This is a genomic window from Pseudomonas sp. 21LCFQ010 (assembly GCF_024129905.1).
Lineage (GTDB): Bacteria > Pseudomonadota > Gammaproteobacteria > Pseudomonadales > Pseudomonadaceae > Aquipseudomonas.
The window spans coordinates 1-115,343 of sequence record NZ_JAMYDZ010000007.1 but is presented as its reverse complement, the minus strand read 5'-3'; the positions used below and the strand labels follow the sequence as shown (position 1 = coordinate 115,343).

General features: G+C 62.3%; 88 protein-coding genes and 1 pseudogene (1 of these 89 running past the window's edge). 52 read left to right on the top strand and 37 right to left on the bottom strand.

What is annotated here, in order from left to right; genetic code table 11:
• Positions 1-855, bottom strand: the 5' portion of a protein-coding gene (locus NJC38_RS10935) for a LysR family transcriptional regulator (RefSeq protein ID WP_253114475.1). Its footprint begins 36 nt before the window's first position; 855 of the gene's 891 nt are visible here — the first part of the coding sequence; the start codon lies at positions 853-855; its stop codon lies off the left edge, out of view.
• Positions 856-940: 85 nt separating this feature from the next.
• Between NJC38_RS10935 and NJC38_RS10930 the strand changes: the two genes are divergently transcribed.
• The 4 genes from NJC38_RS10930 (at position 941) to NJC38_RS10915 (ending at position 4,331) form a co-directional block, all read left to right on the top strand.
• Positions 941-1,273, top strand: a complete 333-nt coding sequence (locus NJC38_RS10930) for an SMR family transporter (RefSeq protein ID WP_045486759.1) — start codon at positions 941-943, stop codon at positions 1,271-1,273.
• A 44-nt stretch (positions 1,274-1,317) separates the two neighbouring features.
• Entirely contained in the window at positions 1,318-2,493 is a 1,176-nt protein-coding gene (locus tag NJC38_RS10925) for an FAD-dependent oxidoreductase (protein WP_253114466.1), read from the top strand.
• Positions 2,490-3,305: an aldo/keto reductase gene (locus tag NJC38_RS10920; RefSeq protein WP_253114462.1), complete on the top strand. Its 816-nt coding sequence runs from the start codon at positions 2,490-2,492 to the stop codon at positions 3,303-3,305. Before NJC38_RS10925 ends, NJC38_RS10920 begins: the two co-directional genes overlap by 4 nt.
• Before the next feature lie 63 nt (positions 3,306-3,368).
• The gene (locus tag NJC38_RS10915; protein WP_253114459.1) at positions 3,369-4,331 is read left to right on the top strand and encodes a metal ABC transporter ATPase; all 963 of its coding nucleotides are present in this window, start codon (positions 3,369-3,371) and stop codon (positions 4,329-4,331) included.
• A 31-nt stretch (positions 4,332-4,362) separates the two neighbouring features.
• Here the strand turns inward: NJC38_RS10915 and hldE are convergent, their stop codons facing one another.
• The 3 genes from hldE to NJC38_RS10900 form a co-directional block, all read right to left on the bottom strand.
• The gene (hldE, locus tag NJC38_RS10910; protein ID WP_253114456.1) at positions 4,363-5,784 is read right to left on the bottom strand and encodes a bifunctional D-glycero-beta-D-manno-heptose-7-phosphate kinase/D-glycero-beta-D-manno-heptose 1-phosphate adenylyltransferase HldE; all 1,422 of its coding nucleotides are present in this window, start codon (positions 5,782-5,784) and stop codon (positions 4,363-4,365) included.
• Between the two features lie 137 nt (positions 5,785-5,921).
• Positions 5,922-7,724, bottom strand: coding sequence for a lipid A export permease/ATP-binding protein MsbA (gene msbA / locus NJC38_RS10905; RefSeq protein ID WP_045486744.1), 1,803 nt, complete (start codon positions 7,722-7,724; stop codon positions 5,922-5,924).
• A gap of 127 nt (positions 7,725-7,851) precedes the next feature.
• Positions 7,852-7,992 carry a hypothetical protein gene (locus NJC38_RS10900; protein ID WP_253114453.1) on the bottom strand — a complete coding sequence of 47 codons (141 nt, stop codon included), beginning with the start codon at positions 7,990-7,992 and terminating at the stop codon, positions 7,852-7,854.
• Here NJC38_RS10900 and NJC38_RS10895 point away from each other — a divergent pair.
• On the top strand, positions 7,975-8,613 hold the full coding sequence (locus tag NJC38_RS10895; protein ID WP_253114451.1) for a toluene tolerance protein: 639 nt from the start codon (positions 7,975-7,977) through the stop codon (positions 8,611-8,613). The genes NJC38_RS10900 and NJC38_RS10895 overlap by 18 nt on opposite strands.
• Positions 8,614-8,624: 11 nt before the next feature.
• Here the strand turns inward: NJC38_RS10895 and NJC38_RS10890 are convergent, their stop codons facing one another.
• Genes NJC38_RS10890 through NJC38_RS10860 form a run of 7 tightly spaced genes read right to left on the bottom strand, consistent with a single transcriptional unit; the run spans position 8,625 to position 16,731 of the window.
• The gene (locus tag NJC38_RS10890) at positions 8,625-9,776 is read right to left on the bottom strand and encodes an O-antigen ligase domain-containing protein (protein WP_253114450.1); all 1,152 of its coding nucleotides are present in this window, start codon (positions 9,774-9,776) and stop codon (positions 8,625-8,627) included.
• Positions 9,766-10,539, bottom strand: coding sequence for a glycosyltransferase family 2 protein (locus NJC38_RS10885; protein ID WP_084709941.1), 774 nt, complete (start codon positions 10,537-10,539; stop codon positions 9,766-9,768). Before NJC38_RS10885 ends, NJC38_RS10890 begins: the two co-directional genes overlap by 11 nt.
• Before the next feature lie 30 nt (positions 10,540-10,569).
• The gene (locus NJC38_RS10880; protein ID WP_253114448.1) at positions 10,570-11,526 is read right to left on the bottom strand and encodes a glycosyltransferase; all 957 of its coding nucleotides are present in this window, start codon (positions 11,524-11,526) and stop codon (positions 10,570-10,572) included.
• Between the two features lie 37 nt (positions 11,527-11,563).
• Positions 11,564-12,967: a PIG-L family deacetylase gene (locus tag NJC38_RS10875; protein ID WP_253114446.1), complete on the bottom strand. Its 1,404-nt coding sequence runs from the start codon at positions 12,965-12,967 to the stop codon at positions 11,564-11,566.
• Positions 12,964-13,860, bottom strand: coding sequence for a GNAT family N-acetyltransferase (locus tag NJC38_RS10870; protein ID WP_253114444.1), 897 nt, complete (start codon positions 13,858-13,860; stop codon positions 12,964-12,966). Before NJC38_RS10870 ends, NJC38_RS10875 begins: the two co-directional genes overlap by 4 nt.
• On the bottom strand, positions 13,860-14,990 hold the full coding sequence (locus NJC38_RS10865; RefSeq protein WP_045486727.1) for a glycosyltransferase: 1,131 nt from the start codon (positions 14,988-14,990) through the stop codon (positions 13,860-13,862). Before NJC38_RS10865 ends, NJC38_RS10870 begins: the two co-directional genes overlap by 1 nt.
• The gene (locus tag NJC38_RS10860) at positions 14,974-16,731 is read right to left on the bottom strand and encodes a carbamoyltransferase (protein ID WP_045486724.1); all 1,758 of its coding nucleotides are present in this window, start codon (positions 16,729-16,731) and stop codon (positions 14,974-14,976) included. Before NJC38_RS10860 ends, NJC38_RS10865 begins: the two co-directional genes overlap by 17 nt.
• Positions 16,732-17,016: 285 nt before the next feature.
• Between NJC38_RS10860 and NJC38_RS10855 the strand changes: the two genes are divergently transcribed.
• Positions 17,017-23,103 carry a membrane-targeted effector domain-containing toxin gene (locus NJC38_RS10855; RefSeq protein WP_253114442.1) on the top strand — a complete coding sequence of 2,029 codons (6,087 nt, stop codon included), beginning with the start codon at positions 17,017-17,019 and terminating at the stop codon, positions 23,101-23,103.
• A 4-nt stretch (positions 23,104-23,107) separates the two neighbouring features.
• Here the strand turns inward: NJC38_RS10855 and NJC38_RS10850 are convergent, their stop codons facing one another.
• The 8 genes from NJC38_RS10850 to glnE form a co-directional block, all read right to left on the bottom strand.
• The gene (locus NJC38_RS10850; protein ID WP_253114440.1) at positions 23,108-24,550 is read right to left on the bottom strand and encodes a lipopolysaccharide kinase InaA family protein; all 1,443 of its coding nucleotides are present in this window, start codon (positions 24,548-24,550) and stop codon (positions 23,108-23,110) included.
• Positions 24,551-24,563: 13 nt separating this feature from the next.
• Positions 24,564-25,322: a lipopolysaccharide kinase InaA family protein gene (locus NJC38_RS10845; RefSeq protein WP_253114438.1), complete on the bottom strand. Its 759-nt coding sequence runs from the start codon at positions 25,320-25,322 to the stop codon at positions 24,564-24,566.
• Positions 25,319-26,053, bottom strand: coding sequence for a lipopolysaccharide kinase InaA family protein (locus NJC38_RS10840; protein WP_045486717.1), 735 nt, complete (start codon positions 26,051-26,053; stop codon positions 25,319-25,321). The genes NJC38_RS10845 and NJC38_RS10840 overlap by 4 nt, the downstream gene beginning before the upstream one ends.
• On the bottom strand, positions 26,053-26,859 hold the full coding sequence (gene rfaP / locus NJC38_RS10835) for a lipopolysaccharide core heptose(I) kinase RfaP (RefSeq protein WP_253114426.1): 807 nt from the start codon (positions 26,857-26,859) through the stop codon (positions 26,053-26,055). The genes NJC38_RS10840 and rfaP overlap by 1 nt, the downstream gene beginning before the upstream one ends.
• Positions 26,856-27,980, bottom strand: a complete 1,125-nt coding sequence (locus tag NJC38_RS10830) for a glycosyltransferase family 4 protein (protein WP_253114423.1) — start codon at positions 27,978-27,980, stop codon at positions 26,856-26,858. The genes rfaP and NJC38_RS10830 overlap by 4 nt, the downstream gene beginning before the upstream one ends.
• The gene (gene waaC / locus NJC38_RS10825; protein ID WP_045486709.1) at positions 27,980-29,050 is read right to left on the bottom strand and encodes a lipopolysaccharide heptosyltransferase I; all 1,071 of its coding nucleotides are present in this window, start codon (positions 29,048-29,050) and stop codon (positions 27,980-27,982) included. The genes NJC38_RS10830 and waaC overlap by 1 nt, the downstream gene beginning before the upstream one ends.
• 2 nt (positions 29,051-29,052) lie before the next feature.
• Positions 29,053-30,099 (bottom strand): lipopolysaccharide heptosyltransferase II, encoded by a 1,047-nt coding sequence (waaF, locus tag NJC38_RS10820; protein WP_253114420.1) that lies wholly within the window; start codon positions 30,097-30,099, stop codon positions 29,053-29,055.
• Between the two features lie 103 nt (positions 30,100-30,202).
• Complete coding sequence (gene glnE, locus NJC38_RS10815; protein WP_253114418.1) at positions 30,203-33,151, bottom strand: bifunctional [glutamate--ammonia ligase]-adenylyl-L-tyrosine phosphorylase/[glutamate--ammonia-ligase] adenylyltransferase; 2,949 nt, start codon at positions 33,149-33,151, stop codon at positions 30,203-30,205.
• A 381-nt stretch (positions 33,152-33,532) separates the two neighbouring features.
• On the opposite strand from glnE, the gene aceE reads away from it, so the two are divergent.
• The 4 genes from aceE to msrA all read left to right on the top strand — a co-directional run bounded on the left by aceE (position 33,533) and on the right by msrA (position 41,703).
• Positions 33,533-36,178 (top strand): pyruvate dehydrogenase (acetyl-transferring), homodimeric type, encoded by a 2,646-nt coding sequence (aceE, locus tag NJC38_RS10810; RefSeq protein WP_045486701.1) that lies wholly within the window; start codon positions 33,533-33,535, stop codon positions 36,176-36,178.
• Positions 36,179-36,332: 154 nt separating this feature from the next.
• Positions 36,333-37,970, top strand: a complete 1,638-nt coding sequence (gene aceF / locus NJC38_RS10805; RefSeq protein WP_253114414.1) for a dihydrolipoyllysine-residue acetyltransferase — start codon at positions 36,333-36,335, stop codon at positions 37,968-37,970.
• 329 nt (positions 37,971-38,299) lie between these two features.
• The gene (locus NJC38_RS10800; protein WP_045486696.1) at positions 38,300-40,945 is read left to right on the top strand and encodes an EAL domain-containing protein; all 2,646 of its coding nucleotides are present in this window, start codon (positions 38,300-38,302) and stop codon (positions 40,943-40,945) included.
• A 110-nt stretch (positions 40,946-41,055) separates the two neighbouring features.
• On the top strand, positions 41,056-41,703 hold the full coding sequence (msrA, locus tag NJC38_RS10795) for a peptide-methionine (S)-S-oxide reductase MsrA (protein WP_253114411.1): 648 nt from the start codon (positions 41,056-41,058) through the stop codon (positions 41,701-41,703).
• A 131-nt stretch (positions 41,704-41,834) separates the two neighbouring features.
• Here the strand turns inward: msrA and rlmJ are convergent, their stop codons facing one another.
• Positions 41,835-42,674: a 23S rRNA (adenine(2030)-N(6))-methyltransferase RlmJ gene (rlmJ, locus tag NJC38_RS10790; RefSeq protein ID WP_253114405.1), complete on the bottom strand. Its 840-nt coding sequence runs from the start codon at positions 42,672-42,674 to the stop codon at positions 41,835-41,837.
• Positions 42,675-42,940: 266 nt separating this feature from the next.
• On the opposite strand from rlmJ, the gene NJC38_RS10785 reads away from it, so the two are divergent.
• Positions 42,941-43,201: a hypothetical protein gene (locus tag NJC38_RS10785; RefSeq protein ID WP_253114395.1), complete on the top strand. Its 261-nt coding sequence runs from the start codon at positions 42,941-42,943 to the stop codon at positions 43,199-43,201.
• Between the two features lie 46 nt (positions 43,202-43,247).
• Here the strand turns inward: NJC38_RS10785 and NJC38_RS10780 are convergent, their stop codons facing one another.
• Both NJC38_RS10780 and NJC38_RS10775 read right to left on the bottom strand, forming a co-directional pair.
• Positions 43,248-44,351, bottom strand: a complete 1,104-nt coding sequence (locus NJC38_RS10780; protein ID WP_045486690.1) for a GlxA family transcriptional regulator — start codon at positions 44,349-44,351, stop codon at positions 43,248-43,250.
• Positions 44,352-44,802: 451 nt separating this feature from the next.
• Positions 44,803-46,142 (bottom strand): annotated as a pseudogene (locus NJC38_RS10775) (L-serine ammonia-lyase).
• Positions 46,143-46,625: 483 nt separating this feature from the next.
• Between NJC38_RS10775 and NJC38_RS10770 the strand changes: the two are divergent.
• The 10 genes from NJC38_RS10770 (at position 46,626) to yccS (ending at position 60,150) form a co-directional block, all read left to right on the top strand.
• Entirely contained in the window at positions 46,626-47,573 is a 948-nt protein-coding gene (locus NJC38_RS10770; protein WP_045486684.1) for a choline ABC transporter substrate-binding protein, read from the top strand.
• Positions 47,574-47,694: 121 nt separating this feature from the next.
• Complete coding sequence (choW, locus tag NJC38_RS10765; protein WP_253114746.1) at positions 47,695-48,543, top strand: choline ABC transporter permease subunit; 849 nt, start codon at positions 47,695-47,697, stop codon at positions 48,541-48,543.
• Positions 48,540-49,718, top strand: a complete 1,179-nt coding sequence (gene choV, locus NJC38_RS10760; RefSeq protein WP_045486681.1) for a choline ABC transporter ATP-binding protein — start codon at positions 48,540-48,542, stop codon at positions 49,716-49,718. The genes choW and choV overlap by 4 nt, the downstream gene beginning before the upstream one ends.
• Before the next feature lie 195 nt (positions 49,719-49,913).
• Positions 49,914-50,510, top strand: coding sequence for a transcriptional regulator BetI (betI, locus tag NJC38_RS10755; protein WP_253114392.1), 597 nt, complete (start codon positions 49,914-49,916; stop codon positions 50,508-50,510).
• Between the two features lie 355 nt (positions 50,511-50,865).
• On the top strand, positions 50,866-52,308 hold the full coding sequence (locus NJC38_RS10750; protein WP_253114388.1) for a TldD/PmbA family protein: 1,443 nt from the start codon (positions 50,866-50,868) through the stop codon (positions 52,306-52,308).
• Positions 52,308-53,633, top strand: a complete 1,326-nt coding sequence (locus NJC38_RS10745) for a TldD/PmbA family protein (RefSeq protein WP_253114386.1) — start codon at positions 52,308-52,310, stop codon at positions 53,631-53,633. The genes NJC38_RS10750 and NJC38_RS10745 overlap by 1 nt, the downstream gene beginning before the upstream one ends.
• Positions 53,634-53,640: 7 nt before the next feature.
• Entirely contained in the window at positions 53,641-55,035 is a 1,395-nt protein-coding gene (mdtD, locus tag NJC38_RS10740) for a multidrug transporter subunit MdtD (protein WP_253114383.1), read from the top strand.
• Positions 55,036-55,122: 87 nt separating this feature from the next.
• Positions 55,123-56,502, top strand: a complete 1,380-nt coding sequence (gene dbpA, locus NJC38_RS10735) for an ATP-dependent RNA helicase DbpA (protein ID WP_045486668.1) — start codon at positions 55,123-55,125, stop codon at positions 56,500-56,502.
• Between the two features lie 161 nt (positions 56,503-56,663).
• The gene (locus NJC38_RS10730; protein ID WP_084709939.1) at positions 56,664-57,842 is read left to right on the top strand and encodes an NAD(P)/FAD-dependent oxidoreductase; all 1,179 of its coding nucleotides are present in this window, start codon (positions 56,664-56,666) and stop codon (positions 57,840-57,842) included.
• Positions 57,843-57,966: 124 nt separating this feature from the next.
• On the top strand, positions 57,967-60,150 hold the full coding sequence (gene yccS, locus NJC38_RS10725) for a YccS family putative transporter (RefSeq protein ID WP_045486666.1): 2,184 nt from the start codon (positions 57,967-57,969) through the stop codon (positions 60,148-60,150).
• Positions 60,151-60,317: 167 nt separating this feature from the next.
• Here the strand turns inward: yccS and NJC38_RS10720 are convergent, their stop codons facing one another.
• Positions 60,318-61,055, bottom strand: a complete 738-nt coding sequence (locus NJC38_RS10720) for a transporter substrate-binding domain-containing protein (protein WP_253114380.1) — start codon at positions 61,053-61,055, stop codon at positions 60,318-60,320.
• A gap of 233 nt (positions 61,056-61,288) precedes the next feature.
• Here NJC38_RS10720 and NJC38_RS10715 point away from each other — a divergent pair, with 233 nt between their 5' ends.
• On the top strand, positions 61,289-61,747 hold the full coding sequence (locus tag NJC38_RS10715; protein ID WP_253114370.1) for a GNAT family N-acetyltransferase: 459 nt from the start codon (positions 61,289-61,291) through the stop codon (positions 61,745-61,747).
• Positions 61,748-61,750: 3 nt separating this feature from the next.
• On the opposite strand, the gene NJC38_RS10710 is transcribed toward NJC38_RS10715, so the two are convergent.
• The 3 genes from NJC38_RS10710 to NJC38_RS10700 are packed head-to-tail and all read right to left on the bottom strand — an operon-like array spanning position 61,751 to position 64,747.
• On the bottom strand, positions 61,751-62,047 hold the full coding sequence (locus tag NJC38_RS10710; protein ID WP_253114364.1) for a helix-turn-helix domain-containing protein: 297 nt from the start codon (positions 62,045-62,047) through the stop codon (positions 61,751-61,753).
• A 14-nt stretch (positions 62,048-62,061) separates the two neighbouring features.
• A complete protein-coding gene (locus tag NJC38_RS10705; RefSeq protein ID WP_045486654.1) occupies positions 62,062-62,574 on the bottom strand; it encodes a M48 family metallopeptidase in 513 nt (170 codons plus the stop codon).
• A gap of 43 nt (positions 62,575-62,617) precedes the next feature.
• Positions 62,618-64,747: an EAL domain-containing protein gene (locus tag NJC38_RS10700; RefSeq protein ID WP_253114362.1), complete on the bottom strand. Its 2,130-nt coding sequence runs from the start codon at positions 64,745-64,747 to the stop codon at positions 62,618-62,620.
• 320 nt (positions 64,748-65,067) lie between these two features.
• Here NJC38_RS10700 and NJC38_RS10695 point away from each other — a divergent pair, with 320 nt between their 5' ends.
• Positions 65,068-65,736, top strand: a complete 669-nt coding sequence (locus tag NJC38_RS10695) for a polysaccharide lyase family 7 protein (protein ID WP_045486650.1) — start codon at positions 65,068-65,070, stop codon at positions 65,734-65,736.
• A gap of 40 nt (positions 65,737-65,776) precedes the next feature.
• Here the strand turns inward: NJC38_RS10695 and putP are convergent, their stop codons facing one another.
• Entirely contained in the window at positions 65,777-67,267 is a 1,491-nt protein-coding gene (putP, locus tag NJC38_RS10690; RefSeq protein ID WP_253114347.1) for a sodium/proline symporter PutP, read from the bottom strand.
• A 435-nt stretch (positions 67,268-67,702) separates the two neighbouring features.
• On the opposite strand from putP, the gene putA reads away from it, so the two are divergent.
• The gene (gene putA, locus NJC38_RS10685; protein WP_253114344.1) at positions 67,703-71,653 is read left to right on the top strand and encodes a trifunctional transcriptional regulator/proline dehydrogenase/L-glutamate gamma-semialdehyde dehydrogenase; all 3,951 of its coding nucleotides are present in this window, start codon (positions 67,703-67,705) and stop codon (positions 71,651-71,653) included.
• A gap of 60 nt (positions 71,654-71,713) precedes the next feature.
• Here the strand turns inward: putA and NJC38_RS10680 are convergent, their stop codons facing one another.
• The gene (locus tag NJC38_RS10680) at positions 71,714-74,356 is read right to left on the bottom strand and encodes a DUF6543 domain-containing protein (protein WP_253114341.1); all 2,643 of its coding nucleotides are present in this window, start codon (positions 74,354-74,356) and stop codon (positions 71,714-71,716) included.
• A 216-nt stretch (positions 74,357-74,572) separates the two neighbouring features.
• Between NJC38_RS10680 and NJC38_RS10675 the strand changes: the two genes are divergently transcribed.
• Positions 74,573-76,315 (top strand): potassium/proton antiporter, encoded by a 1,743-nt coding sequence (locus NJC38_RS10675; protein ID WP_253114336.1) that lies wholly within the window; start codon positions 74,573-74,575, stop codon positions 76,313-76,315.
• 81 nt (positions 76,316-76,396) lie between these two features.
• Positions 76,397-79,768: a mechanosensitive channel MscK gene (gene mscK / locus NJC38_RS10670; protein WP_253114731.1), complete on the top strand. Its 3,372-nt coding sequence runs from the start codon at positions 76,397-76,399 to the stop codon at positions 79,766-79,768.
• Between the two features lie 197 nt (positions 79,769-79,965).
• On the opposite strand, the gene NJC38_RS10665 is transcribed toward mscK, so the two are convergent.
• The 7 genes from NJC38_RS10665 to NJC38_RS10635 all read right to left on the bottom strand — a co-directional run bounded on the left by NJC38_RS10665 (position 79,966) and on the right by NJC38_RS10635 (position 89,637).
• The gene (locus NJC38_RS10665) at positions 79,966-81,849 is read right to left on the bottom strand and encodes a methyl-accepting chemotaxis protein (protein ID WP_253114332.1); all 1,884 of its coding nucleotides are present in this window, start codon (positions 81,847-81,849) and stop codon (positions 79,966-79,968) included.
• 125 nt (positions 81,850-81,974) lie between these two features.
• Positions 81,975-83,216 carry an OprD family porin gene (locus tag NJC38_RS10660; RefSeq protein WP_045486630.1) on the bottom strand — a complete coding sequence of 414 codons (1,242 nt, stop codon included), beginning with the start codon at positions 83,214-83,216 and terminating at the stop codon, positions 81,975-81,977.
• Between the two features lie 257 nt (positions 83,217-83,473).
• A complete protein-coding gene (locus tag NJC38_RS10655; protein ID WP_253114325.1) occupies positions 83,474-85,210 on the bottom strand; it encodes a biotin carboxylase N-terminal domain-containing protein in 1,737 nt (578 codons plus the stop codon).
• Entirely contained in the window at positions 85,207-86,811 is a 1,605-nt protein-coding gene (locus NJC38_RS10650) for a 5-oxoprolinase/urea amidolyase family protein (protein ID WP_253114322.1), read from the bottom strand. The genes NJC38_RS10655 and NJC38_RS10650 overlap by 4 nt, the downstream gene beginning before the upstream one ends.
• Before the next feature lie 9 nt (positions 86,812-86,820).
• The gene (locus NJC38_RS10645; RefSeq protein ID WP_253114320.1) at positions 86,821-87,615 is read right to left on the bottom strand and encodes a putative hydro-lyase; all 795 of its coding nucleotides are present in this window, start codon (positions 87,613-87,615) and stop codon (positions 86,821-86,823) included.
• The gene (locus NJC38_RS10640; protein WP_253114317.1) at positions 87,612-88,385 is read right to left on the bottom strand and encodes a 5-oxoprolinase subunit PxpA; all 774 of its coding nucleotides are present in this window, start codon (positions 88,383-88,385) and stop codon (positions 87,612-87,614) included. The genes NJC38_RS10645 and NJC38_RS10640 overlap by 4 nt, the downstream gene beginning before the upstream one ends.
• Positions 88,386-88,404: 19 nt before the next feature.
• Positions 88,405-89,637, bottom strand: a complete 1,233-nt coding sequence (locus NJC38_RS10635) for an NRAMP family divalent metal transporter (RefSeq protein ID WP_045486615.1) — start codon at positions 89,635-89,637, stop codon at positions 88,405-88,407.
• 254 nt (positions 89,638-89,891) lie between these two features.
• Here NJC38_RS10635 and NJC38_RS10630 point away from each other — a divergent pair, with 254 nt between their 5' ends.
• The 3 genes from NJC38_RS10630 (at position 89,892) to NJC38_RS10620 (ending at position 92,788) form a co-directional block, all read left to right on the top strand.
• Entirely contained in the window at positions 89,892-90,557 is a 666-nt protein-coding gene (locus NJC38_RS10630; RefSeq protein WP_084709937.1) for a GntR family transcriptional regulator, read from the top strand.
• 37 nt (positions 90,558-90,594) lie between these two features.
• Positions 90,595-92,058: a protein adenylyltransferase SelO gene (selO, locus tag NJC38_RS10625; RefSeq protein ID WP_253114307.1), complete on the top strand. Its 1,464-nt coding sequence runs from the start codon at positions 90,595-90,597 to the stop codon at positions 92,056-92,058.
• A gap of 328 nt (positions 92,059-92,386) precedes the next feature.
• Entirely contained in the window at positions 92,387-92,788 is a 402-nt protein-coding gene (locus NJC38_RS10620) for a PAAR domain-containing protein (RefSeq protein ID WP_253114304.1), read from the top strand.
• A gap of 14 nt (positions 92,789-92,802) precedes the next feature.
• On the opposite strand, the gene NJC38_RS10615 is transcribed toward NJC38_RS10620, so the two are convergent.
• Complete coding sequence (locus tag NJC38_RS10615; protein WP_253114301.1) at positions 92,803-93,582, bottom strand: ParA family protein; 780 nt, start codon at positions 93,580-93,582, stop codon at positions 92,803-92,805.
• A 501-nt stretch (positions 93,583-94,083) separates the two neighbouring features.
• On the opposite strand from NJC38_RS10615, the gene NJC38_RS10610 reads away from it, so the two are divergent.
• The 21 genes from NJC38_RS10610 to NJC38_RS10510 all read left to right on the top strand — a co-directional run bounded on the left by NJC38_RS10610 (position 94,084) and on the right by NJC38_RS10510 (position 112,710).
• The gene (locus NJC38_RS10610; RefSeq protein WP_253114298.1) at positions 94,084-94,803 is read left to right on the top strand and encodes a beta-ketoacyl synthase chain length factor; all 720 of its coding nucleotides are present in this window, start codon (positions 94,084-94,086) and stop codon (positions 94,801-94,803) included.
• Entirely contained in the window at positions 94,779-95,585 is an 807-nt protein-coding gene (locus NJC38_RS10605) for a lysophospholipid acyltransferase family protein (protein WP_253114296.1), read from the top strand. Before NJC38_RS10610 ends, NJC38_RS10605 begins: the two co-directional genes overlap by 25 nt.
• A complete protein-coding gene (locus NJC38_RS10600; protein WP_045486595.1) occupies positions 95,566-95,826 on the top strand; it encodes a phosphopantetheine-binding protein in 261 nt (86 codons plus the stop codon). The genes NJC38_RS10605 and NJC38_RS10600 overlap by 20 nt, the downstream gene beginning before the upstream one ends.
• A 9-nt stretch (positions 95,827-95,835) precedes the next feature.
• Positions 95,836-96,090, top strand: coding sequence for an acyl carrier protein (locus NJC38_RS10595; protein WP_253114281.1), 255 nt, complete (start codon positions 95,836-95,838; stop codon positions 96,088-96,090).
• A gap of 110 nt (positions 96,091-96,200) precedes the next feature.
• On the top strand, positions 96,201-96,776 hold the full coding sequence (locus tag NJC38_RS10590; RefSeq protein ID WP_253114279.1) for a hypothetical protein: 576 nt from the start codon (positions 96,201-96,203) through the stop codon (positions 96,774-96,776).
• A 10-nt stretch (positions 96,777-96,786) separates the two neighbouring features.
• A complete protein-coding gene (locus NJC38_RS10585) occupies positions 96,787-98,487 on the top strand; it encodes an AMP-binding protein (protein WP_253114277.1) in 1,701 nt (566 codons plus the stop codon).
• Positions 98,480-99,214 (top strand): glycosyltransferase family 2 protein, encoded by a 735-nt coding sequence (locus NJC38_RS10580; RefSeq protein WP_253114267.1) that lies wholly within the window; start codon positions 98,480-98,482, stop codon positions 99,212-99,214. Before NJC38_RS10585 ends, NJC38_RS10580 begins: the two co-directional genes overlap by 8 nt.
• The gene (locus NJC38_RS10575) at positions 99,211-100,152 is read left to right on the top strand and encodes a glycosyl transferase (protein WP_253114264.1); all 942 of its coding nucleotides are present in this window, start codon (positions 99,211-99,213) and stop codon (positions 100,150-100,152) included. Before NJC38_RS10580 ends, NJC38_RS10575 begins: the two co-directional genes overlap by 4 nt.
• On the top strand, positions 100,133-101,680 hold the full coding sequence (locus NJC38_RS10570; RefSeq protein WP_045486581.1) for a histidine ammonia-lyase: 1,548 nt from the start codon (positions 100,133-100,135) through the stop codon (positions 101,678-101,680). Before NJC38_RS10575 ends, NJC38_RS10570 begins: the two co-directional genes overlap by 20 nt.
• A complete protein-coding gene (locus NJC38_RS10565) occupies positions 101,670-102,110 on the top strand; it encodes an acyl-CoA thioesterase (RefSeq protein ID WP_045486578.1) in 441 nt (146 codons plus the stop codon). Before NJC38_RS10570 ends, NJC38_RS10565 begins: the two co-directional genes overlap by 11 nt.
• The gene (locus NJC38_RS10560; RefSeq protein WP_045486575.1) at positions 102,107-102,700 is read left to right on the top strand and encodes an outer membrane lipoprotein carrier protein LolA; all 594 of its coding nucleotides are present in this window, start codon (positions 102,107-102,109) and stop codon (positions 102,698-102,700) included. The genes NJC38_RS10565 and NJC38_RS10560 overlap by 4 nt, the downstream gene beginning before the upstream one ends.
• Positions 102,684-105,023 (top strand): MMPL family transporter, encoded by a 2,340-nt coding sequence (locus tag NJC38_RS10555; RefSeq protein WP_253114721.1) that lies wholly within the window; start codon positions 102,684-102,686, stop codon positions 105,021-105,023. Before NJC38_RS10560 ends, NJC38_RS10555 begins: the two co-directional genes overlap by 17 nt.
• Entirely contained in the window at positions 105,017-106,189 is a 1,173-nt protein-coding gene (locus NJC38_RS10550; protein WP_253114261.1) for a sodium:proton antiporter, read from the top strand. Before NJC38_RS10555 ends, NJC38_RS10550 begins: the two co-directional genes overlap by 7 nt.
• Positions 106,176-107,423 carry an NAD(P)/FAD-dependent oxidoreductase gene (locus NJC38_RS10545; RefSeq protein WP_253114259.1) on the top strand — a complete coding sequence of 416 codons (1,248 nt, stop codon included), beginning with the start codon at positions 106,176-106,178 and terminating at the stop codon, positions 107,421-107,423. The genes NJC38_RS10550 and NJC38_RS10545 overlap by 14 nt, the downstream gene beginning before the upstream one ends.
• The gene (locus tag NJC38_RS10540) at positions 107,420-108,154 is read left to right on the top strand and encodes a class I SAM-dependent methyltransferase (RefSeq protein WP_253114258.1); all 735 of its coding nucleotides are present in this window, start codon (positions 107,420-107,422) and stop codon (positions 108,152-108,154) included. The genes NJC38_RS10545 and NJC38_RS10540 overlap by 4 nt, the downstream gene beginning before the upstream one ends.
• Positions 108,151-108,645, top strand: coding sequence for a hypothetical protein (locus NJC38_RS10535; protein WP_253114256.1), 495 nt, complete (start codon positions 108,151-108,153; stop codon positions 108,643-108,645). Before NJC38_RS10540 ends, NJC38_RS10535 begins: the two co-directional genes overlap by 4 nt.
• Positions 108,642-109,835, top strand: coding sequence for a beta-ketoacyl-[acyl-carrier-protein] synthase family protein (locus tag NJC38_RS10530; RefSeq protein ID WP_253114254.1), 1,194 nt, complete (start codon positions 108,642-108,644; stop codon positions 109,833-109,835). Before NJC38_RS10535 ends, NJC38_RS10530 begins: the two co-directional genes overlap by 4 nt.
• The gene (locus tag NJC38_RS10525) at positions 109,832-110,290 is read left to right on the top strand and encodes a hotdog family protein (protein WP_045486557.1); all 459 of its coding nucleotides are present in this window, start codon (positions 109,832-109,834) and stop codon (positions 110,288-110,290) included. Before NJC38_RS10530 ends, NJC38_RS10525 begins: the two co-directional genes overlap by 4 nt.
• Positions 110,283-111,011 (top strand): 3-oxoacyl-ACP reductase FabG, encoded by a 729-nt coding sequence (fabG, locus tag NJC38_RS10520; protein WP_253114251.1) that lies wholly within the window; start codon positions 110,283-110,285, stop codon positions 111,009-111,011. Before NJC38_RS10525 ends, fabG begins: the two co-directional genes overlap by 8 nt.
• Positions 111,011-112,237: a beta-ketoacyl-ACP synthase gene (locus NJC38_RS10515; RefSeq protein WP_045486551.1), complete on the top strand. Its 1,227-nt coding sequence runs from the start codon at positions 111,011-111,013 to the stop codon at positions 112,235-112,237. Before fabG ends, NJC38_RS10515 begins: the two co-directional genes overlap by 1 nt.
• Before the next feature lie 26 nt (positions 112,238-112,263).
• A complete protein-coding gene (locus NJC38_RS10510) occupies positions 112,264-112,710 on the top strand; it encodes a hypothetical protein (protein WP_045486548.1) in 447 nt (148 codons plus the stop codon).
• 62 nt (positions 112,711-112,772) lie between these two features.
• Here the strand turns inward: NJC38_RS10510 and NJC38_RS10505 are convergent, their stop codons facing one another.
• Positions 112,773-113,660, bottom strand: a complete 888-nt coding sequence (locus tag NJC38_RS10505) for a LysR family transcriptional regulator (protein ID WP_253114248.1) — start codon at positions 113,658-113,660, stop codon at positions 112,773-112,775.
• A 73-nt stretch (positions 113,661-113,733) separates the two neighbouring features.
• Between NJC38_RS10505 and NJC38_RS10500 the strand changes: the two genes are divergently transcribed.
• Together NJC38_RS10500 and NJC38_RS10495 are read left to right on the top strand one after the other, a co-directional pair.
• Positions 113,734-115,044 (top strand): MFS transporter, encoded by a 1,311-nt coding sequence (locus NJC38_RS10500; RefSeq protein WP_253114244.1) that lies wholly within the window; start codon positions 113,734-113,736, stop codon positions 115,042-115,044.
• Positions 115,045-115,107: 63 nt separating this feature from the next.
• On the top strand, positions 115,108-115,343 hold a 236-nt coding region (locus NJC38_RS10495; RefSeq protein ID WP_253114240.1), incomplete at its 3' end, for a hypothetical protein.

Sequence of the window (115,343 nt, the reverse complement as noted above, 5' to 3'; positions counted from 1 at the left end):
GGCCAGCCATTTTGCCGCCGGCCCCAGCGGTGTATCGCGACGCCAGGCCAGTTCCACCACCAGCGCTGGCGGGCGCCATTCGCTGGGCAGTTCGACCATCTGGCTCTGGTAGGTGGGGTATTGCACCAAGTGCCGGGGCAGCCAGGCCCAGCCCAGACCGCGCATCAGCAGTTCGGCCATGGCGTAGAAGCTGTCAGCCCGCCAGACCTGAGAACTGAGCGCCTCGCCGCCGGGGTAATCGCTTTGCTGGGCGGTGATCAGCAGTTGCCGGTGACGGGCCAGTTGCTGACAGGTTACCCAGCGCTCTTTGGCCAGCGGGTGATCAACCGCACAGACCGTGACCATTTCCACGCTGCCCAGCGAACGGCGTTCCAGTGAGGCTGGCACATCGTCATGGCTGAAGAACAGGCCGATATCGGCCCGCCGTTCGACCAGCTTGCGGGCCACATCGCCTTGGGCACCGCTGGCCAGTTGCACTTGCAGGAAAGGAAAGCGGTTGGCCAGCCCCTCGAGGCTGTCGATCACCGGTTGATGGGGCATGGCTTCGTCCTGGGCGATGCGCAACAACGCTTCCTGGCCGCGCATCAATGCAAGCGCGTGGCCATCCAGCCGCTCGCAGTGGCGCAGCAGTTCACGCACATCCTCCAGCAGCGCTTGACCATGTTCGGTCAAACTCGGCTGGCGACCGCTACTGCGCTCGAACAGGCTGACACCAAGGTCTTGCTCAAGCAGAGCAATCGCACTGCTGACGGCCGATTGCGCCTTGCGCTGCTCGCGAGCCACGGCCGAGAACGAGCGTAACTCGGCGACGCGGGCGAACAGGCGCATCTGTTCCAGATCCCATTGTCCTGCCATCAACCTATCTCCATAACAGATAGGTAATGACTTCACCCCACCCATGGACATTCTAGAATGCGCGCCACTGAACAGGAGTCCGCCCATGAATGCCTATTACCTGCTGGCCATTGCCATTTGCGCCGAAGTTGTCGCCACCACCTCGATGAAAGCCGTCAAGGGCCTGAGCGCCCCACTGCCGCTGCTGTTGGTCATCTGTGGCTATACCGTCGCGTTCTGGATGCTGATCATCGTGGTACGCACCATTCCGGTGGGGGTGACCTATGCCATATGGTCGGGCATGGGCATCGTGCTGGTGAGCATCGCCGCGCTGTTCATCTACGGCCAGAAGCTCGACTTGCCAGCGGTACTGGGCATGGGCCTGATCGTGCTTGGTGTGGTAGTGATCCAGTTGTTCTCGAAAACCGCAGGGCACTGATAACCCCCTATAATGGCCGGCATCGTTTACGCCATGAGGTGCCCATGCCATCTGTTATCTCCACCGACGTCCTTATTGTGGGCGGCGGGGTCGCCGGTCTCTGGCTCAACGCCCGCCTGCGCGGTCAGGGCTTTGCCACTGTGCTGGTGGAAAACGCCAGCCTCGGCGGCGGGCAGAGTCTCAAGTCGCAGGGCATCATTCATGGCGGTGCCAAATATGCGCTGCACGGAGCCCTGACCGGCGCTTCGGAAGCCATCGCCGATATGCCGCGGCGCTGGCGCGAAGCTCTGGCCGGTAATGGCGAGCTTGATCTGGCCGGTGTCAGGTTGTTGTCCGAAGCCCACTACCTGTGGTCGCCGGGCACCCTGGCCGGCAACCTCACCAGCTTTTTTGCCAGCAAGGCGGTGCGTGGCCGCGTCGATCAGGTCAAGGGCAATGAATTGCCCCCCGCTCTGCAACACCCGAAATTCAAAGGCAAGGTTTACCGTCTGGCCGAACTGGTGGTGGATGTGCCGAGCCTGATCGAACGCCTGGCGCAACTGGCCGGCGATAGCCTGCTGGCCGGCCAGCAGATTGAACCGCTGCTGGCCGATGGGCAACTGGTCGGCCTGCGGGTGGATGGCCGCGACATTCAGGCCCAGCGCATTGTGCTCAGTGCCGGTGCCGGGACTGCCAACCTGCTGCAAACATTGAGCATCAACCAGCCGAAAATGCAGCGTCGTCCATTGCACATGGTGCTGGCCAAGGGCGCGACCCTCAAGCCACTGTTCGCTCACTGCCTGGGCGGAGGCCCCAAGCCACGCATCACCGTCACCACCCACCCAGCCGCCGATGGCCAGAATGTCTGGTATCTGGGCGGTGATATTGCCGAAGCCGACGGTGTCGCCCGCGAGCCGGCAGCGCAGATCGCTGCAGCCCGGGAAGAACTGCACAAGCTACTGCCGTGGATCGATCTGGATCAGGTGCAGTGGGCCACGCTGCGGGTCGACCGCGCCGAGCCAGAACAATCAGGGCTGGTCCGCCCCGACAACGCCTTCGTCGCTGAGCAGGGCCGTTTGCTGGTCGGCTGGCCGACCAAGCTGGCCCTGGCGCCAGACTTCGCCGACCGGGTCCTCGCCGCGCTGAGCAAGGACGGCATCCAGCCAACCGCGCAGCCTGCGGCCAATGACCTGCCCAAGCCGCCACTGGCCATACCTGTCTGGGATCAACTGCTGCCATGACCTTACCGACTTTGCATGAATTGCACCGCCCGCTGGGCAGCACTGGCCTGAACGTTTCGCCGCTGGGCCTGGGCACCGTAAAACTGGGCCGCGACCAAGGGGTCAAGTACCCCAACGGTTTCAGCATCCCCGATGACCAGGCAGCGGCCAGCCTGCTGCGCCAGGCACGCGAGCTGGGCATCAACCTGATCGACACCGCTCCGGCCTATGGCACCAGTGAGCAGCGTCTTGGTCCGCTGCTGCGCGGCCAGCGTCACGACTGGGTGATTGTCAGCAAGGTGGGTGAGGAGTTCGACAACGGCCAGTCGCACCATGACTTCAGCGCAGCGCACACCCGGCTCTCGGTCGAGCGCAGCCTGAAACGTCTGGAAACCGATTTTATCGACCTGGTGCTGGTGCATTCCGACGGCAATGATCTGGCGATTCTCAACGACAGCGAGGTCTACCCGACCCTGGCCGAACTCAAGCGCGAAGGCAAAATCCGCCACTTCGGCTTTTCTGGCAAAACCGTCGAGGGCGGCCTGCTGGCGTTGCGTGACGGCGACTGCGCAATGGTGACCTATAACTTCAACGAGCAGACCGAAAAGCCGGTTCTGGACTACGCTGCGGCGCACGGCAAAGCAATTTTGGTGAAAAAAGCGCTGGCCAGCGGTCATATCTGTCTGGAACCCGGTGTCGACCCGGTGCGCGCCAGTTTTGAACTGTTATTTGCGCATCCGGGCGTTGCCAGTGCCATCGTCGGGACCATCAATCCCGTCCATCTGGCGCACAACGTTGCCAGCGCTGCCGCCGTGATTCGCCGTCAGCGCTGATTGCAGGAGGCCGACCCCAACGCACGGATGCCCTGATGTGGCATACCATAAGAAGGAGCCGAGATGCCGCATACCCTGATAAGGAAAAACCCCAGCAACTTCAAGACTCTGGCGCTATTCGTCGAGGCCACACCCGAGGCGCTGAGCTATGAAAGCATCGGCATGCCGCTCAACTTTGCCCAGACCCTGCAACGCCGGCGCAAGGTCGAGGTGGCGGATACCGAACGTTTTGCCATCGAACTGGCCAATCTCGGGGTCTCGGTACGCCTGACCATCACCTGGCAGAACCGGGATTATTGGGTGCTGGTGCGGCAAAAGCGCAAGGACCGTGGCGATGTGGTGCTCAAGCTGATTTCCGGCTATGTCCCGGCCCACGAAATGAGTCTGCCACTGCATACCGCCATTCAGGAAGTCGCAGAGGAATGCCTGATCGAGACGCCACAGGGCTGGCTCAGCGGGCGTTATCAGGACACCTGGCTGCCTGCGCCTTATGCAGCGGCCCTGCACTACCGCGAAGCCATGCCGTTTCTGCTCAGCCCGCTGTCGGGCGCGGCCAAACCGGTGCGTTGCGGCAACCTGGCGCTGCTTGAACGGCCGCGTGCCTATGTGCACCTGCCCACCGCATCACTGCAACTGATTTATGACCTGCGTCTGGAGATCCCTCGGGATGCCCGGCCGCTCAGCCTGTTTCATGTCGACGAGACGCTTGAAGACGAGTACCTGGTCGCACGCCTGAACCGCAAGAAGCCCGACCTGTACCTGATGCCGCTGGAGAATGGCGAGCCGTTGCCCGAACTGTATACCCTCAAGCAAGACCGGCTGGTGCCGGTCAGTACCCGCGGTTTGCATCTGGCAGAAAGCTTTGCCCGTCAGGAAGGCTGGGTGGTACGCGAAGAGCGGATTCGCTGGAAGGACTGGCTGCGCCAGCAAGGGCTGACGCCACCGGAAAAAAGCGGCGGTCTGAAACAGTTGACCGGCAAAGCCAAGGCGCTGCTGGACCGCGCCCGTTCCAGGCTGGGTAAGTGACGGCTGCACGCATCAGCGTGCAGCCACAAACTTATTGCTGGCGGATTTTCTCGACGATGGCGGTGGTGGAGCTGTTTTCCACCAGACCCAGCACCTTCACTTCACCGCCATTGGCGCGCACGATGTCGGCACCCACCACCTGATCCACGCTGTAGTCGCCGCCCTTGACCAGCACATCGGGCTTGATGTGACTGAGCAGGTTCTCAGGAGTGCCTTCCGGGAAGCTGATCACCCAGTCCACTGCGCCGAGCCCGGCCAGTACCGCCATGCGCCGGTCGACACTGTTGATCGGCCGGCCCGGTCCTTTCAGACGACTGACCGAAGCGTCGTCGTTGATCGCCACGATCAAGCGATCGCCCTGGGCGCGGGCCTGCTCCAGATAGGTCACGTGACCGGCATGCAGGATGTCGAAGCAGCCATTGGTGAACACGATCTTCTCGTTGTGCGCACGGGCGTCCTCGACCGCCAGCAGCAGTTGCTCAAGACCCAGTACACCGCGCTCGGTGCCTTCTTCGCGCTGAATGGCGCGGCGCAGCTCCGGGGCACTGATCGCGGCGGTCCCCAGCTTGCCGACCACGATACTGGCCGCCAGGTTGGCCAGCCCCACGGCGTGGGGCAGGTCTTCACCGGCAGCCAGGGCCGCGGCCAGGGTGGAGATCACCGTATCACCGGCACCGGTCACATCGAATACTTCACGAGCCCGGGCCGGCAGATGCAGCGCCGGCTGGTCGGCACGCAACAGGGTCATGCCGTGCTCGCCACGGGTCACCAGCAAGGCGCCCAGGTCCAGTTCCTGCAACAGCTCAGCGCCCTTGCTGACCAGATCGTTCTCGTCACGGCAGTGACCAACAATGGCTTCGAACTCGCTGAGGTTCGGGGTGATCAGGCTGGCGCCGCGATAGATCGAGAAATCCTTGCCCTTGGGGTCGGCCAGCACCGCGATGCCGCGCTCGCGGGCAGATTTGATCAGGACCTGGTGGTTCTTCAGCGCGCCCTTGCCATAGTCGGACAGCACCAGCACCTTGACGCCGTCGAGCAACGTATCGACCTCGATACTCAGGGCCAGCGCGTCAGTGGCGAAGGGTTCTTCGAAATCAATGCGCAGCAATTGCTGATGACGGCTCATGACCCGCAACTTGACGATGGTCGGCTGGTGGGCAATGCGCTGGAAACGCGCCCGGACACCGGCAGCCTTGAGGCTGTTGTCCAGGCTCTCGGCGGCCTCGTCCTCGCCAGTCACACCGACCAGCGAGGCCGGTGCACCGAGGGCTGCGATGTTCAACGCGACGTTGGCCGCACCGCCGGGCCGGTCTTCGATCTGGTCGACCTTGACCACCGGCACCGGCGCCTCGGGAGAAATGCGCGAGGTACCACCATGCCAGTAACGGTCGAGCATGACATCACCCACCACCAGGACAGGCGCTTGATCGAAACGCGGCATGGATAACTTCATATGAGCGACCTTGGCAGAACTGAACAAGGGGCGAATCTTAGCACAGGGGCCACTACGAACAGCTTGCGGCGCTGTCGCAGAAGATTGCCGGTTGACGGTGAAAAGCCTGGCAGGTTCAGTGAACCCGCCCGGCAGTATCAGATAGCACCCACAGGCGACGGCTCGTCCAGCCCCATGGCATGCAGGCGGGCGTAATAGCCGTTCTCGGCCAGCAACTGAGTGTGGGTACCGCGCTCGACAATGCGCCCGCCGTCCATGACCAGAATCAGGTCGGCTTTCTCGATGGTCGACAGCCGGTGAGCGATGACCAGCGTCGTGCGACCTTGCATGACCGAATCCAGTGCCCCCTGGATGTGCCGCTCGGACTCGGTATCGAGCGCCGAAGTCGCTTCGTCGAGAATCAGCAACGGGGCGTTTTTGAGCAATGCCCTGGCAATTGCCAGACGCTGGCGCTGACCACCGGACAGCAGCACGCCGTTCTCACCCACCTCGGTCTCGAAGCCTTCGGGCAGGCGGTCGATGAATTCCTTGGCATAGGCTGCGGCAGCGGCAGTCTCGACATCTTCACGCGGCGCACCGGCCAGGTCGCCGTAGGCGATGTTATTGGCAACACTGTCGTTGAACAGTGTGACGCTCTGGTTGACCTGCGCAATGTGGCGGCGCAGGTTAGTCAGCCGATAATCGTTGATATCCACCCCATCAAGCAGGATCTGCCCGGTTTCATGGGGATAAAAACGCGGGATCAGATTGGCCAGGGTTGATTTGCCACTCCCGGAGCGGCCGACCAGCGCGATCATCTGCCCAGGCTCTGCGACAAAGCTGATGTCGTCGAGTACCACCCGCTCGGTTTCAGGGTAGGTAAAGCTGAGGTTCTTCACCTCCAGACGGCCCTGCACACGTTCACGCTGGTAAGTCCCGGTATCGACTTCCGCCGGGACGTCGAGCTGCTCGAAGATGCTCTCGGCACCGGCAACGCCTTTCTGGATGGTCGAGCTGACTTCCGACAACTGGCGGATCGGCTTGGGCAACAAACCGGCGGCGGTGATATAGGCCACCAGGTCACCGGCAGTGGCTTCACCGCGCAGCAACAGCACCAGGAACATCAGCACCGCCATGGCGCTGTAGATCACCAGTTGCAGCATCGGCGTGTACACCGCGCCGGTCTTGGTCATGCGCAACTGCTTTTCAGTGTTGCTGTCGCTGGCCTTGGCGAAACGGTCCATCTCGTAGCGTTCGCCGCCGAAGCTGCGCACCACGCGATAACCCTGAATGGTTTCCGAAGCCACGTGGGTAACGTCGCCCATCGCCACCTGGATTTTCTTGCTCTGCTTGCGAAACTTCTTGCTCGCGCTGCCAACCATAACCGCGATCAACGGCAGGATCGCCAGCATCACCAGGGTCAGCTTCCAGTTCATCCACAACAGGTAGATAAACAGGAACACCACCGTCAGGCCCTCACGGATCACCACCTTGATGGCGTCAGTGGCGGCGCCGGTCACCATGGTCACATTGAAGGTAATGCGCGAGATCAGATGGCCGGAGTTGGTGGTGTCGAAATAGCGGTTTGGCAGCACCATCAGCTTGTTGAACAGCTCGACGCGCAGGTCGTGGACCAGTCCCAGCGACACCTTGGCCAGAAAGTAGTTACCCAGAAACGAGCCCAGCCCTTGCCAGGCCGCGATCAGTACGATCAGCAGCGGCACGGCATGCAGCAGTTGCAAGTCTTTGAGGTACGGCACGTTGGGAAACAGCGCCGCCTCCGGGTTGGTCAATCCATCGACGAAGTACTTGAGAATGCCAGCCAGCATCGGCTGGGTGGAGGCGAAGATCACGAAACCGATGATACTGAGCAGGAAAATGCCCACATACGGACGCACATAGGACAACAGGCGTAGGTAGATCTTCACGCTGGACTGCGTGGACGATTCGTTGCTTGCCATGGGAATCCGTCAAGTCAAAAAGAGTGCAATTGTATCACAAGCGGTTTTTGCGGCTGTTCAGCGGGGTGCCTCTAAAAACGTAGGCGAGGCAGTCAGCGCTAAGCGAAATCAGGCGAGAAAGCGGAGTTTACAGGTTGTAAATGAGCATTTTGAGCCTGATTTCAACAACGCGATGGCCACGCAGGTAGTTTTTAGAGGTGCCCAGTGGGGTAACATAGTCGGCTTTCCATGCCTGCCAGTCGGAGTTTCGATGCAGCCACTTGATCATGCCCGCTACCTTGACCTGGTCCAGGGCGCAGAAGTCCTGGAGGCTGATGGCACAGGCGACAAGGTACTGCGCCTGAGTGACGGTTCGATGCTCAAACTGTTTCGTCGCAAACGCCTGATCAGCTCGGCGGCCTGGTATCCGTACGCCAGCCGCTTCGCCGACAACTGCCTGACCCTGGCCCAGCGCGCGGTGCCCTGCCCGCAGGTGCGCAGCGTATTCAGGATTGCCGAGATCAAACGCGACGCGGTGCATTACACGCCACTGGCCGGGCAGACCCTGCGTCAGTTGCTGGGCAGTGCCGGCACCGACGATGAACTGCGTCGCCAACTGGGGCGTTTCATTGCCGGGCTGCATGAGAAAGGCATCTACTTCCGCTCGGCGCACCTGGGCAATGTGGTACTGACCCCGGACAGCGAGCTGGGCCTGATCGACATCGCGGACATGAAGACCTTCCGCCAGCCGCTGCGCAAATCACTGCGCCTGCGCAACTTCAAGCATATGCTGCGCTACGCCGAAGACCGCCAGTGGCTGCTGGGCGAGGACAACCCGGCGTTCTTCCAGGGTTACCTGAGTGCCCAGAGCCAGTGCAGTGAGGCAGAGCTCAAGCAGGCGATTGCCTGAGCTTGCCGCGCCTACGGCTGTTGCACTCGGCGGCCCAGAATCATTGCCGCCGGCAACAGGACCAATAGCCATAGCTCATCGGGGTTACCCACCAGCTTGCTGCCGTCGAAGTTGAGCATCACCAGCGCGCACAGCAGGTAGCAACCCCAGGCATCGCGCAGGCGCCAGGCCTGCCACAGGGTCAGAGCCATCACCAGCAAGAACAGCACCAGCGATACCGCGCCGGTGTACAGACCCATGGAAACGAAAATGTTGTGCGGATGCTGGATCGGTATGCCGCCGGTCAGGGTCTGCGTGGTCTGGAAATTGACCCCGCAACCCAGCGTCCAGCCGCAGCGCGCCCATTCCGAAGTCATGATCTCGAACAGCTCGATACGGAACGAGTCACCCCTGACGAACAGCAGCCGGACCCATTGCTCTTCCCAGCACAGCCAGATCGCGCCACTGACCGAAGCCGCGATAACCAGCAGGGCCATGGCGCCCTTGAGCGGGTAACGGTACACCACGTACAGACCCCAAAGTCCGGCCAGCAACGCAAAGCCCACCAGCGCAGTGCGGGTCTGCACGACGAATGCCGCAGCCAGCAGCGTCAGGGCGATGGCGCAGAACGCCTCGATCCAGCGCCGCTGGCGCACCCACAACGGCAGGGCCAGGCCCAAGGCACAGACCAGCCACGCGCTGCTGTAAATCACGTTGTCCAGCCGGCCCGGCAGGATCGCCACCCGCTGGCCGAACACAAACTGCCCGGTCCACCAGCTATGCAGGCTGCCAGCGAAAATGTACAGGCAAATGGCCCAGAACAGCCCACGCACGAACAGCCCGCCACTGAACAGCGTGACCGGCACCAGGCCGGCGATGACGAACACGAACAGGCTGACATAGGCAATATGCTTGTAGAACTGGAAGTCGGCAGAAAACACCGCCGGCACCAGAAACCACAACAGGAACGCCGCCCATATTCTGGCCAGCGGCTGGCCAAACAGGCCCGCACCCTTGTGTTTGATCAGGAAAAACAGCCCCGGCAGGGCCATTGCCCCATAGAACAGGTTGTTGGTGAACTTGGCCGAGTCATGCAGCAGAAAACTCAGCAGAAAAGCCGCCAGCGCAGCGCCAAAGTAAAGCTGGCTTTTGCTGAACGGCGTGCGGGTCCCCTCAGGCAACATTATTGAGCAACCAACCTATTATCAGACCTGCAGCCAGTGTGACGAGCAGCTTGACGCGGTCACGCTGCTTGCGGCGCTTCTTGTCCAGGCGTTCCTGCGACACCACCACGTGGCTGCCGAAACCGGTATGCAGGACCGCATCGTTTTCGAGGATCAGCGCATAGCGGTTTTCGCCAGCGTAAAGCTGTGACAGCTTTTTTTCACCGCCGTGCCCGGCATACGGGGCATGCCGTTGGTAATCAACCAGGCGCCGCAGACCGGGATTGAAAGAAAACCCCTGCCACTCAGGCTTGTGTGAGCCGAGCTTGTAGAACGCGATACCGTCGAACACTTCGCGCTCGTTGAGGAACACATACGGGCTGTGCACCATCAGGTCATGATTGAAACTGCGCAGCCAGACCTGCAGCGCTTGCGGGTCGTTGACCAGCAGGGCCATCGATTCTTCGATAAAGCCGGGACGGTAGAAATCCCAGTCGTCCTCGCAATGAAACACCCAACCGGTTTCGATCAATGCATACGCGGCGTCCACCGAGCGCATCTGGCCCAGCTTGGGGTTGTTGACGATGAACCGGGTGTGCGCCCGCCAGTGTTCCGGGATGCAGTCGCGGACCTGCTCGTCGCCTGAGTCCTCGGTAATCAGCACATGACGGATGGGTGCCGTGTTGAACCGGTCGAAGGTCTCCAGGGTGCGCTTCAACAGGTCGAAACGACCGCAACTGGTGACCACCAGCGTGATATCGCTGTTTTCGCTGAATACCATCATGAATTCTCGATCATTGAATGTTCACGGCCATCACACGCCCAGCCAGGCACGTATCCGCTCCAGCAGGCCAAGTGTCGGGCGGGCACGCAACGGTGCCTGCATGGCCTCGACGATGGCTTTGCCAAGGGCATGGAATGTATAGCGTTGCTCGGCCAAAGTCTGCCCGTTGCGCGAGATTTCCGCGACCAGTTGCGGATCTTCACGTAACTGCTGCAGCTTGCGGCGCAGCTCATCGATATCGCTGTACAGCACGATGTTGTGCATATCCTTGAAGCCCAGCGCGCGGTTTTCCTCGCTGCCCTGATCGAAGGCCAACAGCACACAACCGCAGGCCATGGCCTCAAAGTTCTTGATCATGTACTCGCCCATGCCGACATCGGCACTGACGAAAAAGCGGATCCGGTTGAGGGTCTCGCAATATTCTTCACCGGACTTGGTGCGGGTGACCAGCAGCGGCTCGACCTTGGCCAACTCATCAAGAAACGCCTTGCGACCGCTGTAGGCCACGCTCTTGGTGCTGCCGACAAACGCCAGCTCGATGTCCCGCTCGCGCCCGCGGCCTTGCAACAGGCTCTGGTCATACCCCTTGGGCACAAACACCGCATCAAAGCCTTCGCCACGCAGCCGCTCGGTCACCATGTACCCCGAGGTAATGACCCGGGCCCAGGGCAACTTCTGGTAATGCGAGCTGAATTTTCCGGTGTACTTGCAGGTGATGTAGTTCTGGTAGGCGTCGTGTTCGAGGATCACCAGGTTGGGGATGCTGCGAATGAAGGCCACTTGCCGTACCTCCTGCTTGAAACGCAGGAAAAACACGATCCGGTCGTACTTGCTCACGTCCACTTCACGGCGGAAATAACCGCGCAAGTCGCGCTGCTCCTCGGAGGTCAGCCAGCGCAGGTCGCAGTCGCTATAGGCGGCAACGCCTTCGTACAGGCGGTCCAGGATGGCGCGTTGTTCTTTCTGGACCAGAAATAGGACTTTCATGGATTTCCTTGCAGTACTGCTGCCTGCTGAAGCTGAATCAGATTTCGCTGCGCCAGAACAACTCGTGTCGCCGCACAGCCTTACGGAAAAACTCGTTCTCGCCTTCGGCCGGCCAGCGCCGCCCGGCCAGCAGCCGCTGCAGGCTGCGCCGCAGACGGCGCTTGAACGGCAGCGCGGGCTGCAAATCATGCATCATGCCCAGTGCCATGGCCTTGTCGCGGCGTACGTCGGTCGGCAGCACCAGGCTATAGGGCACACGCGATTGCGCATCGAATACCGGCGGCAGGGTCACCCCGGTGTGCGCATCGCCCATCGGCCAGCGGTCGTTGTCATGCAGGTGATTGGCGTAGCCCAGCACCACCTCCGGCTGCCACTCCAGACCCTGCAAGGCTTCGCGCACGGCAGCTTGGGCGCAGATGTGATCAGGGTGCGGGTCGATGGCCGGATCCGGCATGACCAGCACCTGGGGGCGGGCGTTGAGAATCAGCGCGCGCAAGTCGGCCAGCAGGTTGTTCCAGCTGGGTACGCCATCATCGCCCGGCAGTTCAAGGGTATTGAACTGGCGAAACAGCCGGGTATCGTCCAGCTGCGCTTCGCGGGACGCCACGGCTTGCTCGGGGGCAGCCTGCATGGCGGGCAATTGCAGGCAGAAATAACCCAGTTGCACACAGCGCTGCTCAGGCACACCGGCCCAGCGCGGCACCGCAATGCTGTCCCAGGCGCGCAGGCGACCTTTCAGACGCGCCGCTTCGGCCTTGTTCATGCCCATGGCCTGATAGTGTTCGGCTTCGATTTCACCGGCAGTCAGGGTCACGATCCAGGCTTCATCGGCCTGGCTATAAAGCCCGTAGGCGGCCAGTTCGGCGTCATCGGCATGCGGAGCGATGACCATGACCCGCTGGCGGCGCGGGTCGGCGGCGCGGAATGACCACAGCTGCGGTGTTCCCTCCAGCCGACAGAAACGCCCGCGCAGTTGCAGCGCGCCCTCATTGAGCACATGCCCCAGCCCGGTCAGGTTCAGGTAACGAACACCGTTCACGCCGCGCTCGAAGGTTTGCACGTCGGTCTCGCCCAGGCCGCTGAGCAGCACCGCAGGATCGAAAAAGCGTCCCAGCCAGTGGCTGCGCACGCTCAACGCCAGAATCAGTGTCTCGTCACCCTGCAACGGATGGGGCCGTTCGAGCTGCAAACGGCCGTTGTCCAGCCGCACACCCGCAACCTGGTCGGCGTCGGCAAAGCGGTACTGATAGTCGTCGCCGGGGGCATAGAACAGATGGTCGGCGAACCAGGCCTCGTGGGCAACCCAGGCCAGCACGGCGAGCAGCGGCACCAGCCACCAGCCCAGCCACGCCCCGAGGGCGAGCAAGACCACCAGCCCGACCGACAGGGCGATACGCTTGTTGCGCCGGTGGCGCTTGAGTAACTGCTGTTTGCGGCTCACACCTGAAATACCGGCACAGGGTTGCACCAACGGTCCTTGTATTCGCGGTCGGCACGGCCGAACGAGAAGCGCAACGGTTTGTTCAAGGCCCGAGCACTTTCCCATGCGCTCTGGGTGTTGATGAAGCTGAGCACGCTGCCAGGGCTGAACGCCCTGGTCTCGGGGTCGACGCCACCATTGACATACTCGACGCTGACCCACTGCGGTGCTTCGACCCGGTAGATCAACTGGATGGCGATGGGTTTGCCCTCCAGAAACAATACCGACCCCATCAGCCAATCGCGCAGCAACTCGACGACCTCAGCCATGCGCTCGGCCCCGGTGGCGGCAAAGCCCCAGCGACGCTGGAACAGATCGCAGTAGATCTGCGCCAGGGCCACGCTGTCGAACTCACTGACCGGGTGCACGGTGCCACCGGCTTCTTCCAGCAGACGCAACTCGCGGCGCTGGTTGTAGCGAAACTTCTTCGACAGGTCTTCAGGCTCACGCGCCATGGCCAGTGATTCAGCCTGCGGCTTGAGGGTGGTGATCTTGCCGTCGTTGAGGGCCGACAGATAACGCGCGCTGTGTCGTAACGCCACGCGGGCATCGTCGGCCAGCGGCAGGATCAACTCAGCGTTGCCCAGATCGAACAGGCCCTTCTTGCCCCGGCGCTTGAGCTCGGCTTTGTCCAGCGCCAGGCCGCGGCCCCAGGTCGCAATCGCGCCCTTGATCTCACCGCCCTGCTCCCAGGTCAGGTAGCGCACGGCAATCCCGGCCAGCGCCGACAGCCGTTCGACCACTTGTGGATGGGTCGCCACGCTGCCACCGCATTGCTGCCAGACTTGCTGGTAAGTGGCGGCATCACTTGCGGACCAACCGCGCTCGCGAAAGCCCTGAAACAGATTGAGCATCAAGACCCCGCAACCAGCCGGTTGACCTGCGGCAGACGCCAGAACACCTTGCGTACCGCATGATCGGAAAAACGCTCGCGCAGACGCACCAGCATCTGTTCGGCACACGCCTCGCGCTGGGCCGCATCAAGCTGCGACAGATGCACCAGAGCCTGGCCCAGATGCCCGGCATCGCCGAGCGGGAACAGCACGCCGACACCTTCGACCACTTCCTTGGCCCCGCCACAATTGCTGGCCAGCACCGGCACGCCAGCGACCATGGCCTCCAGCAGCACCATGCCGAACGGCTCGTGGTCGGAACTCAGGGCAAACGCATCGAAGGCTTTGAAGTAACGGCGCGCCTCGGCCACCTGGCCAAGAAACAGCACGTGGCCTGCGATGTTCAGTTCCATCGCCAGATCCTTGAGCGGCTGCTCCAGGCGGCCCTTGCCGAGAATCACCAACTGACTGTTGGCTGGCAGTTGTGGCAAGGCCTGGGCGAAACCTCGCAGCAAGGTCGCCTGATCCTTGTCCGGGTGCAGCCGGCCAACATTGCCGACCACCCAGGCGTCAGGCGCCAGTTTAAGCTCGCGGCGGGCGTCTTCGGCACTGAACTGACTGCCTTGCAGTTGTTCGACGTCAATGCGGTTGTAAAGGGTTTCGATGCGCTCGGCCGGCCACTTGGGCAGGCACTTGCGCATGTCATCGCGCACCGCATCGGAGACGCCGAGCAGGCTCAGGCGCTGGCGAAACAGGTTGGCGAACAAGCGGCGGCTGGCGCGCTGGTAGTCGCCAAAGGCATGGTGCACACCAATGACCGGCAGCCTTGTGGCCAGCAACGTGATGTAGACCGGCTTGAAACGGTGAGCGATACAGAACTCGAACGGCCTGGCTGCAGCGATTTTGCGCAATGCGGCAATGGCCCCCAGCTTCAGGCCACGGATGGCGCTGGAGCTGTACTCCATGAACAGCACCTCGTCAGAGCCACAGTCGGCGATCACGTCCGGATCATGCTCGCCGGTCAGAAATACCGTGGTAACCCGGTAGCCCTGGCCGGCAAACAGGCTGGCGTACTGCCGTGCGCAGTCCAGAAACGGCCCGTCATAGCCGTGGCAGAACTGCAGCACATGGCGCTCAGCCGATGCTGTCATAAGGCTTCGCACCGTCTTTGACGACCAGGATGTCTTCCATGATCAGGTATTGCAGGTCCGAGCCGAAGAACATGTTCAGGGCGTCGGTCGGCGAGCAGATCATTGGCTCGCCACGGCGGTTGAGCGAGGTATTCAGCGACACGCCGTTGCCGGTGAGGTTTTCCAGCGCCTTCATCATGTCGTAGTAGCGCGGGTTGTACTCGCGCTTGAGCACCTGGGCCCGCGAGGTGCCGTCTTCGTGGACGACTTCCGGCACGCGGGTCTTCCACTCTTCAGCCACTTCGAAGGTGAAGGTCATGAACGGCGCAGGATGGTCGATCTTGATCATCTGCGGGCCGACGGTGTCGAGCATCGACGGGCAGAAGGGTCTCCAGCGCTCGCGGAACTTGATCTGTTCGTTGATCCGGTTGGCCACGCCCGGCACGCTCGGGCAGCCGATGATCGAACGACCGCCCAGCGCGCGCGGACCGAACTCCATGCGCCCCTGGAACCAGGCCACCGGGTTGCCATCGACCATGATCTGCGCAATGCGCTCGGGCATGTCGTCGATCTTGCGCCACTTGGGCTGGCTCGGGTGACGGGCACAGGCGGCAATCACGTCCTCGTTGCTGTAAGCAGGGCCGAGGTAGACGTGCTCCATCTTCTCGACCGGCACGCCACGGGCGTGGGAGACATAGGCCGCCGCACCGACAGCGGTGCCGGCATCGCCGGAAGCCGGCTGGACGAACAGTTCCTTGACCTCGGGACGGGCGATGATCTTCTGGTTGAGCTTGACGTTCAGCGCGCAGCCGCCAGCGAAGGCGATCTTGCCGGTTTGCTTGAGGATGTCACCCAGATAGTGGTCCATCATCTGCAAGGCGAGCTTTTCGAACAGGGCCTGCATGCTGGCGGCATAGTGGATGTAAGGCTCGTCGGCAACATCGCCTTCGCGCTTGGGACCCAGCCACTCGATCAGCTTGGGCGAGAAATAAAACCCCTTGCCATTCTCTTTATAGCGACGCAGGCCGATGACGTTGGCCAGTTCGGTGTTGATCACCAACTCGCCGTTTTCAAAGGTTGCCAGACGCGAGAAGTCATATTTGCTGGCATCGCCGTAGGGCGCCATGCCCATGACCTTGAATTCGCCATCGAGCATCTCGAAGCCGAGGAACTCGGTGATTGCGCCATACAGGCCGCCCAGCGAATCCGGGTCATAGAACTCCTTGATCTTGTGGATCTTGCCGTTCTCGCCGTAGCCGAAGAAGGTGGTGGCGTACTCGCCCTTGCCGTCGATGCCAAGGATCGCGGTCTTTTCCTTGAACCCCGAGCAATGGTAGGCACTGGCGGCGTGGGCCAGGTGATGCTCAACCGGCTCGATCTTGACCTTCTTCGGGTCAAACCCCAGTTGCTCCAGGCACCAGACGATCTTGTTGCGGTAGCGCTTGTAGCGGCGGTTGCCCATCAGCAGCGCGTCGAGGGCGCGGTCCGGGGCGTACCAGTAGCGCTTGGCATAGTGCCAGCGTGCCTTGCCGAACAGGCTGATCGGCGCGAACGGAATCGCCACCACATCAACGTCGGAAGGCTTGATGCCGGCCTGTTCCAGGCAGAACTTCGCCGACTCGTAAGGCATGCGGTTCTTTGCGTGCTTGTCGCGGACGAAGCGCTCTTCTTCCGCTGCGGCGATCAGCTTGCCGTCGATATACAGGGCTGCGGAAGGGTCATGGCTAAGGGCGCCGGACAGGCCCAGGATCGTCAATGCCACTAGGGTCAAGCCTCTTTAGTCTGCATGCAGGCGTCGTGCGCCCGAGATAATGATGGGCCCCGGCACGGATGGCGAGGGGCAGCCAAAGCGCGGGATTATAGCCTATAGACCATCGGTTTGGCGTGAAGCTTGAGCACCCGGACCAATCACTGTGCAGTGCAATAACTATATAGCCCCCGCATGCCGTCGAATTGAGATTGATTGACCTGACGACTTGCCGGGCATGGTGCCCGGCTGCGTGCGGGTCACAGGTCCGCACGCGCTCGATAAAGGAACCCGCGCGTCATGACGCTACCAAGCATCCCCCCTATCACCCCGCAGAGCCTGGAGGCTCGGCTGATCGAGCAGGCCGCACGGCTCGATACACATCTGCAGAACCTGCCAGCCTTGCAGGTCGACGAACAACGCAGCAATCAGGCCATCGCCAGTCACCTGGAGCAAGCGCTCAAGCACTACTGGAACGCCAACGACATCACCGGCAGCCTGCGCTACCAGTCGTTCGCCCAGCTATTGCAGCAAAGCCTGCGCGACGAACTGCTGCTCAAGGTCCTCGATGGCGAGCTGGACCGTGACTACCAGCTCTGCCTGCCCTCGGCCAATCCCGACCACGTTGATGACAGCCTGGTCGTGCATGCCCTGTACCTCGGCCAGGAAGATCAACCCGGCCAGCCGGTGCATGGCGCCCTGCTATTCTGCCGTGAACAAGGACCTTGCGTGCTGCACTTGCCCGGCTACGGTGCAGAAGGCTTCGACACGCTGGACGCATTGCGCACCCAACTGCTGCAGTGGCTCAACGACAGGGCACTGCGCAGCCTGTTGCTGCGCAACACGACCCAAGAGCATCAGGACCTGCTCCAGTTCATGCAGGCTGATACAGACCTGGAGGACGAACCCTACACGGCAGCACAGCTGATTTTCGCCCCACTGGCCAGCGACCCCTTTCTCCACGCGATCAAACAGCAGATCACCAAACAACGCCGCGATGTGGCCTACGTCTGTGCCCAGGATGAGTGGCGCCAACGTGACCCGGCAGCCTGGCATCTGGGTATCCAGACCGCGCTCAGCCTGCATGGCCTCATCGGCCCGACCGCCATGCTGCGCCTGCGCGAAGCCGGGCAACAGTTGCGCGAACAGGCCAGGGCACAACCCGAATGGCTACGCCATGCCAGCCCCCGGGAGCGCCAGGTTTATCTCGACAGTTTGATCGACTACGAGCAGGCACGCCTGGCGCTGGTCAGCCTGATGCAGGGTTGCTCCAGTGCCCGGGAGTTTGCCCGCAGCCGCATGGCAACCCGGCTGCAAAACGAGCTGGGCTACGATCTGGATCCGGATCAGGTACTGGTCACCAGCCGCCGCCTCAGCCCGCTGGGCGGCGAACCCTATGAAGTCAGCCGCCCGTTGAGCGAGTTTGCCTTGCGCGGCCTGCACAACAACGACCTGCTGGTCGACTCGGACTTGCACAGCGGCACGAGCCTGACCCTTGAAGGCCAATCACTGGCAGCAGCCTATCCGCTGTTGACCACCCAATGGCTGGCCGAAGCGGTCGAGCAACTGGACTTGCGCGCACGCTTTGGCGAAGCACAGCGGCATATCTATGGTAATGCCCAGGTCATGTACATGATGGGCGAGGTCATCCGCAACCAGATCATTACTCAGGCCCTCAGCGCCCAGTATCAGGGCCATATCCAGGCCAGCGACGCGGACCTGGCCGATCGCCTGCAAGGCAAACCCGGCCCCGTCAACGTACAGGCTCAGCAACTGCAACTCGGCGGCCAGCTGATGAGCGAGATGCTTGTGTTTCGCTTGCCTCGGGCAGATGGCGACGGCGAGCGTTTGCTGCTGTTCGCGCGCGGCATCGCAGGGCACCAGGCCTTGCAGGGCTTCGACAACGAACGCCAGTTGCTGCACGAACTGGTCAGTTGGAGCGCCTCGCCGCAGTTACGTCAGTACCTGCTCGAACAGACTCGTGTCACCCAGCGCCCGCAGCTGGAAAAGCAACTGCTCGAGCTCAGCCAGAAAGCCCAGCCGGCGCCCGACCTGCTGGGTTTCGTCGAGCATGTCAGCATCGACGATGCGCTGTATGCCATGACCACCGCCCATGCGCGGGTCAGGATCGACGACCAACAACAGCACACCCCTGGCTGGTACCTGAGCGCCAGCGTCGAGCACCGCCGCGAGTTGCAAGGCCTGGAAGATGCCATCGAAGCGCTGGGCCGCGCCTATCGGCTGCACCCCCACACCCAGGTCCCCGACTACGAGCAGTTCGTCCGGCAACTGGCCAGCCGCAAGATCAACGCCCTGCTGGGGCTGGCCGAAGGCAGCGTGGACCCGGATCAGGTGATCATCAACTCGCCACGGGAAACCCTCAGTTACCGGCAGATGCTGCGCGACGGCTATGACGACAGCCTGGGCTTTTTCAATGCTGGCGCCGATACCCAGGCGACGTTCAGTGGCCCGGATGGCATCGACCTGACGCCGCTGAGCCCGGAAAAAGTCGCAGGCTCGGTACGCGGTGCCTGGCCCAGCGATGCCTGGATTGCACAGGTCAAGACCACCCTCCTCGACCCGCAGAGCGAAGGCTATGCCTACCGACGCCGGCTCAGCCTGCTCATGACCCGCTTGCACATGCAACACGCCGCCTTGCTCGCCTTGCTCAAGCAGCAGATCAGCGATGCGCAGTACGCCTGGCTCCAGCAGTCCATCGCCATGATGGCGCACAGCGACGCACCGAGCCGCCAGCGCTACCCGGTCTATCCGCTGCAACTGAGGCTGGACAATCCGTTCATCGCCTCGGGAGTACCCGCCCTGGGCGACGTGCTGACTGCCGCCAACCAAGCGCTGGCCACTGGCATTCCCATCTCGCGCCTGGAAACGGTGCAGGGCTGCTACATCCTTTGCCCGCAAGGTACGAGCAACCCGACCCAGGCGCTGCTGTACACCCCAGGAGCCCCGGACGGTCTGGAGTTCCGGACCCTGGCGCGGTTCATCCCGACCCTGCACCACACCGGCATGAGCGATTACTACAAGGACCGCTGCCGGCTGGCAATCAATCGCACCCTGGCGTTCTACTTCATCGACCTCAAGCAACGCAGCGACAGCCTGCCGCCGGCGCTGCCAGACAAGCCCTACGACGACCTGCATGAAATCTGCTTCGACCGTGTACTGCTGCGCAAGCTGCGCGATGTCGAAGAAACCACGACCGGGCGCGGCGACATGATTGGCAAGATCGTGCTCAACGGCATCGAACTGGTCGCCGTGGCCCTGACCCTGCCGTTCCCGCCGGCCAGCTTTGCGGTAGGCGCGGTATTGGCACTGCGTGACAGCGCCCTGGCCCTGCAGGCCCTCAGCGAGGGTGATCAGACCGCAGCCGGCTGGCATGTCCTGGGCGCCATGTTCAACACATTCGGTGCGCTGGGTGATGCCAATGTGGGACTGAAGGGTTTTGGCGCACTGCTGCGCCAGTTCGCCAACCGTGGGCCGGGCAATCCGGCGATTGCCGCCCTGAAAAGCGCACCGGCCCCGCTGCTGCATGCGCAACTGCGCCGTGCGCCGGGCCATGACCCGCAAAAACTCCTGGCCAGCGGCCATTTCAGCGAACAGGAGGTCGCCAGCCTGCTGCGCCCCCTGTCGAGCGAAACCCCGCTGGCGAAGCTCAGCCAGAACCACGCCAGCAACCCCGCCTACGCCGTCAATCAGTCATTGCAAGGCACAACCCCGGTTGCATCCGGCCACGCCAAAGGGGTCACTCGAATCGATGGCAAACACTACATCGCGCTCGATGGCCGGGTGTATGAGGTCCAGTACGACGCCGGCCTGCGCCTGTGGCAAATCATCGATCCGGGCAACCCTTGGGCCTTTTTCGGTAAACAGCCGGTCCGGCTCAACGACCACGGCCAGTGGCAAGTGCTTGACCGCCTGCAACTGCGTGGCGGCGGCAAACCCCGCTTTCAGGTCCTCGACAGCGAACCGGCCAGCGCAGCGCCCCCCGTCGATGTCAGCAGCCCCTACGAGTTGCCTGCCAAGTGGAAGAAACAAGGTATCGCCATCGCCGACCGGGCCTGGGTGGCGCCTGATGATATTGGTCTGCAATTGCCAGCCGACTTCTTCGCACCGCTATTCAAGGAAGGCCGTGAAGCCTACGCCGTGCTGCGCGAGACGCTGCGCAAGGATGCGGCAGAGTTTTTTGAAAACATCACCCCCGCGGCGCGGCCCACATTGCCTGCGCTGGCTGACGATATCACCGCTGACGGGCTGCTCAAGGCGGTGTTCGAGCACAGCCAGGGGCTGGTCATCAACGAAACCCTGCAAACGGTGGCCAGTAAACGCCTACTGATCGAAAACATGCCGCGCCTGGCCGAACAGAATGTCGAAATCATTTATATCGAACACCTGTTCACCGACATGCATCGCAGCAAGCTGCAGAAGTACCTGACGCTGGGTAACCAAACCAAAGCCGGCTCCTTTGAGCTCAAGTACCACCTCAATACCGTCAATCAGGGAAAACTGCTCAATGCCACCGGCGATAAATACGACTACTACCACCTGATCAAGATTGCCCACCAACATGGCATTGAGGTCAGGCCCTTGAGTTCGACCGTCAGCTACAACTTCTCCGCCAGTACCGCCCCGGTGCACTCGCAAGACCCGGCAGCGCTGCAAAAGATGTCGCTGTTCTTCGCTTCACGTCTGATCGATGCCGACAAGACCCTTGCGCCAACCCGTCGCTGGGTGGCCTTGCTCAACGAAACAAGGGCCAATAGCTACCGGCAGGTGCCAGGTATCAGCGAGCTGCATGGCGCGATCAGCATCCGGGTCCGCGATGTGCCGCGTGGCCAGCCAACGCGCATCACTCGCGACAGCGCCCCGCAAACCGGCGAAAGCCTGAGCAACAGCGATTTTCTGCTTGAGATACCCAACGCCAGACGCCGGCCGCCGCTCTCGCCGTCACCTTCGACCTCAAGCAGCGATACCCTGCTGCCTGAACCCAGCAGCCTGGACTGGTCGCTGTCGGAGTTGCTGCAACCGCCGCTCGCCAACAGTTCGCAAACCTCGACCCGCGCCTCGCGACTTGTGGTCAATCCGGGGGAGCAAGGCTTCCAGCTGGACGCGGCCGGGCAGTGGCAGCAGGTGCAAGCCCCGGACTGGCCGGCCAGTGCCGAGCCGACCGCACTGCAGCGCTCGCTGGCCGACCCGCTTTATCAGATGCCCGAGCAACATCTGGAGACAGTCCATCAACTGGCGCTCTTCGAACACCGAGGCCTGAACATTTACTACAGCCTGCCCGACGAAAGCCTGGCAACGGCCAGATCGCGGTTCTTCAATAAGCGCGTCCAGTTGCAACGCGATGCCCGCCAGGCGCTGCTTGACCAGCCGTTACCAGTACGCCCGGAGCTGCCGCAGGTCACCGCGCAAGACTCGCCTGGCGAGCTGCTTGACCGTCTCTATGCCCAGAACCAGGGCGTGGTGGTCTGCGGCTCGGCGTCCTCGATTGGCAGCAAGCAGTTCATCATCGACAACCTGCCCAATCTGGTCGAGCGTCAGGTCAAGACCCTGTACCTTGAGCACCTGCAGCTCGACATGCATCAGCTGGACCTGGACCTGTTCGCCGAAAAAGGCCTGATGAGCAAACGGCTGCTGCACTACCTCAAGCACCTCGACAAGCAGTACCTCACAGACCCTGCCCGTCTCTACAACTTCGAGCAACTGGTGCTCAAGGCCAGAGAGCACGGTATTGAGGTGCGCGCGCTGGACTGCGTGGCCAGCTATTACCTGCACAACATGCAGGCACTCGGCGCAACGACTCGCGAGCAGATGTTCAATTACTTGGCCATGCGCACGATTCGCCGCCATCAGGACGTCATGGGCCAGCACAAGTGGCTGGCGCTGGTCGGCGACAGCCACGCCAGCAGCTTCGACAACGTACCGGGGCTGGCGGAACTGGAGCCGGGCATCAGCCTGCGGGTGTTCGACATGCCGCCAGGCGAGAGTTTCGGACCGGCCAGCGACCCCGGTCACCTGGTCACAACCGAGCATGGCGGGCGCAAAACCTTTGTGCGCAACGACTACGCCCTGGGCCTGCCCAGCCGCAACGCGATGTCCAGAACCCTCGCCGAGATCAGCCAGCCCGCACCGATCGAGGTCCGGCTGTTCAGCCCCGGGCTGTTTCTGATCGAAGACATCAGCGGCCCGCAGCCGGTCATTGTCCACCGCTCACGGGCCAACCGCATCGAGCGCACCGCGGTGCAGCGCAACGCGCAAGGCAAGCTCTACGTAGACCGTGAAAGCTGGGGCGGTACCCACCTGCGGCCGTTCGATGACTTCGCGGCACTGCTGCTGGCCCTGCGCAGGATGAACATGCGTCAGGTGAGCTGAGGCATCACTGCGGGGCTGTCGGCAGGCGCTGCGCCAGCATCTGGTGCAGCGCACTGCCTGCTGGCCAGTTGCGCAACAACCGCGCCCGGTCGCGGGCGTAGGCTGCGGCAAAGCTGCTGAGTGAGCGGTGCTGGCAGACCGCGTCCAGGTCGATCAAGGCCCACTGCCCCTGGTGCCAGAACAGGTTATGGCCCTTGAGATCGCCGTGGCTGATGCGCTCGCGCAGCAGTTGCGCGATCAGGCTGTCCAGGGCCTGTAACTCATTTTCAGGCACGGCGGCAGTGGCCACATAGGGCGCCCATTTTTCGATGAGGTCCGGCCCCTCAAGAAACTCGGTAATCAGGTAAGCCTTGCTGCGCAGGCCCAGCACGCGCTGCTCGCGCACCGCCAGCGGTCTGGGCGTGGCGATGCCGAGAAATGCCAGGCGGTGGCCTTCGCGCCAGGAGTGCCAGGCACGGCTCGGGCGCCAGAAGCGCTTGAGCCAGTGGCTGAAGTTCTTGATGTTGTAGCGCTTGATCACCAGCGCACGGCCCGCCACGTCAACCCGCGCCACGCTGGCGGCGCCACCGGTCTTGTACATATGCCCGGCTTCCAGCAGTTGATCGGCGCGATCGAGCAGCGGCTGCATGGCTTGAACTTCTTCGCGGCGAATCGCCTGGAAGCCCGAGGCCGAGTCTTCAACGCTGAACAGGCTGCAGTCACGACAGGTCTTGGCCAGAAAGTCCTTGAGCCGCCATTGGCGAACCTGGTCGATCTGCTTCTGCAAGGCTTCCAGTGGCAGGGCATGCTCACCATTGGCAAGCAGGTAGTACACCAGCAGCTCTTCCGTAAAGGGCTCGAAGCGCTTGGGCAACTGGGCAAAGAACACCCCGAGATTTTCCAGCACCTTTTGCCGCGACAATGGCTGGCCGGCCTGTTCGGCCTTGATGCCGGCACCGTCGATCCAGTACAGCTGGCCGTTGTGACGCAACAGGTTGTCCAGATGCAGATCGTCCTGCCAAAGCCCCTTCAAGTGCAGCCCGGCAATCGCGCCCAGTGCCTCGGCCAGTACCACTTGCTGCTCGTCGGCCAATGCCGGCAGGTGCTCGACCTGCTGCCAGGCATCGCCCAGGCTCGGCGCTTGCTCCAGAAACTCGAACAGCAGCCAGCCACCCTCGCCTTCCTGCAACCCGTCCGCCAACAACAGCGGGGTGGTCACGCCTTGCGCGGCCAGGGCGCGCACGCCGTCCAGTTCACGCTGAAAATGCCGGGCAGCCTTGCTGCCGACCAGCAGTTTGGCCAGCACCGGCCGCCCCCGCCATACCCCGGCACCGACATAACGCTGGCCCGGCAAGACTCGCAACAGGCTCAGCAGTTGCAACTCAGCGGGCCCGGCAGCGTCCGCCAGGGTCAGGTTCAGGGGCAACTGCGGGGCACGTCCCGCGTTAGTGAGTTCGGTAAGGCGCATCAACAGTTCTCTATCAATGGTCGCGACGTTGCTTGTGCTGGCCGCGTCGGCCCAGCCGTTGCAGCCAGGCATCAACCGGCGGGCTGTCGGTGGCGGCCTGCAAATAGGCCGCGAGCAATTGACGCCGGTCGGCTTCTGACCACATCGGGGCACGACGAAATAGCGGTTCGAGGTCTTTGGTCAGGTCACGCTGGCCAAAGATCGATGGCCGGGTCTTTTCCAGGTCGATCAACTGCGCAGCGTACCCTTGACCCTGGGCCTGCACAAAAATGTGCTTGGGGTAAAAGCAGCCGTGGATCTGGCGGGCGCCGTGCAGGGTGCGGGCCAGTTGTCCACAGGCGTGCAGAATCGCGCGCCGTGCGTTGTCCGGGATTTCGCCCCAGCGCTGCAACAAGGCATCCAGGTCGCTCCAGCCATCCAGCGCCCGGGTCATCAGAATCGCCCGGCGCTCGCCGTTGACCTTCTGCTCACCATAGAACACCGCCTGCAAAGCCGGGATCCCCAGCTTCTGATAGCGGCTGATGTTGCGAAACTCCCGCGAAAACGACGGCTCGCCAAACGGGTGATGCAGGGTGTGGGTCAGGTAATTGCTCTGGCGCTTGAGGTAGAAGCCCTGGCCTTCGAGGTCCAGGCGATAGACGCTGCTCCAGCCGCCCCGGCCGGTATTGGGTTCGTCGACCGCCTCCAGGTCCAGATTCCACAACGACTGGAAATCGACCAGGCCGTGGCGGGCCAGCAGTGCCTGTTCGGCACTGGCAATGAACAGACTCATTCGCGGCCCTCGAAAAAACTGACGATATGCCGGATGCGCTTCTTGTCGGAGGCATTCAGGTGCGAGCGCTGCCGGTATTGCAGGTAGAAGCGCAACCGCTGGGTGGCCGAGAGCTGGTACTTGCCGACCTTGTCCAGGCACGCCAGATCCTTGATGATCCGGTAGCGCAGCAGAAAGCCCCACCAGAACGCACCATTGGGGCAGTCGATCAGGAACAGCCGATCCTGATCATCGACCAGCAGATTGCGCCATTTCAGATCGTTATGAGTGAAGTGCTGGTCATGCAGGATGCGCGTGTAACGCGCCAACTGCTGACTGATCCGCTCGACCCAGGCCGGATCGCTCAGCCGTGGGTCCTTGCGCTGGGCCATCACCCACAGGTCTTCGGTGTTGGGCAATTCGCGGGTAATCAGTGCACCGCGATCATAGGCCATGCCGTTACGCTCCAGCCCCCAGGCCACCACATCGGCGGTGGGAATGCCCCACTTGGCGAAACGCTTGAGGTTCTGCCACTCGGACTTGACCCTTGGCCGGCCCAGATAGCGGCGCAGGCCCTTGCCGGCGCCGGAGTAGCGCTTGACGTAATACTGCACGCCAGCACGCTCGACGCGGATCACCTCTGAGAGTGGGTCACGGGTCAGTTGCTCGCCTTGCAAGGCAAACACCGCTTCCAGCGAGCCGAAATCCTCCTGCAGCGCCGCGTACTCGGGCGCCAGTGTCCAGCCCGCCATCAGAGTGCATCTCCGTAACGCTGCTTGCGTTCATAGAGCTTGTCGGCTTTTTTCTCAAGTTTACCCAACAGCACCGCCTCATGGCTGAGGATCTGGCGCAGTGGCTGGCGGAAATAGCCTTTGAGAAAGCGCAGTTTGTCGCGCTTGGTCAGGCCGATGTCCAGCGCCGAGAAATACAGCGCGGCCAGGTCCTTGTTGCGCCAGCGCGGGGTAATTGCCCGGCGGGTCTGGGCCCGGTGCAGGTCGATTACCGACAGTTTGAAGTCATCGGCGCTCACCGGCTTGTCGGTATGCAGCAGGAAGTGGCAAATATAGCAATCGCGGTGGTTGACCCCAGCCCGGTGCATGGTGCCGACCAGTCGCGCCACTTCGGCAATCAGGGCCCGTTTGAGGCGCGGCTCGGGTGGCGTAGTACGCCAATCGAGGCTGAAATCTTCCAGGCTGACGGTCGGCGCCAGCTCTTCGGTGATGATGAACGAATGCTGGGCCGCCGGGTTGCTGCCGCGCTCGCCATAGGCCACTGCGGTCATGGTCGGTACGCCGGCCTCATGCAGACGTGCGACCGCCTTGAACTCCTGGCCGGCGCCGAGCACCGGCAGCTTGGCACTGAACAGGTTCTTGGCCACTTCGCCCCAGCCGATACCGCGGTGGATCTTGACAAAATAACCCCGTCCTGCGACCTCGGTGCGCAGCGTAGTGCGCCCTTCAAGCTCGCGATACACCTGACCTTGCAACCGCTCGACCTCGGCAAAGGCATCACGCCCGGCCCACAGGCTCTTGAACGGCTCTGCGAGGAACAACTTCATTGATCATGCTCCGCCAGAATCACATCTGCCGCGTGCTGCGGCATGCTGTACAGGTCTGCCGTGTCGGCAAAGGCCAGGCCATTGCGTCCCCACTGCGCCCGTGCAGCGTCGTCTTCGAGCATGTTTACCAGATAGCGGTTGAACTGCGCCTGTTCGAATGGCTCATCGACTACCAGACCGCAGTCGGCTTCAGCGATGTAGTGGGCGTAACCGCACACCGCGCTGACCAGCACCGGCAAGCCGGCGACCAGCGCTTCGAGCAGCACCGTCCCGGTGTTTTCGTTATACGCCGGGTGGATCAGCAGGTCGGCACCGAGCAAAAAGCGCGGGATGTCGCTGCGGCCTTTCAGGAAGCTCACCTGCTCGGTCAGCCCCAGCGCCTTGCTCTGCAACTGGAAGACCTTGGGGTCGTCCTGACCGATGACGAACAGCCGGGTGCGCTTGCGCAACTCGGCGGGCAACGCGGCCAGCGCCTTGAGACTGCGGTCCACGCCCTTGGTCTTGAACCCCGAACCGATCTGCACCAGCAATCGGTCATTGTCAGCCAGACCGAACTCTTTACGAAACGCTGCACGGATCTGCGGCGCATCCGCCGGCGCCCGGCGATCCTGGGAAATACCCGGTGGCAGCAGATGAAAGCGCGCCAGCGGGGTGTTGTAATGCTTGATGAACAGCGGTTGCTGGACCTCGGAAATCATCAGCACCTGAGTCTTGGCCTGGGGGGCGAACACCGCCCGCTCGTACTCGGCAAAGTGCCGGTAGCGGCCCCACTTGCGGTACAGCGAGTGACGCAACGTCTGAGCCTTGTCTTCGAAGCAGCCATCGGCGGCGTAATACACGTCCAGCCCCGGCATCTTGTTGAAGCCGATCAGCCGGTCCACCGGACGTTTGGCCAGGTCAGCTTCCATCCAGGCACTGAGCTTTTCGTTACGCCGATGATTGAACAGCGCCTTGACCGGCGCCACCAGCACTTCAAAACCGGGCGGAATCTCACCTTCCCAGATCAGGGTGTAGACGCGAATCCGGTGACCGCGCTGCTGACACTCCAGCGCAATACGCATGAAGTCGCGCTGCAGGCCACCAAACGGAAAATATTTGTAGAGTACGAAAGCCAGTTGCATCAGCCAGGTTCCTTTGCCAGCAATAGCGCGCCCAACTGGCTCGCTACCCGCTCGGGATTCAGACGAGTGAAGCACAGCGGCCACTCGCGTTTGAGGTCGAACCGCAACTGCTCGTCGGGGCTCGGTGTATAGGTACATTTCTTTTGCAGGCACGGCGCACAGGCCGGCCAGTCGCTGGCCAGATGCACCTGCGACTTGCCGTAGGCGCCGGTAAGGCCCGGATTGGTCGGCCCGAACAGCGATACGGTCGGCACATCCAGCGCGGCAGCCAGGTGGCCGATGCCGGTATCGACCGCCACGCACGCCTCGGCGCCGGCCAGCACCCGGGCCACACCGGCCAGGTTCAATTTGGGCAATACGGCGGCATTGTCCAGCCCCTCGGCAATCCGCTCGGCACGGGCCTTTTCGGCCGGGTTGCCCCACGGCAGCCGTACCTGCAGGCCACGGGCGGCCATCTGCTCGGCCAGTTGTCGCCAATACAGCTCAGGCCAGTGCTTGGTCGCCCAGGTGGTGCCATGCAGGAACAGCACATAGGGCGCATCCAGGCTGTCGCTCAGTGACTCCAGGCGCTTGAGGCCATAATCGCCCAGCCCTGACGGCAGCGGGTAACCCAGCGCCTGGGCAAACAACTGACGCAGGCGCTCCACCGCGTGCTGCCCGCGCGCCACCGGGTAACGCCGGTCGCGGTCGTAGAAACGGCTGGCCAGCGGCTCGCGGGCCGACTCACGGTCCAGGCCGGCCACCGGCGCATTGACGTAGCGAGTCAACCAGGCGCTCTTGAACAGCCCCTGGGCGTCGATCACCACGTCGTAGCGGGTGTCGCGCAAGCGCCGTTTGAACGCTGCCCACTCACCGCTCTTCCAGGTCTGCCAGAGGTTCTTGCGCCAGCGCCGGATCGCCACCGGGATCACCGTGTCCACCGCTGGGTGCCAGCTCGGGATCTCGGCAAAGCCTTCTTCGACCACCCAGTCGAAACGCACGCCCGGCAGCGCCCTGGCCGCATCGGTCAAGGCCGGCAGCGCATGAATCACGTCGCCCAGCGACGAGGTCTTGATCAGCAACACCCGCAAGGTCAGAGCACCTCTACCGGGGTGGCATCCAGCCCGCTACCCAGGCGGCCCAGCGCCTGGATCACCTGCCCCGGATCGAGCAGGCGCAGGCAATTGTAGTGGCCGAAGCGGCAGGTACGGTCGAAGCAGGGCGAGCACTCCAGGCCCAGCCGCACGACCTCCACTTCATCAGCCAGGGGCGGGGTGAAACCCGGCGAGGTCGAGCCGTAGACCGCCACCAGCGGGCGGTTCAGGGCGGCGGCCACATGCATCAGCCCCGAGTCGTTGGACACCACTGAACGGGCGCACGACAGCAGGTCGATGGCTTCGGCCAGAGAGGTTTCGCCACACAGGTTGGTGACTTCCTCGCGCAGCCCGGGAATCAATTCCTGGCGAATGCTCTCGCCCACCGGGTGGTCTTTTTTCGACCCGAACAGCCAGACCTGCCAGCCTTGTCGAATCAGCGCATCAGCCACTTTGGCGTAGTGCTCGGACGGCCAGCGCTTGGCCTCACCGAACTCGGCGCCCGGACACAGGGCCAGCACCGGTTGCTCAAGGTTCAGGCCAAAGCGTGCCAGCGCGGCCTGGCGGGTGGCAGGGTCAATGCTCAGTTGCGGGCGCGGATAAGGCTGCGGCAACGCCGCGCCGTTGTCATAAGCCAGGGCCATGAAGCGCTCGATCATCAGCGGGTAGCGCTGTTTGTCGAGCTTGCGCACATCATTGAGCAAGCCGTAACGGAACTCGCCGCGCCAGCCGGTGCGCGTGGGGATGCCGGCGAAGAACGGCACCAGTGCCGACTTCAGCGAGTTGGGCAGCAGGATCGCCTGATCGTACTGGCCGGCCAGGGATTTGCCGATGCGCCGCCGGGTCGCCAGCTCCAGGGCGCCGTGGCCCAAAGGAAAGCTCAGCGCCGCACGGACTTCGGGCATGCGTTCCAGGATCGGCCGGCTCCATTCGGGTGCCAGCACGTCGATTGCGCACTCAGGATGCCGCTGCTTCAGACACTGGAACAGCGTTTGCGCCATCACCATGTCACCGACCCAGCTAGGTCCAACGATCAGAATGTTCATGCTCAATCCAAAAACGACCAGGGAGGCAGGTCAGGTTGCGTGACCCTTTCACACAACCTGACGCCTCCCCGTCCTTAGCCTTATTGGCTGGCCATGCCAGCCGTCAATTCAATCCCAGCGCCGCCCAGATACGCCGCACTTCGCGCCGCTGCTCCTGGAACTGGTCACCTGCGACAACGCCGGCCTGCTTTTGCAGGGCCTGGCGGTGCGCCGCCGAACGATAGGCCTTGTAGGCTTCGCGCAGCAGGCTGGCATCGGCACCCGGCAGCAAACCGGCCTCTTCCAGACCTTCAAGAATGCGGATGTTATCGGTGTAACGCAGCAGTTGCGGGTAGTCCCGCGACCACGCCAGGGCCGCGTATTGCACCATAAATTCGATATCGACGATACCACCGGCGTCCTGCTTGAGGTCGAACGGCACAGCGGCGTCAAAGGCATTGGCGGCGGTGCCCGCTGCGCTGGCCTTGCTGCCCAGGTTATCGCGCATCTTGGCGCGCATTTCGCTGACTTCGACGCGCAACTGGGCCAGGTCACGCTCGCGCCCCAGAACCCCGGCGCGCACCTGCTCGAAAGACGCCTGGACGTCCGGGCTGCCAATCAGCACCCGGGCGCGTACCAGTGCCTGATGCTCCCAGGTCCAGGCTTCGTTTTCCTGATAACGGGCAAATGCACCGACCGAACTGACCAGCAGCCCGGACGCGCCGGATGGCCGCAGGCGCATGTCCACTTCATATAGCTGGCCGGAGTTGGTCTGGGTGGTCAGCAGATGAATGATCCGCTGGCCCAGCCGGGTGAAGAACTGCGCACCATCAATCGGCTTGGCGCCGTCAGTCTCACTCTGCGGGTCGCCATCGTGGATAAACACCAGGTCCAGGTCCGAACCGTGCCCCAGCTCGATCCCGCCGACCTTGCCATAGCCAACGATGACGAAAGCCGGATCGCACAGACTGCCGTCCGGGCGCTTCGGCGTGCCGTGGCGCGCCACGGTATGGCGCCAGGCCAGGGCCAAAACCTGCTGCAGGATCGCCTCGGCCAGCCAGGTCAGGTAATCGCTGACCTTCATCAACGGCAGGCTGCCGCTGATCTCCGACGCCGCCACGCGCAGCCCGTGGGCCAGCTTGAAGTGGCGCAGCGCTTCCATTTGTTGCTCCAGGTCATCCTCCGGGATGCGGATCAGGCGCTCATGCAGTTCGGCATTGAGTTCCGGTGCCTGCGGCGGGCTGAACAGCCGACCCTCATTAAGAAGCTCATCGAGCAGCAGCGGGAAGCGGGTGATCTGTTCAGCAATCCACGGGCTGGCCGCACACAACGTCAGCAACCGGCGCAGGGCATCGGGGTTTTCGGTGAGCAGCACCAGATAGGCCGAACGCCGGGCCACGGCTTCGACCAGCGGCAACACCCGCTCCAGCACCAGGTCTGGATTGTCGTGCTCCACCGCCTGGGCCAGCAGGCGCGGAATAAAGGCATCCAGCCGCTCCCGACCGATACGCTGGATAGCGCGCAACTGCGGACCGGAGCGCAGGTTGCTCAGGGATTTGAGCGCCTTGCCGGCATCGGCAAAGCCACCTTCCTGCAACTGCCGGCACGAGGCATCTTCGTCCTGGATCTGCTCCCACAACGGCAACCACTCGCCGCCCACCACCAGCTCACCCTGCTCTTGATCGTCGTCGCCATCAGGGTCGGCGATCACCTGGCGGAAGTGCCAGGACACCCGGTCGCGCCAGTGCATCAGGCGCTCATGAAAACCGGCCCAGTCGGCAAAGCCGAGCATGAAGGCAATCCGCGCCTGATCCAGCTCGTTGTCTGGCAGCATCTGGGTCTGGCGGTCGGCAATGGCCTGGATCGCGTGCTCGGTGTAGCGCAGAAATTCATAACCTTCGCGTAGCTCCTCGACCACCGGCGTCGGCAGATAGCCCTGGCCTTCAAGGGTCTTGAGGACTTTGAGCAACGACCTTTGTTGCAGGCTCAGGTCACGGCCACCGTGAATCAATTGAAAGGCCTGGGCAATGAACTCCACTTCGCGAATGCCGCCAGCACCCAGCTTGATGTTTTCGGCCATGCCCTTGCGGCGCACCTCCTGCTGGATCAGTTGCTTCATGGTGCGCAGCGCTTCAATGGCCGAAAAGTCCAGATAGCGCCGATAGACGAACGGTCGGAGCATGTCCTGCAACTGTGCACCGGCCGCCTGATCGCCGCCCACCACACGAGCCTTGATCATGGCATAACGCTCCCAATCACGACCCTGATCCTGATAGTACTGCTCCATGGCATTGAAGCTGAGCACCAGCGCCCCGGATGAACCGTAAGGCCGCAGGCGCATGTCGACGCGAAATACAAAGCCATCGACGGTCACCGGGTCCAGCGCCTTGATCAGCCGCTGGCCCAGGCGAATAAAGAACTCCTGGTTATCCAGCGGGCGTTTGACACCAACGGTTTCGCCGCCTTCAGGGTAGGCAAAAATCAGGTCGATGTCCGATGAGAGGTTCAGCTCCAGTGCGCCGAGCTTGCCCATGCCGAGGATCACCATCTGCTGCGCCTGGCCACTGCGCCGCCCGGTGGGCACGCCGAACTGCTGGCAATGGCGCTGGTACAACCATTGATAGGCCAGATCGATGCTGGCATCGGCCATCTCGGACAGGTCGCGGCAGGTTTGCACCAGATCAGCCTGACGGGTCAGGTCGCGCCAGATGATGCGCACCTGATGGCGGTTGCGCTGGCGGCGCAGAATCCGGCCCAGGTCGTCTTCGCTGGCGGCGGCCTGTACCGCCTCTGCCAACTGGTCGCGCAACTGCCCAGGAGCAAAGGCTCGTTCCAGATCGCCACTGGCAGCCAGGTCCACAAGCATCTGCGGATCACGGCCCACCTGTTCGGTGACAAAATCACTGGCGGCGCAGACCCGCTCGAAGGCGGCCTGGCGCTGCTGCGGCCAGCCCGCAAAAGCGGCCTGTGTCGCCTCTGGCAAACAATCCAGCGCTGCCAGGAAAGCCTGGCGGGCTTGTGTAGCGGATGACAGCAGCGGGGCCGAAATTTCAGTCAGCGAAGGCAAGCTCATGGTCTATCCTTGATCGGCGTGTTACGGGCGATGTGCCATAGATGTAAGATTGCTCTGACAGCCACCGCTGTCGAACAAAGGTAATAAATTGCTGAGAAAATCGTTTTTGCGATATAAATCATCAATTTTCTGGCCATCATATGCGCTCGCGATCAACGGTAACGTTTGATCCCACAACATGACACGAGCGTTTTGGTCGGTTATCTGTAGTTTTACTACTGGATGAATCACTCAATAAGCTGAAATGGTTGGCGACTTGTAGTAAAACTACACGCCGCCGGCACAACCGCCGGCCATCCAAGAATTTATGTCGGCTGCCCACAAGGCCAGTCGCAAACTCAGGCGTCCGATTCTGGAAGCCTTTCCGCTCTGGAGCAAGCCATGCAAGACCTTGATCCCGTCGAAACCCAGGAGTGGCTGGACGCCCTGGAATCGGTTATCGACAAAGAAGGCGAAGACCGTGCCCATTACCTGATGACCCGTATGGGCGAACTGGCCACACGAAGTGGTTCGCAGTTGCCGTACGCCATCACCACGCCGTACCGCAACACCATTCCGGTAACTCACGAAGCCCGCATGCCTGGCGACCTGTTCATGGAACGCCGCATCCGCTCTCTGGTTCGCTGGAACGCGCTGGCGATGGTCGTCAAGACCAACCTGAACGACCCGGATCTGGGCGGCCACATCTCCAGCTTCGCCTCCAGTGCGACGCTGTACGACATCGGCTTCAACTATTTCTTCCAGGCCCCGACCGACGAGCACGGCGGCGACCTGATCTACTTCCAGGGTCACGCATCGCCAGGCGTCTACGCCCGTGCGTTCATGGAAGGCCGGATCACCGAAGAGAACATGAACAACTTCCGTCAGGAAGTCGACGGCAAGGGCCTGTCCTCTTACCCGCACCCATGGCTGATGCCTGATTTCTGGCAGTTCCCGACCGTTTCGATGGGTCTGGGTCCGATCCAGGCGATCTACCAGGCACGCTTCATGAAGTACCTGGAAAGCCGCGGCTTCATTCCGGAAGGCAAGCAGAAAGTCTGGTGCTTCCTGGGCGACGGCGAGACCGACGAGCCGGAATCGCTGGGCGCCATCGCCCTGGCCGGCCGCGAGAAGCTGGACAACCTGATCTTCGTCATCAACTGCAACCTGCAGCGCCTCGACGGCCCGGTTCGCGGCAACGCCAAGATCATCCAGGAACTCGAAGGCGTGTTCCGTGGTGCCCAGTGGAACGTCAACAAGGTCATCTGGGGCCGCTTCTGGGACCCGCTGCTGGCCAAGGACACCAACGGTGCCCTGCAGCGCCGCATGGACGAAGTCATCGACGGCGAGTACCAGAACTACAAGGCCAAAGACGGCGCGTTCGTGCGCGAGCACTTCTTCAACACGCCTGAACTCAAGGCCATGGTCGAAGACCTGTCCGACGACGAGATCTGGAAGCTCAACCGTGGCGGCCACGACCCGTACAAGGTCTATGCAGCCTACCATCAGGCGGTCAACCACAAGGACCAGCCGACGGTCATCCTGGCCAAGACCATCAAGGGTTACGGCACCGGTGCTGGCGAAGCCAAGAACACCGCGCACAACACCAAGAAGGTCGACGTCGACAGCCTGCGTCACTTCCGCGACCGTTTCGACGTGCCGATCAAGGACGCCGACCTGGAAAGCCTGCCGTTCTACCGTCCGGAAGAAGGCAGCGCCGAAGCCCGTTACCTGGCTGAGCGCCGCGCTGCACTGGGTGGTTTCGTACCACAACGTCGCGCCAAGAGCTTCAGCATCCCGACTCCGCCACTCGATACCCTCAAGGCTATCCTGGACGGTTCCGGCGACCGCGAAATCTCCACCACCATGGCTTTCGTGCGGATTCTCGCGCAACTGGTCAAGGACAAGGAAATCGGCCAGCGCATCGTGCCGATCATCCCGGACGAAGCCCGTACCTTCGGTATGGAAGGCATGTTCCGCCAACTGGGCATCTACTCGTCGGTCGGCCAGCTCTACGAGCCAGTCGATAAAGACCAGGTGATGTTCTACCGCGAGGACAAGAAAGGCCAGATCCTCGAAGAAGGCATCAACGAAGCCGGCGCCATGTCGTCGTTCATCGCTGCCGGTACTGCGTATAGCAACCACAACCAGCCGATGCTGCCGTTCTACATCTTCTACTCGATGTTCGGCTTCCAGCGTATCGGTGACCTGGCATGGGCCGCTGGCGACAGCCGCACCCGTGGCTTCCTGATCGGCGGTACCGCCGGCCGTACCACCCTCAACGGTGAAGGCCTGCAGCACGAAGACGGTCACAGCCACATCCTGGCTGCCACCGTGCCGAACTGCCGCACCTATGATCCGACCTACGGCTATGAGCTGGCGGTGATCATCCAGGACGGCATGAAGAAGATGACCGAAGAACAACAGGACATCTTCTACTACATCACCGTGATGAACGAAGCCTACACCCAGCCAGCCATTCCGGCCGGCGCCGAGGAAGGCATCATCAAGGGCATGTACCTGCTGGAGGAAGACACCAAGGCGGCTGCGCACCACGTCCAGTTGCTGGGTTCGGGCACCATCCTGCGTGAAGTCCGTGAGGCGGCGAAGATCCTGCGCGAAGAGTTCAACGTCGGTGCCGACGTCTGGAGCGTGACCAGCTTCAACGAACTGCGTCGTGACGGCCTGGCGGTCGAGCGTCACAACCGCCTGCACCCTGGCCAGAAGCCTCAGCAGACTTACGTCGAGCAATGCCTGACCGGCCGTAAAGGCCCGGTTGTCGCATCGACCGACTACATGAAGCTGTTCGCCGAACAGATCCGTCAGTGGGTTCCGTCCAAAGAGTTCAAAGTGCTGGGCACCGACGGCTTCGGCCGCAGCGACAGCCGCAAGAAGCTGCGTCACTTCTTCGAAGTGGACCGCAACTTCGTGGTGCTGGCCGCACTGGAAGCCCTGGCAGACCGTGGCGACATCGAGCCTAAAGTGGTGGCAGAAGCCATCGCCAAGTTCGGTATCGACCCAGAGAAACGCAACCCGCTGGACTGCTAAGAGTCTGTCCCGGATTCGTCCATAGCGCAGGCTCAAGCCTGGAAACAGCCGACGATGCGGAATTTGCCCCCGGCAAATGAGCATCCGAGGCTGTTTCGTTGCAAACAGCCGCGCAATATACAGTCTGGAACAGGTTCTCCTGAGGAGAAGCATAGTGAGTGAGCTAATTCGCGTACCCGACATCGGCAACGGTGAAGGTGAAGTCATTGAGTTGTTCGTCAAGGTCGGCGACCGCATCGAAGCGGACCAGAGCGTCCTGACCCTGGAGTCGGACAAGGCGAGCATGGAAATCCCTGCTCCCAAGGGCGGCGTCATCAAAGCCCTGAAGGTCAAGCTGGGCGACCGCCTGAAAGAAGGCGACGAGCTGTTCGAGCTGGAAAGCGAAGGTGGCGAAGCCGCCGCCGCCCCAGCCGCAGAACCTGCCGCCGCGCCCGCCGCTGCTGCCCCTGCTCCGGCTGCCGAAGCGCCGGCGGCTGCACCGGCACCTGCCGCTGCGGCCAGCGTGCAGGACATCCACGTACCGGACATCGGTTCGTCGGGCAAGGCCAAGATCATCGAACTGCTGGTCAAGCCAGGCGACAGCATCGAAGCCGACCAGTCGCTGATCACCCTCGAATCCGACAAGGCGAGCATGGAAATTCCATCGCCTGCCGCTGGCGTGGTCGAGAGTGTTGAAGTCAAGCTGGAACAGGAAGTCGGTACTGGCGATCTGATCCTGCGCCTGAAAATCGCAGGTAGCGCTCCGGCTGCTGCTGCCCCTGCTGCTGCCGCTCCGGCGCCTGCTGCATCGGCTCCGGCCGCCGCACCTGCCGCAGCAAAAGCTGAAGCCGCACCGGCTCCGGCTGCCGCTCCGGCCGCTGCCCCAGCCAAAGATGGCGCCAAGGTCCATGCCGGCCCTGCCGTTCGTCAACTGGCCCGTGAGTTCGGCGTCGAGCTGAGCGCAGTGACCGCGACCGGCCCGCACGGTCGTGTACTGAAAGAAGACGTGCAGGTCTACGTCAAGGCCCAGCTGCAAAAGGCCAAGGAAGCACCCGCAGGCGGCGCCACTGGCGGTGCCGGTATCCAGCCGATTCCGGAAGTCGACTTCAGCCGCTTCGGTGAAATCGAAGAAGTGCCGATGACCCGCCTGATGCAACTGGGCGCGTCCGGTCTGCACCGCAGCTGGCTGAACATACCGCACGTGACTCAGTTCGACCAGGCCGACATCACCGACCTGGAAGCTTTCCGCGTGGCGCAGAAAGCCGTGGCGGAAAAGGCTGGCGTCAAGCTGACTGTGCTGCCACTGCTGCTCAAGTCCATCGCGCACCTGCTCAAGGAACTGCCGGACTTCAACGCATCGCTGGCACCAAGCGGCAAAGCGGTGATCCGCAAGAAGTACGTGCACATCGGCTTTGCCGTGGACACCCCGGATGGCCTACTGGTCCCGGTGATCCGCGACGTCGACCAGAAGAACCTGCTGCAACTGGCGGCCGAAGCGGCTGCGCTGGCCGAAAAAGCCCGCAACAAGAAGCTGACCGCCAACGACATGCAGGGCGCCTGCTTCACCATCTCCAGCCTCGGTCACATTGGCGGCACCGGCTTCACGCCGATCGTCAATGCACCGGAAGTGGCGATCCTGGGTGTCTCCAAGGCATCCATGCAGCCGGTCTGGGACGGCAAGGCATTCCAGCCGCGCCTGATGCTGCCACTGTCGCTGTCGTATGACCACCGTGTCATCAACGGCGCCGCCGCTGCACGCTTTACCAAGCGTCTGAGCGAACTGCTGGCCGACATCCGCACCATCCTGCTGTAAGGCATCAGCGGCCCCGTTTGCGCGGGGCCGACTGCCGAACATCTGGCTGCCGTACCAAAAGCCCCGCGCAAGCGGGGCTTTTTTGTCCTGTGTCACAACTTCAGACAGCAGTTCTGCGATACATGGCCGATACCCTGTCGTTACATGAAACCCTGTACGCGGCGACCGGTCCGAATGGATTGAACAGTGGACACATTACTCTGATACTTTTATAGCACTAAGCCACCGCGCTCTCTTGTAAGGCAGTGCTGCATCATGCAACCTTGCCGGGCGCGAAAGTTATCAGGGCCAATGCCCGCGCGACCAGAATTCGGAAAGCGAGTTTGTTCATGAAAAGCCAGCCCGATGCTGCCGCCAGAACGGCAGCCGAGGTAGTGACGCAATTGCCGGTGCCTTCGCGCCTGGGCATGCTGCGTTTCGAACGGCTGAATGAAGCCAGTTGGGCGCTGCTATATCTTGATCCGAACTGTGAACAAGCATTCGGCATGCCAGCAGTGGAGCTGTGCTCACTGATCAGTTCTCCTTTCGCCAGCCTGATGGAGCCGGAGGCACGTTATCGGCTGCACGATGATCTGCAGCAGCAACTGACCCGGGCATCGCATTATCTGATCCGCTACACCTTGCACACGGTCAATGGCCCGCTGGGGCTACTGGAGATGGGCGAGGCATTCAAACAGCACAACCGCCAACTGTTGCGCGGCTATTTTGTGGTCATCGACGGGCCTGCATTCAACGCTGATGACAGCGATCCGGCAGGCAGGCATGTCAATCCGCTCAGCCCGTTTGCCCAACTGCAGCGCGCACGCGCCCAGCAGGAACTGATCCTGCGGCTGGCCCGTCATCGTTACTCGGGTAATTCGGTGCAGGAAGCGGCGCAACTGATTACCCAGACGGCCTGCGAGATCTACGATGTCGCCGGTGCCAGTATCTGGAATCTGGAAGGCCAGACGCTGGTGCCCGTCACTGAATACGTGCGCGAGAGCGGCGAGCACCGCCAGCCATCGCCCATCGATATCAGCAACTCACCGGCCTACCACGAGGCGCTGCTCAACAGTCGCGCCATCGATGCCAGCAACACCCGCGAAGACCCGCGCACGCTGGAGCTGGCCAGCAGCCTTGAGCCACGTGATGTGCGCGCCCTGCTCGATGCCAGCATCCGCCTGGACGGGCAACTGGTCGGCGTACTGTGCCTGGAGCAGACCGGTGCAACGCGCCAGTGGCTTACGGATGAGGTGGCCTTTGCCGGCGAACTGGCTGACCAGTTTGCGCTGGTCATCAACAACCACAACCGACGTACCGCCACCAGCGCCCTGCATCTGTTCCAGAGAGCGGTGGAACAGAGCGCCAATGCTTTTCTGCTGGTCAACTGCGACGGCGTGGTGGAATACGTCAACCCCAGCTTTACCGCCATCACTCAATACGCCGCCGAAGAGGTCCATGGCCACAAGCTCGCCGAGCTTCCTGCTCTGGAAAACCTCGGCAGCCTGTTCGATGCCCACTCAAGCCTGGCCAACAACAATAGCTGGCAAGGTGAATTCAAAAGCCGGCGCAAGAATCTGGAGCCCTACTGGGGGCAGTTGTCGATTTCCAAGGTATACGGCGACAATCGCGAGCTGACCCATTACATCGGCATCTACGAAGACATCACCCAGAGCAAGCTGGCCCAGCAGCGCATCGAGCGCCTGGCCTACACCGACAACCTGACCAGCCTGGGCAATCGTCCGGCGTTCATTCGTCATCTGGACGAGCGCTTCGCCCGTGACAGCGACACCCCGATGAGCCTGCTGCTGGTAGACATCGACAACTTCAAGCGTATCAACGACAGCCTTGGCCACCAGACCGGTGACAAACTGTTGATCAGCCTGGCCCGCCGCCTGCGCAATACCCTGAGCCCGGTCGATGTACTGGCCCGCTTTGCCAGTAACGAATTTGCCGTACTGCTCGACCAGACCGGCCCGGAGGCCGGACAAAGCATCGCCCATCAGGTGTTGATGACCCTCGACAAGCCGTTGTTTGTCGACAATCAGTTGATCAGCGTTACCGGCTCTGTGGGCCTGGCCTGTGCGCCGCTCCACGGTCGTGATCCGCAGACCCTGATGCGTAATGCCGGGCTGGCGCTGCACAAAGCCAAGGCCAATGGCAAACATCAGGTCCAGGTGTTTACCGAAGCCCTGAATGCCGAAGCCAGCTACAAGCTGTTCGTCGAGAACAACCTGCGCCGGGCCTTGAGCCAGAGCGAGCTGGAAGTGTTCTACCAGCCCAAACTGTGTCTGCTGACCGGCCGCCTCACAGGCCTGGAGGCCCTGCTGCGCTGGAACCACCCGGAAAAGGGCATGATCCGCCCGGATCAGTTCATCAGTGTCGCCGAAGAGACCGGCCTGATCATTCCGATCGGCAAATGGGTGGTGCGCGAGTCGTGCCGGATGAGCAAAGCCCTGACGGCCGCCGGCTTCGGCCCGCTGCAAGTGGCGATCAACGTCTCTCCCAAACAGTTCTCCGATCCCGAGCTGGTGTCCTCGATTGCCAATATCCTCAAGGAAGAGGCACTCGACCCGTCGCTGCTGGAACTTGAACTCACCGAAGGTCTGCTGCTCGAAGCCACCGAAGATACCCGACAGCAACTGGACATGCTCAAGCGCCTGGGCCTGTCACTGGCCATGGACGACTTCGGTACCGGTTATTCGTCGCTGAGCTACCTCAAGAAATTCCCCATTGACGTGCTCAAGATCGACCGCAGCTTCATCCGCGATATTCCGGATGATGAAGGCGACATGGAGATCACTTCAGCGGTAATCGCCATGGCTCACAACCTCAAGCTCAAAGTGGTTGCCGAAGGTATCGAAACCGCAGCCCAACTGGCGTTCCTGCGCCGGCATCGTTGCGACATCGGCCAGGGTTACCTGTTCGACAAGCCGATTTGCGGCGACGATCTGATCGAACGGCTGCACCGTTACCCGCACAAGCCGCTGCTCTGAGGCCCCTTCCCTGTCCCAGACCTCTGGGGCAAACTGTATGTCCGTTTTTTACAGTGTATGGCGCAGCCGCTGTTTACGTGCGCCAGCCTGCCTATTCAGAGGACTTGCTCATGACCCTGCGCTCGGAAATCCTGGTAAACAAGAACGTCTTGCCTACCGCCGAACAAGCCCTGCCGGGCCGCGATAGCCATATCCAGCTCCCCGAGAAGCATTTCGTCCATGATACGCCGCTGCTCGGCCCGTTCTTCGAAGAGGTCGAGTTCGCGATCTTTGGCCTGGGCTGTTTCTGGGGCGCAGAGCGGCGCTTCTGGCAGACCCCGGGAGTGGTCAGCACCGTGGTGGGTTACGCCGGCGGCTTCACCCCCAACCCGACTTACGAAGAAGTCTGCTCGGGCCTGACCGGGCATACCGAAATCGTCCTGGTCGTCTACGAGCCGGCGAAGGTCAGCTATGAAGCCCTGCTGAAGATGTTCTGGGAACTGCATAACCCGACCCAAGGCATGCGTCAGGGCAATGACATTGGTACCCAGTACCGCTCGGTCATCTACTGCACCAAACCCGAACAACTGCAGCAAGCCCTGGACAGCAAAGCGCGTTACCAGACCGAGCTGACCAAGGCTGGCCTGGGTGAGATCACCACCGAAATCGCCGAGGCGCCGCCCCTGTACTTCGCCGAAGGCTACCACCAGCAGTACCTGGCGAAGAACCCGCAGGGCTATTGCGGGATTGGCGGCACCGGGGTGTGCCTGCCAGCCTAAGCTTGCAGCAGGAGCGACGCAGGAGATCGCCCGTCGCCTTGGCGTCGCGCTGCCGCGCAGCAAACACGGGCCCCCGTAGGACCGGCTTTAGCCGGGAAGCCTTCCCGGCCAAAGCGGATCGCCGGCCGGTCCTACTCCGCGATCAACCAATCCATTTTCCAGCCGCCCTGGGTCTGGCCCAGCTTTTCGGCCAGGTAGGGCAGCAACTCGCGCAGTTCTTCTTCAAGCCCCCACGGCGGGTTGGCGATGGCCAGCCCGGAGCCGTTGAGGCTGGCCGGGGTTTCCAGGGGGTGGACGTAGAGTTCCACGCGCAGCAGCTTGGGCGCGCCGGTTTCAGCCAGGTCCTGATAAAAACGTTTGAGCTGACGCGGGTCCTTGATCGGGTACCAGATGGTCGCAACGGTCTGACGCATGCGCCCGATGGCCTCTTTGAGCGCTACGCTGCAGCGCTTGAGTTCATCGAGTTGCTCGAACGGCGGGTCGATGAGCATCACTGCGCGCTTTTCCTGCACCGGCAGCAACGCACGTGGCACGTGCCAGCCCTCGCCCAGATGCACCGCCACGCGGCGGTCGAACTTCATGTTGTCTTTAAGCAGCGCACCGTCATCGGGGTGCTTTTCATTGAGCAATACGCGGTCCTGCTCACGGCTCAGGCGCCGCGCCAGCTCAGGCGAACCTGGGTAGTAGCGCAGTTCGCCGGTCTTGCGGTTCATGTGCCGCAATACATCCATATAACCGGCCGCGGCCGCAGGCAGGTCAGTGGCCTCCCACAAGCGGCCGATGCCTTCGACCCACTCACCGGTGCGGGTCGCTTCATCGCCCTGCAGGTCATACAGACCGATCCCGGCATGGGTGTCGATGTAGGCGAACGGCTGCTCCTTGCGCGACATCAGCGCAATCAGCCGGGTGAGAACAATGTGTTTCAAGACGTCGGCATGGTTGCCGGCATGGAAGGCGTGACGATAATTCATGGCAGCTCCTGGAAGGCCGCCCAGTTTACACCAGACATGAAAAACCCCGGTAAAGCCGTCACAAAACCGGGGACCGAACGTGACATCGGGTGACCAAGCCCTTGCGCAGTACACGTCGAAGGCTTTCAGTCTGCTCTGGCTACTGAAACAGGAGTTAGCCGAAAACGACCTGTTCTTAGGTAATCCTGCCATCACCTCTACAAGCCCTTGCCCAGGCTGTGAAGGCCTACCAGAATCAGTTACCACCCTGTCGAAGGAACAACGCCATGATGCACGCAGACCTGATTGACCAGGACGACCTGATCGGCAAACTCAGGGCGCTGGGCTTTGAAACGCCCTCAGGGGCGACCCCGGAGCAGGCCTGTGCCCAGGCAGTGCGCGGCCTTACCGATGACCGCGCGATCGCGTTGCGCAAACTGGTTGAAAGCATGCTGGCCGGCAGTGCGACCATCCTGCCGGCGGTGCGCCAGGCCATTGATCAACAGTTGCTGCCGGCGCTGGTGGCTTACAAACAAAACCACGCCTGACTGACCGACATCGCCCCCGGTTGCCTGACGCAACCGGGGACGATTGTCAGATACGCACGCTGGCGAAGGTCGACTCGTTGCGCGCCTGGTTGAGCGCCGACATCGGCCCGGACAGCGGCGCCAGGACCATGGCCTGCGGGATCGGCAGCATGGAAACCTGCTGGGCAGTGTTGGAACCTACCCGCTCATCGCGTGGCGGAATGCCGAAGTACTCGCGATAGCACTTGGAAAAGTGCGGCGTCGAGACAAACCCGCACACCGAAGCCACTTCGATGATCGACATCGGCGTCTGCTTGAGCAGTTGCCGGGCACGGATCAGGCGCAGCTTGAGGTAGTAGCGTGATGGCGAACAGTGCAGGTACTTCTGGAACAGCCGCTCCAGTTGCCGGCGCGACACCGACACGTACACCGCCAGCTCGTCGAGGTCGATAGGCTCTTCAAGGTTGGCCTCCATCAGCGCGACGATTTCCTGCAATTTGGGCTGGTTGGTGCCGAGCATGTGCTTGAGCGGCACGCGTTGGTGGTCCTGCTCGTTACGGATGCGCTCGTAGACGAACATTTCCGAGATCGCCGCCGACAGTTCGCGACCGTGATCACGGCTGATCAGGTGCAGCATCATGTCCAGCGGCGCGGTGCCACCGGAGCTGGTGAAGCGGTTACGGTCCAGGGTGAACAAGCGGGTACTCATGGTCACCCGCGGAAAAGCCTCCTGCATCGCGGCCAGACATTCCCAGTGCACGCTGCAATCGAAGCCATCGAGCAGGCCGGCGCAAGCCAGCGCCCAGCTGCCGGTACACACCGCACCCAACCGCCGCGACTGACGGGCCTGGGATTGCAGCCAGCTGACGTGCTCACGGGTTACGGTGCGCTGGATGCCGACACCGCCGCAGACGATCACGGTATCGAGGGCCGGTGCCTTGTGCATCGCCGCATCGGGAGTGATCTGCAAGCCGTCGCTGGCCCATACCTGGCTGCCATCCAGGCTCAGGGTGGTCCAGCGATACAGCTCGCGACCCGACAGCTGGTTGGCCATGCGCAGCGGCTCGACCGCCGACGCGAGGGAAATAAGCGTGAAATTATCGAGCAACAAAAAGCCGATGGACTGTGGAGCGCGGTTCTGGGGGGCTGCCCCGGCATTGAACGAAGTCATCACGGAATCTCCTCGCACTTGAGCGGTAGGTGGCCTCACTGGAGGCTCTCATTCTTATTGCCCTACGCATTGCAGGGCTGTACCAAATGCATCGCAATTCCCATGCCTGAATTTGTCTGTGAACGACAAAAAACCCAAAAGCGACGTCGCTAAGCGTAACCACGACAGCGACCTGCATATTCAAATGCGACAGGCTCGCAAATCACCTGGAACCACTGAGCAATTCGGTAGCACTCGGACAAGGCAAGAAACAGTGGGGCTTTGACAAGTGTCACTACCCGCACACTCTGGAAGGTCTTTTTGCGCTGAAACAAGGCGTCATTGCGACGCCCTGGGCCAAAAGCGAGCAGAGCCGGCGCGCCGCTGATGCGTCGGGGCTCAAGCCCCTCCTACGGCCCTGCGCAGGAGCGGATTGATCCGTGAAACAGGCCCCGATCGATCGAAGCTGCGGTTAACACTCGACGGCACTGACCGCCAGGCCGCCGCGCGAGGTCTCTTTGTATTTGTCGTGCATGTCCGCGCCGGTGTCACGCATGGTGCGGATCACCCGATCCAGAGAGATAAAGTGCTCGCCGTCACCGCGCAGCGCCATCTGTGCGGCATTGATGGCCTTTACCGCAGCGATGGCATTGCGCTCGATGCACGGCACCTGCACCAGACCGCCGACCGGATCACAGGTCAGGCCCAGGTTGTGCTCCAGGCCGATTTCTGCGGCGTTGCACAGTTGCTCAGGTGTGGCGCCCAACACATCGGCACGCCCTGGCAGCCGACTTCGGCACCGGAGATCGAGGCGTTCTTTTTACACAGGATGCCTACGGCCGCCGCACCGAGGAAGTAATCCACCACATTGCTCTGATTGACGTCCGGGCTGAACTTGACGAAGTAATGCAGCACCGCCGGGATAATGCCGGCCGCGCCGTTGGTCGGTGCGGTGACCATCCGCCCACCGGCGGCGTTCTCCTCGTTGACCGCCAGGGCGAACAGATTGACCCACTCCATGGCGTTGAGGGTCGAGCCGATCACATTGGGCTTGCCCAGCTCCTGCAGACTCTTGTGCAGCTTTGCCGCCCGGCGGCGCACATTGAGGCCGCCGGGCAGAATGCCGTCGTGCTTGAGGCCGTTATCCACGCACTCTTGCATGGCGGCCCACAGTTTCATGATTCCGGCGCGAATTTCAGCCTCACTGCGCCAGACTTTTTCATTGGCCATCATCAGCTCGGACACCCGCAGACCGTGCTGGCGGCACAACTGCAGCAGTTCCCGGGCACTGGAAAATTCGTAGGGCTGCTCGGTGCGGTCACCGTCCATCTCGCCGCTGTCGGCCTGAACCTGGTCGACCACGAAACCGCCACCGATGGAGTAGTAGGTGTCCTGATAGATCTCGCCGCCCCGGCCTTCGGCAATCAGGGTCATGGCGTTGGGGTGAAACGGCAGGTTCTCGTCGAGCAGCAGCATGTCCCGCGACCACACGAACGAGATCGGCAGGCGGCTATCGAGCATCAGCGTATCGGTGCTTTTCAGGGTGTCGATGGCCGGGCCGATCATTGCCGGGTCGATAGCATCCGGCCACTGGCCCATCAGGCCGAGAATCACCGCATTATCACTGCCGTGGCCGACACCGGTGGCTGACAACGAACCGTACAGGCGCACTTCGATGCGTTCGATGCTCTCCAGCTTGCCGCTGTCACGCAAACCCTGGACGAACAGCGCGGCGGCGCGCATCGGCCCTACTGTATGCGAACTGGAAGGTCCCACGCCGATCTTGAACAGGTCAAACACGCTGATTGCCATTGTCGCCAAGCTCCATCATCAGGTCTTTTTAGCGCCGGGGCGCTTTTATAGGCGTAGCTGCTACGCTGGATCTGTTGCCGATTTGGCGTACACCAGCCACTGCAGTTCGCTGTTATGGCCAAATCATCAGCCTTTTCAGCCATTGCACGCCGTCCCACACCGACGCACTCATGCTCAGCAACGCCGCCACCTGAAAGCCCCGCAATAGAGCTTGAAAACCGAGGCTGTCAGGCGCTTTCAGGTATCCGCAAGAGGCCCGGGCAGCGCCAAAGAAACTGGAAACGACGTCGCACACACTGGATGCGACCCCTCCCGCACTGGTTACGACGCCCCCTGTAGGCGTTTGTTTTTTGCTGGTAGATGATCGACCCGACTCGATCGCAAGGCACCGTGATGGGCTTTCTCAAGAAGCCTGCGCCCAAAGAAGCCACGTCATCCCCGCAGACGGGACGACGATGAGAAAAAGATCACAGGAGCTCACCCATGAAAGGTTCAACGTCGTTGCTGTTGGTCGCCACCCTCGGTTTGCCGATGCTGGCCCACGCTGCAGAACCCCAGGCATGTCATACCGTCAACTTCTCCGACGTCGGCTGGACCGACATCACGGTGACCACCGCCGTCACCAGTGAGGTGCTTGAAGCACTTGGCTACAAGACCAAGACCACCATGATCTCGGTGCCGGTGACCTACAAGTCGCTGGCCGAAGGCAAGAACATGGACGTGTTCCTCGGCAACTGGATGCCGACCATGGAAAACGACATCAAGGCCTACCGCGAAGCCGGCACCGTCGAAACCGTCCGGGCCAACCTGGAAAACGCCAAATACACCCTCGCGGTGCCGCAATCGCTGTATGACAAGGGCCTCAAAGACTTCTCCGACATCGTCAAATTCAAAGACGAACTGGGCGGCAAGATCTACGGCATCGAACCGGGCAACGATGGCAACCGCCTGATCCAGAGCATGATCGACAAGAATGCCTTCGGCCTGAAAGACGCCGGTTTCAAGGTGGTCGAGTCGAGCGAGGCCGGCATGCTGTCGCAGGTCGACCGCTCCAACCGCAGAGGCGGCGACGTGGTGTTCCTCGGCTGGGAACCACACCCGATGAACACCCGCTTCAAGATTCAGTACCTGACCGGCGGCGACGACTTCTTCGGCCCCAACTTCGGCCAGGCAACCATCTATACCAACACGCGCAAGGGCTACACGGAGCAATGCAGCAACGTGGGCCAATTGCTCAAGAATCTATCGTTCACGCTGGACATGGAGAGCACCCTGATGGGTAAGGTGCTGGACGAGAAGATAAAACCTGACGCTGCCGCCAGGCAGTGGCTGAAAGCCAACCCGCAGGTGCTCGACACCTGGCTGTCCGGCGTTACCACCGTCGACGGCAAACCGGGCCTGGAAGCCGCCAGGGCCAAGCTGACCCAGTAGTACCCAGAGCACAGGCTCTCCGGGCCTGCCGCATTCAATCTTCACGTAAAGGTGCTTCTGAAAATCCCTGGCAGTGGCAACGCCGGTCATTTTCAAAGGCACCCGCAAGCGGACACCCGATATCATGTTGACCGATCACAAGCTCCCCCTGGGCGAGTATATTTCCGCCTTTGTCGACTGGCTGATTCGCCATGGCGCCAATTACTTCGACGCCATTGCCTCCAGCCTTGAACTGATGATCCACGGCCTGACGTTCTCCCTGGCCTGGTTCAACCCTTACGTACTGATCGGCCTGATCGCCGCCCTGACCCACTTCATCCAGCGCAAGTGGGGCCTGACCGTCTTCGTGATTCTGTCGTTCCTGCTGATTCTCAACCTGCACTATTGGCAAGAAACGCTGGAAACCCTGGCCCAGGTGCTGTTCGCCACCCTGGTGTGCGTGATCATCGGCGTGCCGCTGGGCATCATTGCCGCGCACAAGCCCTGGTTCTATACCTGCATCCGGCCGATTCTCGACCTGATGCAGACCGTGCCAACCTTCGTCTATCTGATCCCGACCCTGACCCTGTTCGGCCTGGGCGTGGTACCCGGTCTGATCTCTACGGTGGTGTTTGCGATTGCCGCACCGGTGCGCCTGACTTACCTGGGGATTCGCGACGTCCCTCAGGAACTGCTCGACGCCGGCAAGGCCTTCGGCTCTTCGCGTCGCCAGTTGCTGACCCGTATCGAACTGCCCTATGCCATGCCGAGCATCGCCGCCGGTATCACCCAATGCATCATGTTGTCGCTGTCGATGGTGGTGATCGCCGCCCTGGTAGGCGCCGACGGCTTGGGCAAACCTGTGGTCAACGCACTGAACACTGCCGATATCGCGGTTGGCTTCGAAGCGGGCCTTGCGATCGTATTGCTGGCCATCATGCTCGATCGTATCTGCAAACAGCCTGAAGCCAAGGTGGGAGCCGACGCATGAGCATCATCAAATTCGAAAACGTGGACGTTATTTTCAACAAGGACCCACGTGCCGCACTCAAGCTGCTGGACCAGGGCAAGACGCGCGGCGAAATCCTCCAGGAGCTGGGTCAGATCGTCGGCGTCGAAAAGGCCAACCTGGATATCAACAAGGGCGAGATCTGCGTCTTGATGGGCCTGTCCGGCTCGGGCAAATCCAGCCTGCTGCGCTGCATCAATGGCCTGAACACGGTCAGCCGCGGCTCGCTGCTGGTGGAGCACGAAGGCTCGAAAATCGACATTGCCAACTGCACCGAAGCCGAGTTGAAGATGATGCGCACCAAGCGTATCGCCATGGTGTTCCAGAAGTTTGCCCTGATGCCCTGGCTGACTGTGCGCGAGAACATCAGCTTCGGCCTGGAAATGCAGGGACGACCGGAAAAGGAGCGGCGCAAACTGGTCGATGAGAAACTCGAACTGGTGGGCCTGACCCAATGGCGCAACAAGAAGCCCGATGAGTTGTCTGGCGGCATGCAGCAACGTGTCGGCCTGGCCCGTGCACTGGCAATGGACGCCGACATTCTGTTGATGGACGAACCCTTCTCGGCCCTCGACCCGTTGATTCGCCAGGGCCTGCAGGATGAACTGCTGAGCCTGCAAAGCAAGCTGAGCAAAACCATTGTCTTCGTCAGCCACGACCTGGACGAAGCGCTGAAACTGGGCAGCCGCATCGCAATCATGAAAGACGGGCGGATCATCCAGTACAGCGTGCCGGAAGAAATCGTCCTCAACCCGGCCGACGAATATGTGCGCAATTTCGTTGCCCACACCAACCCGCTCAACGTGCTGTGCGGGCGCAGCCTGATGCGCACCCTGGACAACTGCAAGCGGATCAATGGCTCGGTATGCCTGGATCCGGGTGGCGATTCCTGGATTGATCTGGCCGAAGGCAATGTGATCAAAGGCGTACGTCAGGGCGCCGCACCGATTTCGGTACAGAACTGGCAGCCTGGTCAGAACGTCGCGGACCTGCAGCGTATCCCGACCCTGGTGGACTCCAACATCGGCATGCGTGACGCGCTGCAGATTCGTTACCAGACCGGCAACAAGCTGGTCCTGCAGGACGGTAACCGGGTGGTGGGGATTCTCGGCGACACCGAGCTGTATCACGCCTTGCTGGGCAAAAACCACGGCTGATGCCCACCTGCCCTGTGCACCGTGCGCTGGGCATAACAGCTGAGAATGAGTTGCAAATAGCCTGAAATCAGCCGCGAATTCCTCGGAGTTCGCGGCTTTTTTCATATCCCTACTATTTTTAATGATTTATCGACCGGAGAAAAATAACTAGACTGCGGGGCCGTTTCGTCACTGTGAACCAGGAGACCCCGCCCCATGCCCAAGGTCGGTATGCAACCCATCCGTCGCCAACAACTGATCCAGGCCACATTGGCCGCGATTGATCAGGTCGGCATGGGCGACGCCAGCATCGCCTTGATCGCGCGTCTGGCCGGTGTCTCCAACGGCATCATCAGCCACTATTTCAAAGACAAGAATGGCCTGATCGAGGCCACCATGCGCCATCTGATGAACGCTCTGAGCGCCAACACGGCGGCGCGTCGCCAGGCCCTTGTCGACGATAGCCCCAGAGCACACCTGCGGGTCATTGTTGAAGGCAACTTCGACGTCAGCCAGGTCAATGGCCCGGCGATGAAAACCTGGCTGGCGTTCTGGGCCACCAGCATGCACCACACCTCGCTGCATCGCCTGCAACGCATCAACGACCATCGTCTGTACTCCAATCTGTGCTGGCAGTTCCGCCGTGCCCTGCCTGTCGATCAGGCACGCAGCGCCGCCCGCGGCCTGGCAGCCCTGATCGATGGCCTGTGGCTGCGCGGCGCGCTGTCGGGTGATGGGTTCGATACCGAGCAGGCGCAGCGCATCGCGTTTGATTATCTGGATATGCAATTGGGCAAAGTGGCGGGCGCCTGAGCCAGGGCTCAATCTATGTGGTGCTCTTTCGGGTGATGGAGAATCCTTCGCCGCGGTTGTCTGGACTGCGGGCGAACTTCCCTCCGTCCGGCATCAATTCGGGGGCTGGCGCGATGGGCGTCCTGCCCAGCGCGCCTGAAATCAGCATCCATGCTGATTTCTCCCCCGAATCGACGCCTACCCTCGGCCAGCGCCCAAGTCGCGATCGGCGTCGTCTGTGCCATCTCGGCTCGAAGATCAAAAGCAAAGGCAGCGCACCGAGTGTTGTGTAATAGCTAGCAGGCTCGCCTCTGTGGATGGGCCGGGTTAATCTGGCCATATAGAAGCAAAACGCCTTTAACGGAGCCTGCGCCGCATGTTCGACTTCCACGCCATCCTCAAGCAGCGCTTCGCGGCGTTGCGCAGTGAAGCGTCGTTCTTTTCCGTTCGCCACGTACGGCGTACCCATCAATACCTTTCGGTACGCCGCAACGTCGCCCAGCCGTTGTCGCTGGGTCAGGACGAGGGGGCAATGATTACCGTACGCCTGGCGGGCGTGGAAACCTACGCGGCAACCCACGACCTGTCACAACAGGGTTTGCAGGCGGCGCTGGAGCGCGCCGAAGCGCTGGCCCGCCAGTTGGCGCCGCATGCGCTGCTCGACCTCAGCGCACAACCGGTCTCCAGTGCCCAGGCCGATTACCTGTCGCCACATCTGGACCAGGCGTTTCCCGCGCTGGGCGACGCCCTGCAACTGCTGCTCGACGAATCGGCCAGCGTGCCCAAAGACCAGCGTCTGGTCGACTGGCGAGCCAGTCTGGGCCTGGAAACCCTGGAGCAGATCTACCTCAACAGCGCCGGCGCGCAGCTGCGTCAGGCCCAGCGCTTTGTTTATCCGGGCCTGAGCGTCACTGCATGGGACGGCCACGACAGCCAGACCCGCAGCCTGGGCGGCAGCAACTTCGGCCAGCAGGGCGGCGCCGAAATCATCCAGCGTTGCGGCTTGCCCGGCGCAGCCCCACGGGTGGCCGACCAAGCCTTGCAACTGGTGCTGGCGCCCAACACCCCCAGTGGTGCACGGGACCTGCTACTGATGCCCGACCAGATGATTCTGCAGATCCACGAGTCGATCGGTCATCCGCTGGAACTGGACCGCATCCTCGGTGATGAGCGTAATTACGCTGGCACCAGCTTCGTCAAGGCGTCGGATTTCGGCACCCTGCAGTATGGCTCCAGCCTGCTCAACGTGACCTTTGACCCGGAAATACCCGAGCAACTGGCCAGCTACAGCCATGACGACGACGGCACACCGGCCAGCAAGCACTACCTGATTCGCAACGGTCTGCTGGAGCGGCCACTGGGCGGCGCCTTGTCGCAACAGCGCAGTGGCCTGCCGGGGGTGGCCAACAGCCGCGCCTGTAACTGGAACCGCGCGCCCATCGATCGTATGGCCAACCTGAATATCGAGCCGGGCGATCAATCGCTGGACAGCCTGATCGGCGGTATCGAACACGGCATCTTGATGTCCAACAACCGCTCCTGGTCCATCGATGACGCTCGCAACAAATTCCAGTTCGGCTGCGAATGGGGGCAACTGATCGAAAACGGTCAGCTCAAGGGCGTGGTCAAGAACCCCAACTACCGGGCCGTGTCCGCACAGTTTTGGCGCAATCTCAGTGCGGTGGGCGACGCCAGTACTTTCGAGGTGCTGGGCACGCCCAATTGCGGCAAGGGCGAACCCAATCAGGTGGTGCGGGTTGGTCATGCTTCACCGGCCTGCGTATTCAGTGATGTAGATGTATTCGGAGGAGACGCCTGATGGACCGCCAAGCACAATTCGAAGCCCTGGTGGCCGTGCTCAAGGCCGGTTGCGAGAGCGCTGAGCAGTTCACCCTGAGCTATGACGCCGAGGCGTCGGACTTCATCCGTTTCAATCACGGCCAGGTGCGTCAGGCCGGGCACGTGCAACAGGCCAGCGTCAGCCTCAAACTGATCCACGACGGTCGCCATGCCGACCTCAGCCTGACCCTGGCTGACGACCCGACAGAGGACCGTCTGCGTCTGGAACAGGCGCTGCGCCAGTTGCGCGAAACCTTGCCACTGCTACCTGTCGACCCGTACCTGCTGCCCAATACCGAAGCCTGGAGTACCGAGAGCTGGCAAACCACGCCGTTGCCAGAGAGCAGCAGCGTAGTGGCGCAGATCAGCGAAATGGCCCGTGGCCTGGATCTGGTCGGCATCTATGCCGCCGGCCCCATCTACCGCGGCTTTGCCAGTTCCTGGGGCGCCCTGGGCTGGCATCAGGCCAACAGCTTCAACTTCGACTGGAGCCTGTTCCATGCCAACGGCCAGGCGGTAAAAGCCAACTATGCCGGGCTGCATTGGGACAGCGCAGCCTTCGTCCGCCAGTTCGAACAGGCTCGCGAGCAATTGCAGTATCTGGGCCTGCCGGCAATCACCTTGGCGCCCGGACAATACCGCGCCTATCTGGCGCCCGCCGCATTGGACGAAATCATGAGCATGCTGGCCTGGGGTGGCTTCTCGGCACAGGCCATCGCCAGCAAACAAAGCCCGCTGCAACGCCTGTACGACGGCGAGGCGCGCCTCAGCCCACTGGTGAGCCTGGATGAACACGTCAGCGGCTCGCTGTCGCCAGCATTCTCCGGCGAAGGCTACCCGCGCCGCGACCTGGGCCTGATCAGCGCCGGCCAGGCCGGCGAGCGCCTGGTGGACTCCAGTAGCGCCGCCGAATACCAATTGCCTGCCAACGGCGCCAACGGCGGCGAATGGCCCAGCGCGCTGAGCATGGCGGCTGGCGAGCTGGCCCAGGAAGAGATCCTTCAGCAGCTCGGCACCGGCCTGTACATCGGCAACCTCTGGTACCTGAACTTCTCCGACCAGCCCGCTGCGCGCATGACCGGCATGACCCGCTTCGCAACCTTCTGGGTCGAGGACGGTCGGATCAGTGCACCGGTCAATACCATGCGCTTCGACGACAGCGCCTACAGCATGCTGGGCGATCAGCTAGAAGCCCTGACCCGGGAACGCGAGCTGATTCTGTCGACCAGCACCTATGAGCAGCGCCAGACATCCTCGACCCGCTTGCCCGGCGCCTTGATCAAACGCCTGACCCTGACGCTGTAAGGAGCGCATGAGCACATCGACACCTGTTCTGGATGAAAAGACCCTGCGCTGGATGCCGTGGGTGATCGCCATCGCCTTCTTCATGCAAAGCCTGGACGGCACCATTCTCAACACCGCATTGCCGTCCATGGCCCAGTCACTGAAGGAAGACCCACTGCGCATGCAGTCGGTGGTGATCGCCTACATGCTGACCATCGCGCTGCTGATTCCCGCCTCGGGCTGGATCGCTGACCGCTTTGGTATCAGGCGCATCTTCTTCAGCGCGATCCTGTTGTTCAGCATTGGCTCGCTGCTCTGCGCCGTGTCATGGACCCTGGACATGCTGGTCGGGGCGCGGATCATTCAGGGCCTGGGCGGCGCGCTGATGCTACCGATCGGCCGGCTGATCGTGCTGCGTGCCTACCCGCGCTCGGAGCTGGTGCGGATCATGGGCTTCATCACCGTCCCGGCCCTGCTCGGTCCGCTATTGGGACCGACCCTGGGCGGCTGGATGGTCGAGTACATGAGCTGGCACTGGATCTTCCTGCTCAACATTCCGGTGGGCATCCTCGGCTGCTATGCGGTCAAGCATTACATCCCGGACATCCCCGGCGGCGGGCGTACGCGCTTCGATACGGTGGGTTTCCTGTTGTTCGGCGCCGCCATGCTGCTGATCACCGCCGCCATGGAAGGGCTGGGCGAGCTGCATTTGCCACACATGCGGGTGGTGCTGTTGCTGTTTGCCGGCATGGGTTGTCTGGCCGCTTACTGGCTGCGCGCCGGGCACGTCGAGGCACCGCTGTTCTCGCCGACACTGTTTCGCACCCGGACCTTCGCGGTGGGGATCCTCGGCAATCTGTTCGCTCGTCTGGGCAGCGGCGCCCTGCCGTTTCTGATTCCTTTGCTGCTGCAAGTCGCGCTGGGCTATTCGCCGTCCCAGGCCGGGATGAGCATGCTGCCACTGGCGGCCGCAGGAATGTTCGCCAAGACCATCGCGCGCTGGCTGATCGACGCGCTGGGCTACCGGATCATCCTCACCGGCAACACGCTGTTGCTGGGCATACTGCTGGCCAGCCTGGCGCTGGTGGATGCGCAGACCCCGTACTGGGTATTGCTGGTGCATCTGGCGTTGCTCGGGGCGGTCAACTCGCTGCAGTTCACGGCGATGAATACCGTGACCCTGATCGACCTGGACGATGCCAGCGCGGCCAGCGGCAACAGCCTGTTGTCAGTGGTCGCGCAACTGGCCCTGAGCCTGGGTGTGGCCTGCGCAGCCGCACTGCTGGGCGGGTTCAGCAGCGACGTGAGTGGTGGCGAGGCCAACAGCGTGCTGGGTGCGTTCCAGCTGACCTTTCTCAGTGTCGGGGTGATGTCGATGCTGGCGGCGGGGATCTTCCTGCAGCTTCCGGGGCGCAAGGCGTAGGACAGCCCTTCGCGGCTGAAGCCGCTCCTACGCGACCTCGTGATTTGCTACACTGCGCGACATTTTTGTTTTGCAGGTCCTGCCGTCGTGACACAAACCGCTTTCAATACCTTGCCGCTGTCTGCCGCCATGCTGGCCAACCTGGAGTCGCTGGGCTATGCCGAGATGACGCCGATCCAGGCGCAGGGTCTGCCGGTGATTCTCAAGGGTCTGGACCTGATCGCCCAGGCCCAGACCGGCAGCGGCAAGACCGCGGCCTTCGGCATCGGCCTGCTCAAACCGATCAACCCGCGCTTTTTCGGCTGTCAGGCACTGGTCATGTGCCCGACCCGCGAACTCGCCGATCAGGTGGCCAAGGAGATTCGTCGCCTGGCCCGCGCCGAAGACAATATCAAGGTGCTGACCCTGTGTGGCGGCGTACCGTTCGGTCCGCAGATTGGCTCGCTGGAGCACGGCGCACACATCATCGTCGGCACGCCCGGACGCATTCAGCAGCACTTGCGCAAAGGCTCGCTGGTGCTCGACGGCGTCAACACCCTGGTGCTCGATGAAGCCGACCGGATGCTCGACATGGGCTTTATCGAAGCCATTACCGAGATCGTCGAACACACCCCTGAGCGCCGCCAGACCCTGCTGTTCTCGGCGACCTACCCGGCCGGCATCAAGCAACTGGCCGCGCAGTTCATGCGTGAGCCGCAGATCGTCAAGGTCCAGACCCTGCACGCCGACAGCCAGATCCAGCAGATTTTCTACGAGATCGCCCCCGAGCAACGTCTTGAGGCGGTGGTGCGGGTGCTCAATCACTTCCAGCCGGCCTCCTGTGTGGCCTTCTGCTTCACCAAGCAGCAGGTCCAGGAAGTGGTCGACCATCTGACTGCCAAGGGCATGTCGGCCGTGGCGCTGCACGGTGATCTGGAACAACGCGACCGTGATCAGGTGCTGGCGATGTTCGCCAACCGCAGCACCTCGGTGCTGGTGGCCACCGATGTGGCGGCACGCGGCCTGGATATCGATGCGCTGGACATGGTGATCAACGTCGAGCTGGCCCGCGATTCGGAAATCCACGTGCACCGGGTCGGGCGTACCGGCCGCGCAGGCGAAAAAGGCGTGGCTATCAGCCTGGTTGCACCGCCGGAAAGTGCTCGTGCGCGAGCCATCGAATCGCTGCAAAAGACGCCACTGAACTGGCAACAGTACGACGCCCTGACCACCAAGGGCGGCGCACGCCTGCAACCGGCGATGACCACTCTGTGCATTGCCTCGGGCCGCAAGGACAAACTGCGCCCTGGCGACATTCTTGGCGCCCTGACCGGCGACGCGGGCATTGCGGGTAAACAGGTCGGCAAGATCGCGATTTTCGACTTCCAGTCGTATGTCGCCGTTGAGCACGCCGTCGCCCAGCAGGCGCTCGATCGCCTCAACAAAGGCAAAATCAAGGGCAAATCGCTGCGCGTGCGAATCATCTGATCGCACCGCAACCTCTGGCCATCGACTTGTGGGAGGCAGCTCTGCTGGCGACTGCTCACACCCTGTCGCGGGCAGACCGGGGCGCCGGCCGGCCCCTCCCACAAAAGCCGGGACAGGTCTGCTGCAACGGCGTCTGCCCATCTATTCACGAGGATCTTTCGTTGTCCGTTACTGACGTTGTAATCATCGGCGCCGGCGCCGCCGGCCTGATGTGCGCCCTGACTGCCGCAGCTCGCGGACGGCGGGTGATGGTCATCGACCATGCCAATAAACCGGGCAAGAAGATTCTGATGTCCGGTGGCGGGCGCTGCAATTTCACCAACATGTACACCGAGCCCTCCAACTTTCTGTCGCACAACCCGCACTTCTGCAAGTCGGCACTGGCGCGCTACACGCAGTGGGATTTCATCGACATGGTGCTGCGCAACGGCGTGCCATACCACGAGAAAAAGCTCGGCCAGCTGTTTTGCGACAACAAGTCCAGCGACATTCTGGAAATGCTTCTGCATGAATGCCAGCAGGCCGGTGCCAGCCTGCACATGGACACCGCCGTGCAGAAGATCGACAAGACCGACACAGGCTATCGGTTGCAGACCAGCCTCGGACGCCTGGACTGCGCCTCACTGGTCATCGCCACCGGCGGCCTGTCGATTCCGACCCTGGGCGCCACCGGCTTCGGTTATCAGGTCGGTGAGCAGTTCGGCCACACGTTGCTGCCGACCCGTGCCGGCCTGGTGCCATTTACTATCACCGATCAGCTCAAGGCCCTGTGCAGCGAGTTGTCCGGCACCTCCGTCGATTGCCTGGTCAGCTGCAACGATGTCAGCTTTCGCGAAAACATACTGTTCACCCATCGCGGCCTGAGCGGCCCGGCAGTGCTGCAGATTTCCTCGTTCTGGCTACCTGGCGACACGGTACACATCAACCTGCTGCCCGACCGCGATGCCCATGAATGGCTCAAGCAGCAACAAGCCGAACGCCCCAATAGCGAGCTGAAAACCCTGCTGGGCGAGGTGTTCACCAAGAAAATGGCCAACCTGCTGGCCGATCACTGGTTCAGCTCCAGACCGATGAAGCAGTACCCCCACGCCGAGTTGGCCGCGATCGCCGAAAAACTGGCGGACTGGCAAGTGGTGCCGGCCGGCACCGAGGGCTATCGCACGGCGGAAGTGACGCTGGGCGGTATCGACACCCGCGAAGTGTCATCCAAGACCATGGAGTCGCTGAAATCGCCAGGGCTGTACTTCATCGGCGAAGTGCTGGACGTGACCGGCCACTTGGGCGGGTTCAATTTCCAGTGGGCCTGGGCGTCCGGTTACGCGGCAGCGCAGTATGTGTGACACGGTGTCGCAGCCCGGTCGCAACCTAACCAACCGGAATATTTTTTGCTAATGCGGATGTACAGCTTGCCTGCGGCGCTGTAAATATCCATCTGCACTCGCGAAAAAGGCTGTCAGCGCATTCATGGCATCGAAATCCCTGAGTCATACCTTCCGCCGCCTGTGGGCGCAGGACAAGTTTGCCTATAGCATCCGGGTGTTTATCGCCCTGACCGGCAGCATGGCGCTGTGCTGGTATCAGAATGAGATGGGCCTGTTGATTCCGCTGTTTCTGGGAATCATCGCCTGCGCCCTGGCCGAGACCGACGATAACTGGCAGGGCCGGCTCAACGCCCTGGCCGTGACGCTGGTGTGCTTCAGCATCGCCGCGCTGGCCGTCGAGCTGCTGTTTCCCTACCCATGGATCTTTGCCATTGCCCTGGCGCTGGCCAGCTTCTGCCTGACCATGCTCGGCGCCCTTGGCGAGCGCTATGGCGCGATTGCCTACGGCACCTTGATCCTGTCGGTGTACACCATGATCGGCGTCGATCAGCGCGGCGGCGAGGTGCTGGACTTCTGGCACGAACCGATGCTGCTGGTGGCCGGCGCGGCCTGGTACGGTTTGCTGTCGGTGCTCTGGCAGTTGTTGTTCTCCAACCAGCCGGTCCAGCAGGCGCTGGCCCGGCTGTTTCGCGAGCTGGGCCTGTACCTGAAGCTCAAGTCGAGCCTGTTCGAACCGATTCGCGGCCTGGATATCGAGGCCCGGCGCCTGGAGCTGGCGCAGCAGAACGGCAAGGTCGTCGCCGCACTCAATGCCACCAAAGAGATCATCCTGCACCGGGTCGGCAGCAACCGGCCCGGCTCCAAGGTCAGCCGCTACCTGAAGCTGTACTTCATCGCCCAGGACATCCACGAGCGCGCCAGCTCGTCGCACTACCCCTACAACGCGCTGACCGACGCGTTCTTTCACAGCGACGTGCTGTTTCGCTGCCAGCGCCTGCTACGCCAGCAAGGCTCGGCCTGCCAGGCGCTGTCCGAATCGATCCAGATGCGCCAGCCGTTTATCTATGACGCCAACTTTGCCGAGGCCATGGAAGACCTGCGCGCCTCGCTGGAGCACCTGCGCCTGCAAAGCAACCCGGCCTGGCGCAGCCTGCTGCGCTCGCTGCGGGCGCTGGCTGCCAACCTGGAAACCCTGGACCGCCTGATCAGTGACGCCAGCAACCCCGACGCCCTGGCCGATGCCAGCGACAGCAGCCTGCTGGACCGCTCACCGCGCAACCTCAAGGATGTCTGGAACCGCCTGCGCCTGCAGATGACCCCCACCTCATTGCTGTTTCGCCATGCACTGCGCCTGCCCCTGGCGCTGTCGGTCGGCTACGCCATGGTGCATCTGATTCATCCGGCCAACGGCTACTGGATCATCCTGACCACGGTCTTTGTCTGCCAGCCCAGCTATGGCGCCACGCGGATCAAGCTGGGCCAGCGGATCATCGGCACCGCCATTGGCCTGGTCGCGGGATGGGCGCTGTTCGGCCTGGTCACCAGTCCGATCCTGCAATCGATGTGCGCGGTACTGGCCGGCGTGGTGTTCTTCGTCAATCGCACCACCCGCTATACCCTGTCGACCGCCGCCATTACGGTGATGGTGCTGTTCTGCTTCAACCAGGTCGGCGACGGTTACGGGCTGCTGTTGCCACGCCTGTTCGATACCCTGCTCGGCAGCCTGATTGCGGGCCTGGCGGTGTTCCTGTTCCTGCCTGACTGGCAGGGCCGGCGGCTGAACAAGGTGTTGGCCAATACCCTGGCCTGCAACAGCGTCTACCTGCGCCAGATCATGCAGCAATACGCCAAGGGCAAGAGCGACGACCTGGCCTATCGCCTGGCCCGACGTAACGCCCACAACGCCGACGCGGCGCTGTCCACCACGCTGGCCAACATGCTCAAGGAACCTGGGCATTTTCGTAAGGAAGCCGATGTGGGCTTTCGCTTTCTGGTGCTGTCGCACACCTTGCTCAGTTACCTGTCGGGCCTGGGTGCGCACCGCGATACCCAGTTGCCGCCGACGGTCCATGAGCACCTGATCGATGGCGCCGGTGCAACCCTGGCAGCCAGCATCGAAGACATTGCCCGCTGCCTGGCCGAACGTCAGCCGGTCGCCGTACAGAGCGACGCTGAAGAAGCGCTGGCCAATGAGCTTGAGCAAGTCACCGATGAACTGGAAGAAAGCCAGCGTCTGGTACAGACCCAACTGGCGCTGATTTGCCGGCAACTGGCGCCGCTACGCACCTTGGCCGCGCACCTGGTCAAGCAGCCGGAGCCGGCCTGAGAGGATCTCTACAAAATGGCTGCACTCGGCAATACGGCGTTGAAATCGGCCTGGATCGCCAGCCCGGTCAAAATGCTCATGTACTTACTGTACACAGCGCTTTTTCGTTCGATTTCGCCTTGTCTTGCCTTCGTTCGCCTATTTTGTAAACACCCTCTGAGCGCCGATCAGAAGCCGTGCCGGCGCAACAGTTCGTAATAGCTGCCGTCGGCCTTCATCGCGGCAATCGCCGCATCGAAGCGCTCCACGACACGAGCATGATCGGGGCGTTTGAGGCTGACCAGGATGTGCAGGCTGTTTTCACTCAGCGGCTGGGCCAGAAACTCCAGCGCATCACGGACCTCGGGCTCTTCCAGCGCCAGGTGATTGCGGGCGACGTATTCGTCTTCGAGAATCAAATCGATGCGCCCGGCCGCTAGCATCCGCGCCGCGATCGAGAAGTTCTGGACCTGCACCTTGCGCACCTGGGCGTCGGCATCAAACCCCGGCGAATAGGCATAACCGCGTACCACACCGACCTGATAGCGATGCAGCATCGTGGGTGTCCAACTGTCGAACGGTGCGTCCCGGCGCTTGAGAAAACGGACCCGGTTGAGCAGATACTCGCCTGAAAAGTGGCCTATACGCGTGCGCTCTTCGGTGTACCAGGCATTGATCAGGACATCGTAGCGACCCTCGCCAAGCCCGAGTATGGCTCGGGCCCAAGGCACCTGATCGTAACTGGTGACATAACCCGCCCGGGCCAGCGCAGTGCTGACAATATCGGTGGCCAGACCGCCATTGGGCAAATTGACGTCAGTGAATGGCGCCCAAGGGTCAGCCACCAGTCGCAGACGTTCGGCGGCGTTGGCCCCGCTTATCAACAGCAGCCCCGCCACTCCCATGATTCGAATCCATCGCCGCATGCGCGATACCTGAAGGGGCCTGTCGTCCATAACGCTTCCAATCCACTCATCACTGTTCGATGCGACGCCCGCGTCAGCTGTGCAGATGCTACCGATCCACTCACAGTGAAACAGGCAAGCACCCTTTACCCTGCGCCACACAACGCGCCAGACAGCGGGTGGCAGAGGGTTTTATTGGGAATACCGTCCGATGGGTTTAGAATCCTGTTCAGGTTTTTCTCCGAGTCAGCGACATGTCTATCAAATGGATCTGCAAACACCATACCGACTTGAGCATAGAGCAGCTTTATTCGCTGCTGCGCCTGCGTGCCGAGGTGTTCGTCGTCGAGCAGCAGTGTGCCTATCTGGATGTGGACGGCATGGACCTGATCGGTGACACCTGCCATGTGATGGGCTGGCAGGAAGGCCAACTGGTGGCGTATCTGCGCTTGCTGGACCCGATCCAGCAGGGCGGCGATGTGACCATTGGCCGGGTGGTGACGGCGCCTGCGATCCGCAACAAGGGGCTGGGCCATGAGTTGATGGTCCAGGCCCTGGAACAGGCCGAGCGCAAATGGCCGGACCAACCCATTTATCTATCGGCGCAGGCCCATCTGCAGGGCTACTACAGCCGCTATGGTTTCAATGCCGTGGGCGAGGTGTATCTGGAAGACGGTATCGCGCATATCGGCATGCGCCGCGACCTGGAATAACCGCTACGGATAACCCAGCACCCGCTTGATGGCCGCCAGATTGCGCTCGATCCAGCGCGGGTCAATCGCCCCCCAATCATGAATACGATAATCACCGGCCTGGTGCCGGGCACCGTCGCGCTGTTCGAACTCGCAAACGATGTCCAGATCGGCCAGCGCCGCAATCGTGTCCTGCGCGGTACGCCGGGGCATGCCGGTGGCTTCGGTCAGGGCCGGCACGCTGCAAGCCTGGCCACTGTCAATCAGCCAGGCCACGTAAAGGCGCCGGTAGAAGCTGCTTTTGGTCTTGCTCACGTCCATGCCGGGTTCTCGTCTCAGCCGGCCTGCAGATCGCGCCAGGTCAGATAGACGCGCAGGTCGAATTCCAGTTGGTGGTAACCGGGCAGCATGTGCTCACAAAGCTTGTAGAACGCCTTGTTGTGCTCGGACTCTTTGAAGTGCGCCAACTCATGGACCACGATCATGTCCAGAAACTGAGGGGCCGCTTCCTTGAACAGCGAGGCTACGCGGATTTCCTTCTTGGCCTTGAGCTTGCCGCCCTGCACCCGTGACACCGTGGTATGCAGGCCCAGCGCCCGATGGGTCAGGTCCAGACGGTTGTCGAACAGCACCTTGTCGATCGGCGGGGCATTGCGCAGGTGCTGGTTTTTCAGCTCCAGCGCATAGGCATACAGCGCTTTGTCGCTCTGAATAGCGTGCCGGCCTGGATAGCGCTGCTGCAGGTAGTCGCCCAACTGCTGTCGGGCAATCATCTGACGCACCTGATCCTGCAGGGTCGCAGGGTAGGCTTGCAGGTACTTGAGTGGCGGCTGAGGACTGCTGGTCATCACAAAATAGCGGTAGCGGATCGAGCGCTGCAGTCTACACCACTCAACGCACGCGCAACGCAGCAAGGCTCGTCTGACGGGGCAACTGACCAGCCTGTTCGACGCCCATCGGCGCACCCAGCAACGGGCCTTGCACCAATTGGCAGCCGTTTTCGCTCAGCCAGTGCAGTTGCGCCTGGGTCGTGACACCGTCGGCCATGACCAGAATGCCAAGGTTGCGCGCCAGCTCGATGATGCTGTGTGCCATTGCCGCGTCTCGCGGCGAGTCCAGCAAGGTGGCGATAAAGTGCCGGTCGAGCTTGAGGGTGTCGAGTTCCAGATTGCGCAGGTGCAACAGCGAACAGTCGCCCACCCCAAAATCGTCCAGAGCCACGCGCACGCCAATATCATGTAACTGGCCCAATTGCTTGCGGCTGTGGGCGAGGTTATGCAGCAGCGAGCGCTCGCAGATTTCCACTTCGATCTGCCCGGCATTGATCCCGTGGCGCTGCATCGCCGCCTGCAGCTGCGCCGCCAGGTTGGGCAGACAGAACTGCGCGGGGCCGATGCTGACACTCACCACCAGATCAGCGTCGAACAGCGGGCCCCAGGCGCGGCGCTGCTCGGCACTCTGATCGAACATCCAGTCACCGAGACGGTTGATCAGCCGGGTTTCCTCCAGCAATGGCATGAACAGATCCCGTGGCACGTCGCCAACCACCGGATGCTGCCAGTGCAGAATGGATTCAAACCCTCGTAAACGACCGTCCGCGACATGCACCTGCGGCTGATAAAGCACCGAGAACTGGCGGTCTTCGATAGCGTTACGCACACTTTCTTCAAGCATGAGCCGCGACCGGGCACGGCCATTCATGTTCTGGTCGTAGAAACGGTATTGCTGGCGCCCGGCACGCTTGGCTTCATACATGGCGGTATCGGCCACCCGCAGCAACTCATCAAGGTTACTGCCACAGGCCGGATGGGTCGCGATCCCGATGCTCACCCCCAGCGTGGCGTCGATACCATCGACATGCCGACGCACCGATACCCGTTCGATGAGTTTTTCCGCGACCTTGGCTGCCTGTTCGGGGTGTTCCAGACCTTCTATTACTACAGCGAATTCGTCACCACCAATGCGCGCCAGCACATCGTAAGGACGCATGCACTCACGCAGCTGCCCGGCCACCCAAAGCAATACCTGATCGCCGGCCTGATGGCCGAGCGAGTCGTTGATACGCTTGAACCCATCAAGATCCAGGTACAACACGGCCAGGCAACGATGCGTCCGTTCGTTACGCTGCAACATGTTCTCCACAGCCTTGTAAAGGCCGCGGCGGTTGAGCAACCCGGTCAGCGCATCAGTGACCGCCTGTTGCTCCAGTTGCCGGTACAGGTCGCGCTCTACCGACATGTCGAGAACGCTCAGCACCATGCCGGCCTGCTCGGAGGGCAGCGGCGCACACGAGAACGTCACCGGCAGATGGCCGCCAGTGCGGGTCAGCAGGGTTGCATCGTGCACCCGCCAGGTTTCGTTGCGGCGGTAGTAGGTATGAAAACCCGACTCCAGCCAATGCCCGGACTGCGGCTCGCAGACATGGTCGAGCAATGAAGAGCCACTAAGTTGCTGCTCGCTGGCATCGAGCAAACGGCAGATTGCCGGATTGACGAAGCGAATCACCCCGGCTTCGTCAACCACCACGATGCCTTCTGCCACGTTGGACAGCACCGACTCGTTGAATGCCCGGGCGGCGTCCAGTTCATGGGTCAGCTTTTGCAAGGCGCGACGATTGCGCTGCTGCTCCAGCAGCGCCTGAACCTTGGGCTTGAGGACATTGGGGTCAAACGGCTTGAACAGATAATCGGTGGCGCCGCTGGCATAGCCCTTGTGTACGGCTTCCTGGGATTGTTCGTTGGCGGTCAGGAAAATGATCGGGGTCAGACGGGTTCGCTGGCTGCCACGCATCAGCCGCGCCACCTCGAAGCCGTCCATGCCGGGCATCTGCACATCCAGCAGCACCAGATCAACTTCGCGCTCAAGCAATACATTCAGTGCTTCGAACCCTGAACTGGCTGTCACGATGCACCAGTCGGCGCGTTGCAGCACCGCGCGCATTGTCACGAGGTTTTCAGGATAGTCATCGACGACCAATAAGACCGAAGCGCTATCATTGGAATTATCTTGAGCGCGTTCCATGCAACTTCTCTTTTCGAATCTCTTGGTCCCAATACCCGACGCCAGCTGGCAGTCGGCAAAGTGACTTCACTGTAGACCGGTCTCGGCAAAAGGGTAAGCAAGCAAGCGGATTGCCATTACAAAAGTCATTTCCAGCCGACTAACGGTATATCCGCCGAAGCCCTCTAGACTCGTGCTTCACAGACCCGTTGCCAGCAGATTGATTCCATTTTTCATTCCAATTAGCGATTAACAACCAAGGTATATATCCGTATAAAAACGCTGCGCGTCTCCTGAGTAATTTTTTCCGGGAGATAACAACAACTTGCGGAATAACCCGGATGATCGATCTCGGTTCATGGAACCTCAGCATACCGGTGGGTTCGCCCCCCAAAACTGTCGAAACCTCAGAACTCAAACGCGGTTACGACGGTAAATACTTCGAGTCCCACAGCGAACATATCTTCTTCTGGTCGCCAGTGACCGGCACCAAGACCGCCAATGCCAAGTTCCCGCGCAGTGAACTGCGTGAAACCTGGTCCGATGGCACCCCGCACAACTGGCTATTTCCCCAGGCGGACAACTATCTGCGCGCGACCCTGACCGTCAATCAGGTTCCTTCCAGCGGCAAGATCGTGATCGGCCAGATCCACGCCAAGGACAGCACCCGACCGATGCTCAAGGTCGAATACCAGTACAAGGAACGGCTGCAGACCGGTGCGATCGTCGCCAAGGTGCGTCAGCGCTTCGACGACAAAACCGCGCGGGTGATCCGCGTAGCCGAAGGTGTCGAACTCAATGAACGCTTCAAGTACATCATCCACCTCAGCCGTGGCGGTGAACTGAGCGTCAGCGCTCGGGACATGAACTGGAAAACTGACATCGGCGCCAGTTGGCGCGACAAGCCGCTGTACTTCAAGGCCGGTGTCTATACCCAGGACAACACCGGCTACACCTCAGAAGGCGGCAAGGCGACCTTTTACAAACTGGATATCGACCATAACAAATGAAAACGGCCCGCATCGGCGGGCCGTTTCATTGACGCAAGGTTTAGCGAACAGCCTCTTTATAGGCCTTGTCGGCCGCTTCGAAGCGCTCGCGCATGGCCGCCGAAGGTTTCTCGCCGAGCAGGCTGAACAGCACAATGGCAATGCTCGCAAAGATGAAGCCCGGCACAATTTCGTACAGGCCAAAGGTGGTGAACTGCTTCCACAACACCACTGTGACGGCACCGACCACTACCCCCGCCAGCGCCCCGTTACGGGTCATGCCTTTCCACAGCAGCGAAAACAGTACCACCGGGCCGAACGCGGCACCGAACCCGGCCCAGGCGTAGCTGACCAGACCCAATACCCGGTTGTTCGGGTCGGCTGCCAGCATGATGGCGATCACTGCCACCAGCAGCACCATCGCACGCCCCACCCAGACCAGTTCGCGCTGACTCGCGCCCTTGCGCAGGTAGGCTTTGTAGAAGTCCTCGGTCAGTGCGCTGGAACACACCAGCAACTGGCAACTCAGGGTACTCATGACCGCCGCCAGAATGGCCGACAGCAGCACACCGGCCACCCACGGGTTGAACAGCAGCTTGGAGGATTCGATGAAGATCCGCTCCGGGTTCTCGGTCACGGGACCGGCCACATCCGGGTTGGCCGCAAAGTAAGCGATACCGAAGAAGCCCACCGCCACTGCGCCGCCCAGGCACAGGATCATCCAGGTCATGGAAATACGCCGGGCATTGGCAATCGATCTGGCCGAATCGGCGGCCATGAAGCGCGCCAGGATGTGCGGCTGGCCGAAATAACCCAGCCCCCAGGCCAGCAGCGAAACCACACCGATGAACGTGGTGCCCTTGAGCATGTCGAAGCTGCCCGGAATCTGCGCTTCAATGGCCAGGAACGCCGGATCGACGCCGCCAGTGGCCAGCACCACGAAGATCGGCGTAAGGATCAGGGCGAAGATCATCAGCGAAGCCTGCACCGTGTCAGTCCAGCTCACCGCCAGGAAGCCACCGACGAAGGTGTAAGCGATGGTCGCGGCAGCGCCGGCCCACAGCGCTGTCTCATAGGACATGCCGAAGGTGCTTTCGAACAGCCGCGCACCGGCGACGATGCCGGAAGCACAGTAGATGGTGAAGAAGATCAGGATCACGATGGCCGAGATGATCCGCAACAGGCCGCTACGGTCTTCGAAACGGCTGGTGAAGTAATCCGGCAGGGTCAGCGCATCACCGTTGAACTCGGTCTGCACCCGCAGACGACCGGCGACGAACAGCCAGTTCAGGTAGGCACCTACGATCAGGCCAATGGCAATCCAGCTTTCCGACAGCCCCGACATGTAGATGGCGCCGGGCAAGCCCATCAGCAACCAGCCGCTCATGTCCGAAGCGCCGGCCGACAATGCCGTGACCACGCTGCCCAGGCTGCGTCCGCCAAGGATGTAGTCGGAAAGGTTATTGGTGGACCGATAGGCCCAGAAGCCGATCAGGACCATTGCTGCGATGTAGATCACGAATGTGATCAGAGTGGGGTTGGTAAGACTCATATGTTCTGCCTTGGCGTTGTTGTTATACAGCGTCTGGCCCAAGGCTGGGCGGTTGACCCCGGAAGGTCAGACTCAGCACCTGGCACCCGACACATCGCTGACGCGAGCCCGCAAGAAAGCGCTACGGTTGCACCGCAAGACCGGCATCCTAGACAACATACGCAAAACGGTGCAACCGATTTACCAACAAAGTTGCACCCTGCTGGGCGCCCGTTTGCAAAATACGCTACGCACCAAGACAGGGCAACTGGCCGTCGGCAACACCGCGAGGGCTCTGCCATCAGGCTTTGAACTCGCGCTTGAAGCACCAACAAGAGACGGCACATGAAAGCCTGGAAATTTTAGGTTGCACCTGGTTGCACCTTGGCGCACTCACAGCTAATCTGCGGCAAAAACCGGACGCCATTGCCCTGATGGCGCTTACGAGGATAAGACATGGCCACCACCACCTTGGGCGTCAAGCTCGACGACCAGACCCGCGACCGTCTGAAAACCGCTGCGCAGACCATTGATCGCACCCCGCATTGGGTGATCAAGCAGGCGATTTTCAATTACCTCGAAAAGCTCGAGAGTGGCGCAACCCTGTCGGAACTCAATGGCCAGGACAAAGACGGTGACGAGCGCGTCGATGCGCCCGCCGACACTGGCTATCAGCCATTCCTCGAATTTGCCGAAAGCATCCTGCCGCAGTCGGTGCTGCGCGCCGCCATCACCTCGGCGTACCGCCGCCCTGAACAGGAAGTGGTGCCGATGCTGCTGGAGCAGGCCCGCCTGCCCGCGCCGCTGGCCGACGCCACGCACAAACTGGCGGCCGGGATTGCCGACAAACTGCGCCACCAGAAGAGCGCCGGCGGCCGGGCCGGGATTGTCCAGGGCTTGCTACAGGAGTTTTCCCTGTCGTCCCAGGAAGGCGTGGCACTGATGTGCCTGGCCGAAGCCCTGCTGCGCATCCCGGACAAAGGCACCCGTGACGCGCTGATCCGCGACAAGATCAGCACCGGTAACTGGCAACCGCACCTGGGCAACAGCCCCTCGCTGTTCGTCAACGCGGCCACCTGGGGCCTGCTGCTGACCGGCAAACTCGTTTCGACCCACAACGAAACCGGCCTCACCTCCTCCCTGAGCCGGATCATCGGCAAGAGCGGCGAGCCGATGATCCGCAAGGGTGTCGACATGGCCATGCGCCTGATGGGCGAACAGTTCGTCACCGGCGAGACCATCGGCGAAGCCCTGGCCAACGCCAGCAAGTTCGAGAGCAAGGGCTTCCGCTATTCCTACGACATGCTCGGCGAAGCCGCGCTGACCGAGCACGACGCGCAGAAGTACCTGGCCTCCTACGAGCAGGCGATCCATTCGATCGGTAAAGCGTCCCATGGCCGTGGCATCTACGAAGGTCCGGGCATCTCGATCAAGCTGTCGGCCCTGCACCCGCGCTACAGCCGCGCCCAGTACGAGCGCGTCATGGAAGAGCTGTACCCACGCCTGCTGGCGCTGACCCTGCTGGCCAAGCAATACGACATCGGCCTGAACATCGATGCCGAGGAAGCCGACCGCCTGGAGCTGTCGCTGGACCTGCTTGAGCGCCTGTGCTTCGAGCCGCAACTGGCTGGCTGGAACGGCATCGGCTTCGTGATCCAGGCCTATCAGAAGCGCTGTCCGTATGTGATCGACTACGTGATCGACCTGGCGCGCCGCAGCCGCCACCGCCTGATGATCCGCCTGGTCAAAGGTGCCTACTGGGACAGCGAGATCAAACGCGCCCAGCTCGATGGCCTGGAAGGCTACCCGGTGTATACCCGCAAGGTGTACACCGACGTTTCTTACATTGCCTGCGCACGCAAACTGCTGGCCGCCCCGGAAGTCATCTATCCACAGTTCGCCACCCACAACGCTCATACCCTGGCAGCGATCTACCATATTGCCGGGCAGAACTATTACCCCGGCCAGTACGAATTCCAGTGCCTGCATGGCATGGGTGAGCCGCTCTACGAGCAAGTGGTGGGCAAGGTTGCCGATGGCAAGCTGAACCGTCCGTGCCGGGTGTACGCCCCGGTTGGCACCCATGAAACCTTGCTGGCCTATCTGGTTCGTCGCCTGTTGGAAAACGGCGCCAATACCTCATTCGTCAACCGCATCGCCGACCAGTCGATTTCGATCCAGGAACTGGTCGCCGACCCGGTCAGCAGCATCGAACGCATGGCCACCCAGGAAGGCCAGTGCGGCCTGCCGCACCCGCGCATCCCTCTGCCGCGTGAGCTGTATGGCCTTGAGCGGGCCAACTCCAGCGGGATCGACATGGCCAACGAACACCGTCTGGCGTCGTTGTCCTGCGCCCTGCTGGCCAGCGCCAACCATGCCTGGAAAGCTGCGCCCCTGTTGGGCTGCGCGTCCAGTACAGAGCCTGCGCAAGCGGTGCTCAATCCGGCCGACCACCGCGATGTAGTGGGCCAGGTGCAAGAAGCCACCGTGGCTGACGTCAACAATGCCATCCAGTGCGCCATGAGCGCAGGTCCCATCTGGCAGGCCACCCCGCCCGCCGAACGCGCAGCCATTCTGGAGCGCGCCGCCGACCTGATGGAAAGCGAAATCCAGCCACTGATGGGCTTACTGGTCCGTGAAGCGGGCAAGACCTACCTCAACGCCATCGCCGAAGTGCGCGAGGCGGTGGATTTTCTGCGTTACTACGCGGTGCAGGCGCGCAGCGAGTTCAACAACGACGCCCACCGTCCGCTGGGCCCGGTGGTGTGCATCAGCCCTTGGAACTTCCCGCTGGCGATCTTCAGCGGCCAGGTCGCGGCAGCGCTGGCCGCCGGTAACCCGGTACTGGCCAAGCCTGCTGAACAGACCCCGCTGGTCGCGGCCCAGGCCGTGCGCATCCTGCTCGAAGCCGGCATTCCTGAAGGGGTGCTGCAACTGCTGCCGGGCCGCGGCGAAACCGTCGGTGCCGGGCTGGTCGGTGATGAGCGGGTCAAAGGCGTGATGTTCACCGGCTCGACGGAAGTGGCGCGCCTGCTGCAGCGCAACGTCGCCGGGCGCCTCGACAGCCAGGGCCGACCGATTCCGCTGATCGCCGAGACTGGCGGCCAGAACGCCATGATCGTCGACTCGTCGGCGCTTACCGAGCAAGTGGTCATCGACGTGGTCTCGTCGGCGTTCGACAGCGCCGGTCAGCGCTGCTCGGCGCTGCGCGTGCTGTGCCTGCAGGAAGACTCTGCCGACCGCGTGATCGAGATGCTCAAGGGCGCCATGGCCGAAAGCCGGCTGGGCAACCCCGAGCGCCTGAACGTCGACATCGGCCCGGTGATCGACGCCGAAGCCAAGGCCGGTATCGAGAAGCACATCCAGGCCATGCGCGACAAAGGCCGCAGTGTGTACCAGATGGCGCTGGCCGATACCCCGCAGGTCAAGCGCGGCACCTTCGTGATGCCGACTCTGATCGAACTGGAAAGCTTCGATGAACTGCAACGCGAGATCTTCGGTCCGGTGCTGCACGTGGTGCGCTATGCCCGCAAAGACCTGGATGCATTGATCGGGCAGATCAACGCATCGGGCTACGGCCTCACCCTGGGTGTGCATACCCGTATCGACGAGACCATTGCCAAGGTCATCGACAAGGCTCACGCCGGTAACCTGTACGTCAACCGCAACATCGTCGGCGCGGTGGTCGGTGTCCAGCCGTTCGGTGGCGAGGGGCTGTCGGGGACCGGCCCGAAAGCAGGTGGCCCGCTGTACCTGTACCGCCTGCTGAGCACTCGTCCACAGGATGCGATCGCCAATTCCTTCACCGCAACCGATGCCCGTGTAGCACCGGACACCCGCCTGCGCGAAGCGCTGCTCAAACCGCTGGAAGCCTTCAAGGCCTGGGCGGCCAGCCAGCAGCGCAGCGAATTGGTCAGCCTTTGTGAACAATATGCCGGGCAATCGCAAAGCGGCGTGAGCCGCCTGCTGGCCGGGCCGACCGGCGAGCGCAACAGCTACACCATCCTGCCGCGTGACCAGGTACTGTGCCTGGCCGAAGACGAAGGCGACCTGCTTGCGCAGATCGCCGCCGTTCTGGCAGTGGGCAGCAAAGCCGTACTGATCGATGGCGAACCGGCACGTTCGGTGCGCAACCGCTTGCCACGCGAAGTGCAGGCACGCCTGCAACTGGTGGCGGACTGGAACAGTGAGCAGGTGGTGTTCGATGCCGTGCTGCACCATGGCGACAGCGATCAGTTGCGCGCCCTGTGCAAGCAGGTCGCGCAACGCGGCGGCGCTATCGTCGGCGTACAGGGCCTGCCCTATGGCGAAACCGGCATTGCGCTGGAGCGTCTGGTGATCGAGCGAGCCCTGAGCGTCAACACCGCGGCGGCAGGCGGTAACGCCAGCCTGATGACCATCGGCTGACAGCACGATTGCGGAAAAAAAAGAGAGCTTCGGCTCTCTTTTTCATGCTTGGATCAAACGCTACACACCGGGAGCTTCAGCAGCCGGTGCCGAGGCGGCAGGCTGGCTCAGGTCAAGAGGCAGCGGGAAGAAGCGCTCGACCAGTCGCTGACCATCGACCCCGAGCCTGCTGGCGTACTGCTCGCGGGTAAAGGGCAGCCCCGTGCGCATTTCATACAGCGCACGCCCCGCCGCAGGCGCCGGGACTTCCTTGAGCTGAACCCGAACGAACCGGTATTGGGAGCCGACGACCTCATGAATGCCCTGGACCTGAAAATAATGCCCTGGAGTAAACAGCGATTCGGCCTCTTCATCCTCGATCGAAAAAGGCGCAATGGGCGTGGCCCCCAGATGCTGACCGGCCGGTAGTTCGAAAACGATCGAGGTGTCATCGAAGGTGATCTGGCCGCTGAAGCCATACGAAGGAGCCCCCGCCTGGCTGCTGGCGAACGAGCGTGTCACGTAAGGGTTTTCGCTGAACGAGGTGAAATCGGTATTGACCAGCACGTCGCCGGCCTTGATATGCCCATTGCGAAAAGTCATCCCCGATGTACCCCGCACACCACTGCCACCGCGATACAGGTTGACGCGGTTATCCAGCCCGATCAGGTTCAGGTCTTCCAGCAGTTCTTCGATCATCTCCACCTGATTGGTGATACCCGCCACGCCAGTGCGCAGATAGTCGTTGATCGCATGTTCGTTCTCCGTGTAACGCGTCACCCGGCCGCCAACATAGCGCCCCGCGGCATTGCGAAACACCCGGTACTCGTTGTTCCAGGCATCGACCAGCACTTGGTCGCCCTCGCTATCACGCTCGATTTCATCGCCAGGCTGCTGCTCGCGAATGTCGATGGCGGCTTTCTGTCGATCCAAGGCCAGCATGGAGAGGGTCTCTTCCTCATCCAGATTGAACTGCATGTAGAGGTCCCAGAACTGCGATTGCACAGTCGAGAGTTCGAGGGCACTTGCCTGGCTGGTCGACGGCGCACCGGGGTTGATCGGCTCCATGCCACCGCTAAGGCGCAGCCCTGGCAAGCGTTGCCACTGGCCTTGTTCGTTCAGGCGCACAGGCGTGATGTCGAAAAAGGCGAACGGATTTTCAGGGTCGATGACTATCCAGGCGTTGAGCCGGGCGCTGAACCGCACCCGTTGCGGCGTATCGTCCAGCATGATCCAGGTTTCACCCGCCGCGTCGCGTTCGATGCCCTGCAGCGGTATTTCACCGGACAACAGCCGTTCATGACTCAAGGGCTGCATGGCAATCCATTGCGGATCCTGCTCCACAACTACCGCCCCCTCTGCTGCGGGTACTTCGGCCACGCTCACCCTGACCCCCGCTGCCGCATCCGCCAGCAAGGGCAGGTTGAACAGGACGAAGATCGAGTTCAGCACCGCGCCCACCAGCCCGGCCTGGCGCTGCCGGGCATTTTTGCCATGCAAGGCCTGATCGATATTCAACCCGACATTGGCCACTCCTGCCCCGACCATCACCAGTGCCAACGGCCAGCCGGCAATGGCCAGCGGCCCGATGATCCGGGTGAAGGCACTCAGGTAGCCGATCCAGATCTGCTTGCGCAGGTCGGCATTGGAGGTCAGGGCACGCGCCACTTCCTGCATTTCTTCCTCGGCGCGGGCGCGCAAGTGCGCGAAGACATCACCGGTAAGCGGCCGGTCATTGCGATTGAAAAGCCCGGCAACCACAGGGTCGATGAGATTGAGATCAGCCATGAACGGGCGATCGCGAAGCTGATCCAGCACGCTGCTCAATGACGCCTGCAACTCCCGGGTGGCCTGCGGCGCGAACACAAACAGCGCCTCGAAACGCTGACGGCGGTGTTCGTCGTGCAACTGGTCGCGCACCCATTCATGCAACTGCCGCTCAGTCTCGAAAACGTGAAACACCCGTTTCAACCCAGGGGTGTACAGAATCTGCCGGCCACCGGCATCGACCATCCGGATGATCAAGCTCGACTCGTGCCCGCCAATATCAAAACTGCGGATACTCAGGCCCTGCCGGGCCACCGGCTGAGAGGCAGCGACCGTGTTGTCGCCATGACCGAGCAGCAGCACCAGCCGTTGCAGATCAGCCACGGGCAATCCGCTCTTGCTCGCCGCCAGGCCTGCGGCGGCGAGCAAGCGGGCTTTGGCCAGCTCAGTAAAGGTTGCTCCATGGACGCGCCAGAACTGATTGACGCGCTGCTGGAACAGCCCGGCAAAATCCAGCGCCCAGAACTTTTGCAGCACCTGGCGCGCCAGCATGGGGACTTCATTGCGCTCATCGTACCGGCCGTGCTGTGGCCCGTCGGTGTAGAAGCCACTGTACAGATCCAGCTCATCGCTGGCGCTCTGGTCATGGGCATTGAAGCGATGCATGACCAGTTCGACCAGGGTCATCGACTCAACAGGCGCGCCGGCATGTTCCCAGCCGGTATAGCTGCGCGAGCTACTGGCCGCGCCGTCAAAACGATGCCACCAGACCTTGTCCGGGTTCAGCTTCTTGCCTGAGAGTTCATGAATCAGGCTACGGGCGCTCGCCCAGGCCATCGCGTGCACGTCGGGGAAGTCGGAAATGAACTGCAGCGCCTTTTCGCGCAGCAGCACTTCTTGCGAGATGTACCGGTGCTGATCCACACCGGCCGAGAAATCATGGGTTGAATGTGACATGGCAATGGTCCTGTTATGGAAAGCCATGCACGTAAGCAAACCGGGAATCCTTCAGGGCGTTAATTATTTACCTACAGGCCATTTCCCATTCGATAGACAGACAAGCCTTTGACAGCCATGCAATTCAACAGGTTAAATCGGTTGGCACGCTGACTGCATAAGTGAGTTTTGCTACGCAAGAAGCGCCTTAATTCTTACCCTCATGGAGTACTGCCCTTGGATGCCGCAACCATCAACAGCCTGTTCCTGATCGGCGCGGTGTTGGTCGGCGCAAGCATTCTGGTCAGCTCGCTGTCGTCCCGGCTGGGCATCCCGATCCTGGTCATTATCCTCGCCGTGGGCATGGTCGCCGGGGTCGACGGCGGCGGGATCATCTTCAACAACTACGCTGCCGCCTACCTGATCGGTAACCTGGCGTTGGCAGTCATCCTCCTCGACGGCGGCCTGCGCACCCGGGTTTCGAGCTTTCGGGTCGCACTCTGGCCGGCCTTGTCGCTGGCCACGGTCGGGGTACTGATCACTACGGCACTGACCGGTATGGTCGCCGCCTGGCTGTTTGACCTGAACATCATGCAGGGCCTGCTGATCGGCGCCATCGTTGGCTCTACCGACGCTGCTGCGGTGTTCTCGCTGCTTGGCGGCAAGGGCCTGAACGAACGGGTGACCGCCACCCTGGAAATCGAATCGGGCAGCAACGACCCGATGGCGGTGTTTCTCACTGTGACCCTGATCGGCATGCTTGCCAGCGGCCAGACCGGGCTGCATTGGGGCCTGCTCGGTCATCTGATTCAGGAATTCGGCATTGGCAGCCTGATGGGCCTGGGTGGCGGCTGGCTGATGCTGCAACTGGTCAACCGCATCAACCTGGCCGCCGGCCTGTATCCGATTCTGGTCATTGCCGGGGGCATGGCGATCTTTGCCCTGACCAACGCCATCCATGGCAGCGGCTTCCTGGCCATTTACCTGTTTGGCCTGGTGCTGGGCAACCGCCCGGTGCGCAGCCGCCACGGTATCCTGCACATGCTTGACGGCATGGCCTGGCTGGCACAGATCGGCATGTTTCTGGTGCTTGGCCTGCTGGTCACCCCGCATGACCTGCTGCCCATCGCACTGCCGGCCCTGGGTCTGGCGCTGTGGATGATCCTGGTGGCCCGGCCGCTGTCGGTGCTGGTCGGCCTGCTCCCCTTCAAGGCGTTCCATGGCCGGGAAAAGGCCTTTATCGCCTGGGTCGGCCTGCGCGGCGCGGTGCCGATCATTCTGGCCGTATTCCCGCTGATGGCCGGGCTGCCCAACGCCCAACTGTATTTCAACCTCGCGTTCTTCATCGTGCTGGTCTCGCTGCTGCTGCAAGGCACCAGCCTGCCGTGGATGGCCAAACTGCTCAAAGTCACGGTGCCGCCGGATCCTGCGCCGATTTCCCGCTCGGCCCTGGAAGTCCACGTCACCAGCGAGTGGGAGTTGTTCGTCTACCGTCTGGGCGCAGAAAAATGGTGCATCGGCGCCGCCCTGCGCGAGCTGAAAATGCCTGAAGGCACACGGATTGCGGCGCTGTTTCGCGGCCAGCAATTGCTCCATCCATCCGGCAGTACCACCCTGGAAGTCGATGACCTGTTGTGTGTGATCGGTCACGAACACAATTTGCCGGCGCTGGGCAAACTGTTCAGCCAGGCGCCGCAACGTGGCCAGGACCTGCGCTTCTTCGGTGACTTCGTACTCGAAGGCGATGCACAACTGGGCGCGGTCGCTGCGCTGTACGGCCTGAAACTGGACGGCCTGGACCCGAACATGCCGCTGTGGCAGTTCATCGTGCAGAAAAACCGCGGCCCGGTGATCGTCGGCGACCAGATCGAATGGAACGGCACCCTGTGGACCGCTGCCGTCATGGACGGCGACCGGCTGCTGAAAGTCGGGGTCAAGTTCCCCGAAGGCAGCCGTCCGGGTCCTGCGCTGTTTCTCTGATAGGCGATAGGCAGTGCTCCCGTGCGCGGGGGCATTGCTTTACACTGCGCGCCTGTCCGTTTTTGCAAGTGATCGGTGTCTATGTTTTCCTTGCGCGCCTTCCTGGCGGCCGCCCTGCTCGGCCTGTGCCTTAGCCATTCCTTTACGGCCCTGGCCGCCGACCCGCCCAACCGCGACAGCGTCCAGCAAAGCCTGGACAAGATCGCCGAGCGCAAGCTGCCTGACGCCGACCAGAAAGCCCTGCAGCAGGTGCTGGAACAGACCCTGGCGCTGCTCGACGCGCAAGACGACAGCCAGCAGAAGCTGGCGGCGCTCAAGCAGCAACTGGACAAGGCACCCAAGCAGGTTATCGACAATCAGCGTGAACTCGAACGCCTCAAAGCCAGTAAGGTGGTGCCGATTGCCCAGCGCTACGCCAATCTGGATGTGCCGCAACTGGAGCAGTTGCTCAGCGAGCGCAGTACCCAGCAAAGTGACCTGCAAAAGGCTCTGAACGACGCCAACAGCCTGATCCTCACCGCCCAGACCCGTCCCGAGCGCGCTCAGGCAGAGATCAGCCACAACCAGACCCGCACGCAGCAGCTCAATACCCTGCTCAAAAACGGCAAGGAAGGCGGCAAGCCGCTCAGCGGCGATCAGCGCAACCTGTATAACGCCGAGATCGCTTCGCTCAATGCGCTCAGCCAGTTGCGCCGCCAGGAACTGGCCGGCAACAGCCAGTTGCAGGACCTGGGCAACAGTCAACATGACCTGCTGGCCGAAAAGGTGCAGCGCCAGGATCAGGAAATCCAGGACCTGCAGACCCTGATCAACGACAAGCGCCGCGCCCAGTCGCAAAAGACCGTCGAAGAACTGGCCGCCGAAGCGCAGAAGGCCGGTGGCAGCAGCCTGCTGGCCAGCGAAAGCGCCGCCAACCTCAAGCTCTCTGACTACCTGCTGCGCGGCACCGAGCGGCTCAACGAGCTGACCCAGCGCAACCTGCAGACCAAACAGCAACTGGACAATCTGACCCAGACCGACCAGGCCCTGGATGAGCAGATCAATGTCCTGAGCGGCAGCCTGTTGCTGTCGAAGATCCTCTACAAACAAAAGCAGTCCCTGCCGCACCTGCAGGTGGACAAGAACCTGGCCGATGAAATCGCCGATATCCGCCTGTATCAGTTCGAGGTCAACCAGCAGCGTGAACAAATCAGCACGCCGCTGGCCTATGTCGAGAAACTGCTCGCCAGCCAGCCGTCAGAACAGGTCACGCCGGCCTTGCGCCGTACCCTGATGGACCTGGCAGTGACCCGCAGCGATCTGCTTGAACGCCTGAACCGGCTGCTGGCCGCCATGCTCAACGAGTCGATCAACCTGCAGCTCAACCAGAAGCAGTTGATCAGCACCGGCACCAGCCTGCGCGCCACTCTCGATGAGCAGATGTTCTGGATCCCCAGCAACAAGCCGCTGGACCTGGAATGGTTCCAGAGCATCGGGCCGCGCCTGACCAAGCAGGTGTCGACACTGCCGTGGGCGTCCAGCGTCAGCGAACTGTCCGACGGCCTTACCCAGCGCCCCTGGTTGTTTCTGCCGCTGCTGTTGCTGATCGGCGCACTGATCTGGAAACGCAAGGCGCTGTACGACAAGCTCGGCTATCTGCACGCCGATATCGGTCACTTTCGCCGCGACAACCAATGGAAAACCCCGGCGGCCCTGCTGATCAACATTCTCCTGGCCCTGCCGGTCGCACTGACCCTGATGCTGTGTGGTTATGCCCTGCAAATCGATGCACGCGGCCAGAACGCCAGCCTGGGTCTGGCCTTGCAGGAGATCGGCATCACCTGGCTGATGTTCTATACCGCCTACCGGGTACTGGCGCCTGACGGCGTGGCGCAACTGCATTTTCGCTGGGAGCCTTCCCAGGTCGAGTTCCTGCGCGGCTGGGTACGCCGGCTGGGCCTGGTGGTACTGGCGTTGGTCGCGGTGGTGGCAGTGGCCGAACACCAGCCAGCCGCCTTGGCCGATGACGTGCTGGGGATTGGCGTGGTGCTCAGTTGCTACGCACTGATGACCCTGCTGCTGGGCCGCCTGCTGCTGGCCAGCCCCACCCACCACAATGCCTCGCTGTTTCGCAAGACCCTGGGCCTGGCGTTTACCGTCCTGCCGGCGGCGCTGTTCGTGGCGGTGTGCTTCGGTTACTACTACACCGCCCTGAAACTCACAGACCGGCTGATCGACACCCTGTACCTGCTGTTGCTCTGGCTGGTGGTGGAAGCGGCGTTCATTCGCGGCCTGAACGTCGCGGCGCGGCGCCTGGCCTATCAGCGCGCCATGGCCAAACGTCAGGCGGCGCGGGACAACGGCGACAGTGATGTGCCGATCGAAGAGCCAAAGCTGGATATCGAGCAGGTCAACCAGCAGTCGCTGCGGTTGATCCGCCTGGCGCTGATGGCCGCGTTTATTGGCGCGATGTACTGGGTCTGGGCCGACCTGATCACGGTCTTCGCCTATCTGGATAACGTGACCCTGTACGAATACACCAGCGGTACCGGCGCCAACATGAGCATGGTGCCGATCAGCCTCGGCGACATGCTCGGCGCACTGGTGATCGTCACCATCACCTTTGTGCTGGCACGCAACCTGCCGGGCCTGCTCGAAGTGTTCGTGCTGTCACGCCTGGATCTGGCCCAGGGCAGCGCCTACGCCACCACCACCTTGTTGTCGTACACCATCGCCGGGGTGGGGTTCGTCACCACGCTGTCGACGCTGGGGGTCAGTTGGGACAAGTTACAGTGGCTGGTCGCTGCGCTGTCGGTCGGCCTGGGTTTCGGTATGCAGGAGATTTTCGCCAACTTTATCTCCGGCATCATGATCCTGTTCGAGCGCCCGGTGCGGATCGGCGACACCATCACCATCGGCAACCTGTCGGGCACGGTAAGCAAGATCCGGATCCGCGCCACGACCATTACCGATTTTGACCGCAAGGACATCATTGTCCCGAACAAGACCTTCATCACTGGCCAGTTGATCAACTGGTCGCTGACCGACACCATCACTCGGGTGACGCTGAAAGTCGGGGTCGACTATGGCTCGGATCTGGACCTGGTGCGCACCTTGCTGTTGCAGGCGGCACGTGAGAATCCACGGGTGCTCAAGGAACCCGAGCCGATCGTGTTCTTCCTGAACTTTGGTGAAAGCACGCTGGATCATGAGTTGCGCATGCATGTGCGTGATCTGGGCGACCGTAACCCGGTGCTCGATGAGATCAACCGCTTTATCAATCGTGAGTTCAAGCGGCAGAAGATCAATATCTCGTTCCGGCAGATGGAGGTCTATCTGAAGAATACTCATGGCGGGGAGCTGAAGCTGGTGCCGGTCAATCCGCATGAGGGTACGGCTAGTGAGGTGGCTCCGGTCAGTCTGGAGAAGCTGCCAAAGGATGATGATCCGCAGCTGCCTGAAGCCAAACGCTGACAACCCCGTAGGAGCGGCTTTAGCCGCGAACGGCTGGACTTGCTGTGTATATTATTGCCGCGGTTGTCTGGACTGCGGGTTTCGCCCCGACGGGCGACCTACTTTGGTTACGCCCAAAGTAGGTATTGCTCCTGGCTTGGGTCCGCCCTGCGGGCGAACTCAGGGCTGCCGAGAGGCAAGCAAATAATCTCATCCCCTCACAACTTGAACGTATCGACAATCGCATGCAGGCGCCCTGCTTCGGCGTCCAGCCGGGCGCAGGCTTGCAAGGTGTCGTCGAGGTTGGCGGCGCTTTGCTGGTTGAGCTGGTTGATCTCGTGTACGTCGCGGTTCAACTGGTCAACGGCGGTGGATTGCTCTTCCGTGGCCGCCGCCACGCTGAGGTTCATGTCGTCGATTTCGCCGATCCGCAGCACCACTGCTTGCAGGCTGGCGCCGGCCTGACTGGCCACGTTGGCGCTGCGCTGGCCGATTTCGTGGCTGGTCAGCATGGTTTGCGCCGCCTGGGTCGCGCCTTGTTGCAGCGCTTCGATGACGCCGCGGATTTCTTCGGTCGCGGTCTGGGTATGGTGGGCCAGGCTGCGCACTTCGTCGGCGACCACCGCAAAGCCACGCCCGGCCTCGCCGGCCCGGGCAGCCTCGATCGCAGCGTTGAGCGCCAGCAGGTTGGTCTTGCCGGAAATCGTCGAAATCACCTCCAGCACCGTACCGATATTGGCGCTGCGTTCGTTGAGTTCTTCGATCTGCGTCCGGGTCAGGGCAATGTTGTCCTGCAGGCTGCGCATGGCGCGTACGGTGTCGTCCACCAGGGCGCAACTGGTCTGGACCTGCTGGCGCGCTGCCGACGCCTCGCGCGAGGCTGCCGAGGCGCTGCCGGCAATGTCCTGCGCCGTGGCGCCCAGTTCCTCGATGGCCGCCGCTACGCTGGTGGTGTAACCGGCCTGGCTGCGAGCCTTGGCCACCGACGAGTTGGACGCCCCCAGTACGCTGCCGGTGGCCTGTTTCAGGGCATTGGCACTGGCAGCCACGTCGCTGATCGAGGCATGCAGGCGGTCGACGAAGCGGTTGAAGCCTGACGCCAACTGGCCGAATTCATCGTGCGAGACAATGGCCAGGCGGCGGGTCAGGTCGGCCTCGCCCTCGGCCACATCGTCCATGGCATGACCAATCTGACGCAGCGGCTTCATCAGCAACCGCAAGGCCAGGCCCAGCAGTATCAGGCTGATCAGCACCGCAATGACCGTGGCGATGATCGCCGAGTTGCGAAAGGCGCTGAGGCTGGCCAGCGCGGCCGGCTTATCGAGGGCGATGCCAACGTACCAGTCCTGCGAAGCCAGCCCCTTGATGGGCACGAACAAGCTGAGCTTTTCACCATCGGCGCTACTGACTTCAGTCAGTTGGTCGCTCAGCGGCGGCGCCTGGCCCAGAAACAGGTCAGTGAGCGTTTTGCCGATCAAGGTCTTGTCGGGGTGCACCAGGATCTTGCCCTGGCGGTTGACCAGAAACGCATAGCCATTGCCTTCGAAGTCTTGTGAGTTGAGGGTTTTGGCAATGTTCTCGATGCTCAGGTTGACGCCCAGCACACCCAGCACCTGCTGGCCGGCCCGGATCGGCACCGCCTGGCTGATGATCCGGTAATCGATCCCGACACCTACATAAGGCTCGGTCATCACTGCGCCGTGCTCAAGCGCATCCTTGTACCAGGGGCGTTGGCGGCTGTCGTAGTCGGCGGGCATCTCGCGGGGCGGGTAGATCAGGAATGCACCCGCCGCAGTGCCGACATAACTGGCCACGAAGTGGTCCATCAATACCGGGCTGCGCAGCACTTCGAGCAGGCCGGCCGGCGAAGGATCACGCTCGAGGAACTCGGCGACGCCCTTGATCAGCATCATCCGGCCGTCCAGCCAGCTCTGGATGTCATGGGCCATGGAGCCGGCCAGGTTGCGGGTGCCGCTTTCAATGCGTTGCAGGCTGTCGTCGCGCAAGCGCACATCATTGACGGCGCAAAAGCCTGCAAACACCAACATGATCACCAGCGAGGCGATCAGGATAATCTTTTGGCTAAACCTGAGACGTTTCATCACGCTCGCTCCTGGGTTATCAGATAGCTCCACCCGCAGGTAGAGCGTTGGGCACCTCTGAAAACGACCTGCGTTGCCATCGCGGCGTTTTTAGAGGCGCCCCGTTGCAGCCGCGCCGCAACCGGTTACCAGAGTGGCAGCGTGTAGCTGAGGATCAGGCGGGTCTCGTCCAGGTCATTGCCGAAGTTGGAACGCACCGTGGCATTGCGCACCTTGAAGCCGAGGTTTTTCAGCGAGCCGCTCTGGATCACATAGCCGATATCGGTGTTGCGCTCCCATTCCTTGCCGCTGTTGCTGCCTGCCACCCGCACGTTGTCGCCGCTGACATAGCGGCTCATGAAGGTCAGGCCGGGAACGCCCAGCGCGGCGAAGTTGTAGTCGTAACGCAGTTGCCAGGAGCGTTCTTCGATATTGGCAAAGTCATTGATCTGGACGAAGTTGACCAGGTACGGATCACTGTTGGCGATGTACGGAAACGGATCATCACCTGACATACGCTGGTAGCCGGCGGTCAATACGTGACTGCCCACGGTGTACGCGACCAAGCCGTTGGCCGCCCGGTTATCCAGCGCCCGAAAGTTGCCATCCTCGGTACTTTTTGCATACCGCAGATCAAACTTCAGCGACTGCTGTGCCGCCAGGGGAACTTCATAGATCACACCGCCGTAGTACTGGCGATAAATATCCTCCAGATTGCCATAGTGCAGGCTGGCACTCAGCGTCTTGCTGAAGCTGTAAGTGGCGCCGGCAAAGTTAAAGGCATCGCTGCTGCCGCCCACCCGGTTACCGCTGAAGTCCTGATAGTTTGAAGAACTGTTGAACTTGATCTGGGTCAGTTGGCCGCCTTGCAGGGTCAACTTGTCGATGTCTTTGGAGGTCAGCATGGCACCTTCGAAGGTGGCCGGCAGCAAGCGGGTATCGTTGCTCGACACCACCGGGCTGCGAAACGCCAGCGAGCCGACCTTGAGCACCGTTTCGGAGATTCTGGCCTTGGCGGTCAGCCCCAGCTTGGCGTATTCGTCCTGCGAGCCACGGCCATTGCGTGAACTCAGGTCGGCCGGCAACAGGCCACTGCCGCCGGTGCCGTCGCCGCCATCGAGCTTGATACCCAGCATACCCATGGCATCGAGACCAAAGCCGACAGTGCCAGCGGTATAACCCGACTCCAGCCGCAGGATCGCCCCTTGCGCCCATTCGGCCGCCGGGTCGCGCTGGGCGGTCGGCGGGCCGTTGCGAAAGTCGCGGTTGAAGTAGAAGTTGCGCAGTTCGACACTGGCCTTGCTATCGGCGATAAAGTCTGCCGAGGCATTCAATGGCAACAGGGAAACGCAGGCGCAAGTAAGCACCAGACTCTTATTGATCGACATCACGTCATGCTCCTGATAATGGCAGCGTCAATTGAAGAAGTTTGTTTTTATGGTTATTGCAACAACTCTGACTACGTTCATGCAGCCGCACGCCGCAGCCGGGCGGCGATCCGCTTTAGCTGCGATAGCTTCTTTGCGAAAGCAGCGCTCATCAAACAAGATTACGAATAATTGTTTTATAAGGAACAACCCGTAGGAGTGGCTTTAGCCGCGAAGGCTTCGCGGCTAAAGCCGCTCCTACACCAGCCATTTACCGGCTAGTTCATTGCGATGCGCCCGATCACCGACTTGGCATCGATATAACGACCCGGTTGTTCACTCACCTCAAGTACGCCGGCACAGGGTGCCAATACCGAAGTTTCCATTTTCATCGCTTCCATGACCGCGATGACCTGCCCGGCCTCGACGGCAGTGCCGTTCTCGACCACCCAGGCATGCAGGTTACCTGCAACCGGCGCAAGTACCGCACGTGGGTCAACGGCTTGCTGAACGAGCTCATCCTGGCTGGCACTGCCCGGGGCATTGACGCTGACCCCGCGCAACAGCGCGGCGGGCAAGCCCAGATCATGGCGCTTGCCGTCGATTTCGATGAAGGTGCGCACCACCCCTGCATCGGCGCCAGCCGCCGGCCGCGGGGCGATGCTGATCTGGCTGGCGAAGTCTGTTTCAATCCAGCGGGTATGCACCGCAAAGGTCTGCGGCGCGGTGAAGTCATGGTGATCCATGACCGCCTGATGGAACGGCAGCACAGTGGCCACACCCTCCACCTTGAACTCGGCCAGGGCACGCCGGGCGCGCTGGATGGCTTGTTCACGGGTCGCACCGGTAACGATCAGCTTGGCAATCATCGAGTCGAAATTCGGCGACACCCGCGAGCCTTCGCCAACCCCCGTGTCGAGACGTACCCCCGGCCCCGATGGCGCCTGGAAGCGCTCGATGGCGCCCGGCGTCGGCAGGAAACCGTTACCGGCGTCCTCGGCGTTGATCCGAAACTCGAAGCTGTGCCCGCGCGGCGTTGGCGTGCCTTCGAACGACAGCGGCAGGCCATCGGCAACCCGCAACTGCTCGATGACCAGATCGATACCGCTGGTTTCTTCCGTAACCGGATGCTCCACCTGCAAGCGAGTGTTGACCTCCAGGAACGACAGGGTGCCGTCGGCGCTGAGCAGAAACTCCACGGTGCCAGCGCCGACGTAGCCGGCCTCGGCACAAATGCGCTGCGCCGAATCGTGAATACGCTGGCGCAGCCCGGCATCCAGATAAGGCGCAGGCGCTTCTTCGATCAGTTTCTGGTTGCGCCGCTGCAGCGAGCAATCACGGGTGCCGACCACCACCACACGGCCATGCCGGTCAGCAATGATCTGCGCCTCGATGTGCCGCGGACGATCCAGGAAGCGCTCGACGAAGCACTCACCGCGACCGAATGCCGCCGTGGCTTCACGCACCGCCGACTCGTACAGCTCGCGCACCTCTTCAAGCTGCCAGGCGACTTTCAGACCACGACCACCGCCGCCGAACGCTGCCTTGATGGCGATCGGCAGACCGTGCTGCTCGGCGAAGGCGACCACCTCACTGGCGTCAGCCACCGGGTTCTCGGTACCGGCCACCAGCGGCGCGCCGACTCTCAGGGCAATCCGCCGAGCCTCGACCTTGTCGCCCAACGCGTCGATGGTCGCAGGGTCCGGGCCGATCCAGGTCAGGCCGGCGTCGATCACGGCGCGAGCGAAGTCCGCCCGTTCCGACAGGAAGCCATAGCCTGGGTGAACGGCATCGGCACCGGCGCGGGCAGCAATCGCCAGCAGCTTGTCGATGCGCAGGTAGGTGTCGGTGGAGCGTTCACCTTCCAGGGCATAAGCCTCATCGGCCAGGCGCACATGCAAGGCATCAATATCGGCGTCGGCATACACCGCCACCGAAGCGACACCGTAATCACGGCAGGCACGGGCAATGCGGACGGCGATTTCGCCACGGTTGGCAATCAGGACCTTTTTCATTTGTTCCGGGTCTCGTCTGAAGTAGCAGGAAGCACGTGTTCGAAAGCGCCCAGCGGGTTGAAGCGAATACGGGCATTGACCGGGATCTGGCCAGCCAGGTCCAGGTGGTAGGTGGCGACCGCGCCGATCACCGGGTAGCCGCCGGTCAGCGGATGGTCAGCGAGAAACAACACCGGCTGGCCACTGGGCGGGACCTGAATGGCGCCGACCGTGGTGCCCTCACTGGGCAACTCGCCGCCCACGGCCCGTTCCAGGGCCTGCTCGCCGGCCAGGCGAATGCCGATGCGGTTCGACTGCGGCGTGACCTGCCAGGTTTGTTCGGCCAGCAGTTCCAGCGCAGCCGGGGTGAACCAGTCGCTGCGTGGCCCCATGACCACATCCAGGGTGATGAGCTGGTCACGGCGCGGCATGGCGAAGGCCGGTTGCTCGTCCAGCGACACCGCCAGACCACCCGGCGTGCGCTCGAAGCCCAGCCGATCGCCAGCCGCCAGCGCTGCCGGCCCGACATGCGCCAGGGTATCGGTAGACAGGCTGCCAAGTACCGGTGTCACGCTGAAGCCGCCCCGGATGGCCAGGTAGTTGCGCAAGCCGGCACTGGGCGAGCCGATGCTGACCTGATCGCCGTCCTGCAAGGCAAAGGGCTTGTAGAGCGCCGGGCGCAACAACTGGCCGTCGGCGCTGCGCAGCTCGACCTCGACCTCGGCCCCGGTTATCGCAACCAACGCCTGGCCATGGCAGGTGAAGTTCAGGCCGCCCATGAGGATTTCCAGGCAAGCCGTGGATGGCTCGTTGCCGACCGCACGGTTGGCCGCGCGCAGCGCACCGCGATCCATGGCGCCGGAGGCGGAAACACCCTCGCCGGCCCGGCCGGGTCGGCCAAGATCCTGCAGCAGGGTCTGCAGACCCGGCGTAACAATTTCCAGGCAATCGCCACTGACCGCCGCCGCAGGCTGACGCTCGGCCACAGCGACCGACACACGTTCCGGCGGCAAGGGACCAGCGTCGCAGAAACGCACCCGGTAACCCGGTTTGAGCAGCGCCGGTTCATCGCGCTGCAGGTCCCACATTTTCAGGCCGGTAACGCCGATGATCTGCCAGCCGCCCGGGCTGGCTTGCGGGTAGATACCGCTGAAGCCGCCGGCCAGCGCCACGGCACCGGCCGGAATGCGGGTACGCGGCGTGCTGCGGCGCGGCACCACAAAACCCGCGCCACCGCTCAGGTAGGCAAACCCTGGCGCAAATCCGCAGAAGGCCACGTTGTAATCGTTGCCGGTATGGCGCTGGATGACTTCTTCGACACTGATCCCCAGTTCTGCAGCGACATCGGCCAGGTCTTCACCGTTGTAATGCACCGGGATCTCGACCAGCCGCCCGGCCTGGCGCGCCGGGCCGTGAATATCGCGCGAGGCGATCTGCGCGGCCAGTACCTCGCGGCGGATGCTGCCGGGACGAAATTGCACCAGCAGGGTCCGGGCAGCCGGGACGATTTCCGTTACCCCTGCGATCGGCTGCTGCTGCAGCGAATCGAACAGGGCAAGGGTCTCGTCCAGGTTTGCCAATTCAACCAGGATCGCATCCAGGTTGACCGGATAGAAACGCATGAGCCTCTCCTATACGTGGTAATGGCTGTCAGGCACATCGGTGATAAACATATGGCCTGGCGCGTGGGTAATGGCAAAGGGTACGCGAGATGCCATGACCACGGCTTGCGGCGTCACACCACAGGCCCAGAATACCGGGATCTCACCGGGCCGGATCGACACCGCATCGCCGAAATCCGGTTGTGAAACGTCTTCGATACCCAGCAGGGCCGGCTCGCCCACATGCACCGGCGCGCCGTGTACCGCAGGGTAGCGAGCGGTGATCTTCGCCGCTTCCGCCACCCGGCTGGCCGGGATCGGGCGCATCGACACGACCATTTCGCCTTGCAGGCGACCGGCTGGCCGACACTGGCGGTTGGTACGATACATCGGCACGTTGCAGCCTTCGCTGATGTGGCGTACGTCGATACCGGCTTCGAGCAGGTCGGTCTCGAAGGTAAAACTGCAACCGATCAGGAAGCTCACCAGGTCGGTGTGCTGTGCCCACAACGCGGTGGCATCGGGCAACTCCTGAACCAGGCGGCCATCGCGCCAGACCCGGTACAGCGGCAGGTCGGTACGCAGGTCAGCCTGCTCGGCCAGCACGGTGCTGTAGCTACCCGGCTCGGTCACGTCGAGGATCGGGCAGGCCTGCGGGTTGCGTTGGGCGAACAGCAGAAAATCATAAGCCCATTCGCGCGGCAGCGAGATCATGTTGGCCTGGGTCAGGCCCGGCGCCTGGCCTGCGGTGGGTGCGATCTCTCCGGCACGGTAGCGGGCACGGGCGGCGACGGCAGACTGACGGGCTTGTTGCAATGCGTTCATGATGATTGGCCTTGGCTGAATGCACGAATGGTCACGCCCGCATGCTGCAGGCAGTCTTTGAGCGTACGGGCGATGGTCAGCGCACCGTGACTGTCACCGTGAACACAGATCGAATCGGCCTGCAGGGCGATGGTGCTGCCATCCTCGGCCTCGATGACACCTTCGTTGACCAGGCGCAGCATGCGCTGGGCAATCAGTTCGGCATCATGCAGTACGGCACCGGGCCTGGCGCGTGACACCAGCGTACCCTCGGCGGTGTAGGCGCGGTCGGCAAAGGCCTCGGACACGCATGCCAGACCCGCTTGCTGCGCCCAGTCGAGCAGCGGCGAGTTGGCCAGGCACACCAGCTTGAGCGCCGGATCGAGGCGCACCAGCGCATCGATGACTGCCGACGCCTGGCGCCGGTCATGAGCAATGGTGTTGTACAGCGCGCCATGAGGTTTCACGTAGCTCACCTGTGCGCCAACACTGCGCGCCAACCCTTGCAGCGCGCCGATCTGGTAAATCACATCGGCGGTCAGTTCGGCCGAGGGCACATCCATGTTGCGCCGGCCGAAACCGACCAGGTCGGGATAGGCCACATGGGCACCGATGGCCACCCCCTTGTCAGCCGCAGCCTTGAGGGTCCGCAGAATGCCGGCCGGGTCACCGGCATGAAAACCACAGGCGACATTGGCACTGCTGACCACTTCAAGGATCGCAGCATCGTCGCCCATGCTCCAGGCGCCGAAGCTTTCACCCAGGTCACTGTTGAGATCGATCGCTCGCATTTTCTGTTCTCCGCTTGAATCAGGCCGCGCCGATGAAGGCAAAGATCGCCCGGGCCGACTTGAAGGCCATGAACCACGACAGCAGGCAGGTCAGCACACCCAGCACCAGCAACCAGCGTGGGTAGTGGTAGCCACCCATGAGGTCGGAACGGCGCCAGCCGACATACATGAAGATACTCAGGCCCAGCGGCAGGATCAGACCGTTGAAACCACCGGCGAACACCAGCAGCGCGGCTGGCGGCTTGCCCAGGATCATGTAGGCGATCAGGGCGATGATGATGAAACCGACGGTGGCCAGGTTACGGGCCCGCTCGGTGATCTTCTTGGAAAATACGGTGATGAACGACATCGAGGTGTAAGAGGCACCGATCATGCTGCTGATACCGGCAGCCCACAGCACCAGACCGAACATCATCATGCCGACCTGACCTGCGGCGGCACCGAAGGCCTGGCCTGCCGGGTTGGCGCCCTTGCCGGACACGTCGATGACCACGCCACTGGCCACGACACCCAGAATCGCCAGGAACAGCACGTAGCGGGCAATACCGGTCACCAGGATGCCGCTCAGGGCAGCCTTGGAGACCGCGTCGATGTTTTCCACACCCACGGTGCCACGGTCGAGCAGACGGTGCGCACCGGCATAGGTGATGTAGCCACCCACAGTGCCGCCCACAATGGTGGTGATTGAGGCAAAGTCGATGAAGTCAGGCCATACCGACTGGCGCAACGCCTCACCCAGCGGCGGATGGGAAGCGAATGCCGCAAACAGGATCAGGGAAATCTTCAACACGCCCAGCACGATCATGATCCGGTCCATCGCCACCCCGGCACGATGCGACGAGAAGATCGCAATGGCCAGCAGCGCACTGCCCGCACCACCCCAGATGGGGTCAATGCCGGTCATGGCGTTCAGGCCCAGACCGGCACCGGCCATGTTGCCCAGACTGAACACCAGCCCGCCGAAAATCACCAGCACCGCCAGCACATAGCCACTGCCGGGAATCGCAGCGTTGGCCAGGTCCGAAGCGCGCATGCGGGTCAGGGTAACGATCCGCCAGACGTTCAGTTGGACCACGAAGTCGATGAGGATCGAGGCCAGGATGCCGAACGCGAATGCGGCCCCGAGGGTCGCGGTGAAGGTGGCGGTCTGGGTCAGGAAACCCGGGCCGATGGCAGAGGTTGCCATCATGAACATCGCGGCGATCAGTGATGAGCGGCGCGCTTTGGAAAACTCACTAGCGGTCTGTGTCACGGCAGCATTCCTACGGTGGGAGTTGTTTTTCCCTGAGCAATGAGCATGCCAATGACCAGACAAACGGCCAACAATGTAGATATAGACGCGATTCTTTGTTGAACAATCCTTAGTGGATAGCCACATCAAATGCACCAGATTGTTACCCTTCAACTCAGCAATGCTACTTAATGAAGCACGTTGTGGCCTTGCTCCTTGCCAGTGCCTGAGCTCTCAGGGAATATCAGCGCAGCTTTTTCTATTCTGGATCCCTTATGAACCACGCCTCACCTCCACAGCCACGGACGCTTGGAGAATCCATCACCCAGGAAATGCGCAGAATGCTGGTCGAAGGCGAACTGGTCCCCGGCCAGCGCCTGTCGGAAGCCGCGCTGGCCGAGAGCCTGCAGATTTCGCGCAACACCCTGCGCGAAGCGTTCCGGGTGCTGACTCAAGAGGGCCTGCTCAAGCACGAGCCCAATCGTGGCGTGACCGTCGCGGTGCCCGACATGGCCTCGATCATCGACATCTACCGGGTGCGTCGTTTCATTGAATGCAAGGCCATCGCCCAGGGTTACCCACAGCACCCCGGTGCCCGGCACATGCGCGAGGCGGTCGAAGCCGGCATGCGCGCCCGTGAGGCCAAGGACTGGACGGCGGTCGGTACGGCCAACATGATGTTTCACCGGGCCATCGTCGAAATGGCCGACAGCCCGCGTCTGGTGACCTTCTACGGGCAAATTTCAGCCGAGCTGCGGCTGGCTTTCGGCCTGTTGAAAAACCCCGAATTTCTGCACTTCCCGTATGTCGATATGAATGCCGCGATTCTCGAACGTCTCGAAGCAGGCCAGGCCGAAGAGGCCACGCGGATGCTCGAAGCCTATCTGGTGCAGTCTGAACGCACCGTACTGGCAGCCTACGAGCGCAGCATGACCCGCTAGCGCTGACTCCCCCACCCTTCGCTGGAGGCGACAGCCTGTGAAAGCCCTCGACGAACTCGACTTCGACAACCGCTTCGCCCGCCTGGGCGATGCGTTTTCCACTTCGGTGTTACCCGAGCCGATCGACCAACCGCGCCTGGTAGTCGCCAGCGACGCGGCCCTGGCACTGCTGGACCTCGACCCGACCCAGGCCCAGACGCCGCTGTTTTGCGAGGTGTTCAGCGGCCACAAACTATGGGCTGAGGCCGACCCGCGGGCGATGGTCTACTCCGGGCATCAGTTCGGCGGTTACACCCCACGCCTGGGCGATGGCCGCGGCCTGCTGCTCGGGGAAGTGCGTAACGACGCTGGCGAGCATTGGGACCTGCACCTCAAGGGCGCCGGGCAGACACCGTTCTCGCGGATGGGCGATGGCCGCGCGGTGCTGCGCTCATCGATCCGCGAGTTTCTGGCCAGCGAAGCACTGCACGCTCTGGGCATCCCCAGCAGCCGTGCCGCCTGCGTGATTGGCTCCAGCACCCCGGTATGGCGCGAACGCAAGGAAAGCGCCGCCATGGTCCTGCGCCTGGCGCAAAGCCATGTGCGCTTTGGCAGCTTCGAATACCTGTACTACACCAAGCAGCCTGAACAACTCAAAGAGCTCGGTGAATACGTGCTGGCCCAGCATTACCCGCATTGCCTGCACCAACCCGAGCCCTGGCTGGCGATGTTCCGCGAAATCGTCGAGCGCAATGCCGAACTGATCGCCAAGTGGCAGGCCTACGGCTTCTGTCATGGGGTGATGAACACCGACAACATGTCGATCCTGGGCATCACCTTCGACTTCGGGCCATACGCCTTTCTCGATGACTTCGACCAGAATTTCATCTGCAACCATTCCGACCACGAAGGCCGCTACTCCTTCAGCAACCAGGTGCCCATCGCCCAGTGGAACCTCAGTGCGCTGGCCCAGGCGCTGACGCCGTTCATCAGTGTTGAAGCGCTGCGCGAGACCATCAGCCTGTTCCTGCCGTTGTACCAGGCGCACTATCTGGACCTGATGCGCCGCCGCCTGGGCCTGACCAGCGCCGAGGACGACGACGCCGAACTGATTGCCCAACTGCTGCAACTGATGCAAACCGGCGGCGTCGACTACCACCTGTTTTTCCGCCGCCTGGGCGACGCACCAGCCGCTGACGCGCTGCGCACCCTGCGCGATGACTTCATTGACCTCAAGGGTTTCGATGCCTGGGGCGAACGCCTGCTGGCCCGTATCGCCCGCCAGGACGACGGCAGTCAGGCACAACGCCGCGAACGCATGCACGCGGTCAACCCGCTGTACGTGCTGCGCAATTACCTGGCGCAAAATGCGATCAGCGCCGCCGAGCAAGGCGACTACGAAGAAGTGCGGCGTCTGCACCGGGTGTTGAGCGACCCGTTCAATGAACAGCCCGGCATGGCCGAATATGCCAAGCGGCCACCGGATTGGGGCAAGCATCTGGAGATCAGCTGTTCGTCGTAGCGGCTTTAGCCGCAATACTGTTCTGTTAAGCACCACAGATCTGTGTGGGAGCGACCTTGGTCGCGAAAGGGCCAGGAAAGTCACAGCATCTGCTGCGAATGTGCCGCCCTCTTCGCGACCAAGGTCGCTCCTACAAAGGCATGCAGTACTTAACTGAACAGTATTGGCTTTAGCCGGGAAGCCTTCGCGGCTAAAGCCTGCGAGAAGATCGCCAAGCGCTTTTGCTGATTTTCCTGTAGGAACCGTCTCTAAACGCTTGGCCACGCTCCGCCGCAGGTTATTTCCCCCTAGCATCTGCTTCCCACTCCCAGCGTAAGGAAGCAGTGCCATGCCATTTGTAGTCAGGGAAGGTGATCTCACCACCAGCGGCGGTTTCGTGCTGGCCGCTTCGGCCAGCGAAGCCATTGATGTATACCGTATCGCACGCATGGGTGACCCGGTGTGGTGTCCGGCGTGCAAAGCGGTAGGTTACATCGCCGAGGGCAACCCGACCTGGGTCGACGGGCAGGTCGCCGTGGCGACCCACGGCCAATTGGTGCGCTGCGGTTGCCGGGCCGGCAAGAACCGGCTCAAGGCCTCACAGCAACAGCACCGGGCCGATATGGAAGCGAGCATCACCATCCCCGATGACATGGCCGAAACCGCCAGGGCCAATGCCGAACGGATGACCCTGGAAATCAAGGAAGGCACCTTCACCCACAAGGTACTGCGCAACCTCAACGCCCGATGAAGCCGGCCCGTCGCTCAAGCCTGGGCATTGTTCTCCAGGTAGTCATGCAGTTCGACAAACTGCTGGGTCAGCTTGTGGCGCGGGTCCATGTGCACCAGCGGCTGGGCGACCTGATGCGACTCGCGCATCTTCACCGAGGCATTGAGGTACACCGGCAATACCGGCAAGCCCTCACCAATCAGTTCGTCGAGCATCTGCTGCGGCAGGCTGGCCCGCGGCTGGAACTGGTTGACGATGATCCCCTCAAGCTCCAGATCCTCGTTATGGTCTTCCTTGAGCTCTTCGAGTTCCTTGATCAGCCCGTACAGCGCCTGGCGGGAGAAGCTGTCGCAGTCAAACGGGATCAGCACCTTGTCAGCGGCGATCAGCGCCGAGACCGCATAGAAGTTCAGCGCCGGCGGGGTATCGATGTAGATCCGCTCGTAGTCTTCATCAAGGCTGTCGAGCAATTTGCGCAGCTTGTTGATCTTGTGCTTGGCCTCAAGCTTGGGTTGCAGCTCGGCCAGTTCGGCGGTGGCGGTCACCACGTGCAGATTGTCGTAGGGTGTTTCATAGATATCGACCTGGTTCTTGCGGGCAAAGGGTCCGGAAGCCAGGGTCTGCTTGAAGAACTCGGCGATCCCCATGGGAATGTCGTCGCCGGTCAGGCCAGTGAGGTAATGAGTCGAGTTCGCCTGAGCATCAAGATCGATCAGAAGCGTCCGATACCCCTGATGGGCGCTCACCGCAGCCAGGTTGCAGGCGATGCTGGATTTACCCACGCCCCCCTTCTGATTGAACACCACGCGACGCATGCTTCGACCTCCCTGATTGGTAAAAACTGGAAACAGGCCAGTGTGGCCCTTGACTGTGGATGAGTCCAGGCAATCCCCGTGGATCCCGGTTGGAACGGCCAGAACCCACTGAATCTGACAACCATATGACGACAAGATGACGCCCATATGACAGAAAAGACCATTACCACTGTCGTTAGTCGGAAACAGAGAAAGGGTACACAGATAATGTGTAACAAATTTGCTACGACGAACCCCCATCTGGATAATGCGCGCACTCGGTCAGCTGCCATGCCAGGGCCGGTGTCGTCCCGGAGGGCACGTCTAAAAACGACCGGCGTTGTCAGCGCTGCGTCAAAACAGCTGCGGAGCGCTCATTTACACCCTGTAGAGTCGAGCGCGACTCCGACCGCTTCTTGCCTGTTTTGGCCTTGCGCTGACGGCCTCACTTACGCTTTTAGCCGCACCCCGAAATCATCGAGACGTAAGCAGTAAGCCCGCAGGGGCGGGAAGAAAAAACCTTTGATCACCTTCAACATTGCACAATGGCGTGCCTGGGCACCTGGCCTGACCAGCGTCGAAGACTGGCAACACTGGAGCCGCGAGCCGGTCCTGCTGCCCGATAACGACGAAGTCCCGGACGTATCGTTCCTGCCTGCCATGCAGCGCCGACGCCTGGGCCGCATGGCACGGATGGCCTTTGCCGTCGCCTGGCCGCTGGCCGAGGGCCATGAGCAACTGCCTCTGGTGTTTGTTTCTCGCCACGGAGAAACCCCACGCACGTTCGATATCCTGCGCGATCTGGCGGCCGGCGAGCCCTTGTCGCCTACCCAGTTCAGCCTGTCAGTGCATAACGCGGTGATCGGCCTGTGGTCGATCATGCGTGGCTCTACCTGCGAGATGACCGCCCTGGCTGCGGCGGGCGACGGCCTTGAGCACGGCGTTTTCGAAGCCGCAACGCTGCTGGCCGAAGGTGCGCCTGCAGTGCTGCTGGTGGTCACTGAAGAACAACCGCCGCAGGCCTATGCCCAGTGGGTCGACGACGTGCCCTTTCCCTACGCGGTCGGCTTGCTGCTGACCACGGGCCAGGACTGGCAGTTGTCCCTGCACAGCAATGATCAAGGTACGCCGCAACCTGACTGGCCCCATGCATTGAACCTGTTGCGCATGTTGCACACTAACCAACCCGCTTGTCGCCATCCATGGAAAAACCGCTTATGGAACTGGCAACACAATCATTGAACAAAGGCCGCGACGCCTACTGGTGGCGGCTGTTCGCCACGGCTATCAGCTTCGCCCTGTTCGGGATTGGCGGGCTGTGCCTGCGCGTGCTGATTTTCCCGTTGCTGGCCTGCCTGCCGGGCGACAAGGCCAGCCACCAGCGCCGCGCCAGACAGACCATCAGCCTGCTGTTCTGGCGCTTCATTCGCGTCATGGCGCGCATGGGCGTGCTGACCTATGACGTACAGGGTGCCGAAAACCTGGGGCGCCCCGGCCAGATGATTATCGCCAACCACCCCTCGTTGATCGACGTGGTATTCCTGATCGGCCTGGTGCGTGATGCCAACTGCGTGGTCAAGCGCGGCCTCTGGGACAACCCCTGTACCCGTGGGCCGGTGCGCCGTGCGGGCTACATCAGCAACGACGGCAGCATCGACATGCTCGATCTGGCGGTCGACAGCCTGCAATCCGGGCAATCGCTGGTCATCTTCCCTGAAGGCACCCGCACCACGCCGGGCCAGCCGCCAGCGTTTCACCGGGGCGCCGCCGCCATTGCCTTGCGCGGCGCCCGGCTGATTACCCCGGTCACCATCAAGGTCAGCCCCACGACCCTGACCAAAGCCGAACCCTGGTACCGCATCCCGCAACGCCGCGTGCACTTCAGCCTGCGGGTGGGGACCGATATCGATCCGCAGCGTTTTACCGAGATGGGCCCGCCGCCGTTGGCGTCGCGCAAGCTCAACGACTACCTGCATGACTATTTCATCAAGGAGCTCGCCTCAGATGAGCGATCTGCACCGTGACATCAAACAACTGATCATCGACGCCCTGGGCCTTGAAGACATCAGCACCCACGACATTGGCAACGACCAGACCCTGTTCGGCGAAGGCCTGGGCCTGGATTCGGTCGATGCCCTGGAACTGGGTCTGGCCATCCAGAAGCGCTACGGCATCAAGATCGACGCCGAAGCCAAGGACACCCGCTCGCATTTCACCAGCGTCGACAGCCTCGCGGCGTTCGTCAGCGCCAGACAATCGGCCTGAGGACTGAGCATGCAAACCCGTGACGATATTTTCGAGACCCTGCGCAGCGCACTGGTCGAGCTGTTCGAAATCGAGCCCGAGCGTGTGACGCTGGAAGCCAACCTGTATCAGGACCTGGAAATCGACAGCATCGATGCCGTGGACCTGATCGACCACATCAAACGCAAGACCGGAAAAAAGATCGCCGCCGAGGAATTCAAGTCGGTACGCACGGTCAATGACGTGGTCGACGCGGTGTACCGGCTGGTCAACTCTGCCGCATGAAGCGCACGCCTAAAAACGTAGGCGAGGCAGTCAGCGCAAGGCAAAAACAGGCGAAACAGCGGAGTTTACAGACGGTAAATGAGCATGTTGAGCCGGTTTTTAACGCAGCGATGACAACGCAGGCAGTTTTTAGACGTGCGCTCAAGCGGCTGATCGGCGTGCTGCTGGTGCTGATCGGTGTGCTCTATCCGTTTGTCGTGTACTTCGGCATAGAGCACTTCGCGCCCTGGCAGTTCGCGTTGCTGCTCGGTGGCCTGTGGCTGGCCAGGGTACTGACCGGCGAGCGACGCACCGCCAGCCTGGCGATGGCCGTGGTCGCGCTGAGCTTCTGTGCGTTGCTCGCGCTGCTCGACAGCCCGGCGCTGCTGCGCTGGTATCCGGTGCTGATCAGCGGCTTCATGCTTTGCCTGTTTGGCGCCAGCCTGATTCAGGGACCTCCGGTCGTTGAACGCCTGGCACGCTTGAGCGACCCGGATTTACCCGAGGTCGCCATTCGCTATACGCGGCAGGTGACTTGGGTATGGTGCGGTTTTTTTCTGTTCAACGGCCTGACCGCCACGGTCCTGACCCTTTGGGCACCGTTGCACTGGTGGGCGCTATGGACCGGACTGCTTTCTTACGGACTGATGGGCCTGCTGTTCGCAGGCGAATGGATTGTTCGTCGCCGAGTCAGAGGCGGCGCCTGAAATGAATGCCATGAACTGGTTAAATCTTGAACACCTGCTGCTCGATGAGTCGCCGGACCGCCTGCTGTGCCAGGACCCGGACCTGACCCTCGGCCAGCTACGCCGCCAAGCCCTGTGCGCCGCTGCCGGCCTGCAAGCCCGTGGCATCCGCCATCTGGCCATCCACCTGGAAGACGCAGGCGAACTGGCCATCGCCCTGTTGGCCGCCTGGCGCGCCGGGGTCAGCGTGCTGCTGCCCGCCGACCTGCAGGCCGAGACCCGCGAACGCTGGAACCCTCAAGTCGACCTGTGGCTCAGCGAACAGCCGGGCGATACCCGCCTGGGCCAGCTGTACGACGCCGAACCCTTGCCAGCCGCACGGCTCGACCTGGACCAGTGCAGCCTGAGCCTGTGCACTTCGGGCTCCAGTGGCGAACCCAAGCGCATCGACAAACGGCTGCGCCAACTGGACAACGAAGTCCGGGGCCTGGAGCAACTGTGGGGCGCTGAACTGGGTAACGCCTGCATGATCGGCAGTGTCGCCGCGCAGCACATCTATGGCCTGCTGTTCCGGGTGCTTTGGCCGCTGTGCGCCGGGCGTCAATGGGTTCGGCGGCAGTTGCCGTTCCCGGAAGACCTGCAACGCGCCAGCCTGGACTATCCGGCCTTCGCTTGGGTCGCCAGCCCGGCGCTGCTCAAGCGCATGGGGGACAACCTCGACTGGCCAGCGCTGAGCAAGGTACGCCGGGTGTTCTCATCCGGTGGCGCGCTGCCCGCAGACGCTGCGCTCAGCCTGCAACAGCGTCTGGGCCAATGGCCGTGCGAGATTTTCGGCAGCTCAGAAACCGGCGGTATTGCCTGGCGCCAGGGCGAAACGCTCTGGCAGGCGTTTGCCGGTGTGCAGTTGACCCAGGACGCTGAGGGCGCGTTGCAAGTCTGCTCGCCTTACCTCGCCCCGGGTCATGCCGAACAGACCGCCGATGCCGCTCGCTTTGAGGCCGATGGCCGCTTCGAACTGCTGGGTCGTCTGGACCGCATCGTCAAACTGGAAGAGAAACGCATCTCGCTGCCATCGCTGGAACAGGCACTGGTCAACCATGCCTGGATCAGCGAAGCCCGGCTCGGCGTAGTCCGTGAGAACCGTGCCTATCTGGGCGCCCTGGTGGTGCTCAGCGAAAGTGGCTTGCATGCCTTGCGTAATCTGGGCCGCCGCGCCCTGACCGAGACCTTGCGCAAACACCTGAGCAATCATTGTGAGGCGCTGGCCTTGCCGCGGCGCTGGCGGCTGCTGCGTCAGTTGCCGCTGAGCGACCAGGGCAAACTGCCTCAGGCACTGGTCGAAACCCTGCTGGCCGCACCGCGGGGCAAAGCCCCCGAGGTGCTGGAGCACAAGGTCCAGGACGACGGCCTGCAGATCGAGTTGCAGGTGCCGCCGGATCTGGCCTGCTTTACCGGCCATTTCCCTCGTACGCCGGTCCTGCCTGGCGTGACCCAGGTCGACTGGGCACTGGAACTCGGCCAGCGCCTGCTTGAGCTGCCGCCGCGCTTTGCCGGTATGGAAGTGCTCAAGTTCCAGCAACTGGTGCGCCCTGGCGACCGCTTGACCCTGACCCTGCGCTTCGACGCAGCCCGTAGCAAGCTGCATTTCGCCTACCACAACCAGCATCAGGCGCCCTGCTCCAGCGGCCGGATCGTGCTGCAAGACAGCGCCACGGAAACCGCTCATGCATAAGCCCTGTGCGGTGATACCAGTGTTCAACCACGAGCTGGCAGTGCCCAACGTGGTCAAGGCCCTGCGCGCTGCCGGCCTGCCATGCGTGCTGGTCGATGACGCCAGCAGTCAGGCCTGCGCTCAGGTCCTGCAAGCACTGGCCAAGGAAGACGGCGTGCACCTGATTCGTCTGCAGACCAATCAGGGCAAGGGCGGCGCCGTGATGGCCGGTTTTCAGGAGGCGGCGCAACGTGGCTACAGCCACGCCTTGCAGGTCGACGCCGACGGCCAGCATGACCTGAGCGACATCGGACGTTTTCTGGAACTGTCCCGGCAACACCCCAAGGCGCTGATCTGCGGTTATCCACAATATGACCAGAGCGTGCCCAAAGGCCGCTTGTATGCCCGCTACCTGACCCATGTGTGGGTGTGGATCAACACCCTGTCGCTGCAGATCCGCGATTCGATGTGCGGCTTTCGGGTCTACCCGCTGGGGCCGGTGCTGCGTCTGATCGATACGGTGCAACTGGGCCGGCGCATGGATTTCGACACCGAGATTCTGGTCCGTCTGGCATGGCGCCGCCAGCCGATGCACTGGCTGCCGACCAAGGTGCATTACCCCGAGGATGGCCTGTCGCACTTTCGCCTTTTTCACGACAACGCACTGATTTCCAAGATGCACACCAAGCTGTTCTTCGGCATGTTAGTGCGCGCGCCGGTGCTGCTGTGGCGCAAGGTGCGGCCATGAGCCAGCAACCGAAACGACACTGGGCCGACCGCGAAGAGCGCGGCAGCTTCGCGCTGATGAAGCTCACCGCCTGGGCGGTACGGATACTTGGCCGGCGCCTGCTCAGCCCGGTGCTGTACGGCATTGTGCTGTACTTCTTCATTTTTGGCCGCAGCGCCCGGCACGCCATCGCCGAGTTCCAGCAAAACCTTGCCGACTGGAGCGGCAAGCCTGAACTGCGCCCCAGCCAGTGGCGGGTGTTCCGCCAGTTCATGGCGTTTGCCGAAGCCTTGCTCGACAAGCTCGATGTGTGGAACGGCAAGCTGGGCATCGAACAGATCCGCATCGACGACCCCGCCCTGCTGCGCAATCAACTGCGTGGCCAGCGCGGCCAGATGCTGGTCGGTGCCCACCTGGGCAACCTTGAAGTGTGCCGCGCCCTGGCCGAACTGGGCGAAAAGGTCACCATGAACGTGCTGGTGCACACCAAGCACGCCGAACGCTTCAATCGCCTGCTGGGCGAAGCCGGAGCGACCAATCTGCGGCTGGTCCAGGTCAGTGAACTGGACCCGGCCATCATGCTGCAACTGAGCCAGCGCCTGGACGACGGCGAATGGCTGGCCATCGCCGGTGACCGCGTGCCGTTGCATGGCGGGCGCACCGTGCAGGCTGATTTTCTCGGCAAGCCGGCGGCCTTCCCGCAAGGCCCCTGGCTGCTGGCCGGGCTGCTCAAGTGCCCGGTGAACCTGTTTTTCTGCCTCAAGGACGCCCAGGGCTATCGCGTGGTTCTGGAGCCGTTCACCGAATCGGTCCAGTGGCGGCGCAGCGACCGTGCCCAGGTCATTGCCCACTGGGCTGCCCGCTACGCCGAACGGCTGGCCCACTACTGCCTGCAAGCCCCGCAGCAGTGGTTCAATTTCTATCCTTTCTGGAAGTCCGATGAATCATCCAGCTCATGACCCCGTGACCTTCGGCGCCCTGGCGCTGAGCATCGAACAGGTAGTGGCCGTCGCCAACCGTCAGGCGCCGACCGTGCTGCAAGCCGATGCCCAGTACCGGGCGCGCATCACTCGCGGGGCGCAGTTCCTCGACTCGTTGCTGGACAAGGAAGGCGTGATCTACGGCGTGACCACCGGTTATGGCGACTCTTGCGTGGTGGCTGTGCCCCTGCAGCACGTCGAAGCCCTGCCCCGGCATTTGTATACCTTCCACGGCTGCGGGCTGGGCAAGCTGCTGGACGAACGCGCCACCCGCGCCGTGCTCGCTGCGCGCTTGCAGTCGCTGTGCCACGGCATGTCCGGGGTGCGTATCGAGTTGCTGGAGCGCTTGCAGGCGTTTATCGAACATGACGTGCTGCCGCTGATCCCGGAAGAAGGCTCGGTGGGCGCCAGCGGCGACCTGACCCCGTTGTCTTATGTGGCCGCCACGCTGTCCGGCGAGCGCGAGGTGATGTTCCGCGGCCAGCGTCGCCCGGCGCTTGAGGTGCATCGCGAACTGGGCTGGGAGCCGCTGGTGCTGCGCCCCAAGGAAGCCCTGGCGTTGATGAATGGCACCGCGGTGATGACCGGCCTGGCCTGCCAGGCGTTTGCCCGGGCTGACTACCTGCTGCAACTGGCCACGCGCATCACCGCAATGAACGTCATCGCCCTGCAAGGCAACCCGGAACACTTCGACGAGCGCCTGTTTGCAGCCAAGCCGCACCCAGGCCAGACCCAGGTCGCGGCCTGGCTGCGTCAGGACCTGGCCATCGACGCCCCCACCGCGCCGCTGCACCGCCTGCAAGACCGTTACTCGCTGCGCTGCGCGCCGCATGTGCTTGGCGTGTTGGCCGACAGCCTGGGCTGGTTGCGCTCGTTCATCGAGACCGAACTCAACAGCGCCAACGACAACCCGATCATCGACGGCGACCACGAGCGGGTGCTGCACGGCGGGCACTTCTACGGTGGCCATATCGCCTTTGCCATGGACAGCCTGAAAAACCTGGTGGCCAACGTCGCCGACCTGCTCGACCGGCAACTGGCCCTGCTGGTCGACGTGCGTTACAACCACGGCCTGCCGAGCAACCTGTCCGGCGCCAGTGCCGAACGGGCGATGATCAACCACGGCTTCAAGGCCGTGCAGATCGGCGCCAGTGCCTGGACTGCCGAAGCGCTGAAAAACACCCTGCCGGCCAGCGTGTTCTCGCGCTCCACCGAGTGCCATAACCAGGACAAGGTGAGCATGGGCACCATTGCTGCACGTGATGCCATCCGGGTATTGGAACTCACCGAGCAGGTCGCAGCAGCGACCCTGCTGGCGGCCAATCAGGGCCTGTGGCTGCGCAGCCGCGAAGCCGACGCCAGGCCGCTGCCGGCAGCGCTGGCCAGCATGCATGCGCAGCTTGGCGAAGAATTCCCGCCGGTCATCGACGACCGGGGTCTGGAAGGCGAATTGCGCCTGTGCCTGCAACGCATCAGCGAGCGCCACTGGAGGCTGCATGCGCAGTAAAGGACTGATCGACGTCGACACTGAAGTGGTGGTGCCGTTTTTCGATGTCGACATGATGAACATCGTCTGGCACGGCCACTACGTCAAATACCTCGAAGTGGCGCGCTGTGCGTTGCTCGATCATATCGGCCACAACTACACCAGGATGCTCGAATCCGGCTACGGCTGGCCGGTCATTGATATGCAATTGCGCTACATGCGCGGCGCGGTGTTCGGCCAGAAACTGATCGTGCGCGCCAGCCTGGTGGAATGGGAAAACCGCCTGAAGATCAACTACCTGATCAGCGATGCCAGCACCGGTGAGCGCATGACCCGCGCCAGCACCGTACAGGTTGCGGTGGCCGTCGACAGCCGCGAGATGCAGTTGGCCTCGCCCAAGGCTTTCACCGACGCCGTACAAAAGGCGCTGGCAAACGAGGGCCGGGTATGAAACGTCTATTCGCCACACTGATGCTGATGTGCCTGGCTGCACAGACCTGGGCCTTCGACCTGCAACAACTGAGCGAGCAGTTGTCCCGGCCTGCGGCCATCGAGGGGCGGTTTATCCAGGAAAAACACCTGCGCGCCCTGCCCCAGCCGCTGACCAGCACCGGGCGTTTTGTCCTGGCCCGTGACTTCGGCCTGCTGTGGCTGCTCGAAACACCGCTCAAGCAGGATTACCGCATCACCGCCAACGGTATCGCCCGCCGCGAGGCGCAGGGCTGGCAGATGCTGCCGAACAAGAGTGCCGGCGCCGAGCACAACCGTCTGTTCCTGGCGGTGCTGCAAGGTGACAGCAGCGGATTGCAGCGTGATTTCGAACTGCAACTCAGCGGTGATGCACAGGACTGGAAACTGACCCTGCTGCCACGCTCACTGTTGCTGCAACAGATCTTTCGCCAGATCAATATCGACGGCGGCGAACTGGTCAGGCAGATCGAACTGCTCGAAGCCCAGGGCGACCGCACGGTGCTGAAAATGATCGACAGCCATAGCGTTCCGGCGCTGAGCGATACCCAGCGTGCTGATTTCAAATCCTGAGCGGCGCCTGCCGCGCCTGTTCCTGCTGATCCTGCTCGGCGTGCTGGCACTGGCCGGCTGGCAGTGGCGTGATGGCGCGCCGCTGTCGGCCAACCTCATGGAACTGGTGCCGGGCGGACGTCCTGATCCGCTGGAGCTGCGCGCCGAGCAGCGCATGCAGGAGCCGCTGAATCGCGAAATGCTGGTGCTGGTCGGCCACCCCGAGCGCCAGCAAGCCATTGAACTGACCAAGCAACTGGCCGCGCAGTGGCAGGCCAGCGGGCTGTTCGAAAAGGTCCAATGGAACCTGCAGGCTGACCTGCCGGCCATCCGCGAACAATTGCTCGCCGGCCGGCTAGCCATGCTCCCGGCGGCGGACCGCACGCTGCTGATCGAACAACCCGAGGCGTTCATCCAGCAACGCCTGCAAAGCCTGTTCGACCCCTTTGCCGGTTTCAGCCTGGTACCGAGCCAGGACGACTGGCTGGGCCTGACCGGACGCATCCAGAGCAACCTGCCGCGCACCGGCAGCGTCGAACCGGACCTGGCCAGCGGTGCGCTGCTGGCCCAGGCCGATGGCAAGCAATGGGTGTTGCTGCGGGTACGCACCCCAGGCGATGCGTTTGACATGCAGCTGCCGGGGCAGGTCGCCGGCCTGTTGAGCCTGGCCCGTGAACAGGCCGCCCAGGCCGGCGGGCAGTTGCTGGCGGCCAGCGGGCTGCTGTATGCCGCGGCGGGTCAGCAACAAGCCAAACAGGAAATCAGCTGGGTCGGCGGTGGCGCCACGGCAGGCATCCTGCTGTTGCTGCTATTGGCGTTCCGCCGCTGGCGCGTACTGCTGGCGTTCGTCCCGGTGCTGGTCGGCATGCTGTTCGGCAGCGTCGCCTGCGTACTGCTGTTCGGCAAGATGCACGTCATGACCCTGGTACTGGGGTCGAGCCTGATCGGCGTCGCCGTCGATTACCCGCTGCACTACCTGTCCAAAAGCTGGAGCCTCAAGCCCTGGCGTGCCTGGCCGGCCTTGCGGCTGACCCTGCCGGGGCTGACCCTGAGCCTGATCACCAGCTGTATCGGCTATCTGGCGCTGGCCTGGACACCCTTTCCTGCCTTGACTCAGATCGCTGCGTTTTCCGCCGCTGGCCTGATCGGCGCTTACCTGGCGGCGGTGTGCCTGCTGCCGGCGCTGCTGGCCAAAACCGAGCTGCGCCCGGCGCAGTGGCCGCTGACGCTGGCGCAACGCCTGCTGGATATACGCAGCGCCTTGCTGCGCCGGGTCAACACACCGCTGTTGCTGGTTGCGCTGTTGGCGTTCTGCACCGCCGGCTTGTGGCAACTGACCACCCGCAACGACATTCGCCAATGGGTTTCCGCCCCCCAGGCGCTGACCGACGAAGCGCAAAGCATTGCGCGGATTACCGGTTATCAGCCGACCAGCCAGTTTTTCCTGATTCGCGGCCGCGACGAGCAGCAATTGCTGGAGCGCCAGAACGCCCTGACCCAACGTCTCGACGCGTTGATCGGCAGCGGCAAACTGCGCGGTTACATGGCGATCAACCAATTACTGGCCTCACCGGACGACCAAAAGGCGCTGCAGGCCGCCTTGCCGCAACTGGCGCAGCACTGGCAAGCGCTGCTGGCGCTCGGGGTGTCCAGCGAAACCCTGCAGGCCGAACTGGCTGAACTCCAGGCACTGCCCGTCCAGCCCATCGACCAGGCCCTGGCCGGGCCGCTGAGCGAAGCCTGGCGGCCACTCTGGCTGGGCCGTAACAACGAGGGCGTGGCGGCTGTCGTCAGCCTGCAAGGGCTGGGCAACCCGGCCCTGTTGCAGGCCCAGGCCGATGGGCTGCCAGGCGTGCACCTGGTCGACCGCCTGGGAGCACTCAATGCGGTGTTCGCCCAGACCCAGATCAGCGCCGCCGAACTCAAACTGCTGTCGTGCATCCTGATCATTGCCCTGTTGATCGCCCCCTTCGGTTTCGGCGGCGCAGTACGCATCGTGACCCTGCCACTGCTGGCCGCCTTGTGCAGCCTGGCAAGCCTCGGCTGGCTGGGTCAGCCGCTGACCCTGTTCAGCCTGTTCGGCCTGCTGCTGGTCACCGCGATCAGCGTCGATTACGCGATTCTCATGCGTGAGCAGGTCGGTGGGGCGGCGGTCAGTCTGCTCGGCACCTTGCTGGCGGCCATCACCACCTGGTTGTCGTTCGGCCTGCTGGCGCTGTCGCAGACCCCGGCGATCAGCAACTTCGGGCTGTCGGTGAGCCTCGGGCTGGTCTTCAGTTTTCTGCTCGCGCCGTGGGCAAGCCACCGCCATACCCCCGATCATCAGGAGCTGCAATCATGCTGATTCTGCTGTTCTGGCTCATGGCCCTGCTGGCGTTTGCCGGCGCGACCTGGCTGGGCAAGCGGCTGGGACTGATCCCGATCGTCAGTCAGTTGTTGCTGGCAACCTTCGGCCTGCCGCTGTTGATGCTGTTGTGGGTCGAGCCGCACTGGCAACTGAGCGGCGCCCAACTGATCGAGCCGGTCTGGCTCAAGACCCTCTATGGCCTGGCCTTCGCCCTGGTGCTGGGCCATATCCTCAGCGATGTGGTCGAGGTCGAGCTGGACCGGCAAAGCCTCAAGGTGGCGTTGCCGAGCTTTGTGGTGCCGTTCATCTGTGGGGTAGCCTGCGCAGTGTGGCTGCTGCCCGAGCAGCGCTGGATCAGCGATCTTGCAGTGGGGCTGGTGTTCGCCATCACCGCCATTCCGGTGTTGTACCTGTACCTGAACCACATCAACTACCCGCCAGCTGCCACCCGCCGGCTGGTGCAGGCCGCGATTCTCATCGACCTGGCCTGCTGGAGCCTGTTCGCCCTGGCCCAAGGCAGCCTGCACCTGAGCAGCCTGTTGCTGCCACTGCTGATGGCCTGCACCCCCCTGCTGCTGCGGCTGCTGGGCATTCGCCAGCCGCTGGTCTACAGCCTGGGCTTTTTCGCTCTGCTGGTACTGGCCGAGCACTACAAACTCAACGCGCTGGTTTTCGGCATCGGTTACCTGATGTGCATGAGCCGCCTCAAGCAAGCCTGGGTCCTGCCGATCAAACCCGCTGTGCTGGCCCTGCTGCAAAATTACCTGGCCGTGCCGTTGCTGCTGACCTTCGGTCTGGTACAGATCAATGTGCATAGCGCCATGGGCGAACTGGACGGCCTGCTACTGACGGCGCTGATTGGGGTGCCGATTGTCGCCAAGCTGCTCGGCAACTGGCTGGGGCTGCGCTGGGCACCGCCTTCGTACCCCGGCGCCAGCCGCTGGCGCGAATGCGTGCTGCTGAATATTCGTGGCCTGAGCGAGATCGTGTTTCTCAACATGCTGCTGCAACAGCAACTGATCAGTCAGGCGTTGTACCTGGCGCTGATGCTGATGAGCCTGCTGGCCACGCTGATGCCCGCCTTGGCGGGCCTGGGCCGCAAGAACCTTTCATTCGCCACTGCCACCGACAAACCGGTAAGGAATCGCTGTGCCAATCACTGATATGCAAAGCCGCACGGTCGTGGTCATCGGTGCCGGCCCGGCCGGCGCGATTGCCGCCGCCCTGCTCAAGCGCAAGGGCCACGACGTACTGATCATCGAGCGCCAGGCGTTTCCACGGTTCTCCATCGGCGAGAGCCTGCTGTCGCACTGCCTGGATTTCGTCGAAGAAGCCGGCATGCTCGACGCCGTGCAGGCCGCAGGTTTTCAGTACAAGAACGGCGCCGCGTTTGCCTGTGGCGATCAGTACTCGGCGTTCGATTTTGGCGAAAGCTTCAGCCAGGGCAAACCGAGCACCTTCCAGGTGCAACGCGCCGACTTCGACCAGTTGCTGGCCGACCAGGCCGCCCTGCAGGGCGTGGAAATCCGCTATCTGCAAGAAATCGTCAGCGCCGACTTCAACGCCGCCCAACCGGTGCTGCAAGTGCGCCGCGAGGATGGCAGCCTGTACGCGCTGCAGGCCGGTTTCGTCCTCGATGCCAGCGGTTACGGGCGGGTGCTGCCGCGCCTGCTGGACCTGGAGGCGCCGTCGGACTTCCCTCTGCGCCGTGCGGTGTTCACCCATGTCGAGGACCATATCCAGAGCCCGCCCTTCGACCGCAACAAGATTCTGGTCAGCGTCCACCCCGAGCACCGCGACGTGTGGTTCTGGACCATCCCGTTCAGCAACGGCCGCTGCTCCCAGGGCGTGGTGGCCAGCGCCGAGCGCTTCAAAGACAAACCCGAAGACCTCGATGCCTGCCTGCGCGCCTTCATCGATGAAACCCCGAGCCTGCGCAATACCCTCAAAGACGCTGTGTGGGATACCCCGGCGCGGACCATCGGCGGCTATGCAGCCAACGTCAAGACCCTGCACGGGCCGGGGTTTGCCTTGCTGGGCAATGCCGCCGAGTTCCTCGACCCGGTGTTTTCTTCGGGCGTAACCATTGCCATGCGTTCCGCGAGCATGGCCGCCAACCTGCTCGATCAGCAGTTGCGTGGCGAGCAGGTCGACTGGGAAAACGACTTCGCCATACCGCTCAAGCGTGGGGTGGATACCTTCCGCGCCTACGTCGAAGGCTGGTACGACGGCAGCTTCCAGGACGTGATTTTCTTCAAGGACTCACAACCGGAAATCCGCGCGATGATCAGCTCGATTCTCGCTGGCTACGCCTGGGACCTGCGCAATCCGTTTGTCAGCGAACCCAAACGGCGGCTGCGCATGCTTACCGAGATTTGCGCAGGTGAGGCGTCATGAGCGGCCGGTTCCTGAGCGACAGTTACGTCGAAGAAACCCGTTTCGGCTTCTGGTTTCTGCGCAGCCACACCTGGCAGCACCATGTGTTGCGCGTGGCAATCAATGACCTGCGCGGGCTGTTCGACACGCCGCTGCCCACGGATGCTGTGTTGCTCGACGCCGGTTGCGGTCAGGGCAAGTCATTCCGTTATTTGCAGCAAACCTTCCAGCCGGCGCGGATCATCGGCCTGGACGCTGACCCGCACAGCCTGGAGCTGAGCCGCCAGGAAGCAGCCCGCCTGGGTCTGGAGGTCGAGTTGATCGGCAGCGACTGCGCGGTGTTGCAGTTGCCCGATGCCAGTGTCGATTTGCTGTTCTGCCACCAGACCTTTCACCATCTGGTCGAGCAGGAGCAAGCACTGGCCGAGTTCTACCGGGTGCTCAAGCCCGGCGGCTATCTGCTGTTTGCCGAGTCCACCGAGGCGTATATCGACACCTGGGTAATCCGCTGGCTGTTCCGCCACCCGATGCATGTGCAGAAAAGCGCCGCCCAGTACCTCGACATGCTGCGTGACCAGGGCTTCGAGTTCAGCTCGGGCAATGTCTCCTACCCGTACTTGTGGTGGAGCCGCGCCAAGGACTTCGGCCTGCTGGAGCGTTTGAAGCTGTGCAAGCCCAAGCCGTTTGGCCAGCGTGAAGAAACCCTGGTCAATGCCGTGGTGCGCAAGCCCCTGCCGGATACGACGCAATGATCCGTATTTTGATCCTGACCCTGTTGCTGCTCGGCGGCTGCGCCAGTCAGGCGCCGTTGCCGGTCGGGACCCCGGACCTGCAACTGCCCCGGCAACTGCATGTGCAGCGCGTCCAGGCCGGGCAGAGCCAGGACTGGTTGCTGATCATCCAGCAAGAGAGCGGCGGCCTGCGCTGGTCGATGATGGACCCACTGGGTATTCCCCAGGCACGCCAGCGCCTGATCGACGGTCAATGGCAGGCTGACGGCCTGTTGCCGCCCAATCCCGAAGCCCGCGAATTGTTCGCCGCGTTACTGTTCGCCATGACCCCGGAGCATGAGCTGCCGGCACGCTACCCAAGTGCCCGGCAGCAAGGCACACTGCGCCGCCTGGATTCGCGCTGGCAGGTCGAATTCCGCTCGCCTGAGGTGTTCAGCCTGACGCTGGCGCCTGCGCGCGACCAGCCCGTGCACTTCAATATCAGCCCACTCAGTAACGGGATCACACCATGACCGCCTACCTCAACGAGCTGGGCCTGGTCTGCGCACTGGGCAACAACCGCCAGGACGTGGCGCGCAAGCTGTTTGCCGGCGACAGCGCCGGGATGGTCTGCGAGTCGGGCTGGATCCCCGGCCACAGCCTGCCGGTGGGCAGCGTCGACCTCGACCTGCCGGTGATTCCCGAGCAGCTCAGCGCCCACAGCCGCAACAATCAGTTGCTGCTGGCGGCCGCCCAACAGATCGAAGACCCGATACGCGCCGCCATGGCCCGCTACGGGGCAGGCCGGGTCGGGGTGATCCTCGGCACCAGCACCTCAGGCATCGACGAGGCCAGCCGCAGCATGGGCAGTTGGCTGCGCGACAAGAGCTTTCCTGAACACTACGACTACCGCCAGCAGGAACTCGGCGCACCGGCCAGCTTCCTCGCGCAGTGGCTTGGCCTCAGCGGTCCGGCCTATGTGATTTCAACGGCCTGCACGTCCAGTGCCCGAGCCTTGCTCAGCGCTCGCCGCGCGCTGGACATGGGGCTGTGCGACGCGGTGTTGTGCGGCGGTGTCGACAGCCTGTGCAAGCTGACCCTCAACGGCTTCCACGCCCTTGAAGCGGTGTCTGCGCAGCGCTGCAATCCGTTCTCGCGCAACCGCGATGGCATCAACATAGGCGAAGCTGCGGTGCTGTTTCTAATGACCCGCCAGGCCAGCCAGAGCCACAGCATTGCCTTGCTCGGTGCCGGCGCCAGCAGCGATGCACACCATATCTCGGCCCCCGAGCCAAGCGGTCGCGGCGCCCGCGAGTCAATGCAACGCGCGCTGGACAAGGCAGGCCTGCAGGCCGGGCAAATCAGCTACCTGAACCTGCATGGCACCGCCACCCAGCACAACGACGCGATGGAGAGTCTGGCGGTACACGCGCTGTTTCCCGATGGCGTACCCTGCTCGTCGACCAAACCCTTGAGCGGCCACACGCTCGGTGCGGCCGGCGCCCTGGAAGCGGCGTTCTGCTGGCTGAGCCTGGCCCAGGACAATACCGATTCCGCGCTACCGCCGCATGTCTGGGACGGCCAGGCCGACCCGCAACTGCCGGTGCTGCACTGGACCACCGCCAACTCGCGCCTGAGTCGTGCAACACCGCGCTACCTGATGAGCAACTCGTTTGCCTTCGGGGGCAATAACATCAGCCTGATTATCGGAGACGCGCCATGATCGACTGGCCGATCGCCGAACTGGTGCCGCACGCTGCTGACATGATTCTTATCGATCAGGTGCTGGCCTTCGACGACGAAACCATCCAGACCCGCCTGACGGTTCGCCCCGATGGCCCCTTCAACCGCCCTGACGGCAGCCTGCCGGCATGGATCGGCATCGAACTGATGGCCCAGAGCGTGGCAGCGTTTGCCGGCTGCCAGGCGCGCTTGCGCGGCGAGCCGGTGCAACTGGGTTTTCTGCTCGGCACCCGCAAGTACGAATGCAACGTCGAACACTTCCCCCATGGTAGCGAACTGACCATCCACGCCCGGCGTTCATTGCAGGACGACAGTGGCATGGGTGTGTTCGAATGCACCTTGAGCGGCCCGGACATCGAAGTGTTTGCCCGCCTCAATGTCTATTGCCCACCCAACGCTGCCGACTATCTGGCCGAAGGAGCCGTTAATGACTGACACGATTCTGGTCACCGGTTCAAGCCGCGGCATCGGCCGGGCCATCGCCCTGCGCCTGGCCAGGTCTGGCTACGACCTGGTGCTGCACTGCCGTAGCGGCCGGGCCGAGGCCGACGCGGTCCAGGCCGAAATTCACGCCCTGGGCCGTCAGGCGCGGGTGCTGCAGTTCGATGTGTCCGACCGCACAGCCTGCAAGACCCTGCTTGAGCAGGACGTGGAAACCCATGGCGCTTATTACGGCGTGGTACTCAACGCCGGGCTGACCCGCGACGGCGCCTTCCCGGCCTTGGGCGATGACGACTGGGACCAGGTGCTGCGCACCAACCTGGACGGCTTCTACAACGTGCTGCACCCGCTGAGCATGCCGATGATCCGCCGCCGCGCCGCCGGCCGGATTGTCTGCATCACCTCGGTGTCCGGGCTGATCGGCAACCGTGGCCAGGTCAACTACAGTGCCTCCAAAGCCGGACTGATCGGCGCCGCCAAGGCGCTGGCCATCGAACTGGCCAAGCGCAAGATCACCGTCAACTGCGTGGCGCCGGGCCTGATCGACACGGCAATGCTGGATGACAACGTGCCCGTCGAAGAACTGCTGAAAATGATCCCCGCGCAGCGCATGGGCACTCCGGAAGAAGTCGCCGGCGCGGTGAATTTCCTGATGTCTGCCGAAGCGGCTTACATCACCCGCCAGGTTCTGGCCGTCAACGGAGGCCTGTGCTGATGAAACGCGTGGTCGTCACCGGCATGTCTGGCATCACTTCTCTGGGCAGCGACTGGGACAGCATCGAGGCCAACTTCAGCGCCAACCGCAGCGGCATCCGGCGGATGGACGAGTGGGATCGTTTTAGCGAGCTCAATACCCGGCTGGCCGGGCCTGTGGATAACTTCGAAGTGCCCGCACACTGGACGCGCAAGCAGTTGCGCAGCATGGGTCGGGTCTCGCGGCTGGTGGTCGCCGCGTCCGAGCAAGCCCTGAGCGATGCCGGGTTGCTCAACGACCCGATCATTCGTGACGGGCGCATGGGCACCGCCTGCGGCTCGTCCACCGGCAGTACCGAAGAGATCAAAGCGTTCGGCAACATGCTGCTCAACTCGGTAGCCGATGGCCTGAACGCCAATTCCTATGTGCGCATGATGCCGCACACCACAGCGGCGAATATCAGCATCTTCTTCGGCCTTACCGGGCGTCTGATTCCGACCTCCAGCGCCTGCACCAGTGGCAGCCAGGGCATCGGCTACGCCTATGAGGCGATCAAGTTCGGCCGCTTGCCGATGATGCTGGCCGGCGGCGGCGAAGAGCTCTGCCCGACCGAGGCGATGGTGTTTGACGCCCTGTATGCCACCAGCCTGAAGAACGATGCACCGCACACCAGCCCACGGCCCTACGACAGTGGTCGCGACGGCCTGGTCATCGGTGAAGGCGCTGGCATGCTGGTGCTTGAAGAACTGGAACATGCCCTGGCGCGCGGGGCCCGGATTCATGCCGAGATCGTCGGCTTCGGCAGTAATGCCGACGGTGCCCACAGCACCCGCCCCGAACAAGTGACCATGCGCCGGGCCATGGAACTGGCGCTGGAAGATGCCGGCCTGCCAACGGCGGCCATCGGTTACGTCAATGGCCACGGCACCGCCACCGAACAGGGCGATATCGCCGAAACCCTGGCCACCAGCGAACTGTTCGGCGCCAGAATGCCCATCAGTTCACAGAAAAGCTTTCTCGGCCACACGCTGGGCGCCTGTGGGGCACTTGAGTCGTGGTTCAGCATCGAAATGCTCAAGCGTGACCGCTACATCCATACCCTGAACCTGGATGCAGTCGATCCGCAGTGTGGCGAACTCGATTACCTCAAAGGTGAACCCCGGGTGATGAGCCACGAGTATGTGATGAATAACAATTTCGCCTTCGGCGGGGTCAACACCTCGTTGATTTTCCGTCGCTGGGCTTGAAACTCGTTCTATCAAGGAGATGAGCCATGCAAATGAAGTCCTGGATCGCGGGTGCAGCGATTGCCCTCAGCGCCCTGCCCGGTATCAGTCAGGCACGTGACACGATGCTGTTGCTGCCGTTCGACAAGGTGATCCAGCAAATGACCCAGCAAGGCAAGCTCGACGGCAGCGTCAAGTTCTACCTGGCGGGCGTGCCGCCACGCGGCAAGGTCACCGTGGTAAGCCCGAATGCGGTCACCAACAAGAAGACCAATGCCTTCAACAAGAGCGACACCGAAGCCTGCGAATGGGTCCTGCAATCGGCGATCCTGCAATTGAACGAAGCGGCCAAGGGTGCCGGCGCCAACGCGGTGACCAACATCACCAGCTACTACAAGAAGATCGAACGCAAAGACCCGGTGAACTACGAGTGCCATGCCGGCGCAGTGATCGCCGGTGTCGCCCTGAAGGGCGACCTGGCCAAGGTCAACTGAGCGGGCGGCAAGCTGTAAGCTTCAAGCTGCACGCGAGAGCACCATGCGCTCTTGCTTGCAGCTTATGGCTTGAAGCTTGCCAGCTCACAAAAAGCTTTGGCCATCGGTGATTGCTCGTCCTTGCGTTGCACCAGCCAGACCGCACTGCTGGCGCCGTCGTCGAGCAGAGTGCGGTACGCCACCCCGTCAATGCGCAAGCGCTGATACGACGCCGGTAACACCGTCACCCCCAACCCCGCCGCCACCAGGCCGATGATCGTCATCACTTCGCCCGCTTCTTGAGTAATCAACGGGCTAAAGCCCGCTGCCCTGGCCAGCCCAATGATCTGCGCATACAAGCCGCTGCCGTAGCTGCGCGGAAAGAACACGAACGGCTCTTCGGCCAACGCTGCCATGAACAACCCTTGCTCACTGCCAGCCAGCAATGGGTGGTCGGAACGCATGATCGCAACCAGCGGCTCACGCAGCAGCTCCACGGCGATCAACGAGTCAGGCAACGGCAAGGGCCGCATGATACCGACCTGCATGCTGCCATCTTGCAGATGATCGACCACGTCCTGGCTGGTCATTTCCTGCAAGGCCAGGTGCACCGCCGGGTAACTCTGGCGAAACGCAAAAATGGCTTTGGGAATGCTTGAGGTAAAGGGCGCCGAGGCTGTGAAGCCGACCTTCAGTTCACCCAGTTCGCCCAACTGCGCACGCCGGGCCACATCAGCGGCTTTATCGACCTGCGCCAATACCAGGCGGGCCTGTTCAAGAAACAAACGCCCGGCTTCGCTCAACTCCACACGCCGGTTGGTGCGCTCAAACAGCCGCGCGCCCAGCTCCTGCTCCAGCGCCTGGATCTGCTGGCTCAGCGGTGGTTGAGAAATGCCCAGCGCCTGGGCCGCCCGGCCAAAGTGCAGCTCTTCGGCCACCGCAATGAAGTAACGCAGATGCCGCAGTTCCATAGGCCACCAAATAAGTCGTACAAGCTATCAATCATGTCTAACAATATATTGGATTGAATCATTAGCCCGCTATATGCTTTTTCAATGCCTGCCTGCTCTTGCAAGACCGAGGTCCACCGTGAAGCCTGCCAGCCCTGCGCTCAATAACGATACTCCGCCATCGCCCGCCCAGACCGCGAGTCAGGCCGACACCTACATTGAAAAGAACACACCGCTGTTCACCCGCACCGCACTGGCGCTGTTCGCGGCAGGCTTTGCCACCTTCGCCCTGTTGTATTGCGTGCAGCCGATGATGCCGCTGTTGTCACGCGAATTCGCCATCAGCGCCGCGCAGAGCAGCCTGGTGCTGTCAGTCTCTACCGCCATGCTCGCCATTGGCCTGCTGGTTACCGGGCCGATTTCCGACCGTATCGGCCGCAAGCCGGTCATGGTTCTGGCGCTGTTCTGTGCCTCTATCGCCACCCTGGCCAGTGCGCTGATGCCCGACTGGGAAACCGTGCTGGTAACCCGGGCGCTGGTCGGCTTGTCGCTGAGCGGGCTGGCAGCGGTGGCCATGACCTATCTGAGTGAAGAGATCCACCCGACCCATCTGGGCCTGGCCATGGGTTTGTACATCGGCGGCAGCGCGGTGGGCGGCATGTGCGGACGGCTGATCAGCGGGGTACTGATCGACTACGTGAACTGGCACGTTGCACTGCTGGTGATCGGCGGCCTGGCGTTGATTGCCGCCGCGGTGTTCTGGCGCATCCTGCCCGACTCGCGCAACTTCCGCCCCCGTTCATTACACCCGCGCAGCCTGCTGGACGGCTTCGCCGTGCAGTTGCGCGATCAGGGCCTGCCGTTATTGTTCCTGACCGGCTTTTTGCTGATGGGCGCGTTCGTCACCCTGTTCAACTACATTGCCTACCGCTTTCTCGAAGCGCCCTACAACCTGAGCCAGGCCGTGGTCGGGCTGTTCTCGGTGGTCTACCTGTCGGGTATCTACAGTTCAGCAAAAATCGGCTCGCTGGCCGACCGTCTGGGCCGGCGCAAGGTGCTCTGGGCGGTCATTGTGCTGATGCTCGCCGGCCTGGGCCTGACCCTGCTCAACCCGCTGGCACTGGTGATCATCGGCGTGCTGATCTTCACCTTCGGGTTCTTCGGCGCCCACTCGGTGGCCAGCAGTTGGGTCGGCCGCCGCGCCACCACCGCGCGCGGCCAGGCCTCGTCGCTGTACCTGTTCTGCTACTACGCAGGCTCCAGCGTAGCCGGCACCGGCGGCGGCGTGTTCTGGCACTACGCCGGCTGGAATGGCATCGGGTTGTTCATTGGTTTGTTATTGCTGCTGGCGCTGGGGGTGGCGTTGCGGCTGGCCAAGTTACAGCCGTTGGCAGGGGGTAATTGATTGTGTTCAGACTCTTGGCAGCACTACACAATCAAGTGGGAGGCTGCTTTGCAGGCGAATGCAGTGCACAGCACTGCCAAAAGTATTCAAGGCAAGCACAGACCGTCGAAAGAGAAAGTATTTATTCACCATCACCCCGAAAATGAAAAAGCAATTTCCCCTCTTGACATCCTCCCCGGTCTGAAGGCCGGAGATTCCTACGGCGCTCAGGCGCGGCATCGAGCCGCCCCCAAGTCGCTTCGGTGGGTTCCTGCTGCTGGCGCCATGACCTCTGCGCTCACTTCACAGGCTAACCGGGC

Coding starts and splice junctions, on each gene's coding strand:
- NJC38_RS10565 (WP_045486578.1), top strand. CDS start 101,670: ATGCGCAGTAAAGGACTGATCGACGTCGACACTGAAGTGGTGGTGCCG.
- NJC38_RS10885 (WP_084709941.1), bottom strand. CDS start 10,539: ATGATGGTATTCAGCGAAAACAGCGATATCACGCTGGTGGTCACCAGT.
- NJC38_RS10720 (WP_253114380.1), bottom strand. CDS start 61,055: ATGCGGCGATGGATTCGAATCATGGGAGTGGCGGGGCTGCTGTTGATA.
- NJC38_RS10500 (WP_253114244.1), top strand. CDS start 113,734: ATGCTTTTTCAATGCCTGCCTGCTCTTGCAAGACCGAGGTCCACCGTG.
- NJC38_RS10525 (WP_045486557.1), top strand. CDS start 109,832: ATGATCGACTGGCCGATCGCCGAACTGGTGCCGCACGCTGCTGACATG.
- NJC38_RS10560 (WP_045486575.1), top strand. CDS start 102,107: ATGAAACGTCTATTCGCCACACTGATGCTGATGTGCCTGGCTGCACAG.
- mdtD (WP_253114383.1), top strand. CDS start 53,641: ATGAGCACATCGACACCTGTTCTGGATGAAAAGACCCTGCGCTGGATG.
- NJC38_RS10640 (WP_253114317.1), bottom strand. CDS start 88,385: ATGCGAGCGATCGATCTCAACAGTGACCTGGGTGAAAGCTTCGGCGCC.
- NJC38_RS10895 (WP_253114451.1), top strand. CDS start 7,975: ATGCAGCCACTTGATCATGCCCGCTACCTTGACCTGGTCCAGGGCGCA.
- NJC38_RS10655 (WP_253114325.1), bottom strand. CDS start 85,210: ATGAAAAAGGTCCTGATTGCCAACCGTGGCGAAATCGCCGTCCGCATT.
- NJC38_RS10780 (WP_045486690.1), bottom strand. CDS start 44,351: ATGACTTCGTTCAATGCCGGGGCAGCCCCCCAGAACCGCGCTCCACAG.
- aceE (WP_045486701.1), top strand. CDS start 33,533: ATGCAAGACCTTGATCCCGTCGAAACCCAGGAGTGGCTGGACGCCCTG.
- NJC38_RS10540 (WP_253114258.1), top strand. CDS start 107,420: ATGAGCGGCCGGTTCCTGAGCGACAGTTACGTCGAAGAAACCCGTTTC.
- hldE (WP_253114456.1), bottom strand. CDS start 5,784: ATGAAGTTATCCATGCCGCGTTTCGATCAAGCGCCTGTCCTGGTGGTG.
- NJC38_RS10850 (WP_253114440.1), bottom strand. CDS start 24,550: ATGCGCCTTACCGAACTCACTAACGCGGGACGTGCCCCGCAGTTGCCC.
- NJC38_RS10705 (WP_045486654.1), bottom strand. CDS start 62,574: ATGACCAGCAGTCCTCAGCCGCCACTCAAGTACCTGCAAGCCTACCCT.
- putP (WP_253114347.1), bottom strand. CDS start 67,267: ATGAGTCTTACCAACCCCACTCTGATCACATTCGTGATCTACATCGCA.
- NJC38_RS10585 (WP_253114277.1), top strand. CDS start 96,787: ATGAACTGGTTAAATCTTGAACACCTGCTGCTCGATGAGTCGCCGGAC.
- NJC38_RS10855 (WP_253114442.1), top strand. CDS start 17,017: ATGACGCTACCAAGCATCCCCCCTATCACCCCGCAGAGCCTGGAGGCT.
- NJC38_RS10925 (WP_253114466.1), top strand. CDS start 1,318: ATGCCATCTGTTATCTCCACCGACGTCCTTATTGTGGGCGGCGGGGTC.
- NJC38_RS10870 (WP_253114444.1), bottom strand. CDS start 13,860: ATGCTCAATCTGTTTCAGGGCTTTCGCGAGCGCGGTTGGTCCGCAAGT.
- NJC38_RS10660 (WP_045486630.1), bottom strand. CDS start 83,216: ATGTCGATCAATAAGAGTCTGGTGCTTACTTGCGCCTGCGTTTCCCTG.
- rfaP (WP_253114426.1), bottom strand. CDS start 26,859: ATGAAGTTGTTCCTCGCAGAGCCGTTCAAGAGCCTGTGGGCCGGGCGT.
- NJC38_RS10920 (WP_253114462.1), top strand. CDS start 2,490: ATGACCTTACCGACTTTGCATGAATTGCACCGCCCGCTGGGCAGCACT.
- NJC38_RS10510 (WP_045486548.1), top strand. CDS start 112,264: ATGCAAATGAAGTCCTGGATCGCGGGTGCAGCGATTGCCCTCAGCGCC.
- NJC38_RS10620 (WP_253114304.1), top strand. CDS start 92,387: ATGCCATTTGTAGTCAGGGAAGGTGATCTCACCACCAGCGGCGGTTTC.
- fabG (WP_253114251.1), top strand. CDS start 110,283: ATGACTGACACGATTCTGGTCACCGGTTCAAGCCGCGGCATCGGCCGG.
- NJC38_RS10770 (WP_045486684.1), top strand. CDS start 46,626: ATGAAAGGTTCAACGTCGTTGCTGTTGGTCGCCACCCTCGGTTTGCCG.
- NJC38_RS10515 (WP_045486551.1), top strand. CDS start 111,011: ATGAAACGCGTGGTCGTCACCGGCATGTCTGGCATCACTTCTCTGGGC.
- NJC38_RS10535 (WP_253114256.1), top strand. CDS start 108,151: ATGATCCGTATTTTGATCCTGACCCTGTTGCTGCTCGGCGGCTGCGCC.
- putA (WP_253114344.1), top strand. CDS start 67,703: ATGGCCACCACCACCTTGGGCGTCAAGCTCGACGACCAGACCCGCGAC.
- NJC38_RS10645 (WP_253114320.1), bottom strand. CDS start 87,615: ATGAACGCATTGCAACAAGCCCGTCAGTCTGCCGTCGCCGCCCGTGCC.
- NJC38_RS10590 (WP_253114279.1), top strand. CDS start 96,201: ATGACAACGCAGGCAGTTTTTAGACGTGCGCTCAAGCGGCTGATCGGC.
- NJC38_RS10745 (WP_253114386.1), top strand. CDS start 52,308: ATGGACCGCCAAGCACAATTCGAAGCCCTGGTGGCCGTGCTCAAGGCC.
- NJC38_RS10615 (WP_253114301.1), bottom strand. CDS start 93,582: ATGCGTCGCGTGGTGTTCAATCAGAAGGGGGGCGTGGGTAAATCCAGC.
- NJC38_RS10700 (WP_253114362.1), bottom strand. CDS start 64,747: ATGGAACGCGCTCAAGATAATTCCAATGATAGCGCTTCGGTCTTATTG.
- NJC38_RS10595 (WP_253114281.1), top strand. CDS start 95,836: ATGCAAACCCGTGACGATATTTTCGAGACCCTGCGCAGCGCACTGGTC.
- NJC38_RS10880 (WP_253114448.1), bottom strand. CDS start 11,526: ATGAAAGTCCTATTTCTGGTCCAGAAAGAACAACGCGCCATCCTGGAC.
- NJC38_RS10750 (WP_253114388.1), top strand. CDS start 50,866: ATGTTCGACTTCCACGCCATCCTCAAGCAGCGCTTCGCGGCGTTGCGC.
- NJC38_RS10575 (WP_253114264.1), top strand. CDS start 99,211: ATGAGCCAGCAACCGAAACGACACTGGGCCGACCGCGAAGAGCGCGGC.
- NJC38_RS10530 (WP_253114254.1), top strand. CDS start 108,642: ATGACCGCCTACCTCAACGAGCTGGGCCTGGTCTGCGCACTGGGCAAC.
- NJC38_RS10630 (WP_084709937.1), top strand. CDS start 89,892: ATGAACCACGCCTCACCTCCACAGCCACGGACGCTTGGAGAATCCATC.
- yccS (WP_045486666.1), top strand. CDS start 57,967: ATGGCATCGAAATCCCTGAGTCATACCTTCCGCCGCCTGTGGGCGCAG.
- NJC38_RS10890 (WP_253114450.1), bottom strand. CDS start 9,776: ATGTTGCCTGAGGGGACCCGCACGCCGTTCAGCAAAAGCCAGCTTTAC.
- NJC38_RS10800 (WP_045486696.1), top strand. CDS start 38,300: ATGAAAAGCCAGCCCGATGCTGCCGCCAGAACGGCAGCCGAGGTAGTG.
- NJC38_RS10650 (WP_253114322.1), bottom strand. CDS start 86,811: ATGCGTTTCTATCCGGTCAACCTGGATGCGATCCTGGTTGAATTGGCA.
- NJC38_RS10785 (WP_253114395.1), top strand. CDS start 42,941: ATGATGCACGCAGACCTGATTGACCAGGACGACCTGATCGGCAAACTC.
- NJC38_RS10845 (WP_253114438.1), bottom strand. CDS start 25,322: ATGAGTCTGTTCATTGCCAGTGCCGAACAGGCACTGCTGGCCCGCCAC.
- waaF (WP_253114420.1), bottom strand. CDS start 30,099: ATGAACATTCTGATCGTTGGACCTAGCTGGGTCGGTGACATGGTGATG.
- NJC38_RS10600 (WP_045486595.1), top strand. CDS start 95,566: ATGAGCGATCTGCACCGTGACATCAAACAACTGATCATCGACGCCCTG.
- NJC38_RS10680 (WP_253114341.1), bottom strand. CDS start 74,356: ATGTCACATTCAACCCATGATTTCTCGGCCGGTGTGGATCAGCACCGG.
- NJC38_RS10505 (WP_253114248.1), bottom strand. CDS start 113,660: ATGGAACTGCGGCATCTGCGTTACTTCATTGCGGTGGCCGAAGAGCTG.
- mscK (WP_253114731.1), top strand. CDS start 76,397: ATGTTTTCCTTGCGCGCCTTCCTGGCGGCCGCCCTGCTCGGCCTGTGC.
- NJC38_RS10695 (WP_045486650.1), top strand. CDS start 65,068: ATGATCGATCTCGGTTCATGGAACCTCAGCATACCGGTGGGTTCGCCC.
- NJC38_RS10710 (WP_253114364.1), bottom strand. CDS start 62,047: ATGGACGTGAGCAAGACCAAAAGCAGCTTCTACCGGCGCCTTTACGTG.
- NJC38_RS10840 (WP_045486717.1), bottom strand. CDS start 26,053: ATGGCGGGCTGGACACTGGCGCCCGAGTACGCGGCGCTGCAGGAGGAT.
- NJC38_RS10915 (WP_253114459.1), top strand. CDS start 3,369: ATGCCGCATACCCTGATAAGGAAAAACCCCAGCAACTTCAAGACTCTG.
- NJC38_RS10580 (WP_253114267.1), top strand. CDS start 98,480: ATGCATAAGCCCTGTGCGGTGATACCAGTGTTCAACCACGAGCTGGCA.
- msbA (WP_045486744.1), bottom strand. CDS start 7,724: ATGGCAAGCAACGAATCGTCCACGCAGTCCAGCGTGAAGATCTACCTA.
- NJC38_RS10830 (WP_253114423.1), bottom strand. CDS start 27,980: ATGCAACTGGCTTTCGTACTCTACAAATATTTTCCGTTTGGTGGCCTG.
- NJC38_RS10715 (WP_253114370.1), top strand. CDS start 61,289: ATGTCTATCAAATGGATCTGCAAACACCATACCGACTTGAGCATAGAG.
- NJC38_RS10865 (WP_045486727.1), bottom strand. CDS start 14,990: ATGACAGCATCGGCTGAGCGCCATGTGCTGCAGTTCTGCCACGGCTAT.
- NJC38_RS10900 (WP_253114453.1), bottom strand. CDS start 7,992: ATGATCAAGTGGCTGCATCGAAACTCCGACTGGCAGGCATGGAAAGCC.
- glnE (WP_253114418.1), bottom strand. CDS start 33,151: ATGAGCTTGCCTTCGCTGACTGAAATTTCGGCCCCGCTGCTGTCATCC.
- NJC38_RS10930 (WP_045486759.1), top strand. CDS start 941: ATGAATGCCTATTACCTGCTGGCCATTGCCATTTGCGCCGAAGTTGTC.
- betI (WP_253114392.1), top strand. CDS start 49,914: ATGCCCAAGGTCGGTATGCAACCCATCCGTCGCCAACAACTGATCCAG.
- NJC38_RS10570 (WP_045486581.1), top strand. CDS start 100,133: ATGAATCATCCAGCTCATGACCCCGTGACCTTCGGCGCCCTGGCGCTG.
- choV (WP_045486681.1), top strand. CDS start 48,540: ATGAGCATCATCAAATTCGAAAACGTGGACGTTATTTTCAACAAGGAC.
- NJC38_RS10665 (WP_253114332.1), bottom strand. CDS start 81,849: ATGAAACGTCTCAGGTTTAGCCAAAAGATTATCCTGATCGCCTCGCTG.
- NJC38_RS10550 (WP_253114261.1), top strand. CDS start 105,017: ATGCTGATTCTGCTGTTCTGGCTCATGGCCCTGCTGGCGTTTGCCGGC.
- rlmJ (WP_253114405.1), bottom strand. CDS start 42,674: ATGAATTATCGTCACGCCTTCCATGCCGGCAACCATGCCGACGTCTTG.
- NJC38_RS10605 (WP_253114296.1), top strand. CDS start 94,779: ATGGAACTGGCAACACAATCATTGAACAAAGGCCGCGACGCCTACTGG.
- msrA (WP_253114411.1), top strand. CDS start 41,056: ATGACCCTGCGCTCGGAAATCCTGGTAAACAAGAACGTCTTGCCTACC.